Origin of the sequence: Psychrobacter sp. VH5 (assembly GCF_050572635.1) — a bacterium.
GTDB classification, from domain to species: domain Bacteria; phylum Pseudomonadota; class Gammaproteobacteria; order Pseudomonadales; family Moraxellaceae; genus Psychrobacter; species Psychrobacter celer.
In genome coordinates, this window is sequence record NZ_CP192145.1 from 519,043 (window position 1) to 634,385 (window position 115,343).

Genomic DNA, 115,343 nt, shown 5'->3' on the forward strand with positions numbered 1-115,343 from the left:
GCAGACCATTTACTTTGCATGGCAGAGATGCCTTTCTTACGGATTATGCCTTATGATGACCATCGCCGGACAACCGTTTCTTACCGATTTTCAGACGCAGCAACTCATCAGTCAGTTTCAGCAAAAGACCGAACTAAATGTCAGCCAGATCCATACTCAGCAAGTATATGTGCTATCACGAAAGCTTGTTGATGAAGAGGCGCAAAAAGCGCGGGACTTGCTGGGCGTCACAGCGGGCACTGAGCTTGTTGCTCCAGAGGACAATCAGATACAAGTGATCGTCGGGCCGCGTTTTGGGACGATCTCGCCATGGGCAAGTAAAGCGACCGATATTTTTAATAACTGCGACATCGCGCTCAATCGCGCTGAGCGTGTCGTGGTATATACCCTCACCGTTGCAGGCGGCACTACGGGCACTGATGGCAAGCTGCCTGCTGCCGCTGAGCAGTTGTTATTTGACCGTATGACCCAGAGCTTGGTTTATGACTTAAACGACGTGAGCAAGTTGTTTGATGACGAACCACCAGCGGCGCTCAACCGTATCGATGTGATGGGTGAAGGACGCAGTGCGCTTGAGTCGGCCAATACAGAGTTTGGTTTTGCGCTATCGAGCGAAGACATCGACTATTTGATGAATGCCTATGTCAATGAGCTGCAGCGTAATCCGACCGACGTTGAACTGATGATGTTTGCGCAGGCCAACTCTGAGCATTGCCGTCACAAGATATTCAACGCTGAGTGGACGATCGATGGCGAAGTGCAGCCAAAGTCACTGTTTCAGATGATCAAAAACACCTATCAATCAAACCCGCAAGGCATCTTATCTGCTTATAAGGACAACGCGGCGGTGATGGCAGGGGCAGAGGGGCTGCGTTATTATCCTATTCCAACCGACGCGATGGATGCCAACTCAATCCATCCGTATGACTTCCATCAAGAGGTCATCGATATCTTAATGAAAGTCGAAACCCATAACCACCCAACCGCGATTGCTCCTTATGCTGGCGCGGCAACGGGCGCAGGCGGTGAGATTCGTGATGAAGGCGCAACGGGCCGCGGCGGTAAACCCAAAGCCGGTCTCACAGGCTTTCATGTGTCACATTTGCATATTCCTGAGATGCCTGAGAAGTGGGAGCAGTCTGGTCAACTAAGCACGCAAGACTACGGTACGCCAGATCGTATGGCGACTAGCCTTGAGATTATGACCGAAGCGCCATTAGGCTCGGCCAATTTCTCAAACGAGTTTGGTCGCCCTAACCTATGCGGCTACTTCCGCAGTTTTCAGCTTGATACCTCAGCGGCAAAAGACGGTAGCGAGATGCGCGGCTATCATAAGCCCATCATGCTGGCAGGTGGTTATGGCAATATCAAACGCAACCTTATTGAAAAAAACGCCATTCGCAAAGGGGATTTGCTTATCGTCCTTGGTGGCCCGGCGATGCAAATCGGTCTGGGCGGCGGCGCGGCATCGTCAGTCGATAGCGGTGAGTTGGATGAAGGTTTAGACTTTGCTTCAGTGCAGCGTGATAACGCCGAGATGGAGCGCCGCTGTCAAGAAGTTATCGATCGCTGCTGGGCCTTAGCTGGTAACGATATTGACGCTAGTAATGCCAGTCAAGACGGCAACCCAATCGTCTCTATCCATGATGTTGGTGCAGGCGGCCTGTCAAACGCCATGCCAGAGCTGGTCGATGACCATGACATGGGCGCGCATTTAAACCTACGTAAAATCCCGTCGTTAGAAGCGGGCATGTCACCAATGGCCATCTGGTCAAATGAGGCGCAGGAGCGTTATGTCCTCGCGATTCGCCCAGAGAGCAGAGCGCAATTTGATGCGATCTGTGCTCGTGAGCGCTGCCCGTATGCCATCTTGGGTGAAGCCACAGAAGTACGTCAACTTGTCGTTAATGACGAATTACTGCCTGAGCAGCCAGTCGATATGCCGATGCAAGTATTGCTCGGTGGTACGCCAAAGATGCAGCGCAGCTTTGAGCGTCAAGAGACTGAGTTGCCTGCGCTGGACTTGGCTGATATCAATCTAACCGAATCCATCAAAGATGTGCTACGTCATCCAACTGTCGCGAGCAAGTCTTTCCTTATCAGCATCGGTGACCGCTCGATCACCGGTATGGTAGTGCGCGATCAGTATGTGGGCCGCTATCAAGTGCCCGTCGCTGACTGCGCGGTGACAGCATCAGGTCTGGTGGCGCTAGATGGTCAGCCAATGACTGGTGAAGCCATGAGTGTCGGCGAGCGTACGCCTGTCGCCCTTATCAATCCAAAAGCCTCGGCGCGTCTGGCGGTTGGTGAAGCCATTACCAATATCGCCGGTGCCCGTATCGCTCAGCTATCCGATATCACCATGTCGGCGAACTGGATGGCGGCATGTGGTGATGATGCTGAGGACGCGGCATTGTTTGACGCCGTTCACGCAGTCGGTGAAGAGCTATGCCCAGCACTGGGTATTGCGATTCCAGTCGGTAAAGATTCGCTATCGATGCGTGCCAGCTGGACGGATAACGATGAAGGTGAAAACCAAGAAAAATCAGTGGTCTCGCCTATGAGTTTGGTCGTGACGGCCTTTGCACCGGTCGCTGACGTGGCAAAAACCCTCACCCCTGAGTTGATCAACGGCGACAGTGCGTTTTACCGTATTGACTTATCTAAAGGCAAGCTGCGTCTTGGCGGCTCAATCCTCGCGCAAACGGCAAGCCAATTGGGCAACGAATGTCCTGACCTTGAAAAGCCAAGCGACTTGATCGACTTCTTTAACTTTATCCAAGCGGGTAACGCGCAAGGCGTTATTAGCGCTTATCACGATATCGGTGATGGCGGTCTACTGGCGACAATTGCAGAGATGCAATTTACCAGTCGTCAAGGTATCAAGCTGTCATTGGCTGATGATAATCTACTCGGTCAACTGTTCAGTGAAGAGCTGGGCGCGGTCATCCAAGTATTACCAGAAAACGTCGCTGCTCTCATGCAATTGGCAGAAGAATTTAACGTCAGCGATATGCTTAGCCTCGTCGGTCAAAGCACTGAAGAAGACAGCCTTATCATTCAAACCCCTGCTCTTATGGGTGACGATACCCTACGCTTTAGCCGTTCTGAGCTGCAGCAAGATTGGAGCCAAGTCAGCTACCAAATCGCCCGCCGCCGTGACAACCCAGCGTGCGTGCAGCAAGAGTATGACTTGATCTCTGATGCCAGCCATCAAGGTCTGATCGCAGCGCCAAACTTTGATCTGAACCAAAAAATTGAAGAACCATATTTAGCTAGCCGTGAAAGCAAACCAAGAGTCGCTATCCTGCGCGAGCAAGGCGTCAATGGTCAGACCGAGATGGCAGCAGGCTTCACCCAAGCAGGCTTTGAAGCGGTCGATGTCCACATGAGCGACTTGCTAGAAGGCCGTATCAATCTACGTGACTTCGACGGCTTGGTCGCTTGTGGCGGCTTTAGTTACGGTGATGTACTTGGCGCAGGCTCAGGCTGGGCGAACTCTATCTTGTTCCATGACGAATTGCGTATGCAGTTTGTGCGCTTTTTTGCCCGTCCGGATACCTTTAGCTTAGGTGTCTGTAACGGTTGTCAGATGATGGCGCAATTGAAAGATTTGATCCCAGGCGCAGAAAACTTCCCACGCTTTATCGCCAATAAATCAGCGCGATTTGAAGCGCGTACGGTCAACGTCAAAGTTGAGCGTACCAAGTCCATCCTGTTCAAAGGCATGCAAGACAGCATCTTGCCAATCGCTGTGGCGCATGGTGAAGGCTATGCCACCCTGGATAACACCGAGATCGACGGTATGGCGCGGCATGGTCAGCTCGCCATGCGTTATGTCGATAGCCAAGGTCATCCAACTGAGACGTATCCGCTCAATCCTAATGGCTCAGTCGGCGGCGTCACGGGTCTATGTAGTACTGATGGCCGCGTCACTATTATGATGCCGCATCCTGAGCGTAACCTAAAAGCCTATAACCACAGCTGGAAACCAGAAGAATGGGATGAGGACGGCGCGTGGATGCGTATGTTCCGTAACGCCCGTGCATGGTTGCGTTAGGATAGTTTGAGTTAGTTTAGAATATTGTTTGAGGTAATAAAAAAGGTGGGCGTAATGCTCACCTTTTTTTGTGTTTGGGGTTTGGTGATCTATGGAAGGTTAATGTGGAGCTGCGACCCCCAACGATTTTAGGCTAAAAATGGAATGATGCAGTAGGGTAAGTTAGCGATAGCGTAACCCACCATCTGTGTGGCAAACTAACCCATCTACAGCCATTATGTAAATGTCGATAAATTTTTCCCAATAAAAAATTAGTATTAATATCTCAGGTTTTAGATAGGGGACCATATGCTAGATAATTTCGGTAGTTTCTTAATTAGATTTCGTCCACTATCTCATCATATTAATAAAGAGCTTAAAGAAACCTTGTTTAAAAATGAGGCGTATCTAGATAACCGTTCTAGTTTTATTGAATCAAGTGTAGTTTCTTGGTCAAACTCTTATAAAAAATATCTATTTCTACTAGTAGTTTTATGCTTTGCAGTTGGTGGAAATACATATTTGTGGATGAACTATGTACCAACTTATGCAGGAATTAGTTCAGATTCTAGTTGGTTAGGTATATTACTAACTGGTCAGATTACGATTATAGGTCTGATTTATCCGTTAGTTATTTCACTAGTTAGTATTTTATTTCAAGATAAAGCAGGTAAAAAGGTCATTTTTTCTTTATATCAGAAGTTTTCTGGTTTTATGTTTGCTGGTTTGAGTGGTCTATTATTGGCTATTGTACTTTACTTTAGTTTAATTTTTAATGAATCCTTGTCAAGTCGTATTAGTTTAGTTTTAAATTCAACCTTAATATTTTGGTTTATCTTCAACTTATTTTTAACAATATGGTTTTTTGTAAAAACACTAAGTATTCTAGATGAAAACAAAAAAAATGAGTTTATCTTTCGGTTTGTAACAAATGAAGTGTGTAAATCCGATTTAAAACAGAGAATACGCAAGGTATATCTGGAAGACTTATACCAGAACGGACTATTAAAAGCTACTGATGTCGATGTATTAGACCCATCGAAAAATTCAATGCTGAATCAATATGATAAAGAAATTGGTTACATTACAGGTAAAGATAAAGAGTTGTACGACGTCTCACTATGGAAGTTGAATTTAGCGATATGGTTGCAAACTAAAGTTTTAAAACACTCTATAAACAAAAGAAGTCATGAATCAATAAATTTTAAACTATACGTTTCTATCCCTGCATTTACAGGTAAAAATAAAAAAGTGAATCTTGCGAAATATTCAGGCTTTGACATAAACCCATTAGTAGCGTTTTTAATAAAAAATTCTGTGAAATATGAAAAGAAAAGCAATAAAACAGACATTAGCATATCATCTGCCTTAGAGGCATTTACTAGTCCTTTATATAATGCGTTAAGTAATAATGACGAAAAAGACTTTATTGAATCATTGGATAGACTAGCAAAGTATCACATACAACTAGCTGATGTTTTATCTTTTGAAAATAATAGCGGTGAGTCTGATAACTGGTTATTGCTAAGTGAAGGTGCTTGGAGTGGGTCATATTTTACAGGATTTATGAGGAATTATTATATTCTGTTGAAGCAAACAGTTGATAAAATTCCGAGTAATACACAATACTTCTATCATAGCTTACGTTTTTACCGAAAAATTTTCTTCGAACAAAAAGATATAACTCAGTCTGAAACTGAGACCGTTCTCAGAAATACGTTATACCTTTGGGTTGCTCTTTTAAAGTGGAAAAAATTATCTGATAAAGCTGATGTAGCAGTTAGTGATGGTTTTGAAGATTCTATAAATAATTTTGTATCAATCTGGGAAGAATGGAAGAATTTTTACATTAAACATAAATATAAGGATACTACTAAAACGTATCTAATATTGTTTGAGCATCTAAAAAATACATCTGAAATGGTGGTAGAGTCAGTAAGATTTGAAAATGACCAAGCATTGGGTTGGTCTACCGATATGTTAATTCACTGGAAGAATAGAACTTTAGATGTGCAGACTTATAACGAAGAGCACTTATGGCATTCAGAAGTTATTGATATTGAAATGTTATCCAAAGATAATTTCGACTTATGGTTTAAGATTAGAAAAGGAGGAGACGAAAATGTAGATTCAACCATCAGCATAGCTATGAAAAATGCCTATGTTGACATAAGGTTTTTAACAGTATGTTCTATATTAGCTAACAGCGATGAAATTCCAAGAGTCAAAACTTATATTGATGCATTGCTAGAAGAAAAGAGAGTCTATCCTACTGGTACTATTGATACTCAAGTTGAAAGTATTAATCAGGCTAGTCAATTGCTAGGTATTTATATTAGATACAAAAAATTTAATTTTAGTGGTATAGACGGTGAATTTAGTTGGCAGAAAAAACTACTTGAAAATTATAGCCGTAAATTTAGTCAGAAAATGGTTTCTGGTAGGATGTACGCAGGATGGCACAATGTAAGTATAGGCAATGAGTTTGTTCAACTAATTGTTTCTTACTCATCAAGCAAATGGAAGCTATCAAAACGCTGGTTAGATATTTTAGAATCAAATATTTATAGCTTTTCAAACAGGGTGGATATTATTCGTGATTTTAAAGCTTTAATTGATATTGCTAAAAAAACATCTGAGTATAAGTTACTATATCCTGAAAAAACAACTCAAGAAGTGGAGAGTTATCGTAAAAATTTTATAGAGTCAATGAAAGAGCTGATTGCTGAGATTGAGAATATTAATAATATCCATATTATAAATTCTGATATCGATAAAAAAATTATCTCTGAAATAGCTAGAGTAGCATCTAATGACTTTATAGCTGATGAAATGAAATTTCCACTTAATATGTTCAATGAAATCAGAAAAGAAAAAGCTGGTCTTATCAGTAGTAGAAGGGTTCTCCAAGAAAATTTTGAAAAGTCTTATATCATGAGCGAGGATAGACCTGAAATTCACGGCATGGTTGAGTCTTGTGGTGAAATGATATCAGATCACTTAAGAAATGTTGTATTAAATAAGGTAGTTCGAACTAATGTAACAGACGAACTGTGCTTTGAATCCCTTGAGAGCATGTTGTCTTATATTTTAAATGAGATTAAAACGCCTGATGCTGTTCTTCTATGTCACCATAGTCTATCTACTTTGATATTTGACTTATTAGGTGAGTCTGAACAAAAGCTTGAAAGACTGCAAATCACCAAAAAATATTTAGAAACATACTTTTGTAAAGTTGGTGATTGTGAGGTTTATAGCAATAGTTTTAATATTTTAAATTCGTGTATTCTTACAACGAAAGGTAAGTTCAAAACTTTGGTTGTTGAAGATATTGAAGATAATAATATTGTCGAAGTGATCTTCAATGAGTATGAACAGGATAAAACAAAAGGTGATTTATCATTTGATTATAAGTTAGATATCGAAACTGATAAAACTATACCATTTATCAAACTAAGTTTGGTTCCAGAAAATATCGAGAGTGATGAAGAAGCGGTTGAAGAGCATGATGATACTATTCAAGAAGAATTGAACGAAGATAAAGCACTATCTAAGTTAGATAGAGTTTTTAAATTTATTTCGGCATATCGAAGGTAGATAGCCTATGGTGGGCTAATGAGCGTAGCCGTAGCCCACCACAATACATTAATCAGGGAAGTTCCTTTGAGGTATATTTTAGTCATCTTACTCTTCTAAATCATTCTTCCGAGCCTCAGCCATCAACTCCCGAACCCTAGCACTTTCTCTTAACACACAAGCCTCATAAGCCGACAGCTGCTCAGGCTCTTGTTCTTTTTGCTTTTCTTGCTCCTGCTCTTGTCTGGTTTTCTCTTCTAGGTATCTCTGTAGCTCGTCTTGCTCCTGTTTTTGAGCATTATTCATGGTTTATGTCTCCTGATGTGTTGCACCCTTAATAAAAATCATCCCGACCAGCATACTTCTTATTGAGCGCTTGCAATATCGCGTAGGTTTCTCTATCCATATTCCCTGTTGGCTGCTCGGGGCGAAAATGTAGTTGAAAGGCATAGACGACATCTCGGCTGGCTTTGTCCCACGCGTCTGTGTCATTGATTTGATAACCGTAATCACGAAACGCTTGCTTAATCTCGGGTATCGTCGCTGCGGCAAAGGCGTCTGGATGCATAAAGAACTGCTTATCAAATTCATCATACCAAGCGCCGATGCCATACTCATCGTATAGTCGCTGCCAAGGGCACTTGGCACCGGGGTCGATTTTACGTGATGGCGCTATATCAGCATGGCCGACGATGTTTTTGGGTGAGATGTCATAGCGGGCGGCGATATCTTGCACCAGCTGGGCAACTTTTTTGATTTGTAATTCATCAAAATCAGCGTAGTGCTCGTAAGGGTGATAGTCGAGCGTGTCATCTTTTAGCGCGCCGCGATATTCAGGCTTGATGCCGACATTGACGATCTCGATACCGATAGAGGTATCGTTTAATATCGTCCGCCCTGCAAAGCCGCCATCTCCTGCATGCCACGCGCGCTCGTTCTCAGGTACGAGGTTATAGATTTTGTCATCGTCATTGTCTAAGACCAGATAGTGCGCGCTGACATTGCCTGTGGTCAAAGTCTTTATCGAGCGCTCATTGTCTGAGACGGTGTAGTGTAGGACGATGGTTTTGATGCGCTGGCTTTTGCCAGTCGATTGATAAGTGTCGCTATCGACGCTGTAGCTTTTGGTGGTGGCGACTGGTGAAGTGGTCGTGACGCAGCCAACCAAAGGTAGGGCTAAGCCAAGTGCTAAGAAGATGTTTTTTACCATGAAATGCTCTGTTTAAATAAAGGGTATATGTCGCTGTCCACTTATATTTTAACCACCTATTATTATCAGATGATGTCTAAAGATTTTACTGATTGTATTCAGCCCCTTTTGACCTTCTTCGCCAATACCTTTTTCCAACTCTCTTCCAAACATTCTATCGCCAACCACGGCTCGATCACCTTGGCATCATACTTTTCTTTTGAATTGGACAACTGCCATAGCGTCTGGAGCGTCGCAAAGGGATAAGGACGCTCGACCAGATACACAGGCAAACCTGCATCGACCATCCCATCGCGCACCACCTGAAAGTACCAGCCAGCGATGCCTTGTTTGCTTACCCATGCCGCGATGTTGGGCACTTTGGTAAACTGGCCGATTTGGTCATTTATTTTGTAGCAAGGCCGGCGCGGCTGGACGATACGCAGCTGGAGGCTGGCAGCATTCTCTATTTCACCATACTGAAAAACATCACCGATACAGACGCTAGACTCTTCCATCTCAGGCAGGTCATTTACTGCTTCAGTGATGAGGTTTTCGCCGAGTGTGCCGACCCGTACGTTAAGGTCAAACGCTGCATTGATCTTGGTATAAGTGGCGCGCGGCAGCTGGTGCACCGCTTTTAGCGGGCCGCCATGATGCTTACGATCGGCTTGTTCGTCTGTGGTCAAGCCCATAAAGTCAACGGCGACAGGGGCGCTAATCGGTGCTTTGTCAATCGCGCTCATGGCTTCGCGGGCGAATGGCATGGCTTTGCCTGCGCGCACCTCTATCAACGTCGCGATATGCAGCGGTAACGGGTGATTAAAATCTGTATGAGCGTTTGGGGTAGCGGTGTTGGCAATGGCAGTACTCATGGCGTGTCCTAGCAGATGATTATCTAGAGATAAAATGGTTTTATCATGACATCATAGTAGCGCAAACGCGGCGCAGTTGCAGTCTTGTTGACCAAAACCCAAAAAAAAGACCAGACGGGTTCGCTGATCTTTTTTGTATCACTTGTATATGCGTCTGTAGAAAAGACAGCTGGTGGCCGTAGATTAATTGCGGCGACCGGCTTTCTTTTCGCGCGGGGTAGCGACTAGCTCAGCTAGGCTCTCAGGCGATGACCACAGACCTTCTAGGTCATAAAACTCGCGGGCTTGCGGGGTCATCATATGCACGACGATAGCGCCTAAGTCGATCAAGGTCCAATCCGAGTCGTTACCGCCTTCACGGCCAAGTGGCATAAAGCCTGCTTGCTTGACTTCGGCTCCGACGCTGTCAGCCATCGCGCGGACATGGCGCTTTGAGGTACCGTTTGCGATGACGATACGCTCCATGACATCGGTTAGGCTCTCTACATTCATCACGGTGATGTTTTTTGCTTTCATGTCATCGAGGGTGCTTTCTACAACGGCTAAGCATTCTTTTAAACGGTCGTCAGTCATGGTATTGGTCATAAATTTTCATCTCTTAAATCGTAAATATATAAAATAAAATGTTAAAGCATCCGTCTGCCTAGGACGACATTGTCAAAGTGGCTAGCAGGCCAGTAGTCCAATCATTAGCCAAAACATCAGTCAGCGTATCAGCGGTCAAGTCCTAGAGGGGCGAGCGTGGCAAAATAACAAAGATAAGGCGATTTTAACGGAATTGCGCCGCAGAATATAGCTGATGGGCGATAATATAATGATAAACAGCAGGATTTAGCCATTTAGCGAGTGGATCGGGCGGGTTCATAATAGCATTGATAGCGGATGCTGCGGTCATTTGCTCGTCTCTGACTGACTTGGTATGGTTGCCAGCCGCGCTATCAGGCACCGCTTCGCTATCACCACGGGGCTGCTGCTGTAGCGTTTGCCGTATCTGCGTGCTGGAGATGGCTGCTACTTGCCGCATGTCTATATAAATGCGGCCAGACGCTGGGTTTTTCAAGACCGCCTGCTCTATCGTAGGGTCTGTAGGCGTTTGAATAAAAGAAGGCTGAGAGATAGGCTGGGTCAATGCCGCTGGCGAGTCGGTGACTGCCGTCTGCAAAGGTGTGGGCAGCCAATATTGCAGCGCTTGTCTGGCGTTATCCGTATCAGGGACTGGCATAGTATCGCGATAAAAGACCCACAGATGTACATAATCGGTCAGCTGTAGACCATCTTGCCATTTATCCAAACTGCGGGCGCTGTCCATACCCATGATAAATATCAAGCTGTCGGCAGGATAACGCTGGCGCAGGGTGCGCACGCTATCGATGGTATAGACAGGCGGCGGCTGCCAAATCTCAAGCTCATCTATGTATAGTGGCGTGCCTTGTATCGCCAGCTTTAGCATGGCCAAACGATGCTTAGGGTCGCTGCTTTGGCGCTTGAAGGGTGAGCGCGAATTGGGCAACAACGACACATAAAGCGCGCGCTGCTGCGCTTGGGCGAGTGGTAGCAGGCTTTGATAGACTGCCATCGCCATCTGTACATGCCCGCGATGGACAGGGTCAAATGAGCCGCCAAGATAGGCGCGAATGGCAGGTGCAGGTTGCGCAGGTTGCAGGTCAGTATTTGACATAGATAAGCGGATATAGTTAGCTGAATGTAAAACTGTTATGGATTTAAACGCGCTACTGGTATAAATTTTACTTGCGTGCTGCGTTCCCAGAGGCTGCGCAAAATTCATCCCAGTAGCGCTATGACACTTTTAGAGTGTATCGACTATAAAAAGCGAATAAAAATGTAGTGGCTCAAAGACGTGAGATGAACTATAGCATCATTGTAAGCGTGTGGCAGTAGATGTTATGAAAAGCGCGTTATATTTGCTTAAATCTCACTAATAAAAAACCGACCATCAGTATGACAGTCGGTTAAATAACAGAAAGATAAAAGACAGTGCGCCGCGAGGCAAGCGGTGATTAAATCAAGTCGCTATAGGCTTGGATGGCGGTCAGGGCGATGGTATAGATGATATCATCGACTAGTGCGCCGCGAGATAAGTCATTTACCGGCTTGTTGAGACCTTGTAGCATGGGGCCGACGCTGACCACATTGGCACTACGCTGTACGGCCTTATAAGTGGTGTTGCCCGTGTTTAGGTCTGGGAAGATAAAGACATTGGCTTGGCCTGCGACAGGAGAGTCGGGCGCTTTTTGTTTGCCGACACTCATCACAGAGGCGGCATCATACTGTAGCGGGCCATCGACTTTTAGCTCAGGTGCTCGCTCGCGGACGATTTGGGTGGCACGCGTGACTTTTTCCACATCCGCGCCGCTCCCTGATGAGCCAGTAGAGTAGCTGATCATGGCAACTTTTGGATCGATACCAAAGGCGGCGGCCGACTGCGCTGACTGAATGGCAATCTCGGCAAGCTCTTCGGCATTTGGATCTGGGTTGATGGCGCAGTCACCATAGACCACCACTTGCTCAGGCAACAGCATAAAGAACACTGACGATACTAAGGAGTATTGCGGTGCGGTTTTGATGAGCTGAAAGGCAGGACGCACAGTGTTTGCCGTGGTATGAATAGCACCAGATACCAAGCCGTCGACTTCGTCTAGCTGTAGCATGATCGTTCCTAAATAGACCGTGTCTTTTAGGTATTCGGCTGCCACTTCTGCACTGGTCTTGCCTTTGCGGCGCTCGACGACAGCAGTGATATATTTGCTCATATCAAGGCTATCGGGATCGATGATCTCAAGGTCATCAGGAATGGTCAGATCGCGGTTTTTGGCCACTTGCTCGACATCGGCGCGCTTGGCGAGCAGCACACAGTTGGCGATACCGCGGCTTTGACAGATGCAGGCCGCTTCGACCGTACGTGGTTCTGTGCCTTCTGGTAGGACGATGCGTTTTTTGGCTTGTTGGGCTTTTTTGACCACTTGATGACGAAACGCAGAAGGCGACAGGCGCGGCTCATGGTTTTGGCTAAAGTAAGTCTTAATCCAGCTCAAATCTAGGTGCGCGGCCACATAACGCGCCACTTCATCAGCGCGCTCGGTGTCGTCACTTGGAATCTCAGAGCTCATATGCACAAGGCTCTGTACCGTCTCGTAGCTGTCGGATTCGACACTCATGACCGGAATACCCGTTTTGAGCGCCGACTGCCATAGCTCAGCGACGGTGGCACTTGGCTCGACGCCGCCTGTCAATACCAGTCCTGCCAGCGGGATACCATTGATACAGGCCAAGCCTGCGGCCAATAGCAAATCATCGCGATCGCCTGGTACGACGATCAGGGTGCCGCGTTTAAACACCTCGTCGACACGTGACACCGAGCGCGCGGTGAGGCTAATGCGGGTAATGCGGCGCGATTTGGCTTCGCCGACGTTGAGCCACTTGGCATCGAGCTCGGTGGCGATATCCCACGTGCGAGGCACAGACAGCGAGTCACTAAACGGCACCACCCCGATCAGGCGAAATGCATCGGTATTAAAAGTAGGGGAGAGGCGCTGCACCTCTTGCATAAAGGTGTCATCTAAGCTGACGATAGCCTCGCCTGGTGCGACGGGCTGCGTCTCAAAGGTATTTGGCACGTCGTGTACGCGCATCAAAATCACCCCAAGAGTGCGGGCGTCGACGATACCGCCGAACTCGCGCGCGTGCACATCGATTTTATCTGCCAAATGCGCCGGATTTTTGGTGTCGGCGGTGCTGACAAAGATGATTTTGGCATCGAGTGCGTGGGCGATGGCGCGGTTGATTTGTGAGGCATAAGAGGTTTCTGTGGTTGGCACCAGACCTTCACAGATGACCACGTCATGATTGTCGCCAATCGTATGATAATTGACCACCACTTCTTCCATCAAGTCGTCTAGGTTGTCATCACCCAGCATACGCTCAACGCGCTGACGGCTGATCGATTTTGGTGGATTGAGACCAAAAGCATGCATGGTCAAAGCGCTGGTACTGTCCAAGCTATGCTGCTTATCAAAGGTATCATCTTGCAAAAACGGCTTCATAAAGCCGGCTTTGATACCGTTATAATCAAAAGCGCGAATCAGGCCGAGCGCCGCTGATGTCACACCGATACCGCGACTAATGGGAACAAGTAAAATGGTTTGCATAGTGTATCCTACGGTTTATTGTATTTTTAAAGCGTGTTCATCCTTGCCAGAATGAGTCAAATAGATGCCGCGCTTTTTGATAGCTCTCATCAAAGGCACGGACAAAAACGCTGACAAACCCATCCTCACGATGGATCTGTCAGCAGACAGAACCTAGGTGAGGCTCAAGGCTTCACGGGTTTCTTGAGCGATGCGGCATTCTTCGTCCGTTGGGACGACCCAAAGCTCCAGATGGCTGTCCTCTGCGTGGAAACTGCCTTCGCTACCGCCAAACAGCCCTGCGTTTTTGTTGGCATCGACCTTGATACCAAAATGACGCATCACCTCTAAGATACGAGTACGCGTGGTGACCGAGTTTTCACCGATACCACCGGTAAAGACGATACCCGTCAGCTCAGGCAGCGCACAGCTTAAGCTGGCCAGATATTTACCCACGCGGTAGCAGAACATCTCGATAGCCAGTTTGGCATCTTGATGGCCTTCGTTGGCCGCTTCTTCGACTGTACGCAGGTCGTTCGATAGCCCTGAAATACCCAGTAGGCCACTTTCTTTATTGAGCATCGCATCGATGTCTTCTAAGCTCATATCGAGCTGGCGCTTTAGGTGCATGTGCAAACTTGGGTCGACATCGCCACTACGGGTGCCCATCATCAAGCCCTCAAGCGGGGTCAGCCCCATGCTGGTATCCAGACTCTTGCCATCATAGACGGCGGTCGCCGAGCAGCCGTTGCCCAGATGCGCGGTCAGCCAGCCATGTAGGCCCTTTGTTTGAGTGATTTCACTAGCGCGCTCTGAGACATAGGCATGAGAGGTGCCATGAAAGCCATAGCGGCGGATTTTATGCTCTTCGTAGAGAGATTTGGGTATCGGGTAGCGAAATGCCACCGGCGGCATGGTTTGGTGAAAGGCGGTATCAAAAACCACCACCTGCGGAATCTCAGGGTAGATGGCTTGTACCGCTTCGATGCCCAAAGCGTGAGCTGGGTTGTGTAGCGGGGCCAATATTTTTAGGCGTTTGACTTCGTCTAAGACATGCTCGTCGACACGTACCGCTTCTGAGTACTCGCGGCCACCATGGACCACGCGGTGTCCGACAGCGATAAAGTGATATTGCTCTAATAACTCAAGGATTTTTTGTAAGGCCAGTTTGTGTCGGCCGCCTGGGATAGAGATTTCTAGCTTATCGCCATTGATGGTGGTGTGTTTGATACGGGCGGTGTCAAGGCCTAAGTTTTCGGCCAGCCCAGTGATACGGATAGAGTTGTCTTCGCTGATGAGGGCGTATTTGATAGAAGAAGAACCGCAGTTGAGGACTAAGGTAGGGTTGGTTAGGGTGGATGTTTCTGCGTTTTGGTCGTAAAAATTGGGATTTAGGCTGTCGCTCATACTCTCTCTATCCTTAGATGATTTTTGTTAAATGGTGACTCAACAAATGAGTCGCGGGGTAATACACAAAAACCAGCGATATCCAAGCTGACATAGGTCAAGCAAGCATATGGCTGATTTGAGGTATCCTTGGCTGTCACGGTCGATCAGTGTGTGTTGAGTTGCCCGCTAGCACCCAAACACAGCCGCAAGGTCCATCTATAATGTAACACATTTTTGTGGCGACACCATGATAACTATCGGGGTTAAAGCCATAAATCGTTGCTTGACAAATACAACTGTACACCGAGTGTGGTCAATGTCTATCGAGCGTTAACACAAAAAATAGCAGCCAATAAAAATTGTAAGAAAGTTTGTCTAAATCAGGATAATGCGCTTTTTTGTGCTCAAAAACTGTCCGTTTGTCCGCCAATAAAACGATGAGGAATTTATTACCCTATCATATTCAGTATAGAGGACGCTTTATGTCATAATGCGATTACCCAATCCGCCCATGGACGCTTTTTTGGCGGACTCATTCGCTTATTTATAGTCGATTCTAAATAAAACAGATACACTATATTTCGACACGGAACTGGCATAAATTTTTTTGGCGTGCTGTGCCTGCACAGACAGATGCGGCGCAAAATTCATCCCAGTCGCACTGTATCGTTTTTATACTGAGCTCACTATATATTGTTATATACATCATACTGTTATATATATCGTTATCGGTCATTCACATAGGTCATCCACGCTATGCTTTTCACTCGCCGCTCGACCCATCTCCAGAACGCGACCAGCGCAGTCGCCCATCGCCGCGCCAGCCTTACTTCTATGAAGCCAGTACTTATCATGAGTGCCGTATCACTGCTGGCTTTGTCAGGATGCGGGCAAAAGGGCGGCCTGTATCTGGTGGATGATAGCAACCAAACGGTGCAGCAAAGCACAGAGACGCTCGGCAGTACCAGCCATCCACAAGATACCGCCCTTGCTGGTATTGATGATGATAAGCATCAGCCGCGCGATGACTGGCAGCTACCAGCGCCCAGTACCGATCCCAACGACTACTAAGGCAAATGACCAAACTAGTAAGTTATGAATTCACTAACTCACTAAGCAACTAGCAACTAGCAACTAAGCATCGCAGGGTAGCCGCTCTTAGTATAAGCCAGCTTGTGAGCTTGATTGTCTCAGTGTCCACACTGTTATGGCAGTGTTTGGGGAGTCGTTTATATGCTAGCCATACCATCTTTGATAGGGCTGTTGCCGCGCTAGTCGTGCATTTTTGTCCTTGCCATCTTCTTAATACCTTGATCAATGTAGAGATATTTATATGAGTCATTCTGAGCAAAAAATCGGCGAATCCGTCACTACCCATACCGCACAAGGGCTGTATATCGACCCGCAGGCGCTCACCGCCCATCTGCCTGCGCTGGCTTATCGCGATGGCGCACTGCATATGGAGCAGATCAATATCGATGAGGTGGTCAAGCACTACGGCACGCCATGCTATGTATACTCCAAACAAGCAATATTGGACGTTTATCACGCCTATAGCAAAAGCTTTGCCAGCGTAGAGCATCAGATATGCTACGCCGTAAAAGCCAACTCAAACCTTGCGGTGCTAGGGGTGCTGGCACAGGCGGGCGCTGGGTTTGATATCGTCTCACGCGGCGAGCTAATGCGCGTGCTGGCGGCAGGCGGTAGGGCTGATCGCGTGGTATTCTCAGGCGTCGGCAAAACCTATGGCGATATTGAGTATGCCCTCAACCAAGGTATCGGCTGCTTTAACATCGAGTCTATCAGCGAGCTTGCGTTGATCAACGAGGTAGCAAAGACGCTGGATAAGCCTGCACCGATCTCGCTACGTGTCAATCCAGACGTCGATGCCAAGACCCATCCGTATATCTCAACGGGCCTAAAAGACAATAAGTTTGGTGTCGCGCACCAAGAAGCGCTCGCGCTCTATCAGCAAGCCGCGACTTTGTCGCATATCGAGATTGTCGGTATTGATTGTCATATTGGCTCGCAGCTGACAGAAGTGGCGCCTTTTGTGGCGGCATTAGATAAAGTCATTGAGCTGATACAGGGCTTACGTGATAACGGTATTGAGCTGCGCCATATCGATTTGGGCGGCGGCCTCGGCGTCCGCTATATCGACGAGATGCCAGTATCTATCGAGGACTTTGCACAAGCGTTACTGCCTAAGCTGAGCGAGCTGGGATTGACAGTGTTTTTTGAGCCGGGCCGTAGCATCGTGGCCAATGCAGGCGTGCTGTTGACCCGCGTCGATGTCCTCAAGCCGACGGCGCACAAAAACTTTGCCATCGTCGATGCGGCAATGAATGATTTGATCCGTCCAGCGCTCTATCAGGCTGAAATGGCAGTGATACCAACTGTGCTGCCAAGCGCTGGTATCGAGACGGCTGATACCCAAGCGTGGGATATCGTCGGCGCTATCTGTGAGACAGGTGACTTTTTGGCAAAAGATCGTCTGCTATCCTTACAGACAGGCGATACGCTAACCATCACAGGAGCGGGGGCTTATGGCTTTACCATGAGTAGTAACTACAACTCACGCCCGCGCGCCAGTGAAGTCATGGTAGCGGGCGAGCGTCATCAGCTGATTCGCCAGCGCGAGACAGTCGAGGCGCTCTATGCAGATGAGCGGCTGTGGCAGGACGCGCCCTAGCCAGTATGGCCGAACGGATGACGATAATTGGGTATTTAACGGTGATAATTATCATTGTATCTGACAGCGTGCTAATATAACGCATACATAAAAATTAGGATAGGATATCAAGGGTATGCTAATAGAATTTACAAAAATGCATGGTCTGGGCAATGATTTTATGGTCATCGATTTGGTGACCCAGCGCTTAGATCTCAGCAGAGAGTTGGTGCAATTGTTGGGCGATCGTCATCTCGGTATCGGCTTTGATCAGTTATTGGTCGTCGAGCCGCCGATGCGTCCTGACGTGGATTTTAGCTATCGTATTTTTAATACCGATGGTACAGAGGTAGAGCAGTGCGGCAATGGCGCGCGCTGCTTTGCTCGTTTTGTGCAGGCACGAAAGCTATCATTTAAGCAGCGTCTGCGTGTCGAGACGGCCAGCGGCATCATCTCATTGACCACCGACCGTTACGGCTGGGTCGAGGTCGATATGGGCAAGCCCAAGTTTGAGCCAGACGAGATTCCCTTTACTCCAAAAGCCACTACCAAAATTCAAAACGCCTATCATCTCGATGTCGATGGCACGCCTGTGCAGCTTTATGTGGCCAATATGGGCAATCCCCATGCGGTAATCAAGGTCGATGACGTTCTAAGCGCTGATGTCGAGACATTAGGCAAAGCCATCGAGTCGCACCCTGCTTTTCCAGAGCGGGTCAATGTTGGCTTTATGCAAATCATGAATCAGCGGCACATTCGCTTGCGTGTCTATGAGCGCGGCGTGGGCGAGACCCAAGCGTGTGGTACAGGTGCCTGTGCGGCGGTGGCCGTCGGTATTCGTGAAGGCTGGCTCGACGAGGGCGAAGAGATACGCGCGCAGCTATATGGCGGTAGTATGATTATCAAGTGGCAGCCTGGTTATTCGGTGATGATGACCGGCCCGACGGCCTTTGTCTACGAAGGAGTGTTTAGTCCGGATGGGCTGATGGCGCAAGCGGGTATCAAACCAAGCTCTGAGGGTTAATAAAAAATGCCCAGCGTGTACGTTTGGCGAGTAGGTAACAGCAATGGCCATGTCCAGAAAAAGGGCGTCTCATAACAAAGTGCAGCGACGCACCAGTCAAAAACAAGACTTAGATAAAGAGGTAGAGCAAGAGGCGGCATTAGCAGCAGACGACGCCTCACAAGTGTGGCGCTCAGGATCGCTGTCGACAAGCAGAGAGGCCGATGCGGCACTGCGTGAGCTGCTGTCCCCAGTGCATCGCTGGCTCAACACCTTGTCGGTACGCAATCACTCTGAGCATACCTTGACGGCTTATTTTGCTGGGTTAAATCAGTTGGCACTGTTTTTGCGGGGCAAGCGTCTGACATGGACGCGCTGTGACAAGCGCCAGTTGGCTCAGCATATCAGCCAGCGCCTCGATGAAGACAAGCTTGCCCTGGCCAGTGTCCAACAGGAGCTGTCCGCCATTCGCCATTTTTATGGTTGGCTGATAGAGGAGGGCATAGCCCGTATCAACCCAACCACTGGCTATCAGCTCAAACGCAGTGCTAGACCTCTACCATCTATCGCGGATGTCGATTTACTTACCCAATTGCTTGAGCAAGAAATGCCCGATACTCCAGAGCAGGCGCGCCTTTGGTTACGTGATAAGGCGATGTTTGAGCTGCTCTATAGCAGTGGTCTTCGTGTCGGCGAGCTGGTGGCACTTGATGTAAGCGATATCGATTTGTCTGACTTACGCGTGCGCGTCACAGGAAAAGGCAACAAAACGCGTTTGCTACCGCTAGGGCGCAAAGCCGCTGAAGCCATACGCCGCTATCTGCCGCACCGTGAGCTGTGGGTTGAACAGATGGACGCCGCGCTGTTTATCAGTGAAAAGCTGGGCACCCGCCTATCGACCAGAGCGGTGCAGCAGCGTCTAAAAGTAGCCGCTGCCCGCGCTGGTATCGCCCAAAACATGTATCCGCACTTGCTGCGTCACTGTTTTGCCTCACACATGCTCTCAGGCAGTGGTGACCTGCGTGCGGTACAAGAAATGCTCGGGCACAGTGATATCAGCACCACACAGATCTATACCCATGTTGATTTTGCCAAGCTCACGCAGGTTTATGACCGCGCTCATCCGCGTGCCACTCACACACAAGTTGATGGTGATACCGAGTAGGTTTGGCCTTACCTATAAGGTTCTATCGTCTTGTGCCATGTGACGGCATTGCCCTATTAACAATTTAATCATCAAATTATTTGTCAGACAGCTTTTGTCAGACAGCTTTATGCCAAACGATGACAGTCAAAAATCGGCAGTTTTTGTCGTCCTTGCTGCTGTTGCGATTTGTCTAAAGACGCCATCACCATGGCATAGCGCTGGTTTTCTGTGGCGCTCGTTTTTTGTAACTCACTGTCATCGTAGCTGCTGAGCACCGTGCCATCATAGGCGGTGATGGCAGCATGTCCCCATGTCTGCCGTGTGTGACCGTCCTGATAAGTGTGATCTCCTCCTTGCGCCGCCCCAATCACCATGCATTGACTGTCTAGTGCTCGTGCTCGTAGCAGCAGTGACCAATGCGCTTGCCCAGTCAGATAAGTAAAGGCTGAAGGAGCGCTCAGCATATCCGCTCCAGCTTGACGCAGGCGCTGAGCCAACGCTGGAAAACGCAAATCAAAGCAGACCATCATACCCAGCTGGTAGACCGTATCCTCAGTCTCTAGCGGCGCTACGACGGTTTGGGTGCCAGGCTCAAAGGTCGCCGCTTCATTATAGCTGCCTGTTTTGTCAGCGACTGTCGCGGTAAACAGATGAATCTTGTCATAGCGGGCCACGCGCGTACCGTCAGGGGCAAACACTTGGCTGACTTGACGCAGCCTACCATCAGGGACGACAATACCATCAGGGCGATAAGGACAAGGCAATGAGCCTGCCAGCACATAGATACCATGAGTACTGGCATAGCCTGCTATCGTCGATGATAGCTCATCGAAGCGCTCGGCTGTAGCAGACTGTTGCCCCATGCTACAGCAGTTTTCTGGTAGCACCACCATGTGAGCGCCTTGCTGGGAAGCGGCGCTAATGGCCGTCTTGATGTCTGCTAGGTTTTGCTCGATGTCCTGCTGGCTATTCATTTGAATGGCAGCGACGGCAAATGATTGGTCGCTTGCTTGGTTGTGGTTCATAATATTCTCAATTGTATTTTAGTTGTCGTTTATTTCAGGGCGTATCCTCATTTTAAAAATGGTGATAAAAATGAGATAAATTGCCGCCAAACAAGGAAAATAGCGCAGATAATATCGAGATATGAGCCAGCTATTTGACGATGGTTGGCAAAATTTGGCCATTTTTAGCCCATTTAGAGGGCTATCGATTGAATTGAGGACACGCCCTAATATTGAGCTTTTGCAGGCTTTGCCAGTTGGCTGTGTCGGCATGCCAACAATGATAGCGACAACATTGATTTTAGAAGGTTTTATAGTAATAGTAAAATAAGCGTATCTGGGCTAGGCATAAATTATCGTAGCAAAATTGCAACAAAAAATGCTATCGTCGTGTCCTGTTAGGGCTAAATCATGATCTTAGCCAGTTGTTTATTGACTATCACCATCGTCGGAGTGTAATAAGCCACCCATGAGTATGTCGTTCGGATTGGCAACCACGCTGAGCACCTCACAAAAGCTGACCCCGCAGATGCAGCAAGCCATTAAGTTGCTGCAGCTCTCTAGTCTTGAGCTGGCGCAGGAGGTTCAGGCCAAGCTCGATAGCAATCCTCTGCTCGAACACATCGAGGACGATGAAGAATATGGCGACGGTGAGGGCTCTGACAACAGCGTGAACGATAGTATGGAGACAGCTGAGCATAGTTTGACGCTTGATGACTGGAATCAGACGACGGCCACCGATGCGTTTAGTAGCACCACAAAAGAGACGGACGAGTATGGGGCAGATAGTGACGTAGACATAGACATTGACCGTTTGGCGATAGCCGGTCTGGAGACAAACGGCGATCCTGCAAGTGATGATAATCTAACGGACTTCGACGCAGCGACCTACAATGATGATGACAATGTCACTGACTATCGTACCGATAACTATAGTATCGATAATTATAATGCCGATAACTATGCATCCGCCGCGAGCAGTCCAACTAGCAGCAGCGCACAGCACGCGAATGAGGACTTTGATAGCTATCAAGGGGGTACCTCTGCCACCATTCAAGACCATGTGCGCTGGCAATTAAACTTTAAGCGTTTATCAGACACCGATACTTTGATCGCTGAATATTTGATAGACTCGATGGATGAGATGGGGTTTGTTCGGCTCGATATCGATGAGCTGTTACAGAGCTTGGATACCATGGCCAGCTTTTATCAGTGGGAGGAGCGGGTCGAGCGCGATGAGATATTGGCTGTGCTTCGTATTGTCCAGTCTTGCGATCCACTTGGCGTTGGCGCTCGTGATTTAAGCGAATGCCTTGCCCTGCAGCTCGCAAAGCTCGATCCTAGTACCGCATATCTAAAAGAAGCTCACGCGCTTTTATCTGCTAGTGAGTATCTGGTCAGCAATAATATCAAGGCATTGACCGAGCACACAGGGCTGACTCCTGAGGACATCATGCCTGCCTTGACGTTACTGCGCACATTGACCCCGTTACCAGGCGTCGTCTTTCAAAAGAACCAGCCTGACCATGCTCAGTCGCCAGACAGCTACGACATACCCGATGTGCTGGTCACACCCATTCGTCGCCCTACGGGTTTGCCTGACGCGCAGGAGGCCGGCTGGCAAGTACGCCTAAACCCTGAGACGCTACCCAAGCTACGGGTCAATCAAGAGTACGCCAGTTTGGTCAAGCGCGGTGATGATAGCCCTGATAATCAGTACCTGCGTGACAACCTCACCGATGCCAGACTGTTTATCAGGAGTATCGAAGAGCGCAACCAAAACCTACTAAAAGTCGCGACCAGCATCGTGCATCATCAACAAGCGTTTTTGCAGCAGGGTGCCACCGCCATGCAGCCATTGGTTCTCAAAGTCATTGCCGATGAGGTCGGGCTGCACGAATCGACGGTCTCACGCTTGACCACCAGCAAAACCATTTTGACACCGCAGGGCTTATTTTCGCTGAAGCACTTTTTTTCTTCGCATGTCAGTAGCGCAGATGGTGATATCTCATCGACCGCTATCAGCGCCATGATAAAACAGCTGATTGCCGACGAAGACCCCAAAAAGCCCTTATCAGACAGCCGTATCAAAGAGACGCTATTGGCTGATGGTATCGATATCGCTCGGCGTACGGTGGCCAAATACCGTGAAGCGATGAATATCGGCTCTTCCACCCAGCGTAAACAAAAATACTAACGCATCTTTTTATCATCAAGCACTCATATTCAAGCGCTTATCTTTGAATAGATATGTCTTCAGCTCATTTTATTTTATATGCTCAAAAACTAGGACGTGTTGAACCTTCAACCATGGCACTGACAGAGACTATTTTTTAGACGATTCGAAGGTAAAAATAGTAAGCTTAGTCGCTCTAAGCGTCTATTTTTACCAATGAAGCGGCAAAAAAGAGTCCTGTCCCTACGGCTGATGCTAAAATTGCGCCATACTGCGTTGCAAATCTAGCTAAGGCATCTGCATTATCGTCGCTTTGCGCCTTGTCTGGAACAATTTTAGCGATCAGCAGTGCCTATTTGTGAATGTTCAACACGCCCTAAAATAGCGCCGCTAGTATCACGATATGAGCGGCGTTATTTTTTTGCGTCAATATCAGCCATAGACCATGCTACTGTGTTGCTGCATCCTATATCTAGTTATAAAAAATAAAATTTTTTGATTATATAGAAACTTGATAGAAACGACAGTTTTTATTACATTTAATTACAATTTAATGGCTTGCTACTACGCCGCTTTCATGACAAATTAGAGTCATACCAACAACGAAACCCAAGTACAAAATCTAAGTGTCTAACCTCAGTACGTATTTATAGAATGTATTTACCTTGACGGTATTTATTTTCATTAGCAACCAAAGAGACGATATAAGGATACGTTGATTTTTTGCTAAAGATACTGGTGGCTAACGGTCTATCTATCAGAGACATAGCTAACAAGGGTCTTAGATTTGATTAGTGAGTTGTTGGTAAGGCAGGGTGATACAGGCAGGACGGCTATGTCATCTGTTGATTGTGAGTTATAAACAAAAGGACAATAATATGAATGTTTCTATCAGTGGTCATCATATCAGTGTTACCGAAGCCATGGACAAGGCAGTTCGCGAAAAGCTAGAAAAAGTAGAGCGACATTTTGATCAGATACAGAGTATTAAAGTGATACTATCGCTCGATAATAGCGGCGCCAGTGACGGCGGCATGAAGAGCCATAAGGCCGAAGCCATTATGCGAGTGGCGGGTCAAGAGATGTTTGTCCAAGCGTGTGAAGATGATATGTACAAAGCCATCAACGACATGGCAGACAAGCTCGATAGACAAGTCCGTAAGTACAAAACCCGTCAAGAGCGTAAGAAAACGCAAGGGGCAGGGCGTGATGGACGTTATCAAGATGTGACGCCAGCCGAGATAGCGCCAGCGGTATGATCCTATTAAGGTCTAATAGGACGTAGGACAACACAACTACTATTATAATGTCATTACCTTATTAGGCCTTAATTTCTTATAAGCAAATAAACGGCATAAAAGAAAAGACCTTAGCACTTATGAGCTAAGGTCTTTTCTTTTATGTCATTTACTATATCGGAGCTATTTAATCAGAGCCGTTTATTATCAGCATAGCGATTTTATGTCGAACTGACGATACGTAACGGCAGTATATGGCAATACGGTCGTTGAGACCTAGCCACCGCCGACGGCTTGTACCACTTCGATGCTCATGCCTTCTTTGACACGCATGCCAGCAAGCTCGCTTTTTGGTATCAGATCGCCGTCGACTTCTACCGCATAGCGACCTTTACTCAAGCCAAGCTCATTGAGGACCAGCTGCACCGTCTGGTGTGTGGTTTGTAGATGTTTACCATTGACACTAATAGTACTCATAACAGATGCTCCCTAACGCAGTCTTGTTCCTTTTATCGGCGCTGACACATGAGTCATACTATCAGCCGCCTTACTCTTTATCATTTTTTTATCATGGCTATCAGCCCTGACAAGCTATTTTGCGGCCGCCGGCTTGATGGCAAATGCGGATATCGCCAGCCATAGCCAGCCTACTATCATCAGCATGCCGCCGATAGGCGTGATAGCACCAAACCAGCGCGGCGCGCCCAGCGTCATCGCATAGAGGCTACCAGCAAATATGATAATACCGACTTGTAGCAGCCATGCGGGGGCTTGCGCGGCGTACTTTAGACGTATCAATACGCCGACGATCAGCAGACCGAGTGCATGGACAAATAAATACAGCGTTGCGGTATGCCACCACTCTAACTGCTGCAGGCTGACGAGGTTTTTTAGACCATGTGCGCCAAATGCCCCTAGAGCCACGGCAATGGCCATATTAATCGCCGCAATTCCTATCCAATTTACCATAGTAAAACTCGTGTTATGTACTGCATCATGCTCTGCACTATCTACTGCTCTGTACTATTTGCTGCCATGTACTCTGTACTGTCTATTGAATGTCATCAGGTAAGATAACGCTATCGATGGTCATGGCATCGCGAATCTTGTCCATGGCGTTTTTTTCGATCTGGCGTACGCGCTCCGCTGAGATAGAGTAGACTGCTGCTAGCTCATGCAAGGTGGATTTTTGCTCAGAAAGCCAGCGCTGCTCGACGATGTCACGTGAGCGATCATCCAATGTGCCCATTGCAGCAAGCAGTGCTGAGGAGTTGTTTTCTTCCCAGTCTTCTTCTTCGAGCTGCTCGGCGGGATCGATGCCATCTTCTAAAAACAACTGCGGCGCATAGCGGCCGTCGTCATCATCGCTAGATTGCGCTTCAAATGAGGCGTCATAAGAGGTCAGACGCGATTCCATCTCTAGCACTTGCTTACGCGTGACGTTTAAGTCCTTGGCGATGGCATCCGCTTCTTCTAGCGTCAGCTGATTATTGGTTTTCTTTAAGCTGCGTAAATTAAAAAACAGCTTACGGTGCGCCTTGGTGGTGGCGACTTTGACGATACGCCAGTTACGAATCACAAACTCATGAATCTCCGCCTTGATCCAATGAACGGCAAAGGATACCAGACGTACGCCTTTATTAGGATCAAAGCGTTTGACCGCCTTCATCAGCCCCAAGTTGCCTTCTTGAATCAAGTCCGCCTGCGGCAAGCCGTAGCCTGAATAGCTACGAGCGATATGAATGACAAAACGCAGATGTGACATGACCAATAAGCGCGCCGCTTCGACATCGCCTTCGTCATAGTAGCGGTGTGCAAGCTCTTGTTCTTGCGTTGGGGTCAAAATAGGGATTTGGTGCACAGTATTAATATAAGCGCCCAGATTTACCCCAGGAGCCGTCAAGTGAGTCGGCATCGCAGGCACCAAGTCACGAGTGTTGGTGTCGCCAAGGGTGCTGGCGTCGTAGGGTGGCCGCTCGGCAGCGGCTTTTAGCGCCGCATCGCGTGCTTCATTTTTTATCGGCGCTGCCTCGTCTTTTTTACTCGTTTTTGCAGCATTATTAGAAGTATTAGCCATATTCTTGACCTTGGTTAAATAGTTAAGCAAATAGTCAGATAAAAATCTTTATAGTTGTAATTGTAAAGGATAGCCACCGTTAGTTGCTATCGGTTTTGGTAATGATGAAGTGATATATTGTATCGAAATGCGCGACAGATTTATCATCATTGGCAGGTTGATGGGCCACTTCATGGACGCTTAAAGACAAAGGTGCTGCGCTGCCCGTTTGCTGGCTTTGGCGACAAAACGCGGTGATATCTGCCTGTGAGTTGGGATCAGTCGCCACCACATATAGCGACTCGCCTGCTGCCACCTCACGCAGAGCCACTTTGGTCTTTAATAAAGGCATCGGGCAGGCCAGTCCGCGGCCGTCGACCAGTTTTTTTATTGTCAGGCGCGGCGGTGTCATATCCAGCGGCGTATCGCTGATGAGTACTGCGTCACCCAGCAAGCGTAGCAGCTCGCAGCTTTGCTGTTGCTCAGTTGCAGACAAATCCGCCGCGAAGTAAATAACGTCAGAGGCGGGGCGGGTGATGGGCTGACTATCGGCAGACATAAACAAACCTTATCATATGCGAGGGTTTTAACTTAAGAGAGGGGTGATGGTTTGTCATTATAACAAATAGCGCAGGAATGATTGCAGTTGAATATAGTCAACGTCATGTTTGGTTCGTTAGAATGATAACGATAATGATATAACGATTGCACAGTCATGTTGCACAATCGTGACGGTCTGCGTGGTGATTGGTAGTCACAGGCGCGGGACAATTGATTTTGTCCAAACAAGCTCGTATAGTCAAAACGACGTTGGGATTTATTTGTATAGGATGCGCATTTGTTTCATTTTCATCAATCGCTCACAGGCCGTACAGTCGCCCCTGAAGTAGCATCATCGCCGACTTTGCTGATGCCTGATACTGTCTCTATCCATAAGCGCAGGCGCAGCGTGGCTCACAGGCTGTCCTTATCTATCCTATCAGCGGCGATATTGACCATATCGGCGATGACCGCTGTGACCCCTAAGAGTAGTCACGCCGCCGGCAGTGATCTGCGTCAAGCGTCGTCTGCGCCTTATGATTCGTGGCAGTCCACCGATACCCAAGAGCTAAGTTTGCCAAGCTTGCGCGGGCAAGGACTGAGCTTTGCTGAGCAGTATCACAATAAGCTGCTCGGTGAGTGGTCACTACGCAATATCAATAAAAGCATCAAGATGGAGCATGATCCGTGGATACACGAGACCGTCAAAGACATGACATGGCGGCTCAATGCACAAGCAAGGCAGCAGGCACCGATGGGCTTGGTCATTATTGATAATCCAAGTATCAACGCTTTTGCCGCGCCAGGAGGCGTCATCGGTATCAACACGGGGACGATACTCGCCGCCAGTAGTATGGATGAGCTGGCAAGCGTCGTTGCTCACGAAGTTGCTCATATTAGTCAGCGCCATTATGAGAGCGGGGCAGACGAGCGCAAAAAAGCGCTACTGATGCAGATAGGCGGTATGCTGGCAGCCATTGCAGCGTCGGCGGTCGATGGAGATGCTGCCGCAGCCGTGATGATGGGGAGCCAGACTGCGACGATGAACAGTAGCATGGCGTTTAGCCGCAATAACGAACGCGAGGCCGACCGTGTGGGCATGCAAATTATGACCCAAGCGGGTTATGATCCAAGGGCGATGCCAAGGTTTTTTGCCACCATGAATCAGCAAAGCCAGCTCAATCAAGTTGAAAATCGATTTTTACCAAGCTTTGTGCGCTCGCATCCACTAAGCAACGAGCGTTTGAGCGAATCGCAAAGCCGAGCCCAGCACTATCCACCTTTATTATTGGCCGAGCAGCAGCGCCACCAAGGACTGTTTGACCTGCTCTATTGGCGCGTACAGAGTACCGGTAAGCATGCGTCAGAAACAGTGCTAACGACAGCGGCCAAAAACAGCGTTGGGGCCAAGTTGGCATTGATGCAGTGGTATGGCGAGCAGCAGCGCTTTGACGATGCCGATGAGATACTTGCAGCGCTAAACAAACTGCCCGCAGCGCAGCGTCAAGGGCTTGAGCCACTTTTATCGATTACTCATAGCCAGTTGTTAGCTGAGCAAGGCAATTGGGCAAAAGCGGCGGATATTTTGGCCAGTCAGCAGCGTCTCTATCCCGAGCGCCGTGATTTGCGACTCTATTTGGCAGAGGCGCTGACCAATAGTAATCAGCCGCTCCAAGCGCAAGCATTACTCAAACCTTTGACCCAGCAGCAGCCAAGTGACCGCTATGCGTGGCAAAGCCTGCAATTGGCCAACGAAAAACTGGCCAAAACCACCACCACACCAAAGCTGGCCAATATTGCTACCATTAATGCGCTGCGCTATCGCAGTCATGACCAGCTGTGGAGTGGGCGTTATGATGCCGCGCTTACCTCGTTGACACAAGCCAAGCAGCTGGCAGACAATCTCCAAAATACTGCGCAAGCTGGTAGCGCGCGCCCACTACTGGCCAATATCAAAGCTGAGATCAAAAACGTAAAAACCGCCCAAGACTTTGAGCCTTAGGCAGTTATTGATTGGGGCGGTTACTGATGTAAATGCTCACTGAGATACCGCTGCTCGCGCGAAACCGTTATACTTAGATTTGTAGTGCCTAGCTTTACAGTACCTAGATTTACAGCGCTTAGCCTTGTAGCGCGTTTTTGACCAGCTTTGAGATGGTGGCAGGGTCGGCGCGGCCTGCCGTTTTGCTCTTTAGCACGCCCATGACACTGCCCATATCGCGCATCGATGTTGCGCCTTGCGCTTGAATCTCTGCATTGACCAAAGCGGCAAGCTCGTCATCGTCCATCTGGGCGGGCATAAACTCATTAATGACATCGATCTCAAACTGCTCTTTGGCTGCCAAATCATCACGGCCATTTTCGGTAAAGATACCGAGTGACTCTTGGCGCTGTTTTAGCTGCTTTTGCAGTACTTCTAAGACGGCGGCATCGTCTAGCTCGGTCTGACGGTCGATTTCGATTTGTTTGACGACTGACTGCACGTTGCGTAGCACCTTGACGCGCTCTAGCTCACGCGCTTTCATAGAAGCTTTGATGCTGTCTGATAGTGTTTGTTTGAGTTGGCTCATTGTTATTATCCTTATGGATTAGAGACTAGGAAAGCGTGCCATAAAAACGGCCTGTGCTGGTGTTTTTTATGGGTATGGTTTATGAGTATAGTTTTATGAATACCGTATGAGCTGATAATAATATATGTTTGAATCCAAATAAATCAGATACATGGCTATCAAGCCGCTCAATGAAAATTTGGCTTTCTTGCTTGCTGTGCCTACGCCGACAGATGCTGCGAAAAACAACTTTTCATCTCACTGTATCGTTTTTATATCGGATCGACTATATCAGTAATAATAATAAAAATTGTAGCACAAAAAACGCCACTGATATCAATCGATAGCAGTGGCGTTCCTGTAGCGCTGGTATTTAGCTAATCAAATAAGTGATTAGTACATACGAGTGGTACGAATGGTTTCGCGTTGCAATTTTTTCTTATAACGCTTTACAGCAGCGGCTTTTTTGCGCTTGCGTACTTGCGTTGGTTTTTCATAAAACTCACGCTTACGTACGTCTGATAGTACGCCGGCTTTTTCACAAGCACGTTTGAAACGACGGATAGCGATGTCAACTGGTTCGTTTTCTTTAACCTTAACTGCAGGCATGAAGACTCCTTGATTAGGATGAGATATAAGGACATTAGTTTGGCTGTATAGTAGTATTTAGCCGTAATATCTCAAGATTACCGGCATCAGCTCAAACTAGGACAATTTTGTGCTAGAGCACAAGGGCGAGTATTCTAATAAAAAATAGCAATAAAGTCAATGGTTTTTGCTGATTAATTCATAATTATCATTAAGTTGCGCCCTTTTTGTCCACTGGTACAGTATGGCGGCATCATGAATACCAAACAAAAGCGAATGGTGTCTGATAAGGTGTGATTGGTCAGTGCAAGGTGAGATGGACTATATGCATCAGTAGAGCTGCTTTTGGCAAGTGTGGCCATCAAGAAAAAACCCTACTGTCTATAACGGTTTGGGTAGAGTTTATGCTATGATTATTTGCATCATATCAATCGTTTTATGTGCACTTTATTGAGGATGTTGCAATGAAAAAATCAGTACTAAGTACGGCGCTAAGCACCGCATTTGTCGTCGCTTTAGGCTTTGGTATCAGCGCGTGTAGTGGCGGCAAAGAAGGCGAGTCGCATCAAGTGTTGGCCAAAGACCGTGTCGATGAGGCCTCTGAGCTTGCACGTAGCAACGCTCCTGCCGCTGAACAGATGGATTTCCCCGAGTCAGCGCCGACGACGACAGAAAGCACTGATGCCGAAAGCACCGATGCTGAAAGCACAGACACCCAAGCTGAGGCGACAGGTGCTGGCACCACTGAGGCCGCTGCTACCGATAGCGCAGCTGACATGCCAGCTAGTGATGCGGAAGCAGACGCCGATGCTGAGCCTGCGACCAACGAATAACGCTCTCTTGATGGTCTATCAGTGTATGCGCTGTCGTCGGCAGCCATCGACATACAATAGCAAATAGAGGTGTGATCATGATGAACCAACCACAGCGTGTAAATACATTGACCGTATCGGCCATCAGCATCAGTGCATTGTTGATGCTAAGCGCTTGTAGTGATAATAATACTGCCGAGCCGCCCGCTGACGCGTCTGCCGAAACGAGCACGGTAGTAGAGGAGGCACCTGCCGCCGCGCCTGAAGCGCCTGAACCGCAGACGTCTGAGCCAGCCGTGCCGGCAGAAGCGCCAGCAACGACGACAGCTGAACCGGCCGAAGCAGTCGAGCCACCAACCCCAGATGAGCCTGAAGTGTTGGCAGCTGATGCAGGGGCGAAGCTATACGAGTCCAACTGTAAAGTCTGCCACGAAGCAGGTCTGCTCGATGCACCAAAATACGGTGATAAAGCAGCGTGGGCGCCGCGCCTTGCTAAGGGTATAGAGACGCTACATATGCACTCAGCGCAGGGCTTTAACAAGATGCCCGCGCAGGCGACTGACAAAGTAAGCGAAGCGGAGGTCTATGCAGCGGTCGATTATATGGTAGCTGCCGTGAGCTGATTTAGGCGATATGAGCCATTGAAATTTGCTAAACTGGCCGTCATTGTGACAGACAATGGCGGTTTTTTTGTGCAAGTGCTTAGATATAGAGTCGCAGATAAAAGCGTGGTCAAAACCAACACGCAGACCAAGGTATGATAAAGGCAAAAATATGAAGGTATTGGGTTTAGAGACGTCTTGTGATGAGACGGGGCTGGCGATCTTTGACAGTGAGCAAATGGATAGCGACAATCAAGGTTTGGTCGGGCAGGTGCTGTATTCACAAATAGAGCTGCACGCTGTCTATGGCGGCGTGGTGCCTGAGCTTGCCAGCCGCGATCATATTCGTAAGCTCGTACCGCTACTCGATGAGCTGCTCGCGCAGTGTGATATGAGTAAAAACGACATTGATGCTATCGCCTATACCAAAGGCCCAGGCCTTATCGGTGCGCTGATGACGGGCGCGCTGTTTGGTCGTAGCTTGGCATACGGCTTGGATATCCCTGCGATAGGGGTTCATCATATGGAAGGTCATCTGCTGGCGCCGCTGATGGGCGCCAATCCGCCAGCGTTTCCGTTTGTCTCGCTACTGGTATCTGGCGGGCACACGCAGCTGATCGCCGCACAGGGTATTGGTCAATATGAAATCCTAGGCGAGTCCATCGATGATGCCGCGGGTGAATGCTTTGATAAAGCCGCTAAAATGCTAGGCCTGCCATACCCCGGCGGCCCTAATATTGCCAAGCTTGCTGGGACCGGTAATCCAAACGCCTATGAGCTGCCGCGGCCGATGCTGCATCGTGGACTGGATTTTTCTTTTAGCGGTATGAAAACAGCGGTGCATAATCTTATCAAAGACACTGCTGGCTCTGACAGTGACCCACAAGTGCGCGCCGATATTGCCGCAAGCTTCCAACATGCCATGGTCGATACGCTAGTAAAAAAATGCGTCAAAGCGCTTAAACAAGCAGGCATGAGTCGCTTAGTAATCGCGGGCGGTGTCAGCGCCAATACGCACTTGCGTGAAACCTTAGAAGCTGAATTGGCTAAAATAAATGCGACCGTCCATTATGCGCCGCCTGCGTTATGTACTGACAATGGCGCAATGATTGCTTATGCGGGTTACGAGCGCCTACAAGCGGGGCAGGCTGATGATCTAGCCGTCAGCTGCGTACCGCGTTGGCCGATGACAGAATTACCAGCACTGTTGCCTGCAGTATAACGTTCAAAAGCCATATAAATTAAGGATAATCTATGCAGTGGCTTGCCATTGGTTTGGGAGCAGCACTTGGCGCTTGCCTACGCGCATGGCTGTCGCGTTTCAATGCCTTGCACGGTTGGGTTCCACTCGGTACCCTGAGCGCCAATATACTAGGAGGACTTCTGATAGGACTCGCGCTAGTATGGTTCGAGCGTATGGGAAGTAATCTATCTGATCATGTGCGTGTCTTTGTGATTACCGGATTTTTGGGCGGGTTAACTACCTTTAGTACCTTTAGTGCTGAGGTATTTACTTTTATTAGTGCGGGTAAATTGCTAGCCGGTTTGGGTTTAATTGGATTGCATGTAGGGTTGACTTTATTGGCTACCGCGCTTGGGTTTTATTTTTTTAAGTTGGTCTTGTAAGCTTTGCTAGATATTGCTCGTTTGATGGTCTGATATAAGTAGTTCCTTTATTGCAGTCTGTTTTAGGTAGTTTATTAATTAGTTATAAGGTCTGTTTGGGTGGTTCCTGTAGGATATATTCCAAGAGAACCAATGAAACCCTATTCTTCTATCCAATGTTATTTGTCCTAATACCCGTTACGCCAGTTACGTTTTTCAGCATAAACCACTTAGACATAGTGATTAACTGTATGTCATTATTTACTTTTAAATTAATCTCTTATTCTAATTAATAAACAGTCTGCAGAAAGACTGACGCATTTTAGGATCTTATTATGAAAAAACTATCAACATTGAAGAAATCTCTTGTAATGGCACTGAGTGTCGCAAGCTTTAGCATGGCCTCTGTTTCAGCCACTCAAGCAGCCACTGCTATGAATGAGGTAACGGCAGCATCACAGAGTAAGATCAGTCTAGAGCAGGCGCTGGCCTTTGCTAATAAAGCGGTAAAAGGCGATATCATCAGTGCAGACTTTGATCAAGAAGATCGTAACGAAAATAGCCATTACGATATCAAAATCGTTACCAACAATAATGAACAAGAAGTCAGCGTGAATGCCAATACAGGCAAGGTCACGAAAGGAGACACAGAGCGTTTAGACAAAGAAGACTTGGCAGAATATAAGGCCATGAAACAAGCAAAAGTGAGTTTGTCTCAAGCTATAAAAAAAGCAAACCAAACGCTGAAAGGGAAAGTGCTTGAAGTAGGGTTCGACATGGATTTTGGTAAGCCTGTCTACAAAGTTGAAATTGGTAAAGGCAATCAAATTCATAAAGTCGTTGTCGATAGCATGACTGGTAAGATTACTCGCAGTCAGGTAAGCGACGTTAATCGTGATGATTAACTACTGATACCCTGTATTGCATATAGCCTCAAATATTAAAAAGCCCCAAGCTACTTTCTCAAGTGACTTGGGGTCTTTAATAGCAAGTCTAAATAAACACTTATTGGTATCTAGTGTGGGTTCATATTTGTGGATTGCTGGCCGTTTTGAGCCTTTCCTAAAAAGTGTTTAACTATTATTTAGATTGTAGAAGTACTTACACGAAATTTAGGAAAGACTCAGTTGATGGTTTTTAGAGATTGTCTACTGAATTTGAGCGGCCAGCCAACCGTATTTTTTATACTCATGTAACATCCATTATATTCTTAGCGGTTTTCTTTGGTTTAGAAGCTATTAGACTTGAGACTGTTAGTTAAGCTTCATTAACTATCGAAAATGCTATCTAAACATCGAGAATGATGCAGGTTGTGGTGGCATGAGCATACAACTTGCCATCAGGCCCTACAATTTTTCCTTCAGCAGTTGCTGTTCTTCGACCAGCATGAATGACTTTACCTTCAGCCCGTACTAAAGGTGTTGCCACTGTCAAAGCTCGCACCATATTTACTTTCATCTCTAACGTTGTATAGGTTTTTCCTGCTGGTAAAAGGGTATGTACAGCGCAGCCAACAGCAGAATCTAAAAGCGTACAAAACCAGCCACCATGGACTGTACCCAATGGGTTGTAATGATGACGCTTTGGACGCCCTTGAAAAACGGCAATACCTTTTTCCATATGAATAGGAGTGTAGTCGAGCGTTAGACCAATAGGAGGATGAGGCAGCTCTCCTGCAAACATAGCATTAAAAATGTCCATACCGCTGCGAGTGGTTAAGTCTGATAATGGAATGACGTCAGCGTCACCCAGCTTTTCTCTAATGAGTGCATCTTCTGTTTCCCATGTTGCTATAGTTTCTTCAACATTCATCTTCAATTCCTTAAAACGATAAATAATATGTTAGCTCATTCTTATAAAGACCAAAGTTTTATCAATTAGTGTTCTTAATGTTTGCTTTTATTTTTAAAATACATCGTTACATAGCCGATCAACCAAAAAGCACATATTGCTTGAAACCAGATAAGACTGTGCATGGTGATCGTCATAATATTATCAGTCTCAACGTTGTAGTGTAGTAATGACAGTAAACCCATCAAGGCATACAAATAAAGCCACCAATGCCCCTTGCTCATCTGGCTTTTGACAGCCACGATCAAGCCGTAGATACCGACTGGTGTCATGACGAACCAAAAAGCATCTACCAGATGAGGGGATAACCAATCAGGCTCAGGATAGTGGTCAAAATAAACCACATTATGAACATAGTGCAAAATGCTCGAGAACACATTAAGTAATACAATGAAAATTAAGGTTTTATAATGTTTGTAACGATTTATCATGGTGTACCTTGTTGATCGTCTCTAAAATATCTTGCCAAATATGAGTGTTCTTGCTTCTAAAATAGCCAAAATGCCCAATTGATTGGTCTGATCCCTTGCTAATGGTATAGCGTTTAAAAGTGATAGGTCGGTCGCTAGTCACATTTTTCCAAAAATTATGCAGGTTGCGTTCAGTGCAGATTTCATCATCATCGGCAGTGAAGACGAAGGTTGGCACATTAAAATTCTTGTAAGTCCCAAGGGGAATGGTTTTTCCATAGAATTTTTCTGAGAAAAACAGCTCTTTTTCTCGGCACCAAGCCCCCCATTCCTCTGTAAAACCAGCTGGCAAATCTTCCATGAGTTTGAAGCTTTTAGCCGGCACATAATTAAAGATTTTATTACTAAGCGGGGCTAAAAAGCGGAAAAAGAAATTGGCCTTAAGACGATAGCGAAGCGGCATATAGCTAAAGTATCCTGCTGAGACAGCCACTGCGATTAAAGCACCCAATTGATCAGCATTATGAGCAAGACCAACTTGTTGACCTCCAGCGCTATGCCCTACGCAATACAAGGGTAAATCATTGAACAGGCGCTTAGCTGTATCGATAACAGCTGGAATGTCGTACCGTCCGATATCAGAATACTGATAATGACAATCCTTTAGATGACTCACTTTAGAATCGCAAAACCCTCTGTAATTCCAAAGAATGACATGGAAACCATGCTCTCTTAAATATTTAGCAAAAGGTAAATAATAAGAAGTATTGGTAGCGGTTCCTGGGTTTATTAGAACAACGGCTTTAGGGTTAGCAGCTTTATAAAGAGTTGCACGCAGCTCGACGTTATCATCCGTCAATATATTCATATCCATAAAAGAACCTACTTGTTGTTAATTAATGGCTACTATAAACTATGGACATTACTCCACAGTCAAACATTAAGTGAGCGTGCTCGATAATGAATACAAAAGAATTAACTGAAATAGTCGGATTAAGCAGAGATACAATTCGTTTTTATGAGAGAGAAGGGTTGATATTGCCACCATCTAGAGGAGCTAATGGCTATAGAAACTATACTAATAAGACAGTCGATCAGCTTAACATGATCTCCATGGCGAAAGAGTTAGGTTTTACCTTAAAAGAGATTAAAGAGTTAACAGAGCTACTGTATACAAACAACCTGACGCAATCACAAATGGGTGAAAAGCTTCTAGAAAAAAATAAGCAAATTGAAGTTAAGATTCTAGAGTTATCTAAAATGAAAGCGTTAATAGATGATGCATTAAAAGGCATGTGTTCTTATAAGGATAAGCTAGCTCTTTAATCTAAGTTATGAAAAAGTACACTGTGTCTATTTCAGCAAGTTGAAATATTGGTACTATTAGCCCACAGCTTATCATTCAAGTCCTCACTAGGGTACCGAACCTTTACCCATAAAGAGTGATTATGGTAAATAAAGCTCTAAACCGGCTTAACAATCCCATCAAGTAAACTCGCAAAACCCTGCATATAAGCCATATCTTGGCTCGCCGTGCGCGTTGCTGCATAAAGCTGACAATACACGCCATTGCCTAACGGACGGGAGACCACCCAGCCTTTTTTCTCATATTCAGCAACTACCCAATCGGGAAGGGCTGCCACGCCGCGCTCGCTGGCGACCAGCTGGATGAGCATTGCGGTCAGCTCCGTGGTGCGAATATCGGCAAAGCTCACATCGCTTGGCGTCATAAAATTAGCAATAATATCGAGGCGCTTGGCTTCGACTGGATAGGCGATCAAAGTCTCATCGATCAGGTCTGTAGACGTTACAAAGTCTCGCTCAGCCAAATCATGAGTGGGTGAGAGCACCAATCGGCTCTCATACTCAAATAACGGCTGATAGCTGATACCCTTAAGCGGTAAGTTACTGGTAGTAATCAATAAATCAATATCACCTTCCATCAGTAAATGATGCGGCTCAGGCTCAAAGCCAGTGGCAAAATCAAGCTCGACATCCGACCACTCGCGGCGATAGTGATTGAGTATCGGCATCAACCAATCAAAACAGCTATGACATTCAGACGCTAAGCGCAGGCGACCGGCTTGCCCATGCGCTAAGCGCTTTAGATCGTTTTTGGTACGTGTGACTTGCGGCATGATATTATCCGCTAAGGCTAGCACAGCTTTACCTGCTGGCGTGAAAGTGAGCGGGCGGGTGCGGCGATTGACGAGGCTGATATCGTAGTAGTTTTCTAGCTCTTTGAGCTGATGCGAGACGGCAGAGGCGGTGACATGCAGCTCATCGGCGGCCGCAGCCAGCGAGCCATGGGCTCTAAGCGCGGTTAAGGTATTGAGATGACGAAGCTCTAGCATAAATAGCTCGGTAGTGAGGATGAAGTGCATTCATTATAAGCGATAAAGTGCTGAAGTTCACTCATAGCTAATAACTGCTCTAGCGACGACGTAATAAGAGCTGCGACATAATCACTAATACTAATGAAGCAGCTAACAACAGCGTGCCGACGGCATTAACCTCAGGCTTAAGACCGACACGCACCATAGAATATATTCGCAGCGGCAGGATCTCATAGCTTGGGCCAGTCACAAAGGTCGAGACCACCACATCATCGAGTGATAAGGTAAAAGCCAATAACCAACCGGCCATTACCGCAGGCAATATTACCGGAATCAGTACCGTGCGGATCATCGTCGACTCAGATGCGCCCAAATCCCGCGCCGCCTCCATCAGCCGCTCATCTAAGCTGCTTAGGCGCGCAAAGACAGTAATGACCACGAACGGCAGGCAAAAAGTAATATGCGCTATCAGTAAAGAGACAAAACCTAGCTGTAAGCCTATCAATAAAAACAGTGCCAGTAGTGAGATAGCCAAGACAATCTCAGGCGACATCATTAGTACAAACAATAGGCCATTTAATAGCCCTTTACCGCGAAAATCATAGCGATGTAGCGCCATAGCGGTCAAAGTACCGATCAAAGTAGAGACAGTCGCTGCGATGAGTCCTAAGACGATAGAGTGCCAAAAAGCATCGAGCATCGCTTGATTATTAAACAGCGACTCGTACCACTTTAGGCTAAAACCGCCCCAGTTATAGCCCGTCTTAGACTCATTAAAAGACATGACTACTAGGACAATAATGGGTAAATACAGCAGTAGATAGATTAAGCTTAGATAGCCCTTGGCAAACAAACTTCCTAGTTTTAGCGGTTTATTGGTTTTTGTCGAGGGTTGGTTCTTACTCATTGAGTTAGCAGAATTAGCAGACATCAGGCCACCTCGTTAAAGTCAGTTTTGCCAATGCGTTTACTACTAGCGCGATAAGCTAAGAGTAATACCGCCATCGCCAGCGTCAATAGCACACTAGCCGCCGCGCCAAATGGCCAGTCGCGGGCATCTAAAAATTGATTTTTGATGATATTACCAACGAGTAGGTTGCGCGATCCGCCCAAGATATCAGCGACATAGAACATGCCCATCGCCGGTAGCAGCACGAGTAAGACTCCGGAGATGATACCGGGCGTTGTAAGTGGCAATACTATGTGCCAAAAAGTCTGCCGCCTGCTTGCACCCAAATCTTGTGACGCCAAGAGCATGTCATCACGCAAGTCAGTAAATACCGCGTACAACGGCAGCACCATAAAGGGGAAGAGGAGATAAGTTAGGCCAACGATCACTGCGCCTTGGGTGTAGAGCATATTGATAGGCGTCTCGATGATACCGATGGCAAGTAGTGCCTTATTAGTAAGGCCATTCGTCGCTAGTAGCAGCTTGAGCGCATAGACCCGCACTAAGGAGTTGGTCCAAAACGGTAATATCAGCAGCAGCATAAGCAAAGGCTGCCAGCGCAGATGAACACGAGAGACCAGCCAAGCAAACGGATAACCGAGTAATAAGCACAGCACAGTAGTAATACCCGCCATCCATAACGAATGGGCAAACACTTCAAAATACAGCGGGTCAAGCAGACGTAGATAGCTGTCAATAGTGACAGGTAAGCTGATAAAATCGCTCGTATCGCGTGTCAAAAAACTGACCGCAATGACTAAGATATTGGGCAGTAGCGCAAATATCAGCAGCCAGCCCCATATCAGCCATAAGGTAACCGTGCGAAAAGCGCCTTTACTAGTCAAGCTACTACCCGCCATTAGTCCATATCCTTTTGCATAGCGTTAGGGCCTTTTATAGTATCGGCGGTCACCGCTTCAGCGGCTGCATGATTGAAAGCCGCGTCATCAGCCGTACCATCGCTAGTAGAGGTGTCATTTGGTAATAGCCACTCCCAACCATCGACCCAAGAGACTTTTACTGCCTCATGCATTTTGTAATCAAAGCTTGGATCTTCTTCATCGAAGAACTCTGAGGCTTTAATGATACGGCCGTTTTCAAGCTCAATGATCGAGTCTAAAGTGCTACCTTTATAATTGCTTTCAATCACACGGCCTAGTAAGCCTGTATGCGTCTCATCTTTAGGGTCATAAATCCGCAGATCCTCAGGTCGTAGTAGGAGGTTGACCCTATCACCGACTTGCACGGCATTGGCAAAATCAGGACGGCGTAGATTGCGTAGATGAGGGTCATCAGTTGTATGATCCTGCGCTTCACAGACCTCAACTTCGATGCGTCCATTGGTGATCTGGCCATTGCGATCAGGCTGATCAGGATAGACGCCGTGTACTTTTGCTTCAAAGAGATTGGCCTCGCCGATGAATTTGGCCGTAAATAGATTGGCCGGAGTTTCATAGATTTGGATAGGGGTGCCAATTTGTTGGAATCTACCGTCTTTCATCACCGCAATACGATCCGACATAGACAGCGCCTCTTCTTGATCGTGAGTCACAAACACAAAGGTGATGCCAAGCTCGCGCTGCAGGCGTTTGAGCTCTGATTGCATCTGCAAGCGCAGTTTGTGATCGAGGGCGGAGAGTGGTTCATCAAGTAATAATAGTTTAGGGCGATTGATAACGGCGCGGGCAATAGCGACGCGCTGCTGCTGGCCACCAGACAGATCTTGCGGACGGCGATTGGCTAGATGCTCCATCTGCACCATAGCTAACATCTCACGCACGCGGGTTTGTATCTCCGCCTTAGGCACTTTTTTAATCTTTAGGCCATAAGCGACGTTTTGCGCAACTGTCATATGCGGAAATAAAGCGTACTGCTGAAATACAGTATTGACCGGACGTTTATCAGCGGGCAAACCTGCCATTTGCATACCATCGAGTTGAATCTTACCAACGCTTGGTTGCTCAAACCCTGCAATCAGACGCAGCAAGGTAGTTTTGCCGCAACCAGACGGCCCAAGCAGCGTCAAAAACTCGCCATGCTTGATATCAAGGTTGATGTCTTTTAAGACCTCAGTTTGATCATAGGTTTTTTGTAGGCCAGTCAGTTGTAGCAGTACAGTGTCTGGTGACGTAGGGTTGGTATGCGTGTTTGCTAAAGATTGAGTCATAAATCTGTTTCCTAAGCCTCTTACCTGTCCGTACCTTTTTTAATATCCGTACTTTTTTAGTATAAGACACGACAAGGGCTGGCATGAGCATGGTCTGGTTGCTGCGTATTATAACAAACCCTTACTATAAATCAGTGCAACTTCGTTATCAGTTACGCGAGTCGTACCGTCATAGCAGCGCTAGATACAGCTATATTTTTACAGTTATAGGTTGGTGTATAACGACATTTAAACAAAATTTTTTACCGTTTTTTGGCCTCTATTCCTATACAATCACGGTATGGCTGACAAACATAATGAGTCTGCTTGGTTAGTATCTGCTCGGTTAGTATCTGCTCGCACTTCGATGTCTGCATACATGTGTGAAAAGCCGTTTATAACTCTCATATTATTGATAATAAAGGATCTCTCATGCCTACTGATATACGTCCAACAACAGGTCAAGAAGCGCTTGAGCTTTTAAAAGAAGGTAACGCCCGTTACGTCGACAGCCTCACCAACCCAGATCCTGCGGTGCAGAGGCGTCCAGAGCTTATTAGCGATCAAGACCCGTTGGCGATTATCTTGGGCTGCTCAGATGCACGCGTACCGGTTGAGATTGTTTTTGACCAAGGGTTAGGGGATTTGTTTGTGATTCGGGTAGCAGGAAATGTCGTCGCACCGTCACAGATTGGCTCGGTTGAGTTTGCTGCCGAACAATTTGGTACCAAGCTGGTGGTGGTGCTCGGCCACTCACACTGCGGCGCGGTGACCGCTTGCGTAGAAGCGCTCATCAACCCTGAGCAAAACTACACGCCAAACCTACAGTCTATCGTCGATCGTATTCGTCCAAGTGTTTACAATTTGCACGAGCTGGCGACTGCCAATGGTCAAGACGTCGATGCCGATGAGCTGCTAGATCGCTCTATTAGTGCCAACGTGCGTATGTCTGTCAGTCAGCTCAAACATGGCTCCCGAGCCCTAGAGGACTTGACAACGAGTGGTAAGCTGCTCATCGTTGGGGCAGAGTACGACTTAGAAACCGGTAAGGTACGGTTTTTAGAAGACTGATCTGTGCTTGGGGTTTTGTACTCACTTGACGAAAGCGGCCCTCACACCAGAACGGTGCGCTTTTTGTTTACAAAACCCTATCATAGATTGGTACATTTTTGATTATCATAAAAGTAGCAAGCGCATCGCCATGCTGTGATTCGCTTGCTGATTCATTTGTTTTTTATATTAATTTTATATTAGGTATATTAGGATTGTTATGTCTCATTCAGCGTCTAGCTCAACCTCTCTTGATGATGCAGCGACTATCGCGCAGCCTGCCAGCAGCGTCGCGCATGCAGGTATTCAGCCGATCTCAGCGCAAACCTCAGGCTTTACCTTTAACCACACCATGCTACGCGTAAAAGACCCTGCCAAGTCGCTTGAATTTTATACTAGGGTGCTGGGCATGACCTTATTGGCGGTCAAAAAATTCCCTGAGATGGAATTTGATTTGTACTTTTTGGCCAAACTGACCGATAGTGAGCGTGAGAACCTGCCGTCAGGTGCCGATCTAGAGATCTTTGCCTTTCGTCAGCGCGGTATCTTGGAGCTCACCCACAACTATGGCACAGAGAGTCAGGCCGACTTTAGCTACCATGATGGCAATAGTGAGCCGCAAGGCTTTGGTCATATTTGTTTTAGTGTGCCAAATTTGGCAGACGCGGTGGCTTGGTTTGACAAAAACAATGTCGAATTTAAAAAACGTCCAGAAGATGGCAGCATGAAAAACATTGCCTTTATCAAAGACGTCGATGGCTACTGGATTGAAATCGTACAAGCTGATTTGATGTCATAACTGGCAAAACAGTAGTGAGATGTTCATTTATTTATTCATTTAAACACGCGCTAAGACAGCAATAGGAGCAACCCTTTATGCCCACCCCTGACGTGAGCCGCCTATCGAACACGCTAACCGATGGTGTGACCGTCTATCAACAAGTGGTCTATACCACGCAAGACTTGGCAAGCGGCTTTATTGAGCGTATTCCATATTTTGTAGCGGCGCTCATTGTGTTGGGGATTTTTTGGCTATTGTCGATTATTTTCAAAAAAGTCGTGCATAAAACCTTAGGCGCGCGCGTGCGTCATCAAAACTTGGTGAAAGTGTTTCAGCGGATAGGTGGGGCGCTTATTCTGTTTATTGGCTTTATGATCGCCATGGTTGTTGCTATTCCAGGATTTACACCAGCCAAATTAATCGGCGCGCTGGGTATTGGTTCGGTGGCGATTGGTTTTGCCTTCAAAGACATTTTTCAAAACTTATTATCTGGTATTTTGTTACTTATCTCAGAGCCGTTTCGTATTGGTGATCAGATTGTCTCAGGCGACTATGAAGGGACGGTGGAGGACATCAAAATCCGCGCCACCACCATCAAGACTTATGACGGTCGGCAAGTGGTCATTCCCAACTCAGACCTTTACACCTCGGCGTTGACGGTCAATACTGCCTATAAGCAGCGCCGCTTGCAGGTAGAGGTCGGTATCGGCTATGAGGATGATATTGAAGAAGCCAAAGCGGAGATCTTACGTGCGTTAGATAAGGCCGATAGCGTCTCGACGAAAGCGCAGCCTAGCGTGATTGCCACTGGATTTGGCGGCTCGTCTATCGATCTGACGGTACGCTGGTTTATCGAAGAGGGCACTCAGGCCAATAAAGTCGCTTCCATTCATCAAGTCATCGTCGAGATCAAGACAGCACTGGATGCGGCAGGGGTCAATATTCCGTTCCCAATACGTACCATAGATTTAAGCGACCCGTCTGTCAGTGCTATTGTGGATAAAATGCAGGTGCAGCAAGCCCCTGCTACCGATCAGCAAGCGGCAAAGTAAGCCGATTGCTACTTTTATAGCAACCAAAAAACCTATAGCAAACAAGAAACCGCCAAATCAGCAGATAAGGCGGTTTTTTATGTCAGGTAGTTTTGACGGATGTTGCGCTGGACTTAGTCGTTTTTGACTCTAAAGTCAGTGTGGCAAGATTTGCAGCTTTGGCCCACTTGACCAAACGCTGGCATGACATCATCTATGCTAGTAGCGGTTTGGGCGGCAGCATTTAGCTCAGCTGTCGCTTGTTGGAATTTTTCTGCTTCTGCGCGAAAGCCGTCGGCATTTGACCATACCGCTTCAGTTGCGTTACCTGCGGCTTCTTGGTTTTCAAAATGGCTCCAAGGCGTGGCGGCATCTTCTGCCAAAAACGCAGCCTGCTCTTTAAAGATCTCTGCATCAAAGGTGTCAGGGGCTTCGGCCATATCGCCCATGATGCCCATCGCGTCCCCCCAGCTTTTCATGCTGTCTTGACGTGCTTTGACATCAGGGTCCACAGAGGTGCTACAAGCAGTTAGGCCTAGAGCAGCAGACATCAAAGCGATGCCAAAGATAGATTTTATTGGGGTTTTGCGGTGAAGGGATAGCATATGCAAACTTCCTTATTTAATGGCTATTAAGTTAGGCGCATTATCTCATGCTTTGCCTAAATAGTGGCTGTTGTTAAAGGGTGATTCTCAACTAAAAAGTAGTACAAATTAAAAGTATGATAAAAGCACCTTTATTTTTTTATACTTATTGCCCTAAATATATAGGGTGCAGCGAGGAGTTGTGTAGAGTATTTGTGTAATTGATCCGTTATAAAGGCTCTGTAACGATAAAGGTCAGCTATAAAAGCTGACCTAAAATTGAGTCTTCACGTATAGCGGACTATATTGCTGATTACCATATCCACTGTCAATAGCATCGTGCTATAAACTGTACCATAAGTAGTGTATAAAACACTTGTCGGTAAAAGTAGCGTTCATTGTATCGTCAAAAGCTATAAAGTCAACCAATCGCGCGGCTTCAAATAATAATCAGTCAGTTCAAACTCAGCCGTGCCGGGGCTTGGCTCAAAACGATAGTGCCAGCTGGCAAGCGGCGGCATACTGACTAAGATAGACTCGATGCGGCCATTACTTTGTAGCCCAAAGAGAGTGCCGCGATCATAGACGAGGTTGTACTCGACATAGCGGCCGCGCCGATATAGCTGAAACTGACGCTGCTCGTCGGTATAAGGGGCGGCTTTACGCTGCTCAAAAATAGGCAAAATACCATCAAGATAGCCGTTGCCTACTGCTTTCATAAAGTCAAAACACGTCTCAAAGTCCCAGCCGCGGCTCTCGGTATTGACATCGTCATAAAACAACCCGCCAATGCCGCGCTGCTCATTGCGATGACGCAGATGAAAATACTCATCGCACCACTGTTTGAAGTCAGGATAAACGCTGTCGCCAAACGGCGCGCACAAATCATGGCAGACCTGATGCCAGTGGACGCAGTCCGCTAGTACAGGATAAAACGGTGTCAAATCAAATCCGCCGCCAAACCACCAAATCGGCGCTTCGCCTTCTGCTTCGGCGACGAATAAGCGCACGTTGGCATGGCTGGTCGGGACGTTTGGGTTTTTGGGATGGACGACGAGGGACACGCCCATGGCTTGTGCTTTGCGCCCTGCGATATTGGGGTGGCGTGCGGTCGCCGACGCGGGCAGGTTGTGCACGTGAATGTGGCTAAACATCACGCCGGCTTTTTCGATCACCTCACCGTCCGCTAAGACACAAGAGCGGCCGCCGCCGCCTTCTGGGCGCTGCCAATCATCAGGGACAAAGGTGGCATTACCGCCGCCGTCACGCTCTTGTGCTTCGAGCGCTTGGCAAATACGTGCTTGCAAATCGACCAAAAACGCGCGGACGCGAGCGATGTCGTTATCGTTTGGTATGGCAGGGTTTGCCGCATCTGCTTGTGCCTGAGCGACGTTTTTGTCTATGACGTTTTGGTCTATATTGGTATTAGCTATATCTGGAATACTCATAACATATCTATTTATTTAGGTGTATGGCAGTATTAAAGTCTTTGTCGAGCAAATGCCCCATGCGGTCGCGTTTGGTGGCGAGGTAATCCGCATTCATATCGTTGACACCCACCAGCAAAGGCACGCGCTCCACCACATTGACACCGTGTTCGGTCAAATAGGCGACTTTATCTGGGTTGTTGGTGATGAGCCGTACCGCATCGACGCCGACATGGGCGAGCATGGGGCTACACATATCATAAATGCGCGCATCAGCAGGTAAGCCTAACATTAAATTGGCATCTAGCGTATCATGGCCCTGGTCTTGTAGGGCATAGGCGCGGATTTTGTTGGTCAGGCCAATACCGCGGCCCTCTTGGCGCAAGTACAAAATAGCGCCGCAGCCTGCCTCTTGGATGGCTTGCATGGCGGTATTGAGCTGCGGACCACAGTCACATTTTAGTGAGCTAAAGGCATCGCCAGTAAGGCATTCAGAATGGATACGTACCAAGGGCACCGGCGGCTCTGAGGCTGCATGCGCTGTGCCCGGCACGCGGGTGTTGTCTGCCGTCTCATCAGCCGCTACTTGCTCACACGCAGCCAGACCAACGGTCAGCATCACATGCTCTTGGCCGTCGTCGTTTTCAAAAACATGAATATCAAACTCGCCATGACGAGTCGGTAGTTTGGCACTGGTAATAAATTGATATGACATTACTGTCCTGCATAAGCCGGTGGTGGTGGCAGTAGGGTCTGTAAAAACGCGATCACCTGCTCATGACGATAGCATGGTTTTGCGCTTTATGGTAAAAACACACAAAGTTCACAGACGGCGCACGATGATTAAAGCGACAATTAAAAAAAAATGCTATTATGCCATACTATTTTGACGGATACAGTGACAAGTCTTTACCCTTACATTACTATGTCGTCACGAACATTCGGTATTGATGTCTGATAATAAGGCATAATACTCATCCCAAGCCGCGCCGCGCTATATATTATGCTCGCGTGCTTGCTGTGAGACGCCGCATGATGGATTTTATGCCGGTGTTACATAAATAACTATATGGCTTGTTACATCAATAATGATGTAGATATTATTGACGTCGCTTGGCTATCTTTTTTTATACCCTAAAGCACGTTTTGTCAGCAGATTGGTAGGTATCGTACGGTTTATGCAGCAGTCACCTTATTCCCCACAGTCTCAGTCCGTATCTGCGTCAGCCACTACGTCTGCGGTTCAGCTGCCCAGTCTGCAGCAGACTTATACGGCGATCCCATGTGTGCGCCCGCAGACGCCGCTGCTCGATAGTATCGATACGCCTGCTGATTTAAATGCCTTTAGTAGCGCTCAGCTGATTGCGTTAGCCGATGAGCTGCGCCTTTTTTTGTTGTATTCGGCCGGTCAAAGTGGCGGACACTTTGGTGCCAACCTAGGCGTGGTCGAGCTGACCATTGTCCTGCATTACTTGCTAGATGCGCCGCACGATCAAATCGTTTGGGATGTGGGGCACCAAGCCTACGCTCATAAAGTGCTGACGGGTCGCCGCGATCAGCTGGGCAGTATCCGTGCAAAAGATGGGTTGACGGCGTTCCCTGAGCGCGCCGAGTCTGTGTACGATACCTTTGGTGTTGGTCATTCATCGACCTCCATCTCAGCGGGTCTCGGCATGAGTCTGGCGCTGCGGTATCAGGGGCTGCCGCAGACGGTCGCTTGTATCATCGGCGATGGGGCGATGACAGGCGGCATGGCGTTTGAAGCCATGAACGATGCGGTGCAGCAAGATGCCGATTTGTTGGTGATTTTAAATGACAATGACATGTCGATATCTTGCTCGATTGGTGGGTTTTCGCGGCATTTGGCCATGCTATGGGAGTCGGGGTATCAAGTAGATATCTCTGATACCGGCCAGCCTATCGTCTGCCAGCGCCCTGACATGCAGGGGTTTGATCGGCGCAAACGCCACAAAGAGATGCGCGATGTGCCGCAGCTCGAGGACAATTTATTCAAAGCCATTGGCTTTACCTACTTTGGCCCCTTTGATGGCCACAATATACCTGAGCTACTGCGCGTCTTGTCATTAGCAAAACAAGTCAAAGGCCCCGTGCTGGTACATGTCTATACCACGAAAGGCAAAGGCTTTGCACCTGCAGAGCTAGACCCAGTTGGCTATCATGCCATTAGTAAGCTAGCAGATGAGCAGCCGCATGATACGCCGCCTGCTGCTAAAAAATCGCAGCCTGCGCTAAAGTACTCGCAAGTATTTGGCCAGTTTTTGTGTGACAAAGCGCATGAAGATGACAAATTGCTCGCCATTACGCCAGCGATGGAAGAAGGATCAGGCATGACCGACTTTGCCCGTCAGTTCCCAGAGCGGTTTTTTGATGTGGCGATTGCTGAGCAGCATGCCGTCACATTGGCTGCTGGTATGGCAACGCAAGGCGTCAAACCCATTGTGGCGATATACTCGACGTTTTTGCAGCGCGGCTACGATCAGCTGATTCATGATGTGGCTTTGCAAGATCTTGATGTCACGTTTGCCATCGATCGCGCAGGATTGGTGGGCGAGGACGGCGCGACCCATGCGGGGGTGTTTGATTTTGCTTTTTTACGCTGCGTACCCAACATGCTAATCGCTGCGCCAAAAGATGAAAACGAGTGCTACCATTTATTAAATACTTGCTATGAGTATCAAGGCTGTACGGCTGTTCGTTATCCGCGCGGCGTCGGTACAGGTGCTGCCATCGAGCGCCCCGCGCAGACCTATGACATCGGCAAGGCGATGATTGAGTCGGTAGTAGGACAAGATGATGCCCCTCTCAAGCTGGCGCTACTGGCGTTTGGTAGCATGGTCGCCGCTGCTGATTTGGCCGCCCAAGATATCGCTCAGCAGTTGCACTGTCAGGTACATGTGGTCAATATGCGCTGGGTGAAGCCACTAGATACCGTATTGTTAGAAGAGATACTGGCAAACGGCATCACCCATATCGCCACCCTAGAGGAGCACATGCTGATGGGCGGTGCGGGCAGTGCAGTCAATGAATACTTGCTCAATGAGTCGGCGGCCTTTAAGCATCATCGACCAGCCATTTGCAATATCGGTATTCCGGATCGTTTTATCGCGCATGGCGCACCCGCAGAGCAAATGGCCGACTGCGGTCTGGATGTTGCAGGTGTGGTCAGTCAGCTCAAGCAACTGCTAAAATAAAACCCTATCATTCATAAAAAATTGCTAAAATAGCAGAGTAAAAAATAAAGCTTATAGGTTTTTTGCTTAAACCTCGCCTACTTGCCGTAGGTGTGAATTATTTGACAACTTGGGCGGTGCAACGACTAGCAATCATCTATTTGGTTTGCTTGGCGGCTAGGGTTTTTGTTAGGTTGATAGGACTTAGTTTTAAGTCGGCTTTATTTTTTTGTACATTTTATCAGTGTTATCTCTTAAGTAGTATTCATTCATCAAGCAAATAGGTTATCTATGGAACCCATGGTCGTCATCGCAGCACGTGCTGCTGAAAAAGTCGGTAAAGAGATTTTATACGCGCATCAAAACCGTCACAAAATCGAGCTAGATATCGAGTCAAAAGGGCTTGATGGACTGGTCACCCGTATTGATCGTTTTAGTGAAGAGCTGACGATTGAGACACTAAAAGCCAGCTACCCAAACCATTCGTTTTTGGGTGAAGAGTTTGGTATGCAAGAAGGCCGCGGCGAAGATGCCGACTGGTGCTGGATTATCGATCCACTAGACGGCACCAAAAACTTCGTCCATGGTGTGCCGCAGTTTTGTGTCTCTATTGCCGTGCAGTATAAAGGTGTGACCGAGCACGGCGTGATTTATGATCCTGTGCGTGACGAGATGTTTTCTGCCAGCCGCGGCAAAGGCGCGCGTCTCAACCAACGCCGTATCAATGTCAGTGAGCGTAAAGTCATCGACGGTGGGTTATTTACCACCGGTCATCCGCTTGAGCGCAAACGCAATGGCGAAGTCATCTCTTATGCCAAGCAGCACTTTGAAAGCCTACAAAAAATCTCTGAGGCGGGCGGACAAGTTCGCCGTTTAGGCTCAGCTGCGCTGGATCTGTGCTATGTGGCGGCAGGTCGTTTTGATGGTTATTTTGAGATGTCTATCAAGCCGTGGGATATTGCTGCCGGTGAGCTGATTGTCACCGAAGCACGCGGCGTGGTCGTCGATCATACTGGCGCGCACAACTCGATGACATCAGGCTCTATCTTTGCTTGTAACGTCAAGCTGCTCAAGCCATTGATGCAAGTGGTGGTACCGACTTGGGGCGATGTGTTTTAAGCCGCCGTCAACGATCAAATCTTAAAAGCTGGTACCATTATGGTGCCAGCTTTTTTATGAGCTTAGGGTTTTGGTCATCACGCTTGTCCTTGACCGTGATGCCTTGAAACTCAAGCTCTTTGCTGGTCGCCTCTAGCAAATCCAGCTCTTCTTCGATCAGTATCAGCATATCTTGTATATGCGGTAGCGCCTTACTACAGGCAGTGATGCCAAACTCAATTCTATCGAGATAGCTGGCGAGCGTGATGTTCATCGCTTGACCATTAAAGACGATAGAGGCAGGGTATAGCGACTGTAGCTTTGCGCCATTCCAGTATAAGGGTTTGGTTGAGCCGGGTACATTGGAGATAATCAGGTTAAAGGCTTGTTTTTTGGGGAATAAGCCCGTCGCCAGATTGATGCCTTCCCACGCATACGCAATCACGCTGTAATTGATCACTTGGGCTTGATTCATACGGCGAAAACGGCGTTTGCCGTTATTCATGCTGCGGTGGATAAGCTCGATGCGGCGTAGTGGGTCATCAAGGTGCGTGCCGAGGTTTGCTAGGACAAACGATAGCTGATTACCTGAGACGCTATTATCAGTACGTAGCGACATCGGGACAAAAGCGATCAATGGCTTGCTGGGTAGGGCATCCATGGCGAGCAAATAACGACGAATGGCCCCTGAACAGACGGCAAGTACCACATCGTTTTTGCTGACTTTTAGGCGGGCGGCGATATCGTTAAAGCGTTCGATATCATAAGACTGCGCAGCGATACGACGAGAGGCGGAGATACGTTTGTTTAAGATACTCATCGGTGCATCAAAGGTGCCGACATAGCCTTCGTCGCCATGGTTTTTGAGGTTGTCCAGCAGCTCAGTAAACACCGGTTTGATGGTAGAGATTTGCTCTTTGATAATGCGCCGCACGGAGCGCTCTTTGGGCAGTATGGCGTTGACTTGGTTGCGGTGGCGCGCCATCAGTGACCACACAGGCAGGGTGACAGGCTCGGTGGCGGACTGCGATAGGGATTTTTGTACCAAACGCATGGCTGCAATACCATCGACCAATGAGTGATGGATTTTAAAATACAGCGCAAATCGCTCAGCACCGCCCTCAGTTTCGGGCTGGATGCCTTCTATCACGTGGCATTCCCATAGCGGCATGGCGCGATCTAGCAGCCGTCCGTGCTCCCTTGACACATACATCAGCAACTCGCGAATCCGCGCAGGGTTTGGCAGCGCGACATGATGGAGATGATGCTCCACATCGAAGTTTTTGTCTTTTTTCCAAAAGATCAGATGCTCTAGCACTTGGTTAAAAGGAAAGCTTGGCGGCACATCGGACTCTTGCATTTGTTTTACCAGCTGATAGACAAAATCGCTATCCGCCGCTTTTGGTAATTCAAATAAAAACAAGCCGCCAACGTGCATGGGCTGTTTACGCGACTCAAGAAGTAAAAATAATTGATCGACTGCGGTGAGAAGTCGCATAATAAATCCTTTTATGATGTTGGAAAAAAAACCTGTGATGGTGGCGTCATATCTGGCGCCACACGATCAGGTGTCCGCTGAGCTACTAGCAAAAGCGCTTACTGAAAAAAGTAGCCTGTCTGCGGTGAGCTGGCGGCTGCCATTTTGCGCATCGGCATACGGCCCGCCAAAAACGCCTCACGCCCAGCCCAGATAGCGTGCTTCATGGCTTGTGCCATCAAGACTGGGTTTTGCGCATTGGCAATGGCAGAGTTCATCAAGACCCCATCGCAGCCAAGCTCCATGGCAATCGCTGCATCCGAGGCGGTGCCGACGCCTGCATCGACCAAGACGGGTACGTTGGCGTTTTCGATGATTAGGCTGAGGGTATGGCGATTGAGCAGGCCAAGTCCAGAGCCAATCAAGCTACCGAGCGGCATAATCGCCACGCAGCCCATGCTCTCAAGCTCTTGGGCGACGATAGGATCATCAGACGTATATACCATCACCTCAAACCCATCGTCTATCAAGACTTTGGCCGCTTTTAACGTTTCCATGACGTTAGGGTAGAGGGTTTTTTCATCGCCCAACACCTCAAGCTTGACCAGATTGTGCCCGCCGAGCAGCTCGCGAGCAAGCTTACAGGTACGAACCGCCGTTTCGGCATCAAAACAACCAGCAGTATTTGGCAAAATAGTATATTTGTCTGGAGAGATGACGTCGAGCAAATTGGGCTCATCGTTATTTTGCCCAATATTGGTACGGCGAATGGCGACGGTGACAATCTCTGCCTCCGACGCGCCGATGGCCTCACCTGTCTGCGCCATGTCTTTATATTTCCCCGTCCCGACCAATAACCGAGAAGAAAAGGTACGACTACCGACGTTAAAGGTGTCTGATAGTAGCGGCGTGGGAGTGGGGTGGGCGTTTTCTGACATAACTCAAATCCTAATAACGGGCGGCAAGATGACCTAATAAATAGGCATCAAATATGAAAGGGTGTGTCTTAGTGCAAACGTGCACCGCTTATCAGACAAGAAGTCTCAAACTGATAATAGCGCACTATCGACAAAATAAAAATCCTCTGTGGGCTTGGGGCGTTAGATGGCGCAATTGGCACCAAGCGTTAGGGACGCGTGTCTTGCATATAAACTCATACGCATCTGACACAAAATGCTATTATACCAAACTCATGCAGGTTTACAGTCAGTCTTTTTGGACTAAGGCGGTGCGGCGCTGAGCCGCGCTATGCTAAGCTGCGCTATCGCGCTATGCTATGCTATATAGTCAAGAGCGCTATGCCATTTTAGAGAGAGTCGATTTACCCATACCTCTGCTGTCATCATATGCTGCTCATACCGCAGTTATTCTTAGTTATCAGGTCGTTTTTATGATGCAATTGCCTTATAGTTTTGCCAAACGCCATCAGGTTTTGGTCATCCTTGCGATAGACCCTGAGCTGCCGGCGACGCTGGTACTGACCAAGGCCACACCGCTATCGGCGATTAATGAAGCGGTGCGGTTTTTGCAGCAGCAGGGCGTGCGCGGCGTGCCAACCTATGACAGTGTCAGCGCCGATGAGTTTGAAAAACGCCTAAACGCCGCTTATGCAGGCAATACGGGCGAGTCACAGCACATTGCTGCAGGACTTGAAGACCATCCGGATCTCGATAGCTTGGCAGATAGCGTGCCTGAGACAGAAGACTTGATGGATCAGCAAGACGACGCCCCCATCATCCGCCTGATCAATGCGCTACTGTCCGAGGCTATCCGTCTCAATGCGTCTGATATTCATATCGAAACCTTTGAAAAACGCTTGGTCGTGCGTTTTCGCGTCGATGGCGAGCTAAAAGAAATCATTAGCCCAAAACGTCAGTTAGCGCCGCTCTTGGTCTCGCGTATCAAGGTGATGGCCAAACTCGATATCGCCGAAAAACGCGTGCCACAGGATGGCCGTATCAGCTTGCGTCTAGCAGGGCGTGAGGTCGATGTGCGGGTGTCGACGCTGCCCTCTAGTTTTGGCGAGCGGGTGGTGATGCGACTGCTCGATAAGCAAGCAGGCCGCTTAAACATGACCTATCTGGGTTTGTCTGACAGCGACTATATTGAGCTTAAGCGCCTTATCCATCGCCCGCACGGTATCATCTTGGTGACTGGGCCGACGGGGTCTGGTAAGACCACTACTTTATACTCGGCATTGACTGACCTAAATGATCAGACTCGCAATATCTTGACCGCTGAGGACCCGATAGAGTTTCAGCTCGATGGCATCGGCCAGACGCAGGTGAATAATAAAGTCGATATGACCTTTGCCAAGAGTCTGCGCGCGATGTTACGACAAGATCCAGACGTGGTGATGGTCGGTGAGATTCGCGATTTAGAAACCGCAGAAATTGCTGTACAGGCATCGCTTACCGGACATTTGGTATTATCAACGCTACATACCAACACCGCTATAGGGGCCGTCACCCGCTTACAAGACATGGGGGTTGAGCCATTTTTATTATCGTCATCACTGATAGGGGTCGTCGCCCAGCGTTTGGTGCGCACCTTGTGCCCGCACTGTCATGGCTGGCAAGCTGCAGATAGTGAGCAGGCCAAGCTATTTACTGAGATTGACCTGACATCGGGGCCATCAGGCGCACAAGCGACAGACACCTTTATCAAACTCCCCAAACCCGTCGGCTGCGACAAATGTAACCAGACAGGCTTTAAAGGTCGTACTGCCATATATGAGGTGGTGCCCATCGATGATACGCTGCGCCGTATGATTCATAGCAACACCGCTGAGTATGAGCTAGAAGCCTACGCTCGCCAAAAAACATCGTCGATTCGCGCTGATGGACTGCACAAAGTGATAGCAGGTCGGACGACGTTAGAGGAAGTGCTGCGCGTGACCAAAGAAAGCGCGCTAAATGATGAACCGCTTTTAAATTGATAGAGAGTTTATGAGGATGCCTAGCATATAAACGGCAAAAAAATAACTGACTATCAAAGCCAGTTATTTGGTCGTGCTCTATTGGTAATGACTGGTATGCAGTGGCACATTGATAGTGAATACCGCAATAGTGAACACCGCGATTATTTGACAGCGATACATTCAACCTCGACGCTTGCGCCCGCCGCCAGCTCTGAGACGCCAAAGGCTGAGCGCACCGGATAAGGCTTGGCCATCGTGGCTTTGTAGACGTCATTAAAGTCAGCAAAGTCATCCATGTCGGTCAGCATCGCCATGCATTTGACCACATCTGACTTTTGGTAGCCATACTTTAGGAGCGTGGCGTGAATGTTGTCTAGCGCTTGCTTGGTTTCGGCTTTGACACCGCCTTTGACCAGCTTGCCGTCTTTAAAGCCGATCTGGCCTGACATATATAGTGTATCGCCGACCCGCACCGCTTCAGAAAAAGGATAGCTGCCACCTTCTCCCAAAAATACAGGGCCGGATTTGCTAAGTGTGGCATGTTGGCTGGTATTTGCTGGAGCGGCCGTGGCTGTCATGCTAAGTCCCAACGCGCAGGCGCTGGCCAGTAGTACCTTAGATAAAGGGGCTGTCAATGTATGGATAAGTTTGGACATCATTGTCTCCTTGTTGTTGGTTTTTTGATTTGATCACGCAATCTATGTGCTTTTGGCCATATCTGTAGTGGCGGCAGACAAGTCTTGCGCAGAGGGTGTATCGTTTAGTTGTGAAGCGGGTTGAGCGTCATTGGTCTGGTCGTCAAGCGCACCTGCCAATGCTGCGTCATCACCTGCTGCTGTTTGCGCATTCGCTTTGCCTTGACGTCTGGCTTCTAGCTCTGACTTGGGTATCCAAGCCCATGTCATCTCGACTACGATAGGGTCGCGCTCGCTATCAGACTCGCGATCATGAATGACGCAAGGGATGACCATCTCGCCTTTTGGGGTATTGAGGATGGTTAAGCGCTGCTCATCCGACAAGGTAGCGATAGCGGCGATCTGACCTTTTTTGATGGGGCGATAAAAATCTACCGAGTAAGATTTAATCAGCAGGATACGGTCAGAGGGCAGGTTTAGACCCAAAATAAACCCCGTGGCTGTTTCGGCCAGTAGGGTGATGGCAACGGCGTGGATAGAGCCGATATGGTTTTGCACGGCTTTGGTGTTGTTTAAGCTGACCGCCACTTGGTTTGGCTCAACCGTCTCATAGTAGACGCCCGTGGTGCCGACATAGGGCACCACTTTACCAAAAGCCTTGGATAAAATACTGGAGCGGGCGCTGGCCGGTAAGTATTTGGTCACTGACAATAGCTTGGTGAATTGGTTACTGACGGGCTTGAGCGTGCTGTTTGGTGGTTCGACTGGCGATCTTGTGCTGTCAGTTACTTTGGCTGGCAATTTATTGGTCAGCTTGGTAGGGAGTTTTTTTAATAATCCTGACATACAAAAATCCTTTATATAGTATATAGATAGGTTGAAGGTGACATTGCGTATGATGAAACCTCATCAATAACGACGAAGCGCCTATTGGCTGCCAAGTCGTCACCACTACTATGGTACATTAACCGCGTTCTGCCTACTATTATTAGCATGAACTGCTGCGCTTACAAAATGATAGTAAGGTAACGAGCAGACCGCCCTAACGTCGCCATTTTCCTTGTTATAATCAGCCCGCCTATTGCTTGTTTCATGTTTATACACTTTTGCTCTGCTGGATAATGTTATGTCTGATGTCTTGCTCACTCAACCAAACCGCTCTCATCAACCAGTTAATATCATCTACACGGGCGTCGCTGGTACTGGTAAGACTTATCGATTGCTACAAATCGCCCAGCAATACACCGACGATCTGCCCACCGCAGATGATGAGGCGCTATTGGCCCAGCTGTTACAGAAATTGAGCTGGCGCGAGGTGCTGTGCTTGATATTTTTGCAGATGCGCAAGTCGCAGCAGGACTTACTAAAAGTACCAGAGATTGTCGCCCATCCTTTTTTTGTGGCAAAGGCGGCCAAAAATGCCCGCGACAAAAACTTAAGCAGCACCGCTTGGTTGGCGCTGCGTCGCCACAGTCCTGCTGACTCGCGGACGGTCAGCTGTGATAACCGCGCTAGTCAAGCGTATTTTGATAAGGATGAGAGCGGTGCGTGGTATTTGCTACCTGATAGCATCGACTTGCTAGAGGGTTTATCACAGCAGCTAGCCGAATTTGAGCAAGCGCAGCACGACAATAGCGCGCACCAGCAAGCCTTTAGCCAGCAGCGCTTTAGTATGGTGAGCTTTCACCAAGCCTACGGCTATGAAGAGTTTGTCGAAGGGATTCGCCCCGTTATGACATTTGCCAATACCGCCACCAATGCCGAAGGCCGACAGATGCAGTATGGCATTCAAGATGGTGCGTTTTTGTTGTTGTGTCAGCGCGCCGCTCGCGACCCCAAACAGCGCTATGCTATGCTGATCGATGAGATCAACCGTGCCAACGTATCACGGGTCTTTGGTGAGCTGCTAAGCTTAATTGAGCCAGATAAACGCACTGGCATGGCCAATGCGATGACGGTAAAGCTGGCGTATTCTGGCCGTACTTTTAGTATTCCGGCCAATGTCGATATTTATGCCACCATGAACACGCAAGATCATTCTTTAGCCCCGCTAGATATGGCGCTGCGCCGGCGCTTTCGATTTGTCGATTGTCCGCCACAGCCTGAGCTGCTACCAAGTATCGAGACAGGCCACAGCGCAGACAGTGCTGAGCCTGCTGTCACGATAGCGCTCGGCAAACTACTCAGTGGCCTCAATCAGCGCATCACGCAAACGCTCGGCAGCGAAGCGCAGTTGGGCCATGCGTTTTTATGGGCGATAGAGAGTCTGGAGCACTTACAACGCGCACTGGCCGAGCAAATCATTCCACAATTAGCGCAAGCTGCAGGTGGGCAAGTGGCGGTGCTACAATATATCTTTCAAGATGATGAGCAGCCGCTAGCGATGCAGTTTATACAAGACAGCCAAGCGCTGCTGGCAGGTAGCCGGCCTACACAGACGGCGACTCAAAATGACAGCGCCGCTGGCTATTTGGGCCATGATTCGTTTTTTGGTCAGCCGCACTCGGCTCTAGGGGCAGGGGGCTATAGGATAAATGCAGATCTTATAGCAGGCGCAGGCGCGTTTGCGCAGGCGGCTATCTATCAGCGGTTATACTGATGACTGTGCTCCATAACGATAGCAACCTTTATACCGCTGGTAATCCTGAGCTGCGGCGGCCAGCTGGTTCTCAGACAGGCATTATGACAGTGTTTGAGCATCAGCGGCTGACCGCGCGCGACTTTGCGTACGTGACTGATTTTGAGTGGCTACTGGCGCAAGAGTTTGCGGTATTTGGCATCAAGCGCAAGCGGGGCCAGTGGCAGCTTCAGGTGGGTCACTATATCGGTATTGTGCACCTGCCAAGTGGCATGGTGCTTGAGATATTACCCAAACGGATGGCAGCGACAAATATACCGCCTCAGCGTCAGTCGCCATCAGAGCAGCAAAGCGCTATCAGCCGCACTCGGCTTTGGGTACAGAGGATGCTGGCAGATTTGATCGCCAGCAACGACTCATCACCGCAGACACTGCCAAATAGCAAACACCTTAGGCAGTTTGGTCGCCACGCTGCACCCTTACCGATCAACGCTTTGCCATTGTCAGATTGGCTTATTCAGCAGTTTTTGCAAGGACTGACGCAGCACTCACCCACCAAGCACTATCAAACGCAAATCGATAACCAAACCTCATTGCAAGGTCGCCTCGTGATAAAAGAGCAACTGCAGCGCAACCTGCTGCAGCCTCATAAATTCGTGTGTGAGCGCAGTGTGCTCAGCCAAGAGATGCTAGCCAATCGGCTGATCAAAAGTGCTTTAGAGCAACTTGGCCCATTACTACAGACCTCCGTGCGTTTTCGTCGCATCGGCGCTCAGTTGTCGACGACATGGCAGCGGGTCTCTGCGCTACATGCTCATGAGCTGACGCAGTTGGTGACGGTCTATCAGCAAGCCAAACGCCAGCTTGCTATGCAGCCACTGCGCGTGGCCGCCGTGCAAGGTGCGCAGCAGCTATTAGAGATGGCGTATTGGCTACTGCGCCAGTCGAGTGTCGCTGGGGCAACTGGTATCGCGCCACCTGTAACAACACAGCGGCCACCATCACTACGTTTGTGCCTGCTGCTAGATATGAACCAAGCCTTTGAGCAGTGGGCCAGCTTACGTATCGCCGCGCTGTTTCGGCGCGTCAGTACGAGATATCAGCCGCTGTTTCAGGCGCAGCGGGTATGGTTAAATGACGAGGAGGGGCGAGCTTGTTTGTCTATCCGCCCTGATTTATTGATTTATCAAACGCCGCCTGACAATGATAATGACAATGACAACTCAACTCATACGCATCACAAGGCAAAGACGGTCACTAACACGGCACGCTGTTATAGTCATGTAATCGATATCAAATGGAAAGCGCTAGCAAATGCTGCTGCTATCAGCCCCAGCGATGCTTATCAATTGGCCAGCTATGCGCAGGCTTATCAAGCGCCGCAGGCTTGGCTGGTGTATCCTGTACAAGATGACACGCGGCAACCGACGAGGCTTCACCAGCTGCCTATCACAGAAGCGCTCGCCAGCAAGGTGCCAGATCATGCCACGCTATGGCTAATACCCTTTAACGTTAACACAGGCACGATAAATAAGGGCAGTGACTTGTTTCCTTGAGAAAATGTAGTATAATGCCCCTGTCGATGAGTAGGTATTATCGATATTAAGGGATATTAAGGCGTTGATTGTGGCCTTTTTTATAAAAACAGGCGTTTTTGTGGTAATTTAATAATTCTTTTAAATTTATCAAAAATAGGTGTTGACACAATCGGCTTTACCCCTTAATATGTGCACCTCGATAGCGATGAACATTAACAAGTTGGCGGCCTTGCCAATGACAAGTTACTTGACAAAACTATCGTAAAAATAGAAATATCGGAGTGTGGCGCAGTTTGGTAGCGCATCTGGTTTGGGACCAGAGGGTCGTAGGTTCGAATCCTATCACTCCGACCATCTATTTATTTAAGAGCCTTACAGGCTTTTTTTTATGTATAATGATTGAGTTTATACTACAATAGTATTGTAATCTTAATTAGATATATAAAAAGCCCTTAAGAGCGCCTGTAGCTCAGTTGGATAGAGCACCTGCCTTCTAAGTAGGTGGTCGCAGGTTCGAATCCTGCCAGGCGCGCCATTTAGCCTGCATATCTTGCCTTCCTTGGCCATATTATGGCGGTTGTAGCTCAGTTGGTAGAGCCCCGGGTTGTGATCTCGGTTGTCGTGGGTTCGAGTCCCATCAGTCGCCCCAATTTTTCTTTTTCTCTCTTTATCTGTCAGTAGCCGCTTTGGTTCTATTGCTGCACCTTTTTTCTGTTTCTTTATCAGACTTCCCTGTCGTTACTCTTTATATTTATCCTTTGATGCTCATAAATAATGACACTGGTTTTGGCCGGCATTTTTTTGTGCCTGCGTGTTTATACCGCGATCTGATGCTCGACGCTCATATTTGTCATTCTATCGTTTGATTTAAGTGCCATTTGCCAAACACATAGTGCGGGCAGTATTGGCGCGCCTCGAGTTTGGTCTATGTGTCTAACGTATGTATATTTTTAACCAGAGTCCACGAGCGGATATTTGACTTGTGTCATCTCTATGAGATAGTTTATTTTGCTAGGTTTGGACACTGCTCATAATCACTGAGGAACGACAGATGGACGCTCTAAGCGTATTGCTACAAAATGTGCATTTGTTTGAAACCAAATACTATCGGCTAAATTGCATCGGTAATTGGTCTTATTCATTGACGAGAAAAGACACTATTTTATTTTACTTGGTGATGTCTGGCAGTTTTTGTATCGATGTTGGCAATGATCGACGAGAGGTACATGCAGGCGATATTATCATGATTCCCAATAGCCATCAGCACACAAGCTATGCGCTAGCGTATGATGGTGATGCCGCCCAGCCGCTAGATGAGATGCTCAATAGCTGCAAAGCGCAGACGCTAGATGTCAAAGGTGAGGGCGAGTCTAATTCGTCTCTGATTTTGATTGAGTGTAAGTATGACAAAGAGATGATACGGCCGTTATTGTCTGTCCTGCCATCGATTTTGCCCGAAATCAATGAAGAATCTGATGGCAGGTTTGAGGTCATTGATGTGGAGATTAAGCTGCTGACCTTGGAGGCTGAGCGCGAGCGTATGGGTAAGACCGCAGTCATCAATCACTGGGCGAGTATCATGATGATTGAGTGTTTGCGCGTCTATATCGAAAGCCTGCCTGAAGCCACTGAGAATTGGCTAAAGGCCATGAAAGATCCGTTTTTGACCAAAGCCTTGGCCGCCATGCATGAAGCCCCAAGTAAAAGCTGGACGATACATAAGCTGGCAGAGGTCGCAGGGATGTCGCGCTCAAGCTTTGCGCAGCGCTTTAAAGACACAGTCGGTATGCCGCCGCTAACGTATCTGATTGATTATCGCTTGCGCCTGGCAGCGCGCTACTTGCGGTTGCAACAAAACAGCATCAGCCGTATCAGTGAGCTGGTCGGCTATGCGTCGGATTCGACCTTTAGCCAAGCGTTCAAGCGCGTTTACGGCGTCTCGCCCAAAGCCTATCGCCAGCAGTATCACGGTTAGCGCATGACGTGATGCCGCGTTTATCTGGCTAGGTATTTTGTTTAGTCTAGGTATTTTAAGCCGCGTGCGGCGGTGGGTATTTTGCTGATGGACGGCTGACAATACGTCGATGTTCAGGTACTATGGAATATTGAGTCATCTGGCCGCCAGCGCTTGTGACAAGCGTGCTATATTTCCTTATAAAGCAGGCATATAGTCAGATCTAGATGATGTTTCATTTTGCTGCAGATGGTATGTTATGACTGAACCAACCGCAAAGCCAAACGCCCAAGCCGGTAGCCAATCCGTTATCGAAGCCAATGGCAACAAACCAAGTAATGCGCCTCACGACACCGTCAGTGATGCGCAATATCCCATGACAGACGCTCAGGAGGATGACAGCGCTGTGGTCTTTGATAAAGCGGCACTGTTGGCCTTGTTTACGGTTGATAGCGCTGTGGACACGGCGCATACCGTCACGTCACAGGTGCAAACTGATGCTTCTACCGATGAGGACAGCGTTGCCGCCCAGCGTCTGGCCTTGTACCGTGCTCAGCATGAGCGTACAAGGCTCTTGTATATGGCTCCTGCCAATACCCGTCCGACTTATTTGGTACAAACGCTCAAATCACAGTTTGTAGAATACCAACAATATTTGCTGGCGCAGCAGCTTGATAAACGCGGGCTGATGGATACCGATGGGCTTGAGCGCCTTTGGCAGCAGCTACATGTGGTCGACGACATCATCGCTGATATCGTCCGCCACATGCCCGCGCAGCAGCCAGCAGGGTGGCAGCTGACCACTCAAGATGGCCGTAACCCGTTGTGCTTTGCCACGATCGGCAAGCTCAAAAGCACCAAGCCTATCTTTGATCAAGGCAGCCTCAATAGCTATGTGCTTGGGCACTTTGGGGTGAGTAGTTTTACTTACGATAGAGGCTATTATATCGGCCATGTAGTCGGCTATTTATTTAGTTGTTATTTTTGCGCGCATCTGTCCATTAGCTATAGCGTCACGGCGCTTGCGCCCGAGGTGGTGGCGGATTATGACTACGCCAGTTTAGAGACACCGCATATGGTGCGGCTGCTACAAGGGCTAGACGGCTATTGCAAAAAACGCATTTATCAATTGGCCGTCATCTGTGCACGGCTGAGCGTGTTTGCCAGTGACAAACGCATCGAGAGAATGCTGATCGCTGAGGTCAATGACTTTGATAAAAAGCTCCAACAGCAGCATTTAGATGTCTTGCTCCTCCAAGGGCTGATGCCGGATAGCAACGACTCCACGCCGCTGTTTTAGGCGACAAAGCCATACCCTAAGGTTTTGAGCGCTGTTTTATCATTCACTCTATTTGATCTTCTTAGGATATCTGCTGCTATGCCAGCCTATCATTTTAAAGCGCTTGATGAGCGCGGCAGTATGCAAAAAGGCCTGCTCGAGGGCGATTCGGCGCGGCAGATACGCCAGCAACTGCGTGATAAGCAGTGGACGCCCGTGGAAGTCAGTGCCGTCAATGACAGACAAGCTAAGCATAAAAACCGCTATAAAAAGCCCTCCGCTTATGAGCTGGCGCTCTTAACCCGTCAGCTGTCTGTCTTGCTGGCAGCGGGTATTCCGTTAGAGGAAACGCTTGCCGCCGTCGCCAAACAATCGCCAAAGACGCATATTAAATCTCTCATGCTTGCCGTGCGTTCTCATGTGTTAGAAGGCTTGAGTCTTGCGCGCGCACTGCAGCAAGCCGCCAGTTTTCCACCACTATATATCGCGACCATTGCCGCAGGAGAAAAGTCAGGTCATTTGGATTTGATCCTCAACCAATTGGCAGATTACACCGAAAACCGTTTTGCTTTACAAAAGAAAATCCAAGGCGCAATGGTCTATCCGATTGTGCTGATGGTGATGGCGGTCGGAGTAATCATGGGCTTGATGAGTTTTGTGGTGCCAAAAATCGTCAAGGTCTTTGAGCAATCAGAGCAGGCGCTACCGCTGATTACCCAAATCGTACTCACACTGTCCAATTTTATCACTCAGTGGTGGTGGCTGATGCTGTTGGTATTGGCTGCGCTGGCATTTTTGTGTTATCGCTTTGCCCAAACGCAAGCGGGCAAGCTGGCCATTGACATTCTGGTACTCAAGCTACCGATAATGGCGCGCTTGTCTAAGGGACTCAATGCTGCGCGCTTTGCCAGTACTTTGGCGATATTGGTGCGCTCAGGGGTGCCGCTGATTGAAGCCCTACATATCGGTGCGGCGGTGACGACCAACTTACATATCAAACAAACCATTGTGAGTGCAGCCGATCGAGTCACAGAAGGCGCTAGCCTCTCTACGCAGTTAGAAAAATCCTCCTATTTTCCGCCGATGATGGTGCAGATGATCAAAAGCGGCGAAAACTCAGGCGAGCTGGAAAACATGCTCAGTCGAGCGGCCAATATGCAAGAGGCCGAAGCCACCAACTTTATCAGTACGTTACTGTCATTACTTGAGCCGTTGATGCTGGTGCTGATGGGCGTGGTGGTGATGATTATCGTCATGGCAGTGATGCTACCGATTGTCAATATGAATGATTTGGCCGGTTAGTAAACGCTTAAGCTTTATTAATTTCTCTGTAGCTGGCTCAAAATCCATTACCTCTATCTTGCTAAAGCTTCCGCTAACTTTCTTAAGCCTTGCTTAGTGTTGTAGATTGTTGACAACGGTACGTTTTTACTAGAGCGCAGCCGATCATAAGGCTTATAGTAAGTACCAGTTAAAAGCTTTGCTTATAAACTGCTTATAAAGGATAGCGGTCATCCAATATTTCACGGCGTGTATCCATAAAAGTCAATATTCATAACAATCCATTGCAGCGCTGGATAAAAATAAAAGCATGGTTTATAGTGATAAACGGTTGAGGGTTCATCAATCTGAAGCCAACCCATTAAAACGCTCTGAACAGCATATTCATTATTTATATCACCTGATACCAAAAGCGATGACAAAAGCGATGACTATAATTGACACGATGCAAGTAAATACCATGCCAAAAAACGCTAGAAATGATGATAAGTTGCAGGCAGAAAATATGAATAAAAATACGCCTACTGCGCTTAAAAGTCGTCCGTCAATGTCTCATAGCCAGTCTGGATTTACCCTTATTGAGATTATGGTGGTGATTGTTATTTTAGCGCTTATGGCATTTTTAGTAGTTCCTAACGTAGTAGGACAAAGTGATAAAGCGAGAAAAAAGACTACTCAGATAACTTTGTCTTCAATTTCTAATGTATTAGACCAGTATAGAGCTGATAACGGTCGCTATCCAACGACGGCACAAGGTTTAGAAGCGCTGACCACACCGCCTGCTGATGCCAAAAACTATCCTGAAGGTGGTTATATTAAAGGTAATTATCCGATTGATGGTTGGGAAAATGAGCTTCAATATGTGTCGCCAGGTAGTGAAGGTCGTCCTTATGACTTATTTTCACTAGGGGCGGATGGGCAGCAAGGCGGTGAAGGGCAAGATGCGGATATTTACGCGCAGCTATAGTCCACAATAGCAAGGCAAGCAATGTATCTCGGCGTAGAATAAGAATAAAGGCAGTCCAAAATGACGTCAATATGCCGATATTACCCATGCTACTGCTATAAATTTACCTGCGGACTGTTCTCCTAGAGGCTACGAAAAACTCATTCCAGTAGCACTGTAGCAGTTTTAGAAAGAAGCAGGCTCAAGCTTTGCAGTTTTTTATAATGATCAGATATCAACCAATAACAGCTTATTGGTTGATATTTTTTATTAGTGACACAAATTATGATTTTTGTTAACCACTCTTTGTTGAATGCGTTTTGCTATAAACTGTATCGGTATATGTATTAATATTATAATTATTTTTAATGTATGTTGCGCGGTATAAGCGGCTTGCTGCTTTGAGCATGATTTAATCTGCATTATCAAGTTTGACATCAGTTATTAAGAGGTATCATTTATGGGTATATCGACATCTACGACAAAATACCAGTCAGCGTGCATGCGTACGGCGGCCATCATTCTTGCTAGTAGCTCACTGATAGCAGCGGGAACCATAAGCGCTCAGGCAGCCAGCCTTAGCGGTTTGTTTAACAGCAGCAATAACGGGTCGTCAAAGTTTTTATCAGTTGAGCAAGCGTTTAGCGTGGATAGCAGCAGCAAGGCCACCAAAAAAGGTACACAGCTGTCGATTACGTTTGATATCACCCCTGAGCATTATGTTTATAAAAACCAGCTGAAACTGCGCTTCCCTAAAGGCATCAATGCCACGCCATTTACCTTTAACCAAAAGCCTGTGACCATTGATGATCCGACCTTTGGCAAGGTACCTGTATTTACTCAAAAAAGTGTCACCGCTACCACTACCTTAACCACTGCCAATGGCAAGGGCGCAAAAAACGTCCCTGTGGTTCTTCATTGGCAGGGCTGTGCTGAGGCAGGACTATGCTATCCACCAGAAAAGATGGCGACCAAAGTTGATATCGCAGTGCCACGCTAAGCCGTTGCTGACATTTTGTTCGATTCTGAGTAATAAATAGGTAGCCTTTCATGCCCGCACATATAGCAACACCGCCGCCGACCACGACTACCCGTGAAACCATGGCTCCTAAACAAGCCAAGCATGCGCCCTATTACAGTGTAAAAAACCGCCCCTATCTATCGGCACTTGTGCTAAGCGCCAGCGCTCTGCTAGCAGGGCTAAGCGCGCCGATGCCCGCGCACGCAGCAGGATTGAGCGATTTGTTTGGTGGTAGTAGTGACAGTCGTGCACAAAAAAATTTTTTATCCGTTGATGAAGCCTTTGATGTCAGCAGTAGCAGCAGCCCTGCCAAAGCTGGCACGCGCTTGTCGATCAATTTTGATATCACCCCTGAGCACTATGTGTATCAAAATCAGCTCAAGCTGACACTGCCTGATGAGGTAAAGGCCGCGCCGTTTACCTTTAATCAGCAGCCCGTTTCTATCGACGATCCGACCTTTGGCCGCGTGCCAGTGTTTGATCAGGCCAATGTAGTGGCTAGCACCACGCTGAGTACGACAGATGGCAAGCCTCTAGACAATGCCGCGATTACGATTGGCTGGCAGGGCTGTGCCAAAGCAGGATTATGCTATCCACCAGAGAAGATAAAAACCACAGTCAGTATCGCCGCTTTACCCTCCCAGAGCCGCGCCAATGATGCATCAGCGAATGGCCAAGACGCGACAGCTAAAAGCACTGCGGCCAATACTGATGCTAATACCGTAGATACTGACGCTCAAGATAAGGCGGCCATCAGTGAGCCGCTAACCACATCATCGGCTGCTGCGTCGCCAGAGAGTGCCAGCGGCCTTGCTGGTGAGCAGATGGATGATGAAGTCGTCGACTATGATTTGATAGACGATGTGTCATTGGAAGGTGAGATTGCCGGTGCAGCTGCGCCCATAGCAGACACCCAGCAGTCTTCTGATCGAGCCTCAAGTAGTAGTGAGACTGCCGCTATCGGCGCGATGGATAGCGACCCTTTTGGCCTAGCGTCTCATCCATGGCTGGCATTGGCTTTGCTGTTTTTAGCAGGTTTGGGCTTGGCATTGACGCCTTGCGTCCTGCCCATGCTACCCATTGTGGCCAATATCGTCGCCCGTGAAGACAATCCCACGGTCAAACGCGGTGTGCTTTTGACAGGCAGCTACGCCATTGGGGTAGCCACCGCTTATGGGATTTTAGGTGCAGTTATTGCGGTGTTTGGTGAGTCTTTGGGCATCATCGGTTGGCTACAAAACCCGATTATCTTAATCAGCTTTGCCATTGTGTTTGTACTTTTGGCGTTGTATATGCTGGGTGTTTTTAATATTCGTTTGCCCAATGCCATCAGTAGTAAGATGCAGCGCTTGAGTCAAGCAGGAGATAGCAAGCTTGGTAGTGCGGGCGGCAGCCTAATCGCTGGTTTTTTATCTGCGCTGGTGGTGTCGCCCTGTGTCTCAGCGCCGTTATTTGGCGCGCTGCTGGCGGTGTCTACCATTGGCAGTCCGCTGCTTGGGTTTGTCGCTTTATTTATGCTGGGTTTCGGTCTGTCCGCGCCGCTGATCCTAATCGGTGCCACTCAAGGCAAAATCATGCCAAAAGCTGGCGCGTGGATGAACTGGGTCAAGCAAGGTTTTGCGTTGCTGCTTTTTGCTGTGGCGCTGCTGCTGATTGAGCGCGTCTTTATCTCGCCTGTCATGCTGGTCGTATGGGCACTTTGGTTTATGGTGCTGGCGACATGGGCATGGAGCTGGCTTGGTAAAGGTCGTATCTTAACCCAAGCGCTGGGCTTAATCGCTGGGATTTGGGCGGCTTGTCTGATGGTGGGTGCCGCTTTGGGTAACGATGACAGTCTGCATCCGTTGGCCTCTTTAAGCGCCGCGCCTATGATGATGACATCTGCAAACGGCGTATCAGGTGCGAGCAATAGCACCAATGACGCGCACATCACCACCCTTGCTGAGCTAGATGCTATTTTGGCTGACAATCCGAAAGTCATTGTCGATCTGACAGCAGAGTGGTGTGTTGAGTGCCGTATTATGGACAAAAACTTATTTCACAATCGTCCTGCTCAGATGCAAGACTGGCTGCTGGTCAGACTCGATATCACAGAGACGACAGAGAACTCAAAAGCCATCTTAGCGCGTTATCAACTATTTGGACCGCCAGCATTGCTCTATTATCAAGACGGGCAGTTGGTCAATCAGCAAGTAGGGGAAATCGGGCGTTCGGTATTTGAGCGGACTTTAGAGGCGCTCAATCGCTAATTACCTACATGGATGAATAATGGCTGAAAGGGTGAATGTTTCACCTTCAAACTCCCGCCTGACATAACAGCTAATGCCGTGTATGTTGCCAATCAAAAGCCAAGCGCCTACTATGTTAGGCGCTTGGCTTTTTTGGTAAGGTGTCTTGGGATTGGCAGGGTGACCGACTAACTATTTGCTTTTATAGGTATTAAATGTCTTTGTCTGTTTATCTTGTTTGTTTATACAGGCATGGTGCTTGATATAATGGTAACCTCTATTGTCTCTTGCCAGTCAAAGTAAGCTCATACGGAGCTCTGTCTTTTTGTGTTTGTTATTATCTGTACTTGCAGCAAGGATAACGCTAGTATAGTGTCTATATTTTCATTACAATAAAGCAACAATGCTGAAGGGGCTAGGCGAATTGTCAGCACAGCCCTCGATGTCCATTAATGAATGGTTTTTATATTAGCGCTGATGCTAATGGTATATTCATTATCTAAAATACTCTACTGACCTTATTATTGGTCAGATAAAGGACACCTATGTTTGCCCATATCATTACTCAACGTCAATTACCGCAAGCCTGTGCCACAAGCCAGCCATCTGATGGCTTATCACTCAACTGTCGTCAAAGTAGCCATCGCCATCTATGTGTTGCAATCGCGGCGGCTTTGAGCTTGACGGCCTTACAAGCTCATGCTGCGATAGACGAGCAAACTTATCGGGAGCTGCCAGTTCCAGACGCAGCGTTTGAGTATGAGGATTATGAGGTGCCGCACAGCGAGGCCGATACTGAGCAACCAGCGAGCGCAGAGGCAGGTAAGCAAAACCGTAAAGTGGTCAGTAAAGAGTTTATCGCCAAACAAGCAAAACTGTTTGCTGAATGTACCGAGGTAAAGCTGGCGACCGCGCGTTTGGCTTGTTTTGATAAAGTGGCAGAGCAAGGCAAAACGCCGAGCTATACCACCACCAAACAGCCTGTGGACTTAGCCAAAACCTTTCAAAGCACACTGTCAGGCAACCCGCAAGTGGTGTTTGTAGAAGAAAGCTCTACCATCACAACCGATAGCAGCAGCACCGTCGCTGCCGAGCTGCCCCAACAAGCGGCGTCCTCGCCTGAGACGCAGAGTCTAGACACAGTGGGGTTGACCCAACGAGAAGCCAAAGTGCTCGAAAGTGTCGGTGTCAAGCAAACGGACATCGAAAAGTACACCCCGCTGAGCCTATCTTATGATTTGGATAAAAATAGTGAGCGCGGTACTTGGACCGTCAGACCTTATCGTCCAACCTACTTACTGCCGCTGTTTTATACCTTTGACCCTAACTTGGGGCCAAGCAGCCCTTCACAAGACACCGAGTCTTTTACGTCCAATGACGTCCGTGAGACGGAGCTGAAGTTTCAGCTGTCGTTAAAGACCAAAGTGGCAGAGGACGTGTTTGATAGTAGTGCTGATTTATGGTTTGGCTATACCCAAGAGTCGCATTGGCAGGTATATAACGAGGACAACTCTCGGCCATTTCGCGCCACCGACTATCAGCCTGAGATATTTTTGACCCAGCCTGTGACTGCTGATTTACCCTTTGGCGGCCGTCTACGTATGCTAGGTGCAGGTGCCATTCACCACTCTAATGGCCAAGATGATCCGTTATCGCGTTCGTGGAACCGCGCGTATCTGATGGCAGGGGCTGAATGGGGCAAATTGTCGGTCGTACCGCGGCTCTGGGCGCGCGTCAATAACGAAAGCAGCAGCAGCGAAGACAACCCTGATATCGAAGACTACATGGGCTATGGTGATATCAAATTCCTATACGATCTGCCAGATCAGCAAAGCCTAAGCGGCACGTTGCGCTATAACCCCAGCACCAACAAAGGCGCGGCGCAGATCGACTACATTTATCCACTGACCGAAAACGTCAACGGCTATGTACAGCTGTTCCAAGGCTATGGCGAGTCTATCATCGACTATAACCACGAAAACACCTCCATCGGTTTTGGTATCGTCTTAAATGATTGGAAGGGGTTTTAAGGCCTTATCGGCGTCGACGGTCTTTGACTGCTAAGGAGTACAAGCAATGCGCCGACTGGCTCCTTATCAAACTGGACTATGGCTGGCAGAGTATATAGATATACGCTGCCAGCTATGCCGCGTATATCGCAGCACCGCACCATCCCAGCTGCTGTCTTCCCATCTATCCCCAGACTCTCCTCCGATTGCTGATTCAATGCTTACCGATATTTACCGTGGTAAGGTTGCTCGGTATATCCATCGTCACTTGAGTCGCGGTCTGCTCTGTGCTCATTGCCATCATGGTATTACATGGCTGCCCAAACCATTTAGAGTCGATATCGCAGCTGGCAGCGCCTTGAGCATTCAGGCGTCTACTTTTTATGACTATCCTATTCGGCAAGCCATTCGCGCTTTCAAGCATGACGAAGACATGAGCAAACTGCCACTGCTGCTCCATGCGATTCGTCAACTACCACGGCCACATGGCTGCCATCACGATAATGCTGTCATCGTCGCGATGCCAACCACCCCTCAACGTCTGGTAAAACGTGGCTTTGATCCGGTCAGTATCTTAGCCGTACAGCTGTCTAAGCATTGGCAGATACCGCTATGGCAAGGTGTCCGGCGTATCGATCACACCGTCAGCCAGCAAGGCCTAACACGCGCTGAGCGCCTCAGTAATCTCAATAATGCTTTTGTGCTGACCGAAACCCCGCCAGTTAAACGTTTACTGCTGTTCGATGATGTCGCAACCACAGGCGCGAGCCTACAGGCGCTGGGCCGCGCTTTGTATAAGCCAGCTACCAATACCGCCTCTGCGTCCTCATTGCCGACCAACCGCTATCATCTATCTGCCTATGCACTCGCTCATGGGAGTCAGTATCGTTAGTCATTTATAAAGTATGAACGGTACTTCTATAATGACTAATATGTTGCTAAGATGTTGCCTAACCGCTATATTATTAACTCAATATATATAAATTTGTTAGCTGATATTAATCGAAAGCTATAATTAACTTTTAAGTATCTGATTTAAAATATATTTTTCTATAGCTAGCATGTGGTTTTATGGAATAAAAATTGCATGCCTTATAGTGAAGAATAAAAGAAAGTGACCTTTCCCTACTGATTGGTAGTTAAATGTTTTAGCAGGTAAGAGTTACGAGGTCTTTTAGATTGACTACTGGCAAATGGATCATTATGAGACAGACGGTAGACGTTATAAATAGGAATGGGATGTGAGAGCCTCTAAGAATAGCCTGTCGCCTACAATACAAATGAGAAGCTCAGGGTTTACCTTGATTGAGCTGATGGTGACGATCGCTGTGCTCGCTATTATTGTCGGTATCGCAGCGCCTAGCATTAGTACGCAGTTGGCCAATCAGCGCGTAAAGGCAACGGCGAATACGTTGGCTAATGCGTTAAAAGAGGCGAAGGTTGAGAGCGTGATCCGAAGACAAGAGGTCGCGATGATATATCGCAGCAGCAGTACGCCAAACGCTATCATCGTACAAGATGCTGATGACGTGGTGCTATTTACTTATCCAGTTCATCAAAAAAGCTCTGTCACTATCAACCCGAGTACTGCAGGGACAGTCATTTTTCGGCCAAATAAGATAATTACCAGTGACAATGATGTTGTATATACAGTTTGTGATAGTGGATCGAGCAATGAGACTCCAAAACAAGTACGTATCAACAAAGTGGCCAATATTAGTATTATAAACTCTGGAAGCTGCTGATGAATATTGCATCCAAACAAACAGGCGTGGGACTGATCGAAGTTATGGTAGCGTTATTGCTACTGAGCATAGCAATACTTGGCTATAGTGCTTTGCAAGCGCAAGCTATCAAGGCTACTGATGAATCGATGGAACGCTCTCAATCATTAGTAATGATGCGAAATATAGCAGAAAAAATTCATGCGAATCCCTCTGCTATAGTGACTTATGCAACTGGGTTAAATTCACCATATGCTTCATCTAATGCGCCTAACAAGAAATGCGGCTTAGACGGAACGTCAGTTAATCAGCTTTGTAATCCAACAGAGTTAGCCGAGGCAGAGAGCTACACGCTCAAGGCAGAATTACAAAACTATGAGTTTCAAATACAAATGCACCCTTGCCCTAATACTGGTGGTACAGGTGCTGATGCTGCCGATAATATTATGTATTCATATTGTCTAATATCTGCATGGGGAGAAACTACGCCTACTATCGGTACAAATGACGAAACTGACTGTTTGACTGAAAGGGTAATCGGAGATGATGATAAGTTAGAAGTCGCAGGTGGTAGTTATCATTCTAAAGCTACTTGTATGATGATGGAGATATGATATGAATTTAAATCATCACGGATCACTCTCATCAAAAATTATGAAGAGCAGGCTACTCTACAGTCATATACAAGTACTCCAAAAAGAAAGCGGTTTTACTTTGGTCGAACTAATGATCGCTTTAGTACTTGGACTTTTGGTCTCAGCAGCGGCATTACAGATATTTTATACCAGTTCAGTCAACAGTCGTAGACAAGAAGCTAGTTCCCAAATTCAGGACAATGCTATTTTTGGCTTTTCCCAAATGCAAAAAAACTTAAGACGCACTAACTATGGTGCTAAATCGACTGATGCTTATGATGAATTCTTTATGAATCATTTGACACCGCAAGGAGGCGTAGTGTTGACAGCGCCGGATGGTAGCTTGTCTGCCCCAGGAAAATGGTTAAGTGGCAATTTATCGGGTTTGGTGTTGGATGGTGATCCCATATCAACAGACTTACTATCTAAAAGTGCATGGACGAGAAGTAGCAGTAACCTAAGCGTGGGTAATAGCGATCAATTAACTATTCAATATCAAGCAGGTAGAGGTGATTTGTTTGATTGTCAAGGTAACGCTATTCCAGAAGAGTTCTATGTGATCGAGCGTTACTTTGTACGTGCAGATGAAACAGTGACACCAAATGTATTAGGGCTAGCATGTGCTTCAGCTATCTACGACTATGATGAAAGTTTGGCTGGAAGTAGTGCAGGCCTTGATATTGCAAGCTACGTCGACTCTGACGGTGATACTAAAGATAACAATCTATCTGGTAACGGCACAATAATCATACCCAATGTTGATTATTTTAGAGTGCTGTTGGGCGTATCGGATAGTGCAGGTTTTGCCACTTACCCCGATCGTGCTCGTGTTGCTTATATGCCCATTCCTACGTCTGGTAGTTTAGCAACAGACGATCAGCGTATTGTAAGCTTACAGATAGGCATATTATCCCGATCGGATAATCCAACAGCGACTCAGCAGTCTAATAGCGAATTGAGCTTTGATATACTCGATATAGCAGATGCAACGCTCAATCCAGCTGTTATTGCAGATGCTACTTATTTACGTAGTGTCTATGAGAGTACGATACTATTACGCAATGCCAGAGGTGGATTATGAGAAAGCGACCTTCTATAAGCTATCCTAGCTCATCTTTAGGTGCTCATAATCAGTCAGGCGCAGTACTTATCGTAGTGTTGTTTGTACTTATATTAATTATGATAGTGGGCACGATTGCAGTGAGACAAAGCACTACAGATCTAAAAGTAGCGACCGCCGATCAAGTAAATAAACTCTTGTTTCAGGCAAACGATGCCGCTTTGATGAAAGTAGAAAAAGAAGATCGTATCTTGAGTGAGCGCCGTGGTAATGTTGATACGCTCAAAGGCTATATGTCAGCGACACAAAGAGAAGGACATGAGGTAAACTTTTGTGTGCGGCCGCGTAGCACCAGACTGTTTAGTATTCTTGAGATTAGCGAGCTAAATAAGGACAGCGCACTATTGACTGATAAGAATAACGGCTATTGCGACCCTAGTAATGACGATGATTATGTTAGTGAGGGCCGAGTCATAACGCAAATGACCTTTGTGAGACCTACTGTAACAGAAGATGCAGGCATTTTTTATAAAGAAGTTGAAGGTACACTATCAAACGATTTTGAAAAACCGGAAACAGGCGGCAACGTCACGATTGAGTGTACGAGCTTTGTAGGTTACGTAACTTCAATTATACCAGCATTATCTCAGGCACCTTTAGGCAATACTGGTACCAGTATGAATGACACTACTACTATCGCTGGCTGTCTTAAAAAACCTAGGACAGGAGTAGATACAGTTGATACCTGCTTGACCGCATTAGGTGTGCCATTCCAAACACAGCAACAAACCTATCTCAATCAACCTGTGGGTGTCGAATGTGTTTCTGGAAGTTAAGAAAGACGACTTGATAGACCATCACAGACTAGATGAAGGATGTGATTTTCCTAAAAAAATCAAAAATATATGGGTGATTATCATGAAAATCGTAAATAACAAAATAAATAGTGCATCCCATCCTCCTGTCAAAGGTTGGTCTCTAAAAGTAATGTCTGCTGTAGTCTTAGGAAGTATGGCAAGTAATGTAGGTCATACGTCTGATTTAGAAATATATCAAGGTGCGACCTATGGCAATGCATCTATCATGATGATGCTTGATAACTCAGGTAGTATGGATACTAGAAGTATTAGTGAGGATTACCCAAATATTGATTTTAAGTATAGCTATACGGTTGAGGAAAAACAGCCAGTTTACGATGATGAAGGGAAAAATGTAGTTGATAACGTAGAGTATGAAGTGACCTACTATAAGACTAGCCGAAATAGTAATAATAAGTACTACGATCGTATATCACGGTTAAAAATGGCACTTGTCCCTATGTTTGCCAATCCGAAGAGTGATCAAGCGTTCGGTAAAGATATTGACCTCGCTAAATACAAGATTGGACTAGGTAGCTTTTTCTTCCAATCTCGATCTGAAGGCGGAGGTAAGATTGAATCGCCCGTATTAGATTTAACCCTTGATAATAGAAAAAAGTTAATTGACAAGATAGTTGGACTAAAACCAGAAACCAATACGCCAATAGCGAATGCTTATGCTGAAGCGGGTGCTTATATGCTAGGTACGCGTACCTATAATCTAGAGAATGAAACTAGATACGTAGAAGCTGGGTATTATGTGAGAGATCGTAACAGATACGACTTATACGAGTGCAGAGGAACCAGTTCTACTTTAAACACATCCGCTGGCTTCAAGCGTTATGAATGTAGCGAAGGATATACTAGACGACAAAATGATGTCGGATTCTATAGTCTCAATCCCAGCTTAATAGGAATAGGTAGTTCTGACTACACTTATGAATTGCGTAATGGAGGTTACTATTATAAAAGCGTCACAAAAGATTGGCCAGATTATAGTTACAGCGGTTTTGAGCGTTCAGCAGATAGTACTAAAAAACAACCAGATAAACTAACCTATCAATCGCCACTTGGCGATGAAGCCACTCAATGTGACGGTTACGGTATTTACTTCTTAACTGATGGTGTACCCAATAATGCTAATAGCAATACTATAGATTTGATGAACAGAAGCTTATCAGGTGGTTCGGTAAGTATGGGTAATTCTTGTGACTCTAATTTAACAAATACAAACAGTGCGTCCGGCTGGGAATCCGGTTGGGAATGTGTTGGTGAATACTCTAAAGCACTTTATAGTAAAAATAACCCTAAAAAAAATATCATTGCCACCGCAACTGTAGGATTCGGTAACGTATTTAAGCAGCTTACTGCACAAGGAAAAGTTACTAAAAATATCACCCGTCCTAGTGGTGCTGTAGAAACAGTTCAGGTGTATCAATGTGATGCGCCTGGTATCAGTCAAGATGCCAAGAATTTATGTAAACTGGGAGAAAAAGGTGAAGGCTACGGCGAAGGTGGTTTTTATTATACCGAAGAGCCTAAAGACATTGCTGAAAGTGTGCGTAAATTTATCGAAGATGTGAGTAAGGCCGAGATTGACCCAATATCAGCGGGTACGATGTCAGTACCTTTAGATAGCTTGGGTGGACTCAAGTCGCGTCAATTCGCTTACCTGCCAATACTTGAGCCGATTCCTAAGTCACCCTTGCTATGGAATGGTAACCTCAAGAAATATAAAGTAAAAAATGCAACATTGGTCGGTGCTGATGACAAATTCGTGTTTGCTGATGACACAGGGTTATTTGCAAAAAATACGCATGATTTATGGAATACTATCAGTAGTGATAACCGTCCAGATAATTTAAGACCAGATAGAGGAGCACCGCAAGTTGGTGGGGCGTATCAGAAGATTTTTGAAAATGTGAACGCGCCTACCATTGGTGATAGAAACCTATTTGTCGATAACGGTAGTGGTTTAACAAATTTAAAGGTTATAGATAAAAAACCGAAAAACTTTGACGCTTTGACGACTGCCAATGGGTATGACAATGATAAGAAACTGACCTTACTCAATTTTATGGGTTATAGCGAGCCGTCTGCTACAAATGTACAAGATGGTACAAAGCTAACGGCTACGAAAGATAAATGGTTAAAAAATATCGGTGGAGTGCTGCATTCTATACCACAGCTGATTACTCAAAAAGTTGATGTCAAAGCCTCTGGTGAGTTCGATAGTAGTAGTCGAAAAGACTATATTATTTATGGCTCTATGGATGGAGCGCTGCATATGGTAGATGACAGTACTGGTCAAGAGACTTTTACTTTTATACCAAAACATATCCTTGATTTGCAACCAGAAGCTATCACAGGTAATGGTACAGCCAAGGATGGCAGTTACCCATATGGAGTTGATGCACCTTGGTTAACGTATGTATCATACACGAACAAGTCCAAGACAGAGGGTGAAGGTGATGCGGCAACAACGACCAACAGTTACGAAGCTGATCAGAGTTTTGCTTTAGGCGGCCTACGTATGGGTGGCTCGATGTACTATGCGTTAGATGTCTCAGATGTGACCAAGCCTGAGATGATTTACAGTGTAGGTTCTAACTATGCCAACAAGTTGCAAGACGAGTCTACAGGTGAGACGACTGTTTTGGCGGGTACCAGAAATAACGTGACCAGTCTAGCAACAGATGAACAAAAAGCCTTTGCTCGTATGGGTCAAACTTGGGGTAAGCCTACTCTAGGTTATGTGAAAAGTGGTGGTAAAAAAGTAATGGTCAGCTTTTTGCCAGGTGGTTACGATACTTGTTATGAAGATCCAACGTTCAAGTTGGACACTAGCTATCCAACCAATACCCAGTGTAACAATAAGGCCACCGCGCAAGGTAGTGCAGTGTATATGGTGCAAGTGGGTGAGGTAGAGTCAAAAGCCAACAACGAAGATAAAGTAAATACCAAGAAAAATAATGGCAAATTGCTTTGGTGGGCAAGCAATGAAGGTAGTGCAAATGACAGTACCTCTCGTAGTAGCTCATTACAGTATTCTAAGTCAGCCGATCTAAGGCATAGTGTGGTCACACAAATCAGAGCGTTAGATCGCAATTATGATGGCTTTATCGATCATATCTATTTTGCAGATTTAGGCGGTCAGGTGTGGCGTGTTGATATCAACAACAATGAAGACACGGATAACTTCAAGATAGATCGCGTGGTCAAGGTATTAGACGTGAGCGATCAGGCTGACGGTAGTGACGCGCCCCCGCGTTTCTATGAGCGTCCCCTTGTTACTTTTTATAATGGAAGATTTGATTATAAAGATGCTAAAAATAACACAGGTAGTTATTCTGGTATCCAAGCGATGATAACAGTCGGTACGGGGGATCGCAGTAGTCCAGTAACTGCCGAAAGGAGCAAACCGGATGCGTTATATACGTTTATCGATAAGGATGTAACTCGTAGTGATTTATTTCATTATAAAAAAGATAAAGCGCCAGAAATGATTTTACGTACGCCAGTTATTAAAGTAAAAGGCCAGACAAGTAGGAACGATAAACTGCAAAGGCTTACATTCTCAGACACTGATATCGGTAGATCAGGTATCAAAAGTAATATGCAGAACAATATAGTGCAAGGTTGGTATATGCCATTGACACACTGGTTGGGAGAAGAAGAAAAGGTCGATGGAAAGTATAAACTAAAGATGTTTAATGAACCTGATGCTATTGCCAGTGTTTTGATAACTTCTTCATTCAATCCTGATAGAGGACAAGAGATAAAGGCTTGTAGCGCAGGTGTTAGAGGCTCGACTCAGCGTGAACGTACATGCTTGCCTTATGGCGTCTGCCTCGATACCTCGGGTAATGAAGTAGTAACAACACGCTCAACTTTCAATGCAGGATCAGGCATTGTAGATAATATTATCAGTCAGTTTAATGATACGTCAGTGTTTACCAGTTTGGTCAATCGCTGTGAAGGCGATGAATGCAAGCCCGAGCTCATCTGCCCTAACGGTAACTGTGGTAATGATCAACCACCTGTGTTTGAGGAGTGTACTGGTCCAGATTGTGGAGTCGGCAGTGGTATCAATACGGACAAACGTATCAATCCACTTAGCTGGATGGAACACTGACATGCTATTCAAGAGTAGTCGCAGGGCCGGTCAAGTAGGTTTTACTTTGATAGAACTGATGGTTACAGTAGCTATTATTGCTATCTTGGCGGCGATAGCAATACCGAGCTATCGCGCTTTTGTCATTCGTAACGCAGAAGCAGACGTACAGCGCAAGATGCTGGCGCTCTCAAACGAGCTTGAGCGGTGGCGCGCTAGAGCATTGACCTATAAAGGGTTTGAACCTCGGGCCGATGCTATCGCAGACAATACAGGGGCCATCAATCAGCCAGCGACCAATCCGCGCTACACCATCACGTTAGGTCACCTAGTAGGCAACCCGCCCTCAGCGACCTTTAGCACTTTGCACCAAGGTAGCGGCCGCGCTAACAACTGGATTATGGTAGCAACCCCTGTCGATCTAGTAGGCGCTGATAGTTTCTTATTATCAAGTCAAGGATTACGCTGCGCCAGTAATGATGCGTTTGATATTACAAAGGCGGATTGTACAGGAGCGACGACATGGTAGTGTCAGTATCATCGACAAACACATCGATCAAATACACCCGCCAAACTGGCTTTACTCTGATAGAGCTGATGATCGTCGTCGCCATCATCGGTGTACTCGCAGCGATTGCTTATCCTAGTTATCAGTCTTACGTCATAAAGACCAAGCGCGTCGATATGATGACAGAAATGCAGCAGATAGCATCAAGAATAGAAGCCAATAAAATCACATATAGACGCTATGATCGTATCCCGCTCAGTGAGATATTTAGCAATACGGTGAGTGGTGCTAGTACTACCTTTCCTAATAATGGAACAGCGCTTTATACTGTTGAGATTACTGCCGTTGACGGTACGGCGTTTGATGATAGGGACTGGCTCCTGACAGCTGTACCAATACCAGGCGGCCAGATGAAAAATGATGGCAATCTGACTCTTGATTTTGAGGGCGAGAAGTGCCGAGGCAGTGGTACGGATCAGGTATGTGGGTTTGGTGATGAGTGGAATGACTAAAAAATAGTCTGGCAACTGACAATTATTGTCAGTTATCGTAAGCCAAAGTAGCTGCCATTGACATAAACTGACACTTTTAGGTATGCTTAGCGTAACAATTAGTGTCAGTAGATAGCAGTATGGTAAGTATCTGCATGAAAATATCGATAAATAGCGATAAGAATTGGGCACTTAGTATATATACCTACTATGACTAATGATATTGGCACGCTATATGCATCTATTAGGGCACGAAAGACCAATACACTATATCCAATACCTAACATAACAAAAGATAGCGCGAGCGAATATCCGTTATCTTTATCCTCTCTAAAGGAGTTCTTATGAACGCTCAAAAAGGTTTTACCCTAATCGAACTAATGATCGTGGTTGCTATTATTGGTATTCTAGCTGCTGTTGCGATCCCTCAGTATCAGAACTATGTGGCTAAATCACAAGTATCACGTGTAATGAGTGAAACTGGTGCAATGAAGACAGCAATCGAAACTTGTGCACTAGATGGCAAGACAGCTGCAGAATGCCAAATCGGTTGGACAGCAAGCAATTTACTTGCTGCAGAGGATGATAAAGCAACTGGTACTGCTGAAAATACGGGACAAAAAGGGCTAAAAATCACATATCCTGGAGCTAATACAGCTGGTAATATTACTGCAACCTTTGGTCAAAGTGCAGCTCAAGCTATTAAAGGTGATGTATTAGTATGGACACGCTCTACTGATGGCGCTTGGACTTGTGGTACAAGTGTTGCCGATAAATATAAACCTGCTGGTTGTGATGATACTGTAACTAAACCATCAGGCGACGAGTAATAAGGTTTATTTTTAGTTGTAATATTTAAAAAGAGAAGGCTTGCCCTTCTCTTTTTTATTGAAAGCTTATTAATGTGATATTTTAGTATGAGAGCAATCATTATAAAAAATACTTTTATTATTGTAGTGTGCCTTGCTGTCATAATAGCGGGCACTTATATCTATACCACTTATCATCTAGCGATCAGTCGATTGTCTTATCATTTGCAGGCCCCTTTTATTGAGTCAAGCGTACGCTGCTCTGCTAATGCCCCTGAGTTTATGCAACCGCTTATGGATAACTTAGTTAAACAGCAGCAGTCTATGAGTAATCAGATTGTATATCAAGACGATAGCGGCGCGCTAAGCCATTGTGAAAGTGGTTGGGAAGATGGCTTCCGTGGTGACAAACCTTTAACAGTAGATAACCGCTTTCGTTATGCTAGCGTTTCAAAGGTTGTCACCTCAGCATTGATAATAGATCTAATTAATGAAGGCAAGCTAAGTTTAGATCAAAGACTACTTGATATTATTGATATTTCTGCGCCCAATGATACTCGTATCAATGATATTACCGTAGCTATGCTGCTGAGTCACAGCGCAGGATTTGACCGGGTTAAAACTTATACGCCAATGCTTACTATGAACGTCAAACCATGGTGTCCAACCGATCTTGATAAGCTTGCTACAATCCAGCTCGATTTTGATCCCAATACGCAGTTTCAGTACTCTAATGTCGGATATTGTCTATTAGGCGCTATTATAGAAGAAGTGACCCAAAAAAGCTTCCGTGAAGTCGTTAACAAGCACTATCAGCTTGATAGTCGTGATATCAAATTTGTAGATGATACTTTTTTTAATGATGAAATTGAATACGATTACCGTCGTGAGGATTTTTATAGTGACAGCTATATCAGACAGTTTGACTTTAAAGATTCATTGTCAGCAGTAGGAGGTTTATCAGGATCGGCAAAATCTATGGTGTTATTGACACGTGAGATGCTTGATGCTCAGCCGCTTAATATCTTATCACGAGCTAATACGCCTTGTGCTATTGATAAAATAGGGGGGTGCTACGGCTATGCTTTAGAGCCTTATCAGCAAAGTGGGCAAGATTTTACTATATATAATAAATCTGGGTTTTTCCCAGGGGTCAATACCGATATTTTTGTAGATGATCAGGGCGGAATACTGGCACTACATCGCGGTGCTAGTGCGCCTAATTTTGAGGTTAAAGAACAGTTGCATCAACAGGTATATACGAGCCTAAAAAGTCATTATGAAAATGATGAAAAGTAAGTTCAATAGCGGACATGGCATATGAGACTGTATGTATGATGAAGACATTCGGAAGATTCTACTGGATCGACTCTTTACGTGGTGCAGCAATACTGCTAGTGATTCATTTGCATGTAGTTAATAGAGTCTATCAGGTAATTGCTGATGCTAATAAATTCTTGGAGAATTTTACAACTCTCATAGCTCCATTAAGAATGCCATTATTATTGTTCTTATCAGGACTATTTGTAAGCCATTCAATATCAAAAGGTAGTATTCGGTTTTTTAAGGGTAAAGTTAATAATATATTGTATCCTTATACTGTTTGGACAATAATAACATTCTCTCAGATGTATTTTGTGAATGAATTAACAGGAGAGGTATTTAACAAATCTCTTCTAGAAGCCTTCTTATTTCCAATCGCACATATGTGGTTTCTTTATAACTTATTAATCTACTTTATAATTATTTATTTTTTGAACAAAGTTACTTATGTCCTACCTTTAGTTTTAAGTCTTTTGAGTTATATAGTATTAGTTTCTAATGACATAACTAACTTTCAGTTAAATAAGTTTGTTTCGTTATTCTTCTTCTTTTCCTTGGGTTCGTATTTAGGTCAAAATATAAGTAAGTTAACTAAAATTATTCTAAATATCGATATAAAGGTATTAATAATATTAGGCATAATAGGAATATTTTCAACAGTAGAAAATTTACTTTTATATAATGGAGGTTCTTATACACTCTGTTATTCCATTTCTTGTTTATTACTTATTCCTGCTATTCTAAGATTATCCACGTTCTTAGGTGAAATAAAGCCTTTAAGATATGTAGGAGAGAATTCATTAGTTATTTATCTAGTACACTTGCCTATAGCGAATGTACTCTTATATTTTTTTAAGTCAGGATTTACTAATAATTACGTAATACTATATATAATAATGATGATTTTAACTATATTAATTAGCTTGCTTATCTTAAAAATTAGCAATAAAAACAAAATTTTTTCAATATTTTTTAGATTAGCTAGCAAAAATAAATAGGTTAAGAGAGGTATAGCAAGTAAACTATATTCGGTTATTTTTTATTACGTTCAAACCCAACTGGCACACTCCCTGCACCATAGCAATTATCACATTAATTGATAATAATGCTATGAAGTATCAATATCATACTGCCGCAAATCGTCACCTGACACAATCAGGCAGCGCGCAATCTGGCTATACCTTGATAGAGCTAATGATCGCCGTCGCTATCATCGGTATCTTGGCAGCGACAGCGACTGTCAGCTATCAGACGCAGATCAGAAAGACTCAGATTATGACTATTTATAAAGAAATAAATCACTTTCGTCTGCCATATCGCACACTGATTGACAATGGCGCAGGGGTGACAGATTTTAGTCCTCGTGGGCTAAATATGCCAGCCCAGACCAAATATTGTCAGTTTAGTGTCACAGCACCGCTGGCTGGCAGTACGACAGCAAATGCTATTATTTGTCGTATTCACAACCTGCCTTATTTGCAAGCGCAGACGCTCAGCCTTGATTATTTAGCGGATGGGACGTGGCAGTGTCAGGCAAGTGCAGGTATCAAAGACGCGTATTTACCACAAGCTTGTCAGTAGTTATGATAAAAAACCACCGAACAGCAGTTGCCACTCGGTGGTTTTTTATTGACGGGGTTTTATCCCCGCATCAAAGTGCGATCAGGCTGCCTACTTCTCTAAATACTGAATTTTACCTTCGACGCCGTCCCATTTGGCGGCTTCTGGCATCTGCTCTTTCATCTCTGTGATGTTTGGCCATTTTTGCGCCAGCTCTTCATTTAGCTGAGTGAACATCTCTTGCCCCTTCGGCACCTCGTCTTCTGAGAAGATGGCATTGGCCGGGCATTCAGGCTCACATAGCGCGCAGTCGATGCACTCATCAGGGTCGATGACCAAAAAGTTTGGTCCTTCATAAAAGCAGTCCACAGGACAGACTTCCACACAGTCGGTGTATTTGCAAAGAATGCAGTTATCTGTAACGACAAAGGTCATAGTGATGTCTACCTGTTATTGATTTGGCTGATATGGTGCCTGTATCGTCAGCGCCTACCGCGGCGAGTATGACGGCGATCGCGATACTCAATCGTCGCGGCAGTCTACTTAATGATGCACCATAAGGCTAGAGTAACTAAAAAACTAGATTGACTAAAAACAAGCCACATTTTAGCGCCTTTATGCTGATTTGACAATTCCCTTTAGTGACTAATGATATCCTTAAGATGATAGAGCAGGTCATGCGCTTGTTTGGGCGTTAGGTTGTCAGGGTTGATGGCCGCCAGCTCGTCTTGTAAGCTAAATAGCTGATTTTGCTGTGGAATATCTGCCGCTGCTTGCTCATGGCTTAGAGGGTTGACCTCTATGGTGGTCAGCGGTCTTTGATCGTCAAGCTGGCAATTATCCATTCGCGACTTAGCTAAGTCGCTTTTGTCATCAACGCCTTGAGAGTCATCAACGGCTTGAGCGTCATCAACGCTTTGAGTATTCGCCACCATCGTTGGATGATCGCGCAAGTAGCGTTTGGCGTCACCAATCACCGATGGCGGAATGCCGGCCATCTTGGCGACATGGAGTCCAAAGCTAGAGCTGGCCGCGCCGTCACGGATTTGGTGCAGCAGTAGTAGTTGCCCATCGATTTCACTGGCGGCGACATGGACGTTACGAATACCTTTATTTTGCGCAGCCAATTGTGTCAGCTCAAAGTAGTGGGTGGCAAACAGGGTCAGGCAGCCGATCTCAAGCAGCCTATTGACACAAGCGTGGGCGATGGCCAGCCCGTCGGTGGTGGCAGTACCGCGGCCGACTTCATCCATGAGCACCAGTGATTTATCGGTCGCTTGGTTTAAGATATTGGCCGTCTCGATCATCTCGACCATAAAGGTCGACTTGCCGCCTGCCAGATCATCAGCCGAGCCAATACGGGTAAAGATGCGGTCGATATCACCGATGCGCGCGCTGGCTGCTGGCACAAAGCTGCCACAGTGCGCGAGCAAGACAATAAGAGCGGTCTGGCGCATATAGGTGGATTTACCGCCCATATTGGGGCCTGTGATCATCAGCAGGCGCTCAGGATGTCCTTCTTTAGTATTGGCACTGCCCAGCGCGCAGTCGTTGGCGACAAAGGCATGGGCGCGCACAGGTTTGCTGGTGTGTTGGCTGAGGTTTTGGCTAAAAGTCTGTGTTGCGCCTTGCGCGGCTGGGCTGCTGGTATTGTCGGGGGTTAATGCCGCCTCGACCACCACATGGCGGCCTTGCTGGATGTCGATACTGCTCTGGTCGATACGGGTTTGGCTGCTGTTTTTTAACAAGTTACCATCGTTTGAATCGTTAGTCATAACGGGACGTTGCCAATTATAAAGGGTCGCAAGCTGCGCCCAGTTGCTGAGCACATCTATTTGGGCGATGGCGGCGCTTAGCTGCTGCAATGCGGCCAAATGACTACTGAGTATCGTCAGCAGCTCATGATATAGCTGTTTTTCGCGAGTCAGTGCTAAGCTTTGTGCGCTTAGGTACTCAGTCTCGACTTCTTTTAGCTCATCGGTGATAAAACGCTCACTACTCTTAAGCGTCTGCCGCCTGATAAAGTGCGCAGGTGCGTTTTTGGCTTGCATTTTGGGCAGCTCAAAATAAAAACCGCTGACTTTATTAAACCCGACTTTTAGACTGGGTAGCTGGTTGTCCTGACGGGCGCGCGCGACCATCTCATCTAGTGTCACTTGGATGTTGTCATGTAGGTGTGTGAGGCGATCAAACTCGGCGTCATAGCCTGCTGCCAGCATACCGCCATCGCGGATATGAGCAGGCGGCTCTGGGATAATGGCACGCTCGATCAGCTCAGCGACAGATTGCACCTCAGGCAGCTGCGCGGGCAGTTGCTGCATGAGCATGGCCAGCAGTCCTGCCTGCTCGTGATGGATACCTGCTTGCTCTAATAAGGTGCTCAGCTGCGCGCTGCTGTTGATACCGTCCACTAGTTTGCGCAAGTCTCGCGGTTTGGCGCTCATCAGGCCGATGCGGCTGGTGATGCGCTCGATATCACCGATGGCGCTTAGCGTGTCGCGTATATGGCTGACCAGTGAGGGACGCTGTAGCTGCGGACTATGCGGACGACTGTGCTTGCTGCTGTCAGCTGGGTTGTCTGCTTGCAAAAGTTTGTCTATGGCGTCTAGGCGCATATTGATACGCGCATGCTGGCGCAAGGGGCGTTTCATTTGTTGCACCAGCAGGCGACGTCCCATTGGCGTTTGGCAGTGACCCACGACCGAGACCAGCGATGTGCCGCTGCTACTGACTGGAGCAAACAGCTCAAGGTTTTGTTGGCTACCGGCATCGATGATCAAGTAATCATCGCTAAACTCGACGATAAGCTGATTGACCTGCGGCACATGACGCTGCTGGGTTTGCTGCGCATAATGAATCAAGGCGGCACAGCTAGACTGGCTAAGCGGGGCGTCATGGATACCAAGCCCATCGAGACGCTGCACCCCAAATTGCTGACAAAGGGTATCTGCGGCATGGTCGCGGTGAAAGTCATTGGCAGCGACTTCGATGATCGGGCAGTCAAGGTGTTGTCGCAGCCATAGCGGCCAGTCGGTATCAGCACTGCCAGTAGCATCGCTTAGTGCTTCGCTGATGATACATTCGCTAGGGGCGAAGCGGGCGAGCACCGTCAGCATCTGCGTTTGTAGGTCATCGTAGTCATCATGATTGGCGCTCAGGCTCTGAGTGGTCAAGGTGCCAGCGGCTAAGTCGAGCTGACTGACGGCGGCCTGTAGTGGCTGCTTGCTGTTTGCGCGCGGCTGGGCGATATCGATTGCCACCACGGTCGGCGTGTGGTTGGGCGCGATCAGCGCGTCATCCGTGATGGTGCCTGCGGTCAGCGTTTTGACCACTTCACGGCGCATGATACCAGTGGCCTTGCTACTCTTTTTTTGTTTATCGCCCATCGCCGATGGGGCAGATGAGGGGCTGGCTGCATCGGTTGATGCGTCGTCCACTTGCTCACAGACGACCACTGTCTGACCTGCTGCGATGAGCCGTGCCATGTAGCTGTCGGCGGCATGAAACGGCACACCCGCCATGGCAATGGTATTGCCTGCTTTGTCGGTGCCGCGGCGCGTGAGCGTGATGTCTAGTATTTGCGCGGCGCGCTTGGCATCATCAAAAAACAGCTCATAAAAATCACCCATCCGGTACAGCAGCAGCGCTTGTGGATAGTTGGCTTTCATGGTTAGATATTGCACCATCATCGGCGTGTGATCGGCCAAATGATAGACAGTATCGCCGATAAGTAGCTGATCGGCGTCTGCAGATTTGGTAGCGCTTGCCTTGGATGAAGGCTGTTTGGCCGCGGTATCTGTTGTGGGCGCAGGATGGCTAATACGAGCGTGCGGGGCAGCAGTGTTGACGGTCATGCAGAGTCTCTTATGGTACTTAAATGGGTTTGCTTAGAAAGAATGCGTATTTTTTAGAATAAATCAGGGATGCAGGTTGGCAGTTATTTGCGTTTATTGATATCGCGAAACAGCTGTTAAATTAAGGGTATAGGCGCTATTTTAACACGTTCAGCGCTGTTTTTACGTCGGCAAATATCCGCTCACAGCCCTTGTATCCATCAGCGTCATAACCATATATAATGACGGCACACTTAATTGGGCGATACTTAGTTGGGCGCAGTATCATAAAATAGCGCGCAGTATTAGATAAACTGCGCCGAGTGACGACAAGCACCCAGCAGGGTGCGACGCTAGGCATTGGCTAATGCGCACTAATTATCGAATATTTCCATAGGTCAAAAAATTATGTTATCAAAGATTATAGGCAGTGTGGTTGGCACCAAAAATGACCGCGAACTAAAACGCATGCGCCGCGTGGTCAGTAAGATCAACGCACAAGAGGCTGAGATACAAGCCCTGTCTGATGAGCAATTACAACAAAAAACTGCCGAGTTTAAAGCGCGGCACCAAAACGGCGAGAGCTTGGATGCGCTATTGCCAGAAGCGTTTGCTGTCTGCCGTGAGGCGTCATGGCGCGTCAATGGTATGCGCCACTATGATGTGCAGCTGATCGGTGGTATCACCTTGCACGAAGGCAAAATCGCCGAGATGAAAACAGGTGAAGGTAAAACCCTCATGGGTACCTTGGCCATGTATCTAAACGCCATCAGCGGCAAAGGCGTGCATCTGGTCACGGTCAACGACTATCTTGCGGCGCGTGATGCGGAGCTCAACCGCCCACTCTTTAACTTTTTGGGTATGACCGTCGGCGTGATTTACTCACAGCAGCCGCCACAAGAAAAAATCGACGCCTATCAAGCCGATATCACGTACGGTACCAACAACGAGTACGGTTTTGATTATTTGCGTGACAACATGGTGTTTAGCCTCGCTGAGAAAAAACAGCGCCCGCTGAATTTTTGTATCATCGATGAGATTGACTCAATCTTAATCGATGAGGCACGTACGCCGCTGATTATCTCAGGGCAAGCCGAAGACTCTTCACGCATGTATGCGCTGATTAACACCATCATTCCACGGCTTAAGCGCTCAAAAGACGAAGAAGCCAATAAAAATAACGAAGATGAAGATTTTTGGATTGATGAAAAAAACCGTCAGATTGAGATTAGCGAAAAAGGCTATGAAAAAATCGAGCGTTTTTTAACAGAAGTCGGTGAGCTGGGCGAAAACGAGAGCTTGTATAGCCCAAGTCGCTTGCCGCTGCTCGCGCACGTCCAAGCGGCCATTCGCGCTCACCATGTGTTTGTCAAAAACGTCCACTATATCGTTGACGACGGTGAAATCATCATCGTCGATGAAAACACGGGCCGTACCATGCCCGGTCGCCGCTGGTCAGAGGGCCTGCACCAAGCGGTAGAAGCCAAAGAAAACGTCGAGATTCAGGCAGAAAACCAAACGCTTGCGACCACGACTTTCCAGAACTATTTCCGTCTTTATGACAAACTCTCTGGTATGACGGGCACGGCCGATACCGAAGCGGCGGAGTTTAAATCCACGTATGATTTAGACGTCGTCGTGATTCCAACGCACGAGCCGATCGCCCGTATCGACATGGACGATCAGATTTTCTTGACCAAGCTTGGTAAATACAAAGGCATCATCCGCGAGATTAAAGAGATTCAGGCCAAAGGTGCGCCGGTACTGGTCGGTACAGCGACGATTGAGGCCAGCGAAGAGTTGTCTTATCTGCTCGATCAAGAAGGCATTAAGCACAACGTCCTAAACGCCAAGCAGCACGAGCGTGAGGCAGAGATTATCGCGCAGGCAGGTAGCCCAAAAGCGGTGACCATCGCCACCAACATGGCAGGCCGTGGTACCGATATCATCTTGGGCGGTAACTGGCAGTCGTTTATCGAAGACATCGATGCGGTCAGTCCAGAAGAGATGGCACGCCTAAAAGCAGAATGGCAAGTCAAACATGACCAAGTCGTGGCCGCTGGTGGTCTGCATATCATCGGCTCTGAGCGTCATGAGTCACGCCGTATCGATAATCAGCTACGTGGCCGTGCCGGTCGTCAAGGTGACCCTGGCATGTCGCGCTTCTTTTTATCATTAGAAGACGATTTGATGCGTATCTTCGCAGGCGACCGCGTGGTCAATATGATGCGCGCCATGGGACTAAAAGAAGACGAAGCCATCGAGCATAAGATGGTCTCAAAATCGATCGAAAACGCGCAAAGTAAAGTCGAAAGCCGCGACTTTGATGCCCGTAAAAACCTACTCAAATACGATGACGTCGCTAATGAGCAGCGTAAAGTCATCTATAGTCAGCGCGATGATTTGCTCGCAGAGATGGACTTAAAAGAGGCCATCGATGTCATGCATCATGAAGTCTATAATGCCATGATCGATCAGTTTATTCCGCCAGGCTCTATCGATGATCAGTGGAATATCGACGGCCTAGAAGATGAGCTAGAGGATGAGTTTAAAATCTCGATGCCAATTAATGATTGGCTGGATGAAGACCGCCGCTTAGATGAAGAAGGCTTACGTGCCAAAATCATCCAAACGGCATTGGATCGTTATCATACTCGCCGCGAGCAGATGGGCGAAAAAGACGCCGCCCAGCTTGAGCGCCACTTTATGCTGCAAAGTCTGGACAAGCACTGGAAAGAGCACTTAACCCAGATGGATCAGCTACGTAAAGGTATCCATCTGCGCGGTTATGCACAAAAAAACCCAGAGCAAGAGTACAAGCGCGAGTCTTTTGAGCTGTTTCAGATGATGCTTGGTGCTATCAAGTCTGAGACCGTACAAGACTTATCACGCGTGCACATTCCGACCAAAGAAGAGTTAGAAGCGCTAGAGGCGCAGCAGCGTGAAAACGCCGCGCAAATGCAGATGCAGTTTGAGCACAATGATGTCGATAACTTAGACAGCAACGCCGGTGCCGCGCAGCCACCAGCGCAAAACCGTAACCAAGCAGCAGGCGCGACCGCCGCTGGTATGACGGCCGGTGCTGCAGGTACGAATGCCAGTGCGAGCGCTGCTGGGGAAAACCCATACGCAGGTATGCATATCAGCCGTAACGCGCCTTGTCCTTGCGGCTCAGGCCTGAAGTACAAGCAGTGCCACGGCAAGATCTAGGCATATCAAGCAGTTTAAATGAGATGTTTGCAGGCCCTTATCTTGCACAGATAGGGGCTTTTTTATAAAAAGGGTTAGGAACACCAAGAAAGACGTTAAGTGTCTTTTTTGGCTTGCAGACAGCCTTTAGAAGCAGGTAAATGCTCACTGTTTTTGTATGGATTGTTTACAAATTGTACATAGGCGTGCATTTAGGGACACGCTATAGTATTTAACATATTTGTTTTGGAGAGTGTGATGAACGTAGAATTATTAAAACAATTTCGAACCTCTGTCGTTTTAACGGGCTTATTGGCTGGCATTATGACTGTCAGCGCTTGCCAAAAACAGCAAGAAACTGAGCCTAGCCTAGAAGAAAGCATCAGCGAAGAGCAATCTGTACCGATGTCTGCTGAGCCTGCCGAGCCAAATGATGTGGTAATGGACGCGCCAGCTGATGAGGTGGCAGATGATACGGTCGCGATGGTCAATAGCGGCGTCACTCAGATGACCTACTCATGCTCGCCAGCACTAGAGGTAAAGGCAACTTATAAAGACGCTGATAATCAAGTGGTCATCGAAACTGCCAATGGCACTGCGACTTTGACCAAAACCAATGATGCGAGCAACCCAGAAGTTTTCAATCTCGATACCGCCATCGATGGTGGCGTAGGGTTTGTACAGTGGCGTGTGGCGCATACAGAGCGTGAGACAGGTATCATGCGTACCGCTGGTGCCGATGCCGATAATGTCAGCACTTATGAGTGTAAAAAATCAGCCGAGCCTAGCGCCGATGGGTCAGCTGCCTAACCATGCTGTCGTGATTTTATCATTAGATAGCTAACCAACTAAACAGCTAACCAGCAGTAAGAGCGAGACTGCAGCTAGACAACAGCTGATACCCTTATATGGTTATATTTAGATTTTACTACTAAGCATTGATTCGATAATTTACGCAAAAAGCAACGCTAACACAGCGTTGCTTTTTTTTGCCGTATTGCCTTGTATCGTCTTTACGTCGTCAGCTTGCTTATCGTGGGCTTCTGATAAAGCTGCTATAGTTAATGCACATTAAAATGCGCATATCGGTTTTATTTTCAATTGGCTTTATCATCAGTGGCATGATGCTCATGAGCCAAAAACCCTTCTTCAGTGACATCAAGCTCTTCATGCTTCAAAGTCACCTGAATACTATCGGTATGGGTATGTGTGGTTTTGTTGACATCAACTTCTTGAATGGCAAATGTCTCCTTGGTAATGGTAGCAACTTGACGAGACAAAACGATCTCAAGCGGTGCTTCATCGATCTCAATCTGTTGGCCATTGACCGTCACCACCGCTTTGCTATCTAGCGCAGGCTCGACGTGACGCAAAATATCTTTATCATCGTACTGACCTGATAGTAAGTCTTGGCTTTCGGCATCGTGGTATTCAGTACGAATGGTAAGATACTCTTCTACCAGCTCTATCGGCACATCGATGGTCTTGGTGCGACGGTGTTTGGTCACTGTGACTTTGCCGACATCAAGACGCTCTTTATTGACTACAGGGCGCTCTTCTAGCAGCTCTAAATGACCAACCTCTTGTGATGAGGGGTGCCGGTCAGCTGCTGGATCTGTATCTTCGGCCACCTGCGTGGTGTCTTTATGAAGAGGAGTGGCTGATGTAGAGATGCCATTGTCTTTTGATGGGTCGCGGTTGGAGTCGGTGACGGCATTAGGGTCAATGGTCATTTTGATATCCTTATATGGTGAAATACTATCAATGTCATGGCGCAAGATCGATATGCTACTTGTGAAAGCCAGAAAAAAAGGCCAGAGACATGCTCTGGCCTTTATTTGCTAAGTGACGCTGCCTCCTATCTCATAGTGCAGCCGTACTTAGCTGTAAGTGGCGACTATGGTTGGTGTACTTATCATATTATTATAACCAATCAGGGAGTAGGCCAGTATAAGGCTGTTGTGGATTACATACCGCGAGCACGGCGTACGTCTTCGGCAGTGATGTCGTCACGATTGACGATGTTGCCTTCACGGTCTACCACATTACCATCACGGTCGATGTCGAGCTCTTCGCGCTGGATGGTTTCGACGATCGTCTCCGTATGGCGCTCAGTTGTCTTACCGACGTTGACTTCTTCTGCCACATAAGTGTCTTTGCCCACGCGTGCACGCTCTACTTCTAGCTCGACTTCGATAGTTTCATTACCATCGATATCTCCGATGCGGCGATCGGTTGGGCGATCGACATTGGTACGCTGGATGTTGGCATGCTCTTCTTCTAGCTCGACATCGACGTTGCGCTCTTCTGTGACCACATGTTTACCGACTTTGACCAGACCTGCTACGATACGATCTTTATTGACGGTTAGACGCTCTTCTAGTAGCTCTAGGGTGTTTGGCGCCTCATAAGCATGATCAGCAATCTCCATACGCTCAGCTTCTGGTACGCTGTCTGCGACAAAGGCTTGGCGGTCTTTTTCATACTGCTCTTTATAGCTGTACTGATAATCATGGTCGTATACTTCCATCGCTTCGACTTGCGCTTCTGTTAAGCTGTCGAAGAATACATCATCACCGACGATACGTGCCAGACCTGCTGGGACAAGGACTTCTTTTGAGCTAAACCAGCCGCCTACATCTACGATCAAATAACGAATACGGCCTGTGGTGTCCTCTACCAATGCACCTTCGATTTTACCGATTTTTTCTTCATTGACACCATAGGCAGTCTTGCCCGTTGGGTCGTAGTAGTCATCACCGATTAGGTCGCGGTGTGTGGCTTGGATGTCTTTTAAACGGATTAGCTGGCTCATTATTGTCTTCCTTTTTTATGAGTTTATTATTGATTATTAAAATGACAGCGTTTGGTTAAGTCATTGAATGTTACCTTGGTAGTTGCTGCCTCAACTTGTAATTATCGTAACACCCTGATTTTAGATGAGGTATATAAGCAAGGTAGCAAAGTGTGCGCTTGAGGTAATGACGTGTAATAGGCTGTAAGTGGCATAACAGAGTAAGGGGTACAAGTTAACGCGTTTTTACACGGTGCAATAATTTGGCTATTTTGGGAAATGACAGACATAAAAAAACCGCATAGCATATCGCCGTGCGGTTTTGATACATTTAAGAGCTTGATATATTAAAGAATAAGCAGCCTGACTGCTATTAAGGCTTATACTAATCTAAATAGGTACCTTATTAATCAGGCAGTTGCTGATTAAGCAAGCTCGATGGCTACCGCCACGGCTTCGCCGCCACCGATACATAAGGTCGCCACGCCTTTTTTGCCGCCTGTACGCTTAAGTGAATTGATCAAAGTGACCAAGATACGCGCTCCAGAGCATCCAACTGGATGACCAAGAGCACAAGCGCCGCCTTCGACGTTGACTTTGGCATGGTCAATGTTTAGCTCATCCATCGCCGCCATCGTGACCATAGCAAAGGCTTCATTGATCTCCCAAAGATCGACGTCAGCGATCGACCAGCCAGCATTAGCAAGGACTTTTTCGATTGCGCCAATTGGTGCAATGGTAAACTCGCTTGGATGACGAGAGTTAGATGCGGTAGCGATGATACGTGCTTGATAGTCACGACCTTCTTCTTTGGCTTGTGATTCTTTCATCAACACGACAGCTGCTGCACCGTCTGAGATTGAGCTGGCGTTTGCGGCGGTGATGGTACCGTCTTTGGCAAACGCTGGACGCAGGGCAGGGATGCGCTCGGCGTTGGCCAGACCTGGCTGCTCATCGGTATCGACCGTTTGCTCGCCTTTGCGGGTTTTAAAAGTAACGGGTTCGATCTCGTCTTTGAAGTGATCGTCTTTGATTGCTGTCAGCGCACGATTGAGCGATTCGATGGCAAACTCGTCCATTTGCTCGCGTGTATAACCTTTTTCGTCAGCCATTTCTTGAGCAAACATACCCATCAGCTTGCCCGTTTCTGCGTCTTCTAAACCATCTAAAAACATATGGTCTTTGACTTCTTTGTGCCCCATACGGTAGCCTGCGCGCGAGCCTGGCATGATATAAGGAGCGTTGGTCATCGACTCCATACCACCTGCGACTGCGACCTTAAAGCTGCCCGCTTTGATGCCATCGTGAGCCTGCATGACTGCTTTTAGGCCTGAGCCGCACAGTTTATTGATAGTGACCGCGCCCGTCGCATCAGACAAGCCGGCGTTGCGCATCGCTTGGCGGGCAGGACCCTGACCTAAGCCTGCTGTCAAAATACAGCCCATAATGACTTCATCAATACTGTCGACATCGACACCTGAGCGCTCGACAGCGGCTTTAATCGCCGCCCCGCCAAGCTCGGTTGCGCTCACATCTTTTAGCGAGCCTTGAAAACCGCCCATAGGAGTACGGGCACCGTTTAAAATCACAATTGCATCATTTGACATCGTTATTATTCCTTTTTACGTATTTAAATGAACGTGTGGCACTTTTTGGCCAAACGCTGACAGGCTAGCAGCTATCCATCTTGCTGTTGTTTATGCTAGCTCATCTAGGCGAATGCGTACTACTTTATCAGTAATTGTGTCTAGTTTTTCGATTTTTTCGATGGCCAGATTCATGCGGCGCTCAACCACAGGCAGCGTCAAGATAATGACAGGCACCTGACCAACCTTGTGCGCCGGTTTCTGCAAAATCGCATCGATATTGATACCTGCATCGCTGAGGATACGCGTGATATCGGCCAGCACTCCTGGACTATCATAAGCATGGACGCGCAAGTAGTAACCCGTGGTCATCTGCTCGGCGCGTAGGATCGGTGTGTCAGATAATTGTTCAGGGATAAACGCTAGGTGCGGCACATGGTGACCGTTGTTGCTTGTATCGTCGGCATCCTTGCTACCTAACACACGTACCAAGTCCATGACATCTGCCATCACCGCCGACGCGGTCGCGCCTGCACCGGCACCATCACCGCAGTACAAGGTCTGCCCGAGTGGGTGTGAATTGACCAAGACTGCGTTTTTTACGCCATTGACATTGGCCAAAAGAGCGTCTTGCGGGATGAGGGTCGGATGGACACGCAGCTCGATACCAGTCGCAGCATCGTCGCCTGTGCCATCACGGCGCACCGCAAAACCTAAATGCTTGATACGATAGCCCAGCTCTTCGGCGTAGTTGACGTCTTGTAAGGTGATACCTGTGATGCCTTCGCAATATACCTTATCAAACTGTAGCGGGATACCAAAGGCGATAGAGGCCAATAAGGCCAACTTATGCGCCGCATCGATACCCTCGACATCGAAGGTTGGGTCGGCTTCGGCATATCCTAATGCTTGGGCTTCGCTCAGTACATCAGCAAACGGACGACCCTTATCACGCATTTCTGTCATGATAAAGTTGCCCGTGCCGTTGATGATGCCGGCCAGCCACTCTACTTTATTGGCCGCCAAGGCTTCACGCATCACCTTGATGATTGGAATACCGCCTGCGACTGCTGCCTCGTATGCCACATGGACATGGTGCTCTTCTGCAAAAGCAAAGATCTCATTGCCGTGTTCGGCGAGTAAGGCTTTGTTTGCGGTGACCACATGCTTACCGTTTTTGATGGCATGCATGATGACTTCGCGGGCGAGTGTGGTGCCGCCGATCACCTCGATCACGATGTCGACATTGTCGCTTGCCGCAATTGCCATCAAGTCACTGCTTTGCATAATATTGGGATCAATATCATCACGATGACGGCGCGTACCCACTTCGGTAATGGTAATGTCTTGGCCGCTGCGGCGTTTTAGCTCATCTAAATTGTCATTGATTAGATTGATCACGCCCGTTCCGACGGTGCCTAGACCAAGTATCGCTAGTTTGATGGAATGACTCACAGTATCCTCAAGAGGTTAAATATAAGACGCCCAGCATAACACTGCTATCAGATAAATGCGCTGGTCGTATCGAGCATACGGTAGGCGCAAATGTCGTTTGTGATAGGGTTATCAAGGCGTCATTATCGTTGAATAAAAAAGACTCACATTGATGTTTACACTACGGTTGTGTTACTGATGTTTTATGACACTTCATCGTATCATACCGACATGCAGTTGTGACGTCTACCCAAACTGACTGTCGCCAAAGTCAACGATATGACAGCAGCGTGTTAGCTGGCGTCAATCGCTGTTTGTGCCAGCTGCTCAGCCGGCAGATAGCCACCGATTTGCTGTCCAGACTCCGTAAAGATAGCTGGCGTACCGCGCACGCCCAATCTTGCGCCTAGTGCCATATGCGCTGCGACTGGGTTTTCGCAACTAGGCGCTTGCACGTTGGCACCCATTTTTGCTTGATTCATAGCGGCATGGCGATCTTGGCTGCACCATATTGCCTCCATTTTGGGTACCGATGCTTGGCTACGAGGCCACGCCAAATAACGCACTTCGATACCGCGCGCATTGATATCAGCCATCTCTTCATGCAGCTTGGTGCAATAAGGGCAGTCGGCATCGGTAAACGAGTAGACCACCGCTTTGGTCTCACCCTTGGCTGGGTAAATAATTAGCTCGTCTTTATCGACCGCTTGCAATGCTTTTTGGGCGGTATTGGCTACCAATGCGGCGCTGATATCGACCGGCGCGCCGTCACCGACCGCGATTATCTGACCTTGAATGATGTGCTTGCCCGACTTATCCGTAAAAAAAGACGGCAGCCCTTCAGCAGTCGCCCAATAGATACCGTCCATATCTGTTGGTACGGCTGAGAGGATAGTCTCCTCAATCCCCGAGGCTTTGAGGTTTTCTTGCAACGCGCTGACCACCGCTGCATCACTCTCTGCCGTTGCCGCCTTGGTATTTGCCTGAGTGCTATTGACCACACCGGTGTTGCTGGTGGCATCGGCGGCATTGTTTGAGCAGCCAGCAGCAATGGCGACCAATAACGCCCCCATCATAAAGCGTGATAGGCGGGTTTTGCGAAATCCAATGACAGCGTGGGCTTTTTGGGTGATGGAGGATGACATATAAGTTTCCTGTAGGCATTGCGCCTAATCATAAATGCGTCGGCATAAAACAAATAAACGCTATTGCGTGCAGTATGGGGCAACGTGAGAAAACTGCCGCCATCATGCCAGACTGTGATCGTGGATATAGCGCTTATCAATGAAAGTTAAAAGGTTCAATATAAAGGGGTTTTTCTCTCAAACGAGAAACGTCCCCACTTGATAATGCCGCTTATCTTAACATATTTATTTAGGGCTGATGATATCTAAGATGACGTCATCGCGGTGTTGAAAAACATAACGTTTATACACCTAAATTCAAAAAACAAGATACACTTGTACTATGTAATATCAAAGCTTGGCTAGTTACTATCAATGTTTAGCTACCGTGCTGAGCCACAACATCTGGTTATGATGTCTGATTGTGATGTTCGATCAGATAGTCTACTGCTAATGGCATTGTTTTTGCTAAAAAATTATATGAATTCTTTATATATGTCCCTTTAATAGTATTTATTTCAATGATTGCGCTAAGGAGCCCACATGGCAGGTGCCAGTTTATTAACCCTACTCGATGATATCAGTGTGATATTGGATGACGTCTCCGTCATGACCAAAGTCGCAGCCAAAAAAACCGCGGGGGTGCTGGGCGATGATTTGGCGCTAAACGCAGAGCAAGTCACAGGGGTCAAAGCCAACCGCGAGTTACCAGTGGTGTGGGCGGTCGCCAAAGGCTCTTTTGTCAATAAGCTAATATTAGTCCCAGCGGCACTTATTATTAGTGCTATTTACCCGCCTTTAGTGACATTTTTATTGATGTGTGGCGGGTTGTTTTTGGTTTATGAAGGTGCAGAAAAAGTCATTCATCGATTTTGGCCGCATGCTTTGCCGCATGATGAAGAGCAAAACGCTCGCCGGCAGGCCAATGCCGATGAAACCGTAGACTTAGTCGCCTTTGAAAAAGACAAAATCAAAGGGGCGATACGGACCGATTTTATTTTATCGGCTGAGATTATCGTCATTGCCCTAGGGTCGACAGCGAGCGCCACGTTATTGGAGCGTAGTCTGGTATTGTCCATTTTGGCAATTGGTATCACCATCGGTATTTATGGTTTGGTGGCAGGTATTGTCAAAATAGATGATGCAGGCCTACATCTGATGGAGCAAGAAAGTACGTTTAAACAAAAACTTGGAAAAGTGATGTTTGCCGCCGCGCCAAAACTGATGAAGTTTCTCTCTATCGCCGGTACTTTAGCGATGTTTTTGGTCGGTGGTGGTATTTTGGTACATGGCATTGGCTTTTTGCATCACGGTGTCGAGGACATCGCCCATTTGACGGGTATCTTTGAGAGCGTGACCACCGCTATTTTAAATGGAGTCATTGGTTTTATTATCGGTGCTATTATCGTTGGGATTTTTACTATCATTGGCAAAATGCGCGACGACGATACAAAGTCAGCGACGCACTAAGCTTGCATGAAAAGTACTAAACAGATAACGCATTACTCAGCAAAGTGAAGAAAAATAAAAGCCCCGATAGTGAACTATCGGGGCTTTTGAGTATCTATGCTTGTACTGTGTCTAATAATACAAGCGGTCTAATAGTACAAGCGACGGTGATTAACTGTCTGCTTGCTTATCGGCATCCTCAGCGTCTGTCTTTTCAGCTTGTGTCGGCTTTTTGTGCTCAGTCTTTGGCTTACGACTGCGCGCCTTAGGAACCTTTGGCGTGGTCAAGTTAAACATGCCAGTCTGTGGCAATAACTGCTCGGCCACATTTTCAATCATGTTTTTATAACTGGCGATCGTGGTTTTGGACTTGGCCGCTTGGCTGTCTTCCTTTTCTGCGCCTTTGTCTGCGTCTTTAGACGGCGCCTCTGACTCAGATGTATCGCTTTGCTGGGCGACTTCGCTGTCAGACTCAGCCGTCTTTGTGCGAGTATCGGCATTGTCAACATGGTCAGCTGATGGACTAGTAGCAGGCACCACGTTTTTATCGGCTTTTAGCAGCTGCTCACTTTCAGTGCTGACATCGTCTGCCTGTGCTTGATTGGCTAGAGCAGTCGCATCGATATCATGAGCGTCCACCTCGTCTGCCTGATAATCAGGATGTTGACCACGGGGGTCATTGCTAGCGCGTTTGCCGATCGCTCGCGGCGCGACTGCTGTTTTGCCTTGGTTGGTAGCAAATTGACTAACGGCCTGAGTCATCGCCTCAAAGTGCGCCAGATAGTCTGCCGCCAATGGCTGGTAGCCATAGTTGCTAAAGTCAAAGCCTCGAGCTTGAACGTCAGCAACTGGTTGCTGTGCTTGCGCGCTGTCAGCAGATTTTGCTTGCTCTGAGTGCGCTTCGATAGCCGCGATAAAGCAGCGGATCACACCGTCATTTTTTAGACGGCTTTCGGCATCGGTGAGTGCTTGACGCACAAAGTCACCAACGCTACCGCGCACCGTTGGTACAGGTGTTGCCGATTCTACCGCTGGCTGCACAGTGGACTGGGACTGTGCCTGCTGACGACGCACGACACGTGGGTCGTTACTGGCCTGTCCAAACTTCTGAGCGGTGACGTAACGGTCGGCAAACAAGGCATCATGCGTGAGCAAGGGTGCTGCGCTAACGTCCGCATCGGCTTTATCTGCAGTAGGGCTGCTTTCGGCACTCATGCTCTGTGTGCCTTTGGCAGTGGCGTGCGTCTTTTTTGCAGCGCTGCTATTTGCATTGCCGGTATCACGGTCATCTGTGTTTGCCGCGGTGTCCTGCGACTTGGTGGCAGTAGCGCGATCAGCCGGCGCTGAAGCTGGACGCGTAGCAGGGCTATTCGCAGCTGACGGCTCATCGGCGGTCGGCTGTTTAGCAGTTGCCTGCTCGTTAGCGGTTACTGGTTTGCTGTGCGCTGCTTTATCACCGCTGGTATCTGCCTGTGCCGTAGTGCCGTTTTTACCAGATTTCTCGACGCTTTGGCGATTTGCTGACTGCTTATCGGCAGGCGCTTTTTGCGCATTACCTTTGGCCGTAGTTGCTTGACCAGCGTCTTTTTTGCTCGCAGTGTCGTTTGCTGTACTGTCATTTGTTGAATGGGGCTTGTCAGCAGATGAGCGTTTGGCAGAGGCCGGCTTGCTATCATCTAAGGATAGGTGCACCACTTCTGGCGATTTTAGCATCGCTGGGGCTTCGTTGACCTGCAGTATGACCTCGTTTGGGTCTTGGTTACGGCGCGTGCTCGCGGCTTGTTTGCTGGTGTGTGCTTCGCCGTTTTTGCCAGAGGACTGCTTGACGCTATCAGAGGTAAGCGTCTCACCGCGTTCTAGCTTGCCGCGTGAGCCGCGTTGGCTGTGCGATTTGCGTTTATTGAGCGGCTGCTCGTCTGCTGCCTTACGCTCACCAGTATCGCGGCCGTTGTCTTGACGATTGTTGCGACTGCGCTCACTGCTACGTCTATTGTCTTGCTGACGTTTATTTGGCTGCTCGTTTGCGCTTTCGGCGGCATCTGAGCTGCTTTGGGTCTCAGCGCTTACGTTTTGGTTACTCTCGCTATTTTGCTCTTTGCGTTGACGCGGCTTAGCAGAGCGAGACTTACGTGATTTGCGTCTTCTTCTGTCGTCGTTGCTCTCTTCGTTTTTATTGTCTGAGCTGCGACGCGCTTGCTGGCGGTTGGCGCTGTCTGATTTGCCATCGGTGTGCTGCTCAGGGGCTTGCGAGTTTTGCTCGGTGCTCGCGGTACGGCTTTCGGCACTAAGCGCGCTGTTATCGATTTGACCAAAAGCGCCTAAGCTTTGTGCGCCAGTGTTGACCAAGGCTTCGATTGCCTCGGCAGCATCACGGCTGCTCACGGTAGGCGTGGTTGATGCTTGCGGTGCCTGAGCAAACAGGTTGGATAGCCAAGCAACGGCTTGCGGCTGGGCGGTGGTCACACTCGCTGATGGCGTGGCTGCTGGTTGAGGCTTATCCGCGTGCGGCGCGCGTGTCGCGGCCGCGGTGTTGGTGCTGTTGTTTTGACGACGATCGTTTTGATGACGGTCTTTTTGATGGCGTTCGGTTTGTTGTGCGCTGTTGTTTTGTGTTTGCGCAGGAGCGTTTGACGGTGTCTGGGCGCGGCCTTTGTTTTTCTGTGCTGCGCTTTTGTCGCTGTTCTGGCGCGGCTGACGCGTTGGCTGCTGTTCTGGGCGCTCATTTTCGGCCGTTTGCCAATCGACATCGTAGCCCAAATCGCTATGCTCTTGCTGCTGAGTATCAGTGATACGCTCGTAGCTGGATGGCGCAAAGCCATCGCGATTGAAGTGCAATTTGAAGTTCGGCGATTCTAAATGCGCGTGCGGCAAAATAGTAATACGCGTGCCGCTGTCTTGCTCCAGATAAACCAAGCTGTCACGTTTTTCATTTAACAAAAATGCCGCGATATCGGTCGGTACTTCGGCCTGTACTTCACCTTGACGCTCTTTTAGGGCGATCTGCTCGATCTGGCGCATGATTGACAATGACAATGAGCGCAAATCACGAATCATACCGTTGCCATGACAGCGCGGGCAGATATAGCCGGTTGATTCTTCAAGTGAGGGACGCAAGCGCTGACGGCTCATCTCCATCAAACCAAATTTAGAAATATCACCGAACTGCACACGGGCGCGGTCGTATTTGGTCGCATCAATCAGACGTTTTTCGACTTCTTTTTGATGCTTGTTGTCATTCATGTCAATAAAGTCAATGACAATCAAGCCGCCCATATCGCGCAGACGCAGTTGACGAGCGATTTCATCAGCGGCTTCTAAATTGGTGTGGTAGGCGGTTTCGGCGACATCTGAGCCTTTGGTTGACTTGGCGGAGTTGATATCGATAGAGACCAGCGCTTCGGTTTGATCAATGACGATAGAGCCACCTGAGGGCAAGCGCACTTCGCGCTGATAGGCTGTCTCGATTTGCTTTTCGATATTAAAGCGCGAAAACATCGGCTCATAATCGGTGTATTTGCGTAGTTTTTCGGCTTGTTTTGGCATGACAGCATCGATGAAGCTGGCCGCCTCAACGTACGCGTTTTCGTTATCGATCCAAATCTCAGCGATATCGTCACGCAGATAGTCACGCACGGCACGGGTGACGACACCAGCTTCTTGATGCACTAAGCGCGGTGATGGGTATTTTTTATTCTGTTCTTGGATGGCTTGCCAGATGTTGAGCAAGTGATTGAGATCGTGCTGCAAGTCTTCTTGAGTTTTACCGATACCAGCGGTGCGGATGATGACACTCATGCCTTTTGGCAAGTCAAGATTGCCTAGCATGCGCTTCATATCTTCACGCAGTTTGCCTGATATTTGGCGTGAGATACCGCCGCCACGAGGGTTGTTGGGCATCAATACCAAATAACGGCCAGCGAGTGATACATAAGTCGATAGGGCGGCGCCTTTGTTACCGCGCTCTTCTTTTTCGACCTGAACGATTAGCTCGTCGCCTTCTTTGATGAGCTTTTTGATGTTTTCATCACGTGGGTTGCCGCTTAGATACTCAGCAGAGATTTCACGAATCGGTAAAAAGCCTTGACGCTGTGAGCCGTATTCGACAAACACCGCTTCAAGCGATGGCTCGACACGGGTCACGTGGCCTTTATAAATATTGGATTTTTTTTGTTCGCGGGTGCGGTTTTCTAGATCAAAATCGTATAGATGGTTGCCTTTACAAAGGGCGACGCGAATCTCTTCGTTTTGAGTGGCGTTGATCAAAATGCGTTTCATATTTTATCCTATGAGTACGCATAATGACGACTAAGCTTGGACTTTAGGAGGTGCCGGCAAGTGCTGCAAATGGCGACATCGGCGGCAGATATGGTGACCGGAGAACATAAGCAATCAGCCTTAAGGACTGCTTTACGGTGATCTAAAGAGGCCAGCAATGTCAGACAAGCTATATCAAACAAGCTATGTCAAACCATGCAAACGCAGATTGTTCTAAACATCTATGCATCAGCGTCTTAGGTAAGTTTTTGGTCAGTGGTTTTTAGGGTCATTATGACCGCGCACTGTGTCAGAGTGGGCAAGCCTTAGCGACGGCTCTAAAAATACTGCTCCTAAAAAAGGCGCTGTGTTGTTGCTATGCATCCTCAAAGTCTAGCAATAATCGCTATCATCAATACTATTATAAAAAATAGCGCGATGCAGCATCTGTTAGATCAGGTAAAACAATGGGTCTTGCTTTATTTTTCGTTCTTTTGCGATTACGTCAATCATATCTTGGGCGTTTTGTTAGCTATGGTCGCATCAGTCATCGGCGGGGCGTACTTGGCAAACAGAGTAAATGACCGGCTTATCGGCACGGTTTGTGTCTATGTCTTTATTGTCATCTGTTTGACCACCGATACTAAGGCGGCTATCGATATCTGTCTCGATGCTAAGGTAAAACGTCCCATACTTGCTCGGCTGCCTCACATAAAAGACATTGATAATGTGTTATCAAAAACAGTCGTGATTATGCGGGTAGTAAATCAGTGTTATGGGGTAAATGGTCAATAAATAGGCGTTTTGCCAGTATTATTCACGCAATGGTATTTTGTATCACTATCAGTTCTATCATACAAATAGCCATGCGGTAAAGAAACTTGCTTTTATCAAAAAAGAAGCATTCATGCCGCGTTTACAATTTATGGGGCGGTCTGAGAAGCGACGTCTATAAAAACAGCTTTACTCAGTTTATGCACCCTAAAATCAGATGAGACGGCCATCTTGGCAGAGGCATCGCTAACCGCGCTTGGGCAATCACTCATAAAGCCGTGATTGGCAAAATAGCGTTAGGCAATCTTTTGCAATAATGATTATTGCGCAGCTTCTGCTTAATTGGCGCTCAACATGCTAAACTATAGCAAATCTTTGTGTAAATACCTAACGAAAAATGACAAACTCAAAAACGACCGATGACGCGCCGATACACGAAGCGCCTGCTATTTTCAATAGCAAAACACGCCCGCAAAGCGCTGACGACGAAATCAGCAACTTTGCCAGAGTCAATTACCTAGAGGTAACGCGCCATCAGCATGACCAGCGTTTGGATAATTTTTTGCTCAATCGCCTAAAGGGTCTGCCAAAATCGCACATCTACAAGATGATTCGCTCGGATGAAGTACGTGTCAATAATAAACGCTGTAAAGCGCATGATAGAGTCCAGCGTGAAGACGTCGTGCGTATCGCGCCCATTCAGCTGGCGACGCGCGAAAAGCCCATCATCAGCACCGAGTTTGCCAATAGCTTGCTGGCACGAGTGGTGTATGAAGATGAGGGGATGTTGGTGCTAAACAAGCCTTCGGGCATTGCGGTGCATGGTGGTAGCGGGTTGGATTTTGGTGTCATCGAGGCCATGCGTGAAGTCACTGGCAAAAAATATCTGGAGCTGGTGCACCGTATCGACAAGGATACCTCAGGCTTGCTGATGATCTCTAAAAAACGCTCAACGCTAAAAGCCTTGCAGCAGCATCTGGTGGATAAAACCATCCAAAAGCACTATCTGTGTATCGCCAAAGGCCAGCCTGTGATGGGTGAGCAACGTATCGATGCGCCATTGTTACGCTATACACTTGCTAATGGTGAGCGCCGTGTCAAGGTAGATAGCCAAGACCCGCAAGCCAAAGACAGCCAGACGGACATTATCATTCATGAGCGTTTTATGCTGGCCGATCAGCCTGTGAGCTTGATTGAAGCCAAGCCGCTCACTGGGCGTACCCATCAGATTCGTGTACACTTAGCGCATATCGGTCACGCTATCTTGGGCGATGATAAATATAACGTGCACGACAAATCAGGCGTCCATCGTCTGTGCTTGCACGCGTGGCGTTTGGATATCCCAGGTTATAAGAGTATCACCGCGCCGCTGCCAGAAGACATGGCCGACTGGCTGCCAGAGCAGAGCACACTGCCTGATTAGTATTGTCTCATTAATGTTATCCCACTCTCGCGTATGATGACAGTGTATTTATCTTACTTGTGACTGTTCAACACGACGCGCTAAGGACGGACGATAAAGTCGAATACGTGCGCTAAACGTCACGCTCGCTTATTTTTGATAAGTCGCCGTGACGTTTTTGTATTGACACTTGCCATTTATCGTCGTTATTCATAGTCTTTATTCATAAAAGCCATCAAGTCACACGTCAGCTTATCAAGTTTTAAAGGTCGTCAAGTCTTAACAGTCATCAAGGTTTATTTATGAGTCCACAATCTGCTGCCAGTATTGCTATTGCCGAAGCCAGCTCTCACGTATCCAACCCGCATAATCTGGCCGATAAGACGCTGATTATTTTTGATTGGGACGGCACCTTGATGGATTCGGTGGGTTTAATCGTGGAGGCCATGCATGTGGCAGGGGAGGCGCACGGGTTTCAAACGACAGATAAGGCTGTGCAAGATATTATCGGTCTTAGCCTGATGAATGGCATTGATATTTTATATCCGCAGGCCAGCGATTTACAAAAGCAGGGCATTCAGCAAAGCTATGCTGAATACTATATCGCCAATAGCCACCGCACGCCGCTGTTTGCTCCGATAGAAAGCATGCTACAAACGCTACAGCGTCAAGGCAAACAGCTGGCCGTGGCCACAGGCAAAAAACGAAAAGGTCTAGATCGGGTGCTTGCAGCCTCGAGCAGTCATCAGTATTTTGTGATGACCCGCTGTGCTGATGAAGCAGGCTCAAAACCTGATCCGCAGATGCTCATTGATATATTACAGGCTACTCAGCAGGGTATCGCCGACGCTGTTTTTGTCGGTGATAGCGTCTATGATATCGCGACGGCGACGCAGCTGGGTATGAGTAGTATTGCGGTCAATTATGGTACAGCATCAGCGGCAGAGCTTGCCGCACAGCAGCCTACCTATCAGGTTGAGACGCCGCAAGCATTAATGGCGCTATTATGTGGCGAGGGCGTGTCTTCAAGTCACTCGCTATAGTCAGTTGAAAATACAACTGGTATATAAATTTAAACGCGCTACTGGTATAAATTTTACTTGCGTGCTGCGTTCCCAGAGGCTGCGCAACCTACATTTAAAAACAGCATCCCAGTAACGCTATGACATTTTTAGAGTGTATCGACTATATTTTCCTTGTTTGACCGCCATTCATCTTATCTTTATCACTATTTTTGAAATAAAGACATGCCCTAGGACGCCGCTCTATCCGCGTGGCGCAGCTTATTTAGCACCGTCTTTTGCATCATTCTCTTCTACAGATGTCGTCGGCTCGCCATCTTGAGCGTCGGCAGACTCACTCAGGCTGGTTTCAATGATTTTATCGCCATCGAGCTGATACTCATACCATTTGCCCATCACGCCAGCCAGCTCCTCTAACCCTTCTTTGCGCAAGGCAGAAAACAGCTGAATGCTACAGTTTAACCCCAGTTTTTTTAGTCTTTTTCGGGTATTGAGCAGGGCGTTTTTGGCGGCGCCGTATTTTAGCTTGTCCGCTTTGGTAAGCAAAATGTGTACGGGCAAATCTCCATCTTTGGCCCAATGCAGCATTTGCTCATCAAAAAACTTAAGCGGATGACGGATGTCTGTCATCAACACCAGCCCTGCAAGGCTTGAGCGCGATACCAAATATTCTTCTAGCTCAACCTGCCATTCTTTTTTCATCTCTAAAGGGACAGCGGCATAGCCATAACCTGGTAAGTCGACCAGTCGTCTGTCGCTATCACCGACGCTAAAAAAGTTGATCATTTGCGTACGACCAGGGGTTTTGGACGAGCGTGCCAGTTGGCGCTGGTTGGTCAGCGCGTTGATGGCAGAGGATTTGCCCGCGTTTGAACGGCCTGCGAAGGCGACCTCTAAGCCCATATCGGCAGGACAAAGGCGAAAAGTCGGCGCTGACATCATAAAGGCGGTTTGTTGAATTTTTTGACGAGACTTGCTGTTAAATAAGGCTTGGTCGGTGGCGGCATCGGTAAACGGGGTGCTCATAAGTGACTCATTAATCTTAAAAAATTGAATACAGTGGTAAGGCGTTGCGTCGTTTAGACCAGCGAGAGGCGACAGTAGGGCATAAGCGTCACATAACGTTTATAGCAGTCGGCATGGCAGACGACTTGATAATTGCTTATTTTATACTATTCGTCCGCTTACTTATTGAAATAACGGCAATTAATATCATATAAATATCACAGGCCCTCATATATCGCAGGCTATCATGGTAGTAACACCAGTCATCATTAGGTTACCAAAGCCAAACTATATTTATCTGTATTTATATGACATACATTGTTACAATATTTGCTAAGAGATAGTTAGCGACACACGTTTAATCAAAAAATAGACTAAACGAATGTCATATCCAAAGGAGGTGTTCAATGTTTTCAATCACCACACTTTTTGACCGTGCTCAGCGTTTACTCATAAGCGGCGCGGCGGCACTCATCTTAAGCAGCACGATGATAACGGGCGCTGCTGCTGATATCGTAGCGACCTATAATAACTCATGTGCAGCCTGTCACGATAGTGGCGCACTCAATGCCATCAAAAAAGGCGACAGCGCCAAATGGCAGCAGCTCATCAAACAAAAGAGCATGCCGACCTTGATAAACTCAGTAAAAAGTGGCATGACGCAGATGCCAGCGGGTGGACTCTGTGACAGCTGCAGTGATGATGATTACCGTCAGCTGATCGAGTATATGAGCAAATAATCAGTAGAAAATCAATGAGTCATGCCATCTAAAGCGCTGGGTTTTATTGCCCGAAAGCGCTTTTATTTTTTTGCAAGCAGCATAATAAGCCGATTAGAAAAACTGGTGGATGTGACGATTAAGTAGGCAAATGCTACAAAGTCTTGCTATAATAATCGAAAATAAACCCTGATGTTAGTAAGTACTTTCAGATTGCTTGTGGCCAAGACCTTAAATTATATACTTGCCTCGCTGATTATAGGGCGGTCGGTATCAGGTATCTTATCAGTACAATCACTCTAAATAATGCTTACACCGAGTTAGTAGGATTTGTATCAATGAAAAAGTTAATCGCTGCTGCCAGCTTATGCGTTGCAAGTTTCAGCGTACAAGCTGCTATTATTGTTCCTGAGCATGATGTCGATGCAGGCAAGAAAATTGCAGAGACCGTCTGCGCTGCTTGTCACGGTGTTAATGGTGTTAGCGTTGTCCCTGCGCAGCCTAACTTGGGTGGCCAAAACGTAAAATACCTCTATAAGCAGTTGGTCGAGTTTAAAACAGGCTATCGTAAGAATGGCATCATGCAGTCGCAAGTCGCCAACTTATCTCAGCAAGACCTAGCCAACGTGGCAGGTTATTATGCCAGCCAAGCTCCTTGGGGTGTCGGTTTTGGTAATCCTGCGACCAACCAAGAGGCCACCAAACTCTATTTGGGTGGTGATAAGTCGCGCGGCGTGATCGGCTGTGCAGGCTGTCATGGTCCAGATGCCGCTGGTAACGAGTGGGCAGCATTTCCGCGCTTAGGTGGCCAGCATGCCGAGTATATCTCAACTCAGCTAAAACTGTTCCGCGCCGCAGGCCGCGCCGATGATATCGATAGCGATGATCAAAAACGTATCAACGACGCTGCCAAAGAAGGCGAGATGGGTATGATGCAGACGGTAGCATCGAAGCTATCAGATCGTGATATTCGTATCCTATCAGACTATATCAGTGCCGTTCACTAATTTGTAGCAATCACGGCACAGGCCACAGAGCGCGGTTGTCCGTTGATTTGATAATGAGTTCCTGATAGCCAGTTGTTATTATGTGATAATGAAGCATTGTTTATTGATTAAACCCCGATTTCGGGGTTTTTTTATCATCCAGCGCCGTAAAACCACGTCCTTCTAGGGCGTGGATATCAGGCGTCAGCCATTGTCGCCCAGTATGGCGAACCCCTTGATACCCAAACCCATTAATATCATAATTATTCCATGAAAACGCTCAAGCTACGCATCAAAGACAAACACGCCACTCAGCTCAATATCTTGGCTGGGTCGGTCAACTTTGTCTGGAATTATGTTAATGAGCTAAGTTTTAAACATCTTAAGCGCACAGGCAGATTCTTTTCAGCTTATGATTTGGCCGCTTATACCAAAGGCAGTGGCGAGTATTTAAACTTGCACAGCCAAACCTTGCAAGCGATTAGTGAGGTTCACGCTAAATCCCGTAAACAGTTTAACAAAGCCAAACTCAACTGGCGTACCAATAATCCTAAAGCCAAGAGAAGAAGTTTGGGCTGGATTCCTTTTAAAAAGACCGCGATTAAGCATATCAGTACACGCCAAAGCGGTAAAAAGTCTTTAAAAAGCACCCTGCAATTTAGCTTAGCTAACCGCCAAAAGCTCACAATAGACCTATGGGATAGCTATAACCTCTCGCTCTACAACATCAACACCTGTGAGCTGGTACAAGATGCACGAGGCAGATGGTATGCCTGTATCACCGTTAAAGAATTTCCAAAGACTAAGTGCGGCACGGGCCAAGTCGGTATCGATCTAGGCTGCAAGGATTCAGCGGTCAGTAGTAATGGCGATGTTCTAACCACTAAGCTGACCCATCAATACGCTAAAAAACTGGCCACCGCCCAACGTGCTAAAAACAAAAAGCGGGTTAAGGCGATTCACGCCAAGATTAAAAACACCCGTCAAGATCTGATCCATAAATTCACATCAAAGCTTGTTAAAGCCAACAGCCTAATCGTTGTTGGAAAGATTAAATCAACATCATTCACTTCATCCAAACTGGCCAAATCCGTCTATGACGCGGGTTGGTTTGAGATTAAGCGGCAACTGGATTACAAATGCGCGAACGCAGGTTGCCACTATATCGAAGTCAATGAAGCGTACAGCACCCAAACCTGCTCGTGTTGCGGCTCCCGCCAAGACAGTCCGAAAGGTAGAGAAGGTTTTGGTATAAGAGTATGGTTTTGTCGTTCTTGTAAAACGACCCATAACAGAGATGTTAATGGAGCGAAAAACATTCTCGTGGTCGGGCTTGGCCGTCTTTAGTAGGAATCCCCGTCCTTTAGGTCGGGGAGGAAGTCAAAACTGCTACTCCCTTATATTATCACTATCATGACCTTATAAAGATAAAACCCCTCATAGGGGCTTATCTTTATAAAGTCATGATGTGGTATCGTGATAAATTATTGTTCCTTACTTAAGCGCGTGTCGTCAATGAGCCTGTTGCGATCGATTGTAGGCTTACTATCATGAAAGTTTGCCTGTTTAAAGCTTCGTTGTTTTAAGGTTTGTTGTTGCAAACTCAGTGTTTTGCACCTTAGCTATATAGTCAATGACATAAACGATGACACGCCCTAGCTCATTTGGATTTAGATTATGATGATCCGTTATGCTTCTTACTTCATTGCTGCCTTGCTGCCGTTACTGTTGTTTCGCTGGTTTGCCCCTGCTTCAGTCGGTGAGATAGATTTTTGGCTATTGTGGCTGCTGGCGATGGTATTGGTATCGCTACCTGTGGTGTATGCAGAGATAGCACTGGCGTATCGGAGCGTCGATGCGCCACTGGCTGGTATGCAAAAGCTGACCCGCGAGGCGGATGCCAGTCCGATATGGCGCAGTTTTGGTTGGCTTGCGGCGCTGGTGTCGATTGTCATCGCTGCGCTGGTCATCTCGGGCGCTAGTACAGGTATCTTGGCGGCTTTGACGGCGCTTGATAGCGCGCCTGCGCTACCGAGCTTTGCAATGGCGGCAGGTCTGATGGTCATCGCTGTATTGCTGAGCCTAGTGGGTGTCGCGCCGTTACCGATTGGTCTGGGGCTGATGGTTGCGGGGCTACTGCTGGGTGCGGTCAATGGGCTGCCAAATATTGACTTTGCCATGACAGAGGTGAGCTTAGGCGAGTGGGCGCGTGCGGTTGCCTTGGCGCTGGTCAGTGTGGGGGCGGGTACGGGGCTGTATTGGTTCGGTCAAAGCTTGGCCAGCAAGCAGTCAGTGACCGCCGTCGGTGTGGACAATCACAACGCCCAAAAACCTGCTCGTAGCCGTCTGGCCGCTGGGCCACGTGCGACCAAGCTGGTGCTACCGATTTGGATACTGCAACTGCTAGTCGGGATGATGGCTTTGTTTGTCAGTGGCATGGCATTGCCGCCTATCGCTCAGCTATTGTATTGGGTAGGGGTGCTATTCGTTGCCAGTTATTTGCTACACTATAGTACCCAGCAGCTGGCGCATAAGTTTGGGCTGGTGGTGAGCTTGGTGATCACTTTGGTGGTGGCATTGGCGCTGGTCGTTGTGATTCCTGCCACTTGGTTGGTCGGTATCTTAGTCATTATCAGTAGTATCGCGGTGCTGCTCCTATCGATATTTGCTGGCTGGCAAATGAAAATCAGTCATTTGCGCAAGTCGCTTAATTTCGGTAGTGAAGGGTTTTATAACTTGTGGCGCGTGGCGATACGGTTGGTGGTACCACTGGCTCTGATATTGGCATTACTGGGTTGGGTGCTACAGTGGCTGAGCTAAATAGCGACGCTATCACCGTATATCTGGCCTATGCCGAGGATGCCACGCGTCAGCACTACAAGTCACTACAGGTGCGCCCTGATACCACGCTGTATGAAGCGCTATCGCAAGCAGGGTGGCTGACGCAGTTTGCCGCTTTGGCCGCGTGGTGCGAGGAGATGGCGGAGGTGGCAACCCCAATGGCAAAGCGCTGGCATGTGGGTGTCTATGCAAAAAAACAGCCGCTTAGCTATCGCTTGCAGCCTTTTGATCGTATCGAAGTCTATCGTAGTTTGAGCGCTGATCCGATGTCTCAGCGCAAAAACAAATCACGAAGCTAGCGGCTTGTCAGCCCTCACGTTACGACGCAGGCAAGCTCTCTATACCCTCGATGCGGCTGACCAAACCATTATCATCAAAGTAGACAATCAGGTGCTGGCTGGCATTTTTGACATCAGCAATGCCTTGGCGTTGGCCTTCAGTGCCCGCTTGATAGTCGTAGATATAGTCCCAGCGCTTTGGCTCTAGGGTATCTTTAATCGCAGGACTGCCGAGGATGTATAGCACTTGGTTTTGGTTCATACCCACTTGCAGCTTTTGTGCTTGAGCTTGGGTGATGGCAGTGCCTTGTGGTAAATCAATCTTATAAACACTCAGTAAAGAGCAGCCGGACATCGCGACGGTAGCGCTGAGCATACTGGTTAGAATAATGTTACGTAATGCGCGTGCAGGGCTGAACGGACGAAAAGTTAATGTCTTTATCATGGTAAGATGACTCATAAGAAATGGGTTAGGTGCGGCCACCATCAATGCTAAGGTGTCTGGCCGACTATCTTGAACAAATGATACGTCATTTACTTGCAATTGCCTACCACTTACGACATTATTTACCAAACGCTACCAAGGTGATTTGGTTATTTGTTTTTTAAATTCATAGACTTGCATTGATATTTTCGGCGAAATGATAGACCATATAGGCGTTAAAGATAAGCAAGGGTCGTACGCGAGATATCAATGAATTGCAAAAGGCATGTTTGGCATGTCTTAGATAAAACACGCTTTATAAAGTAATTTATTAGCTTATCTACCTCCTATTTTTTGGTTCTTTATTTGCTAAGACTGTCACAGTTATAAGGGATATTATGGCTTCTTTTACCAATCAAGATTTACGCAAAGCAGGGTTGAAGGTCACCTTACCACGTATCAAAATTTTAGAACTGCTAGAAAATGCAGAGCTGCATCATATGAGTGCCGAAGAAGTGTACAAGGCGCTGATCGACCAAGGCGAAGATGTGGGGCTGGCCACGGTGTATCGAGTATTGACCCAGTTTGAACAAGCGGGCATCGTCGAGCGTCATAACTTTGAAAACAATCTATCGGTGTTTGAGATCACCCAAGAAGAGCATCATGACCACTTGGTCTGTGACAACTGCGGCAAAATTATCGAGTTTCATAATGAAGCTATCGAAGAGGAGCAGCTCAAAGTTGCAGAGTCGCATGGTTTTAAATTATCGGGTCACTCACTGGTGCTATACGGTATTTGTGATGATCAAGAATGCAAGGACAGTGTCAAATAACAGCGGCTAAGTTATCAAAGTCTGATAAGGTTTTATCACCTTTAACCGTTTTGTTGATTGTTTAATGTTTAAACACTCAAATACTAGCACGCAGCAAAAAGCCCTCACGATTTTTTATGAGGGCTTTTTTATGGCCTTGATTCAACCGCCAGCTTATGTGATATCTAGCGACAAACCATCTGCGCCTTCGTCTAAAAGGTGGGCGCTGTTTTTGCTGCTGAGCTTGATTTTTAGGCGCAAATCGTTTGGTGAGTCAGCATGCAAGATCGCTTCTTTATAGGTAATCTCGCCGTTCTCATATAAATCAAACAGTGCCTGATCAAAGGTCTGCATGCCGCTCTCTCGTGAGCGTTTCATCACATCTTTAATCTCATGAATCTCGCCTTTACGGATATAGTCGCTGATGAGCTGGGAGTTTAATAAAATCTCAATCGCTGCGCGTCGCCCTTTGCCATCCGGTGTTGGGATGAGCTGCTGGGCGATGATCGCTTGCAGGTTGAGCGACAAATCCATAAACAGCTGGTTGTGACGGCTGGTCTCAAAAAAATGAATGATACGATCAATGGCTTGGTTGGCGTTGTTGGCGTGCAGCGTGGCAAATACCAAATGTCCCGTCTCAGCATACTGAATCGCGTAGCTCATGACCTCGCGGTTACGAATCTCACCAATCAAGATGACATCAGGGGCTTGGCGCAGGGTGTTTTTTAAACCTGCTTCAAAAGAGTGGGTGTCGATACCGACCTCGCGCTGGGTGATGATACAGCCGCGATGCTTGTGGACAAACTCGATCGGGTCTTCGATAGTAATGATATGGCCTTGCGAGTTCTGGTTGCGATGGCCGATCATGGCAGCAAGCGTCGTCGATTTACCCGTACCTGTCGCACCGACCAGTAGGATGATGCCGCGCTTTTTCATCGCCAACTCTTTGAGAACAGGTGGCAGGCGCAGCTCTTCGACGGTTGGGATTTTGTTTTCGATTTTACGCAAAATCATCCCAGCCATGTCGCGCTGTACAAACGCGCTGACCCGAAACCGTGCCTGCTTTGCTTCATCAGTGATGGCAAACTGACACTCGTTGGTCTCTTCAAACTCTTGCTGCTGACTGGCCGTCATGACGCTTTGGACCAGTTTTAAGGTTTGGGCAGGGGTCAGCGGGGTCTTACCCACAGGCAATATCTTGCCATTCACCTTCATCGAAGGTGCCACTTCAGCAGTAATAAAAAGGTCAGAGCCGTTTTTATTGATCATTAACTGCAATAGTTTATCAATGTCCATGTTGTACCCGCTTTCGATGTCAATCGCCTAAAAAAATATCTAAAATTATGTGATCCGTGATGCCCGCAGTGATGCTGATACTGCAGAGCACTGCGTCAGTGCTGTCGTAATGGCAAATCACCGCCTATAAAAAAGTCTCAGGCTGCTTGGCATAAGGGCGCGCCACGTCTTTGCTGATGGTGCCTTTGGCCACGAGGTTTTTTAAAGTCTGGTCAAGGGTGATCATACCGTCGCCTGCGCCTGTTTGAATCGCCGAATACATCTGGGCTATTTTGTTTTCGCGAATGAGGTTACGGATGGCCGGCGTACCTAGCATGATCTCGTGGGCGGCGATACGGCCACCTGCTTGACGGCGCAGCAAGGTCTGTGAGATGACTGCCTGTAGCGACTCTGAGAGCATGGCGCGAATCATGTCTTTTTCGGCGGCAGGGAACACATCAATCACACGGTCAATGGTTTTGGCCGCTGAGCTGGTGTGCAGGGTACCAAAGACTAAGTGGCCGGTCTCAGCTGCCGTTAGTGCCAAGCGAATGGTCTCAAGGTCACGTAGCTCACCCACCAAGATAACGTCGGGATCCTCACGCAGTGCCGAGCGTAGGGCTGGCTCAAACCCCAAGGTGTCGCGGTGTACTTCGCGCTGGTTGATGAGGCTTTTTTTCGATTCGTGGACAAATTCGATCGGGTCTTCGATGGTCAAAATATGCTCTTTGCGGCTCTCATTGATATAATCAATCATGGCTGCCAGCGTCGTGGATTTACCAGAGCCGGTCGGGCCAGTCACCAGCACCACGCCGCGTTTGAAGTCTGACACGCGTTTGAACACATCGCCCATGCCCAAATCTTCCATCGTTAGGACCTTAGAGGGAATGGTACGAAACACAGCACCTGCGCCGCGGTTTTGATTAAAGGCGTTTACCCGGAAGCGGGCAAGATTGGGAATCTCAAAAGAAAAGTCCGTCTCAAAAAACTCCTCAAAATCGGCGCGCTGCTTGTCATTCATGATGTCATAAATCAGCTGATGCACCGTTTGATGCGTCATCGCTGGCATATTGATGCGCGTCATCTCGCCATCGACACGAATCATCGCGGGCATACCGGCTGAAATATGTAAATCAG

At 47.4% G+C, this 115,343-nt stretch carries 94 protein-coding genes, 3 tRNA genes and 1 pseudogene (1 of these 98 running past the window's edge); 58 read left to right on the forward strand and 40 right to left on the reverse strand.

The window, feature by feature from the left end:
• Nucleotides 1-52 precede the first annotated feature (52 nt).
• Nucleotides 53-4,060, forward strand: a complete 4,008-nt coding sequence (purL, locus tag ACNFVB_RS02270) for a phosphoribosylformylglycinamidine synthase (RefSeq protein ID WP_430737951.1) — start codon at nt 53-55, stop codon at nt 4,058-4,060.
• 288 nt (nt 4,061-4,348) lie between these two features.
• Nucleotides 4,349-7,636 carry a hypothetical protein gene (locus ACNFVB_RS02275; protein ID WP_430737952.1) on the forward strand — a complete coding sequence of 1,096 codons (3,288 nt, stop codon included), beginning with the start codon at nt 4,349-4,351 and terminating at the stop codon, nt 7,634-7,636.
• 87 nt (nt 7,637-7,723) lie between these two features.
• Here ACNFVB_RS02275 and ACNFVB_RS02280 read toward each other — a convergent pair whose 3' ends face one another.
• The 7 genes from ACNFVB_RS02280 to ACNFVB_RS02310 form a co-directional block, all read right to left on the reverse strand.
• Nucleotides 7,724-7,921 (reverse strand): hypothetical protein, encoded by a 198-nt coding sequence (locus ACNFVB_RS02280; protein WP_430737953.1) that lies wholly within the window; start codon nt 7,919-7,921, stop codon nt 7,724-7,726.
• 28 nt (nt 7,922-7,949) lie between these two features.
• Nucleotides 7,950-8,825 carry an N-acetylmuramoyl-L-alanine amidase gene (locus tag ACNFVB_RS02285; protein WP_430737954.1) on the reverse strand — a complete coding sequence of 292 codons (876 nt, stop codon included), beginning with the start codon at nt 8,823-8,825 and terminating at the stop codon, nt 7,950-7,952.
• Between the two features lie 98 nt (nt 8,826-8,923).
• On the reverse strand, nt 8,924-9,679 hold the full coding sequence (locus tag ACNFVB_RS02290; protein WP_430737955.1) for an MOSC domain-containing protein: 756 nt from the start codon (nt 9,677-9,679) through the stop codon (nt 8,924-8,926).
• Between the two features lie 183 nt (nt 9,680-9,862).
• Nucleotides 9,863-10,264, reverse strand: a complete 402-nt coding sequence (gene rsfS, locus ACNFVB_RS02295; protein ID WP_192993580.1) for a ribosome silencing factor — start codon at nt 10,262-10,264, stop codon at nt 9,863-9,865.
• Nucleotides 10,265-10,448: 184 nt separating this feature from the next.
• A complete protein-coding gene (locus ACNFVB_RS02300; RefSeq protein ID WP_430737956.1) occupies nt 10,449-11,357 on the reverse strand; it encodes a nicotinate-nicotinamide nucleotide adenylyltransferase in 909 nt (302 codons plus the stop codon).
• 340 nt (nt 11,358-11,697) lie between these two features.
• The gene (pta, locus tag ACNFVB_RS02305; RefSeq protein ID WP_430737957.1) at nt 11,698-13,845 is read right to left on the reverse strand and encodes a phosphate acetyltransferase; all 2,148 of its coding nucleotides are present in this window, start codon (nt 13,843-13,845) and stop codon (nt 11,698-11,700) included.
• Nucleotides 13,846-13,998: 153 nt separating this feature from the next.
• The gene (locus ACNFVB_RS02310; protein WP_430737958.1) at nt 13,999-15,231 is read right to left on the reverse strand and encodes an acetate/propionate family kinase; all 1,233 of its coding nucleotides are present in this window, start codon (nt 15,229-15,231) and stop codon (nt 13,999-14,001) included.
• Nucleotides 15,232-15,969: 738 nt separating this feature from the next.
• Between ACNFVB_RS02310 and lptM the strand changes: the two genes are divergently transcribed.
• The 4 genes from lptM to ACNFVB_RS02330 all read left to right on the forward strand — a co-directional run bounded on the left by lptM (nt 15,970) and on the right by ACNFVB_RS02330 (nt 20,052).
• A complete protein-coding gene (lptM, locus tag ACNFVB_RS02315) occupies nt 15,970-16,284 on the forward strand; it encodes an LPS translocon maturation chaperone LptM (RefSeq protein ID WP_430737959.1) in 315 nt (104 codons plus the stop codon).
• Nucleotides 16,285-16,546: 262 nt separating this feature from the next.
• Entirely contained in the window at nt 16,547-17,905 is a 1,359-nt protein-coding gene (lysA, locus tag ACNFVB_RS02320) for a diaminopimelate decarboxylase (protein WP_430737960.1), read from the forward strand.
• Between the two features lie 115 nt (nt 17,906-18,020).
• Nucleotides 18,021-18,908, forward strand: a complete 888-nt coding sequence (gene dapF, locus ACNFVB_RS02325; protein WP_430737961.1) for a diaminopimelate epimerase — start codon at nt 18,021-18,023, stop codon at nt 18,906-18,908.
• 49 nt (nt 18,909-18,957) lie between these two features.
• Complete coding sequence (locus ACNFVB_RS02330) at nt 18,958-20,052, forward strand: tyrosine recombinase XerC (protein ID WP_430737962.1); 1,095 nt, start codon at nt 18,958-18,960, stop codon at nt 20,050-20,052.
• A 107-nt stretch (nt 20,053-20,159) separates the two neighbouring features.
• Here the strand turns inward: ACNFVB_RS02330 and ACNFVB_RS02335 are convergent, their stop codons facing one another.
• Nucleotides 20,160-21,059 (reverse strand): carbon-nitrogen hydrolase family protein, encoded by a 900-nt coding sequence (locus ACNFVB_RS02335; RefSeq protein ID WP_430737963.1) that lies wholly within the window; start codon nt 21,057-21,059, stop codon nt 20,160-20,162.
• Nucleotides 21,060-21,180: 121 nt separating this feature from the next.
• On the opposite strand from ACNFVB_RS02335, the gene ACNFVB_RS02340 reads away from it, so the two are divergent.
• From ACNFVB_RS02340 to hpf, 3 genes are all read left to right on the forward strand, one after another.
• Nucleotides 21,181-21,369 carry a hypothetical protein gene (locus ACNFVB_RS02340; RefSeq protein ID WP_430737964.1) on the forward strand — a complete coding sequence of 63 codons (189 nt, stop codon included), beginning with the start codon at nt 21,181-21,183 and terminating at the stop codon, nt 21,367-21,369.
• A gap of 138 nt (nt 21,370-21,507) precedes the next feature.
• Entirely contained in the window at nt 21,508-23,235 is a 1,728-nt protein-coding gene (rpoN, locus tag ACNFVB_RS02345) for an RNA polymerase factor sigma-54 (protein ID WP_430737965.1), read from the forward strand.
• 857 nt (nt 23,236-24,092) lie between these two features.
• Entirely contained in the window at nt 24,093-24,473 is a 381-nt protein-coding gene (gene hpf, locus ACNFVB_RS02350) for a ribosome hibernation-promoting factor, HPF/YfiA family (RefSeq protein WP_105244686.1), read from the forward strand.
• Nucleotides 24,474-24,728: 255 nt separating this feature from the next.
• Here hpf and thiS read toward each other — a convergent pair whose 3' ends face one another.
• The 4 genes from thiS to ACNFVB_RS02370 all read right to left on the reverse strand — a co-directional run bounded on the left by thiS (nt 24,729) and on the right by ACNFVB_RS02370 (nt 27,067).
• Nucleotides 24,729-24,929: a sulfur carrier protein ThiS gene (gene thiS / locus ACNFVB_RS02355; RefSeq protein ID WP_430737966.1), complete on the reverse strand. Its 201-nt coding sequence runs from the start codon at nt 24,927-24,929 to the stop codon at nt 24,729-24,731.
• Nucleotides 24,930-25,043: 114 nt separating this feature from the next.
• Entirely contained in the window at nt 25,044-25,421 is a 378-nt protein-coding gene (locus ACNFVB_RS02360; protein WP_430737967.1) for a DUF423 domain-containing protein, read from the reverse strand.
• An 82-nt stretch (nt 25,422-25,503) separates the two neighbouring features.
• A complete protein-coding gene (gene rpoH, locus ACNFVB_RS02365; RefSeq protein ID WP_201584544.1) occupies nt 25,504-26,367 on the reverse strand; it encodes an RNA polymerase sigma factor RpoH in 864 nt (287 codons plus the stop codon).
• Between the two features lie 241 nt (nt 26,368-26,608).
• On the reverse strand, nt 26,609-27,067 hold the full coding sequence (locus ACNFVB_RS02370) for a sulfurtransferase TusA family protein (RefSeq protein WP_430737968.1): 459 nt from the start codon (nt 27,065-27,067) through the stop codon (nt 26,609-26,611).
• A gap of 279 nt (nt 27,068-27,346) precedes the next feature.
• Between ACNFVB_RS02370 and ACNFVB_RS02375 the strand changes: the two genes are divergently transcribed.
• A complete protein-coding gene (locus tag ACNFVB_RS02375; RefSeq protein ID WP_430737969.1) occupies nt 27,347-29,050 on the forward strand; it encodes a M48 family metalloprotease in 1,704 nt (567 codons plus the stop codon).
• Between the two features lie 118 nt (nt 29,051-29,168).
• On the opposite strand, the gene ACNFVB_RS02380 is transcribed toward ACNFVB_RS02375, so the two are convergent.
• Nucleotides 29,169-29,618: a GatB/YqeY domain-containing protein gene (locus tag ACNFVB_RS02380; RefSeq protein ID WP_289000732.1), complete on the reverse strand. Its 450-nt coding sequence runs from the start codon at nt 29,616-29,618 to the stop codon at nt 29,169-29,171.
• Nucleotides 29,619-29,990: 372 nt separating this feature from the next.
• Nucleotides 29,991-30,206: a 30S ribosomal protein S21 gene (gene rpsU / locus ACNFVB_RS02385; RefSeq protein WP_010195908.1), complete on the reverse strand. Its 216-nt coding sequence runs from the start codon at nt 30,204-30,206 to the stop codon at nt 29,991-29,993.
• 443 nt (nt 30,207-30,649) lie between these two features.
• Between rpsU and ACNFVB_RS02390 the strand changes: the two genes are divergently transcribed.
• The 5 genes from ACNFVB_RS02390 (at nt 30,650) to ACNFVB_RS02410 (ending at nt 34,109) form a co-directional block, all read left to right on the forward strand.
• Nucleotides 30,650-31,018 carry a hypothetical protein gene (locus tag ACNFVB_RS02390; RefSeq protein WP_430737970.1) on the forward strand — a complete coding sequence of 123 codons (369 nt, stop codon included), beginning with the start codon at nt 30,650-30,652 and terminating at the stop codon, nt 31,016-31,018.
• Nucleotides 31,019-31,095: 77 nt separating this feature from the next.
• A complete protein-coding gene (locus ACNFVB_RS02395) occupies nt 31,096-31,620 on the forward strand; it encodes a c-type cytochrome (protein WP_430737971.1) in 525 nt (174 codons plus the stop codon).
• A 151-nt stretch (nt 31,621-31,771) separates the two neighbouring features.
• On the forward strand, nt 31,772-32,821 hold the full coding sequence (gene tsaD, locus ACNFVB_RS02400; RefSeq protein WP_430737972.1) for a tRNA (adenosine(37)-N6)-threonylcarbamoyltransferase complex transferase subunit TsaD: 1,050 nt from the start codon (nt 31,772-31,774) through the stop codon (nt 32,819-32,821).
• 32 nt (nt 32,822-32,853) lie between these two features.
• The gene (crcB, locus tag ACNFVB_RS02405; RefSeq protein WP_430737973.1) at nt 32,854-33,225 is read left to right on the forward strand and encodes a fluoride efflux transporter CrcB; all 372 of its coding nucleotides are present in this window, start codon (nt 32,854-32,856) and stop codon (nt 33,223-33,225) included.
• Nucleotides 33,226-33,539: 314 nt separating this feature from the next.
• Nucleotides 33,540-34,109: a PepSY domain-containing protein gene (locus ACNFVB_RS02410; RefSeq protein WP_430737974.1), complete on the forward strand. Its 570-nt coding sequence runs from the start codon at nt 33,540-33,542 to the stop codon at nt 34,107-34,109.
• Between the two features lie 382 nt (nt 34,110-34,491).
• On the opposite strand, the gene ACNFVB_RS02415 is transcribed toward ACNFVB_RS02410, so the two are convergent.
• From ACNFVB_RS02415 to ACNFVB_RS02425, 3 genes are all read right to left on the reverse strand, one after another.
• A complete protein-coding gene (locus ACNFVB_RS02415; RefSeq protein WP_430737975.1) occupies nt 34,492-35,016 on the reverse strand; it encodes a PaaI family thioesterase in 525 nt (174 codons plus the stop codon).
• Nucleotides 35,017-35,090: 74 nt separating this feature from the next.
• Nucleotides 35,091-35,486, reverse strand: a complete 396-nt coding sequence (locus tag ACNFVB_RS02420) for a hypothetical protein (RefSeq protein ID WP_201584297.1) — start codon at nt 35,484-35,486, stop codon at nt 35,091-35,093.
• Nucleotides 35,461-36,339, reverse strand: coding sequence for an alpha/beta hydrolase family protein (locus ACNFVB_RS02425; RefSeq protein WP_430737976.1), 879 nt, complete (start codon nt 36,337-36,339; stop codon nt 35,461-35,463). Before ACNFVB_RS02425 ends, ACNFVB_RS02420 begins: the two co-directional genes overlap by 26 nt.
• Nucleotides 36,340-36,425: 86 nt before the next feature.
• Here ACNFVB_RS02425 and ACNFVB_RS02430 point away from each other — a divergent pair, with 86 nt between their 5' ends.
• The gene (locus ACNFVB_RS02430) at nt 36,426-36,791 is read left to right on the forward strand and encodes a MerR family transcriptional regulator (protein WP_430737977.1); all 366 of its coding nucleotides are present in this window, start codon (nt 36,426-36,428) and stop codon (nt 36,789-36,791) included.
• A gap of 137 nt (nt 36,792-36,928) precedes the next feature.
• On the opposite strand, the gene ACNFVB_RS02435 is transcribed toward ACNFVB_RS02430, so the two are convergent.
• The 4 genes from ACNFVB_RS02435 to potA form a co-directional block, all read right to left on the reverse strand.
• On the reverse strand, nt 36,929-37,819 hold the full coding sequence (locus ACNFVB_RS02435) for a LysR family transcriptional regulator (protein ID WP_430737978.1): 891 nt from the start codon (nt 37,817-37,819) through the stop codon (nt 36,929-36,931).
• 79 nt (nt 37,820-37,898) lie between these two features.
• A complete protein-coding gene (gene potC / locus ACNFVB_RS02440; RefSeq protein ID WP_430737979.1) occupies nt 37,899-38,732 on the reverse strand; it encodes a spermidine/putrescine ABC transporter permease PotC in 834 nt (277 codons plus the stop codon).
• The gene (gene potB / locus ACNFVB_RS02445) at nt 38,732-39,610 is read right to left on the reverse strand and encodes a spermidine/putrescine ABC transporter permease PotB (RefSeq protein WP_430737980.1); all 879 of its coding nucleotides are present in this window, start codon (nt 39,608-39,610) and stop codon (nt 38,732-38,734) included. Before potB ends, potC begins: the two co-directional genes overlap by 1 nt.
• Nucleotides 39,610-40,917 carry a spermidine/putrescine ABC transporter ATP-binding protein PotA gene (potA, locus tag ACNFVB_RS02450; RefSeq protein WP_430737981.1) on the reverse strand — a complete coding sequence of 436 codons (1,308 nt, stop codon included), beginning with the start codon at nt 40,915-40,917 and terminating at the stop codon, nt 39,610-39,612. The genes potB and potA overlap by 1 nt, the downstream gene beginning before the upstream one ends.
• Nucleotides 40,918-41,328: 411 nt before the next feature.
• On the opposite strand from potA, the gene ACNFVB_RS02455 reads away from it, so the two are divergent.
• The 3 genes from ACNFVB_RS02455 to ACNFVB_RS02465 all read left to right on the forward strand — a co-directional run bounded on the left by ACNFVB_RS02455 (nt 41,329) and on the right by ACNFVB_RS02465 (nt 43,779).
• Nucleotides 41,329-41,967 (forward strand): carbonic anhydrase, encoded by a 639-nt coding sequence (locus ACNFVB_RS02455; protein WP_430737982.1) that lies wholly within the window; start codon nt 41,329-41,331, stop codon nt 41,965-41,967.
• Between the two features lie 199 nt (nt 41,968-42,166).
• A complete protein-coding gene (gene gloA, locus ACNFVB_RS02460; protein WP_430737983.1) occupies nt 42,167-42,745 on the forward strand; it encodes a lactoylglutathione lyase in 579 nt (192 codons plus the stop codon).
• A 77-nt stretch (nt 42,746-42,822) separates the two neighbouring features.
• The gene (locus ACNFVB_RS02465) at nt 42,823-43,779 is read left to right on the forward strand and encodes a mechanosensitive ion channel family protein (protein ID WP_289000604.1); all 957 of its coding nucleotides are present in this window, start codon (nt 42,823-42,825) and stop codon (nt 43,777-43,779) included.
• Nucleotides 43,780-43,892: 113 nt separating this feature from the next.
• Here ACNFVB_RS02465 and ACNFVB_RS02470 read toward each other — a convergent pair whose 3' ends face one another.
• From ACNFVB_RS02470 to ribA, 3 genes are all read right to left on the reverse strand, one after another.
• Nucleotides 43,893-44,363: a c-type cytochrome gene (locus ACNFVB_RS02470; protein ID WP_430737984.1), complete on the reverse strand. Its 471-nt coding sequence runs from the start codon at nt 44,361-44,363 to the stop codon at nt 43,893-43,895.
• A gap of 392 nt (nt 44,364-44,755) precedes the next feature.
• The gene (gene hemF / locus ACNFVB_RS02475; RefSeq protein WP_430737985.1) at nt 44,756-45,790 is read right to left on the reverse strand and encodes an oxygen-dependent coproporphyrinogen oxidase; all 1,035 of its coding nucleotides are present in this window, start codon (nt 45,788-45,790) and stop codon (nt 44,756-44,758) included.
• Nucleotides 45,791-45,797: 7 nt separating this feature from the next.
• Nucleotides 45,798-46,484: a GTP cyclohydrolase II gene (gene ribA / locus ACNFVB_RS02480; protein WP_430737986.1), complete on the reverse strand. Its 687-nt coding sequence runs from the start codon at nt 46,482-46,484 to the stop codon at nt 45,798-45,800.
• A gap of 463 nt (nt 46,485-46,947) precedes the next feature.
• Between ribA and dxs the strand changes: the two genes are divergently transcribed.
• Together dxs and ACNFVB_RS02490 are read left to right on the forward strand one after the other, a co-directional pair.
• Nucleotides 46,948-48,981 (forward strand): 1-deoxy-D-xylulose-5-phosphate synthase, encoded by a 2,034-nt coding sequence (dxs, locus tag ACNFVB_RS02485; protein ID WP_430737987.1) that lies wholly within the window; start codon nt 46,948-46,950, stop codon nt 48,979-48,981.
• A gap of 270 nt (nt 48,982-49,251) precedes the next feature.
• Nucleotides 49,252-50,079, forward strand: coding sequence for an inositol monophosphatase family protein (locus ACNFVB_RS02490; RefSeq protein WP_075101811.1), 828 nt, complete (start codon nt 49,252-49,254; stop codon nt 50,077-50,079).
• Nucleotides 50,080-50,116: 37 nt separating this feature from the next.
• Here ACNFVB_RS02490 and ACNFVB_RS02495 read toward each other — a convergent pair whose 3' ends face one another.
• A complete protein-coding gene (locus ACNFVB_RS02495; RefSeq protein WP_430737988.1) occupies nt 50,117-51,556 on the reverse strand; it encodes a WS/DGAT/MGAT family O-acyltransferase in 1,440 nt (479 codons plus the stop codon).
• A gap of 98 nt (nt 51,557-51,654) precedes the next feature.
• Entirely contained in the window at nt 51,655-52,473 is an 819-nt protein-coding gene (locus ACNFVB_RS02500) for a thiazole synthase (RefSeq protein WP_105244705.1), read from the reverse strand.
• A 452-nt stretch (nt 52,474-52,925) separates the two neighbouring features.
• On the opposite strand from ACNFVB_RS02500, the gene gspE reads away from it, so the two are divergent.
• Entirely contained in the window at nt 52,926-54,473 is a 1,548-nt protein-coding gene (gene gspE, locus ACNFVB_RS02505) for a type II secretion system ATPase GspE (RefSeq protein ID WP_288995449.1), read from the forward strand.
• 143 nt (nt 54,474-54,616) lie between these two features.
• Here gspE and ACNFVB_RS02510 read toward each other — a convergent pair whose 3' ends face one another.
• Both ACNFVB_RS02510 and ACNFVB_RS02515 read right to left on the reverse strand, forming a co-directional pair.
• Nucleotides 54,617-55,114 (reverse strand): RidA family protein, encoded by a 498-nt coding sequence (locus tag ACNFVB_RS02510; RefSeq protein WP_430737989.1) that lies wholly within the window; start codon nt 55,112-55,114, stop codon nt 54,617-54,619.
• Between the two features lie 39 nt (nt 55,115-55,153).
• Nucleotides 55,154-55,936 (reverse strand): DUF4442 domain-containing protein, encoded by a 783-nt coding sequence (locus ACNFVB_RS02515; RefSeq protein WP_430737990.1) that lies wholly within the window; start codon nt 55,934-55,936, stop codon nt 55,154-55,156.
• Nucleotides 55,937-56,216: 280 nt separating this feature from the next.
• On the opposite strand from ACNFVB_RS02515, the gene ACNFVB_RS02520 reads away from it, so the two are divergent.
• From ACNFVB_RS02520 to ACNFVB_RS02635, 24 genes are all read left to right on the forward strand, one after another.
• Nucleotides 56,217-57,689 (forward strand): McrB family protein, encoded by a 1,473-nt coding sequence (locus ACNFVB_RS02520; RefSeq protein ID WP_430737991.1) that lies wholly within the window; start codon nt 56,217-56,219, stop codon nt 57,687-57,689.
• On the forward strand, nt 57,689-59,224 hold the full coding sequence (locus tag ACNFVB_RS02525) for an McrC family protein (RefSeq protein WP_430737992.1): 1,536 nt from the start codon (nt 57,689-57,691) through the stop codon (nt 59,222-59,224). The genes ACNFVB_RS02520 and ACNFVB_RS02525 overlap by 1 nt, the downstream gene beginning before the upstream one ends.
• Before the next feature lie 259 nt (nt 59,225-59,483).
• Nucleotides 59,484-59,560, forward strand: a tRNA-Pro gene (locus ACNFVB_RS02530).
• A 104-nt stretch (nt 59,561-59,664) separates the two neighbouring features.
• Nucleotides 59,665-59,741 (forward strand) — tRNA-Arg (locus ACNFVB_RS02535).
• Nucleotides 59,742-59,779: 38 nt separating this feature from the next.
• Nucleotides 59,780-59,855, forward strand: a tRNA-His gene (locus tag ACNFVB_RS02540).
• Between the two features lie 402 nt (nt 59,856-60,257).
• Complete coding sequence (locus tag ACNFVB_RS02545; RefSeq protein ID WP_430737993.1) at nt 60,258-61,181, forward strand: AraC family transcriptional regulator; 924 nt, start codon at nt 60,258-60,260, stop codon at nt 61,179-61,181.
• A 238-nt stretch (nt 61,182-61,419) separates the two neighbouring features.
• Entirely contained in the window at nt 61,420-62,460 is a 1,041-nt protein-coding gene (locus tag ACNFVB_RS02550; protein WP_430737994.1) for a hypothetical protein, read from the forward strand.
• 78 nt (nt 62,461-62,538) lie between these two features.
• Nucleotides 62,539-63,741: a type II secretion system inner membrane protein GspF gene (gene gspF / locus ACNFVB_RS02555; RefSeq protein WP_430737995.1), complete on the forward strand. Its 1,203-nt coding sequence runs from the start codon at nt 62,539-62,541 to the stop codon at nt 63,739-63,741.
• Nucleotides 63,742-64,225: 484 nt separating this feature from the next.
• The gene (gene gspG / locus ACNFVB_RS02560; RefSeq protein ID WP_430738455.1) at nt 64,226-64,687 is read left to right on the forward strand and encodes a type II secretion system major pseudopilin GspG; all 462 of its coding nucleotides are present in this window, start codon (nt 64,226-64,228) and stop codon (nt 64,685-64,687) included.
• A gap of 439 nt (nt 64,688-65,126) precedes the next feature.
• Nucleotides 65,127-65,666, forward strand: a complete 540-nt coding sequence (locus ACNFVB_RS02565; RefSeq protein ID WP_430737996.1) for a protein-disulfide reductase DsbD domain-containing protein — start codon at nt 65,127-65,129, stop codon at nt 65,664-65,666.
• 50 nt (nt 65,667-65,716) lie between these two features.
• Nucleotides 65,717-67,936 carry a protein-disulfide reductase DsbD domain-containing protein gene (locus tag ACNFVB_RS02570; RefSeq protein ID WP_430737997.1) on the forward strand — a complete coding sequence of 740 codons (2,220 nt, stop codon included), beginning with the start codon at nt 65,717-65,719 and terminating at the stop codon, nt 67,934-67,936.
• Between the two features lie 524 nt (nt 67,937-68,460).
• Nucleotides 68,461-69,945, forward strand: coding sequence for a phospholipase A (locus tag ACNFVB_RS02575; RefSeq protein ID WP_430737998.1), 1,485 nt, complete (start codon nt 68,461-68,463; stop codon nt 69,943-69,945).
• A 46-nt stretch (nt 69,946-69,991) separates the two neighbouring features.
• Nucleotides 69,992-70,816 (forward strand): ComF family protein, encoded by an 825-nt coding sequence (locus ACNFVB_RS02580; protein WP_430737999.1) that lies wholly within the window; start codon nt 69,992-69,994, stop codon nt 70,814-70,816.
• Nucleotides 70,817-71,204: 388 nt separating this feature from the next.
• Nucleotides 71,205-71,669: a GspH/FimT family pseudopilin gene (locus tag ACNFVB_RS02585; RefSeq protein WP_430738456.1), complete on the forward strand. Its 465-nt coding sequence runs from the start codon at nt 71,205-71,207 to the stop codon at nt 71,667-71,669.
• The gene (gene pilV, locus ACNFVB_RS02590) at nt 71,669-72,262 is read left to right on the forward strand and encodes a type IV pilus modification protein PilV (protein ID WP_430738000.1); all 594 of its coding nucleotides are present in this window, start codon (nt 71,669-71,671) and stop codon (nt 72,260-72,262) included. Before ACNFVB_RS02585 ends, pilV begins: the two co-directional genes overlap by 1 nt.
• Before the next feature lies 1 nt (nt 72,263).
• Nucleotides 72,264-73,364, forward strand: a complete 1,101-nt coding sequence (locus ACNFVB_RS02595; RefSeq protein WP_430738001.1) for a PilW family protein — start codon at nt 72,264-72,266, stop codon at nt 73,362-73,364.
• On the forward strand, nt 73,361-74,179 hold the full coding sequence (locus ACNFVB_RS02600; RefSeq protein ID WP_430738002.1) for a pilus assembly PilX family protein: 819 nt from the start codon (nt 73,361-73,363) through the stop codon (nt 74,177-74,179). The genes ACNFVB_RS02595 and ACNFVB_RS02600 overlap by 4 nt, the downstream gene beginning before the upstream one ends.
• Nucleotides 74,163-78,335, forward strand: a complete 4,173-nt coding sequence (locus ACNFVB_RS02605) for a hypothetical protein (protein WP_430738003.1) — start codon at nt 74,163-74,165, stop codon at nt 78,333-78,335. Before ACNFVB_RS02600 ends, ACNFVB_RS02605 begins: the two co-directional genes overlap by 17 nt.
• Before the next feature lies 1 nt (nt 78,336).
• Nucleotides 78,337-78,843 carry a type IV pilin protein gene (locus ACNFVB_RS02610; RefSeq protein WP_430738004.1) on the forward strand — a complete coding sequence of 169 codons (507 nt, stop codon included), beginning with the start codon at nt 78,337-78,339 and terminating at the stop codon, nt 78,841-78,843.
• Nucleotides 78,837-79,334, forward strand: a complete 498-nt coding sequence (locus tag ACNFVB_RS02615; RefSeq protein ID WP_430738005.1) for a type IV pilin protein — start codon at nt 78,837-78,839, stop codon at nt 79,332-79,334. The genes ACNFVB_RS02610 and ACNFVB_RS02615 overlap by 7 nt, the downstream gene beginning before the upstream one ends.
• Before the next feature lie 323 nt (nt 79,335-79,657).
• Nucleotides 79,658-80,143, forward strand: a complete 486-nt coding sequence (locus ACNFVB_RS02620; RefSeq protein WP_430738006.1) for a pilin — start codon at nt 79,658-79,660, stop codon at nt 80,141-80,143.
• Between the two features lie 87 nt (nt 80,144-80,230).
• Entirely contained in the window at nt 80,231-81,421 is a 1,191-nt protein-coding gene (locus tag ACNFVB_RS02625; RefSeq protein WP_430738007.1) for a serine hydrolase domain-containing protein, read from the forward strand.
• A gap of 35 nt (nt 81,422-81,456) precedes the next feature.
• Nucleotides 81,457-82,443: an acyltransferase family protein gene (locus tag ACNFVB_RS02630; protein ID WP_430738008.1), complete on the forward strand. Its 987-nt coding sequence runs from the start codon at nt 81,457-81,459 to the stop codon at nt 82,441-82,443.
• 112 nt (nt 82,444-82,555) lie between these two features.
• Nucleotides 82,556-83,026 (forward strand): pilin, encoded by a 471-nt coding sequence (locus ACNFVB_RS02635; RefSeq protein WP_430738009.1) that lies wholly within the window; start codon nt 82,556-82,558, stop codon nt 83,024-83,026.
• Nucleotides 83,027-83,116: 90 nt separating this feature from the next.
• On the opposite strand, the gene fdxA is transcribed toward ACNFVB_RS02635, so the two are convergent.
• On the reverse strand, nt 83,117-83,440 hold the full coding sequence (fdxA, locus tag ACNFVB_RS02640; protein WP_011279554.1) for a ferredoxin FdxA: 324 nt from the start codon (nt 83,438-83,440) through the stop codon (nt 83,117-83,119).
• A 203-nt stretch (nt 83,441-83,643) separates the two neighbouring features.
• On the reverse strand, nt 83,644-86,694 hold the full coding sequence (gene mutS, locus ACNFVB_RS02645) for a DNA mismatch repair protein MutS (protein ID WP_430738457.1): 3,051 nt from the start codon (nt 86,692-86,694) through the stop codon (nt 83,644-83,646).
• 552 nt (nt 86,695-87,246) lie between these two features.
• On the opposite strand from mutS, the gene secA reads away from it, so the two are divergent.
• Nucleotides 87,247-90,048, forward strand: a complete 2,802-nt coding sequence (gene secA, locus ACNFVB_RS02650; protein WP_430738010.1) for a preprotein translocase subunit SecA — start codon at nt 87,247-87,249, stop codon at nt 90,046-90,048.
• A 237-nt stretch (nt 90,049-90,285) separates the two neighbouring features.
• Nucleotides 90,286-90,837: a hypothetical protein gene (locus ACNFVB_RS02655; protein ID WP_430738011.1), complete on the forward strand. Its 552-nt coding sequence runs from the start codon at nt 90,286-90,288 to the stop codon at nt 90,835-90,837.
• A 287-nt stretch (nt 90,838-91,124) separates the two neighbouring features.
• On the opposite strand, the gene ACNFVB_RS02660 is transcribed toward ACNFVB_RS02655, so the two are convergent.
• The 5 genes from ACNFVB_RS02660 to ACNFVB_RS02680 form a co-directional block, all read right to left on the reverse strand.
• The gene (locus ACNFVB_RS02660) at nt 91,125-91,760 is read right to left on the reverse strand and encodes a YsnF/AvaK domain-containing protein (protein ID WP_430738012.1); all 636 of its coding nucleotides are present in this window, start codon (nt 91,758-91,760) and stop codon (nt 91,125-91,127) included.
• 233 nt (nt 91,761-91,993) lie between these two features.
• Nucleotides 91,994-92,842 (reverse strand): DUF2382 domain-containing protein, encoded by an 849-nt coding sequence (locus ACNFVB_RS02665; RefSeq protein WP_430738013.1) that lies wholly within the window; start codon nt 92,840-92,842, stop codon nt 91,994-91,996.
• A 404-nt stretch (nt 92,843-93,246) separates the two neighbouring features.
• Complete coding sequence (locus tag ACNFVB_RS02670) at nt 93,247-94,428, reverse strand: thiolase family protein (RefSeq protein ID WP_192994417.1); 1,182 nt, start codon at nt 94,426-94,428, stop codon at nt 93,247-93,249.
• Between the two features lie 90 nt (nt 94,429-94,518).
• Entirely contained in the window at nt 94,519-95,862 is a 1,344-nt protein-coding gene (locus tag ACNFVB_RS02675) for a homoserine dehydrogenase (RefSeq protein WP_201584188.1), read from the reverse strand.
• Between the two features lie 272 nt (nt 95,863-96,134).
• On the reverse strand, nt 96,135-96,986 hold the full coding sequence (locus ACNFVB_RS02680; protein WP_430738014.1) for a DsbC family protein: 852 nt from the start codon (nt 96,984-96,986) through the stop codon (nt 96,135-96,137).
• 522 nt (nt 96,987-97,508) lie between these two features.
• Between ACNFVB_RS02680 and ACNFVB_RS02685 the strand changes: the two genes are divergently transcribed.
• Nucleotides 97,509-98,435 (forward strand): DUF808 domain-containing protein, encoded by a 927-nt coding sequence (locus tag ACNFVB_RS02685; protein WP_430738015.1) that lies wholly within the window; start codon nt 97,509-97,511, stop codon nt 98,433-98,435.
• Nucleotides 98,436-98,585: 150 nt separating this feature from the next.
• Here ACNFVB_RS02685 and ACNFVB_RS02690 read toward each other — a convergent pair whose 3' ends face one another.
• Nucleotides 98,586-102,689: an Rne/Rng family ribonuclease gene (locus ACNFVB_RS02690; protein WP_430738016.1), complete on the reverse strand. Its 4,104-nt coding sequence runs from the start codon at nt 102,687-102,689 to the stop codon at nt 98,586-98,588.
• 513 nt (nt 102,690-103,202) lie between these two features.
• Between ACNFVB_RS02690 and ACNFVB_RS02695 the strand changes: the two genes are divergently transcribed.
• From ACNFVB_RS02695 to ACNFVB_RS02705, 3 genes are all read left to right on the forward strand, one after another.
• Nucleotides 103,203-103,463, forward strand: coding sequence for a hypothetical protein (locus ACNFVB_RS02695; protein ID WP_430738017.1), 261 nt, complete (start codon nt 103,203-103,205; stop codon nt 103,461-103,463).
• 376 nt (nt 103,464-103,839) lie between these two features.
• Complete coding sequence (locus ACNFVB_RS02700) at nt 103,840-104,865, forward strand: RluA family pseudouridine synthase (RefSeq protein WP_075101779.1); 1,026 nt, start codon at nt 103,840-103,842, stop codon at nt 104,863-104,865.
• A gap of 281 nt (nt 104,866-105,146) precedes the next feature.
• Nucleotides 105,147-105,887, forward strand: coding sequence for an HAD family hydrolase (locus tag ACNFVB_RS02705; protein WP_430738018.1), 741 nt, complete (start codon nt 105,147-105,149; stop codon nt 105,885-105,887).
• A 240-nt stretch (nt 105,888-106,127) separates the two neighbouring features.
• On the opposite strand, the gene yihA is transcribed toward ACNFVB_RS02705, so the two are convergent.
• Entirely contained in the window at nt 106,128-106,892 is a 765-nt protein-coding gene (gene yihA / locus ACNFVB_RS02710; RefSeq protein WP_430738019.1) for a ribosome biogenesis GTP-binding protein YihA/YsxC, read from the reverse strand.
• Between the two features lie 386 nt (nt 106,893-107,278).
• Between yihA and ACNFVB_RS02715 the strand changes: the two genes are divergently transcribed.
• From ACNFVB_RS02715 to ACNFVB_RS02735, 5 genes and pseudogenes are all read left to right on the forward strand, one after another.
• The gene (locus ACNFVB_RS02715) at nt 107,279-107,611 is read left to right on the forward strand and encodes a c-type cytochrome (protein ID WP_430738020.1); all 333 of its coding nucleotides are present in this window, start codon (nt 107,279-107,281) and stop codon (nt 107,609-107,611) included.
• Between the two features lie 317 nt (nt 107,612-107,928).
• A complete protein-coding gene (locus ACNFVB_RS02720; protein WP_201584170.1) occupies nt 107,929-108,597 on the forward strand; it encodes a c-type cytochrome in 669 nt (222 codons plus the stop codon).
• A gap of 249 nt (nt 108,598-108,846) precedes the next feature.
• Nucleotides 108,847-109,943: pseudogene (locus ACNFVB_RS02725) on the forward strand (RNA-guided endonuclease InsQ/TnpB family protein).
• A 310-nt stretch (nt 109,944-110,253) separates the two neighbouring features.
• Entirely contained in the window at nt 110,254-111,396 is a 1,143-nt protein-coding gene (locus ACNFVB_RS02730) for a hypothetical protein (protein ID WP_430738021.1), read from the forward strand.
• Nucleotides 111,384-111,716 (forward strand): RnfH family protein, encoded by a 333-nt coding sequence (locus ACNFVB_RS02735; protein WP_430738022.1) that lies wholly within the window; start codon nt 111,384-111,386, stop codon nt 111,714-111,716. Before ACNFVB_RS02730 ends, ACNFVB_RS02735 begins: the two co-directional genes overlap by 13 nt.
• Before the next feature lie 19 nt (nt 111,717-111,735).
• Here ACNFVB_RS02735 and ACNFVB_RS02740 read toward each other — a convergent pair whose 3' ends face one another.
• On the reverse strand, nt 111,736-112,155 hold the full coding sequence (locus ACNFVB_RS02740; protein ID WP_083608584.1) for an outer membrane protein assembly factor BamE: 420 nt from the start codon (nt 112,153-112,155) through the stop codon (nt 111,736-111,738).
• Nucleotides 112,156-112,517: 362 nt separating this feature from the next.
• On the opposite strand from ACNFVB_RS02740, the gene fur reads away from it, so the two are divergent.
• Nucleotides 112,518-112,952, forward strand: coding sequence for a ferric iron uptake transcriptional regulator (fur, locus tag ACNFVB_RS02745; RefSeq protein WP_105244744.1), 435 nt, complete (start codon nt 112,518-112,520; stop codon nt 112,950-112,952).
• 153 nt (nt 112,953-113,105) lie between these two features.
• Here the strand turns inward: fur and ACNFVB_RS02750 are convergent, their stop codons facing one another.
• Together ACNFVB_RS02750 and ACNFVB_RS02755 are read right to left on the reverse strand one after the other, a co-directional pair.
• On the reverse strand, nt 113,106-114,227 hold the full coding sequence (locus ACNFVB_RS02750; protein ID WP_075101772.1) for a PilT/PilU family type 4a pilus ATPase: 1,122 nt from the start codon (nt 114,225-114,227) through the stop codon (nt 113,106-113,108).
• A gap of 124 nt (nt 114,228-114,351) precedes the next feature.
• Nucleotides 114,352-115,343 carry the 3' portion of a type IV pilus twitching motility protein PilT gene (locus ACNFVB_RS02755; RefSeq protein ID WP_192995874.1) on the reverse strand. 64 nt of this gene lie beyond the right edge of the window, so only the last 992 of its 1,056 coding nucleotides appear in the window; its start codon lies off the right edge, out of view; it ends in the stop codon at nt 114,352-114,354.

Excerpts from the sequence above, each read along its gene's own strand:
- pta (WP_430737957.1), bottom strand. The coding sequence starts at position 13,845 with ATGCAAACCATTTTACTTGTTCCCATTAGTCGCGGTATCGGTGTGACA.
- rpoN (WP_430737965.1), top strand. The coding sequence starts at position 21,508 with ATGAGTATGTCGTTCGGATTGGCAACCACGCTGAGCACCTCACAAAAG.
- yihA (WP_430738019.1), bottom strand. The coding sequence starts at position 106,892 with ATGAGCACCCCGTTTACCGATGCCGCCACCGACCAAGCCTTATTTAAC.
- ACNFVB_RS02410 (WP_430737974.1), top strand. The coding sequence starts at position 33,540 with ATGAAAAAACTATCAACATTGAAGAAATCTCTTGTAATGGCACTGAGT.
- ACNFVB_RS02380 (WP_289000732.1), bottom strand. The coding sequence starts at position 29,618 with ATGAGCCAACTCAAACAAACACTATCAGACAGCATCAAAGCTTCTATG.
- potA (WP_430737981.1), bottom strand. The coding sequence starts at position 40,917 with ATGACTCAATCTTTAGCAAACACGCATACCAACCCTACGTCACCAGAC.
- secA (WP_430738010.1), top strand. The coding sequence starts at position 87,247 with ATGTTATCAAAGATTATAGGCAGTGTGGTTGGCACCAAAAATGACCGC.
- ACNFVB_RS02625 (WP_430738007.1), top strand. The coding sequence starts at position 80,231 with ATGAGAGCAATCATTATAAAAAATACTTTTATTATTGTAGTGTGCCTT.
- ACNFVB_RS02580 (WP_430737999.1), top strand. The coding sequence starts at position 69,992 with ATGCGCCGACTGGCTCCTTATCAAACTGGACTATGGCTGGCAGAGTAT.
- ACNFVB_RS02595 (WP_430738001.1), top strand. The coding sequence starts at position 72,264 with ATGAATTTAAATCATCACGGATCACTCTCATCAAAAATTATGAAGAGC.
- gspG (WP_430738455.1), top strand. The coding sequence starts at position 64,226 with ATGAATAAAAATACGCCTACTGCGCTTAAAAGTCGTCCGTCAATGTCT.
- ACNFVB_RS02435 (WP_430737978.1), bottom strand. The coding sequence starts at position 37,819 with ATGCTAGAGCTTCGTCATCTCAATACCTTAACCGCGCTTAGAGCCCAT.
- ACNFVB_RS02635 (WP_430738009.1), top strand. The coding sequence starts at position 82,556 with ATGAAGTATCAATATCATACTGCCGCAAATCGTCACCTGACACAATCA.
- lysA (WP_430737960.1), top strand. The coding sequence starts at position 16,547 with ATGAGTCATTCTGAGCAAAAAATCGGCGAATCCGTCACTACCCATACC.
- ACNFVB_RS02360 (WP_430737967.1), bottom strand. The coding sequence starts at position 25,421 with ATGGTAAATTGGATAGGAATTGCGGCGATTAATATGGCCATTGCCGTG.
- ACNFVB_RS02525 (WP_430737992.1), top strand. The coding sequence starts at position 57,689 with ATGACTGTGCTCCATAACGATAGCAACCTTTATACCGCTGGTAATCCT.
- dapF (WP_430737961.1), top strand. The coding sequence starts at position 18,021 with ATGCTAATAGAATTTACAAAAATGCATGGTCTGGGCAATGATTTTATG.
- ribA (WP_430737986.1), bottom strand. The coding sequence starts at position 46,484 with ATGTCATATCAATTTATTACCAGTGCCAAACTACCGACTCGTCATGGC.
- ACNFVB_RS02425 (WP_430737976.1), bottom strand. The coding sequence starts at position 36,339 with ATGGATATGAATATATTGACGGATGATAACGTCGAGCTGCGTGCAACT.
- ACNFVB_RS02715 (WP_430738020.1), top strand. The coding sequence starts at position 107,279 with ATGTTTTCAATCACCACACTTTTTGACCGTGCTCAGCGTTTACTCATA.
- ACNFVB_RS02495 (WP_430737988.1), bottom strand. The coding sequence starts at position 51,556 with ATGCGACTTCTCACCGCAGTCGATCAATTATTTTTACTTCTTGAGTCG.
- ACNFVB_RS02455 (WP_430737982.1), top strand. The coding sequence starts at position 41,329 with ATGCCTACTGATATACGTCCAACAACAGGTCAAGAAGCGCTTGAGCTT.
- rpsU (WP_010195908.1), bottom strand. The coding sequence starts at position 30,206 with ATGCCTGCAGTTAAGGTTAAAGAAAACGAACCAGTTGACATCGCTATC.
- ACNFVB_RS02700 (WP_075101779.1), top strand. The coding sequence starts at position 103,840 with ATGACAAACTCAAAAACGACCGATGACGCGCCGATACACGAAGCGCCT.
- ACNFVB_RS02500 (WP_105244705.1), bottom strand. The coding sequence starts at position 52,473 with ATGTCAGAAAACGCCCACCCCACTCCCACGCCGCTACTATCAGACACC.
- ACNFVB_RS02685 (WP_430738015.1), top strand. The coding sequence starts at position 97,509 with ATGGCAGGTGCCAGTTTATTAACCCTACTCGATGATATCAGTGTGATA.
- ACNFVB_RS02335 (WP_430737963.1), bottom strand. The coding sequence starts at position 21,059 with ATGAACCACAACCAAGCAAGCGACCAATCATTTGCCGTCGCTGCCATT.
- ACNFVB_RS02285 (WP_430737954.1), bottom strand. The coding sequence starts at position 8,825 with ATGGTAAAAAACATCTTCTTAGCACTTGGCTTAGCCCTACCTTTGGTT.
- ACNFVB_RS02720 (WP_201584170.1), top strand. The coding sequence starts at position 107,929 with ATGAAAAAGTTAATCGCTGCTGCCAGCTTATGCGTTGCAAGTTTCAGC.
- ACNFVB_RS02395 (WP_430737971.1), top strand. The coding sequence starts at position 31,096 with ATGATGAACCAACCACAGCGTGTAAATACATTGACCGTATCGGCCATC.
- ACNFVB_RS02740 (WP_083608584.1), bottom strand. The coding sequence starts at position 112,155 with ATGAGTCATCTTACCATGATAAAGACATTAACTTTTCGTCCGTTCAGC.
- gloA (WP_430737983.1), top strand. The coding sequence starts at position 42,167 with ATGTCTCATTCAGCGTCTAGCTCAACCTCTCTTGATGATGCAGCGACT.
- ACNFVB_RS02330 (WP_430737962.1), top strand. The coding sequence starts at position 18,958 with ATGTCCAGAAAAAGGGCGTCTCATAACAAAGTGCAGCGACGCACCAGT.
- mutS (WP_430738457.1), bottom strand. The coding sequence starts at position 86,694 with ATGATGGTGCAATATCTAACCATGAAAGCCAACTATCCACAAGCGCTG.
- fdxA (WP_011279554.1), bottom strand. The coding sequence starts at position 83,440 with ATGACCTTTGTCGTTACAGATAACTGCATTCTTTGCAAATACACCGAC.
- ACNFVB_RS02655 (WP_430738011.1), top strand. The coding sequence starts at position 90,286 with ATGAACGTAGAATTATTAAAACAATTTCGAACCTCTGTCGTTTTAACG.
- ACNFVB_RS02520 (WP_430737991.1), top strand. The coding sequence starts at position 56,217 with ATGTCTGATGTCTTGCTCACTCAACCAAACCGCTCTCATCAACCAGTT.
- potC (WP_430737979.1), bottom strand. The coding sequence starts at position 38,732 with ATGTCTGCTAATTCTGCTAACTCAATGAGTAAGAACCAACCCTCGACA.
- ACNFVB_RS02585 (WP_430738456.1), top strand. The coding sequence starts at position 71,205 with ATGAGAAGCTCAGGGTTTACCTTGATTGAGCTGATGGTGACGATCGCT.
- ACNFVB_RS02510 (WP_430737989.1), bottom strand. The coding sequence starts at position 55,114 with ATGATGTCCAAACTTATCCATACATTGACAGCCCCTTTATCTAAGGTA.
- ACNFVB_RS02600 (WP_430738002.1), top strand. The coding sequence starts at position 73,361 with ATGAGAAAGCGACCTTCTATAAGCTATCCTAGCTCATCTTTAGGTGCT.
- potB (WP_430737980.1), bottom strand. The coding sequence starts at position 39,610 with ATGGCGGGTAGTAGCTTGACTAGTAAAGGCGCTTTTCGCACGGTTACC.
- fur (WP_105244744.1), top strand. The coding sequence starts at position 112,518 with ATGGCTTCTTTTACCAATCAAGATTTACGCAAAGCAGGGTTGAAGGTC.
- ACNFVB_RS02415 (WP_430737975.1), bottom strand. The coding sequence starts at position 35,016 with ATGAATGTTGAAGAAACTATAGCAACATGGGAAACAGAAGATGCACTC.
- ACNFVB_RS02550 (WP_430737994.1), top strand. The coding sequence starts at position 61,420 with ATGACTGAACCAACCGCAAAGCCAAACGCCCAAGCCGGTAGCCAATCC.
- ACNFVB_RS02310 (WP_430737958.1), bottom strand. The coding sequence starts at position 15,231 with ATGAGCGACAGCCTAAATCCCAATTTTTACGACCAAAACGCAGAAACA.
- ACNFVB_RS02750 (WP_075101772.1), bottom strand. The coding sequence starts at position 114,227 with ATGGACATTGATAAACTATTGCAGTTAATGATCAATAAAAACGGCTCT.
- ACNFVB_RS02610 (WP_430738004.1), top strand. The coding sequence starts at position 78,337 with ATGCTATTCAAGAGTAGTCGCAGGGCCGGTCAAGTAGGTTTTACTTTG.
- ACNFVB_RS02630 (WP_430738008.1), top strand. The coding sequence starts at position 81,457 with ATGATGAAGACATTCGGAAGATTCTACTGGATCGACTCTTTACGTGGT.
- rsfS (WP_192993580.1), bottom strand. The coding sequence starts at position 10,264 with ATGACCAATACCATGACTGACGACCGTTTAAAAGAATGCTTAGCCGTT.
- ACNFVB_RS02280 (WP_430737953.1), bottom strand. The coding sequence starts at position 7,921 with ATGAATAATGCTCAAAAACAGGAGCAAGACGAGCTACAGAGATACCTA.
- ACNFVB_RS02665 (WP_430738013.1), bottom strand. The coding sequence starts at position 92,842 with ATGAGCCAGCTAATCCGTTTAAAAGACATCCAAGCCACACACCGCGAC.
- ACNFVB_RS02695 (WP_430738017.1), top strand. The coding sequence starts at position 103,203 with ATGGTCGCATCAGTCATCGGCGGGGCGTACTTGGCAAACAGAGTAAAT.
- ACNFVB_RS02490 (WP_075101811.1), top strand. The coding sequence starts at position 49,252 with ATGGAACCCATGGTCGTCATCGCAGCACGTGCTGCTGAAAAAGTCGGT.
- hpf (WP_105244686.1), top strand. The coding sequence starts at position 24,093 with ATGAATGTTTCTATCAGTGGTCATCATATCAGTGTTACCGAAGCCATG.
- ACNFVB_RS02300 (WP_430737956.1), bottom strand. The coding sequence starts at position 11,357 with ATGTCAAATACTGACCTGCAACCTGCGCAACCTGCACCTGCCATTCGC.
- pilV (WP_430738000.1), top strand. The coding sequence starts at position 71,669 with ATGAATATTGCATCCAAACAAACAGGCGTGGGACTGATCGAAGTTATG.
- hemF (WP_430737985.1), bottom strand. The coding sequence starts at position 45,790 with ATGAGTATTCCAGATATAGCTAATACCAATATAGACCAAAACGTCATA.
- gspF (WP_430737995.1), top strand. The coding sequence starts at position 62,539 with ATGCCAGCCTATCATTTTAAAGCGCTTGATGAGCGCGGCAGTATGCAA.
- ACNFVB_RS02680 (WP_430738014.1), bottom strand. The coding sequence starts at position 96,986 with ATGTCATCCTCCATCACCCAAAAAGCCCACGCTGTCATTGGATTTCGC.
- ACNFVB_RS02545 (WP_430737993.1), top strand. The coding sequence starts at position 60,258 with ATGGACGCTCTAAGCGTATTGCTACAAAATGTGCATTTGTTTGAAACC.
- ACNFVB_RS02430 (WP_430737977.1), top strand. The coding sequence starts at position 36,426 with ATGAATACAAAAGAATTAACTGAAATAGTCGGATTAAGCAGAGATACA.
- ACNFVB_RS02690 (WP_430738016.1), bottom strand. The coding sequence starts at position 102,689 with ATGAAACGCATTTTGATCAACGCCACTCAAAACGAAGAGATTCGCGTC.
- thiS (WP_430737966.1), bottom strand. The coding sequence starts at position 24,929 with ATGAGTACTATTAGTGTCAATGGTAAACATCTACAAACCACACACCAG.
- ACNFVB_RS02670 (WP_192994417.1), bottom strand. The coding sequence starts at position 94,428 with ATGTCAAATGATGCAATTGTGATTTTAAACGGTGCCCGTACTCCTATG.
- purL (WP_430737951.1), top strand. The coding sequence starts at position 53 with ATGATGACCATCGCCGGACAACCGTTTCTTACCGATTTTCAGACGCAG.
- ACNFVB_RS02620 (WP_430738006.1), top strand. The coding sequence starts at position 79,658 with ATGAACGCTCAAAAAGGTTTTACCCTAATCGAACTAATGATCGTGGTT.
- ACNFVB_RS02515 (WP_430737990.1), bottom strand. The coding sequence starts at position 55,936 with ATGTCAGGATTATTAAAAAAACTCCCTACCAAGCTGACCAATAAATTG.
- ACNFVB_RS02575 (WP_430737998.1), top strand. The coding sequence starts at position 68,461 with ATGTTTGCCCATATCATTACTCAACGTCAATTACCGCAAGCCTGTGCC.
- gspE (WP_288995449.1), top strand. The coding sequence starts at position 52,926 with ATGATGCAATTGCCTTATAGTTTTGCCAAACGCCATCAGGTTTTGGTC.
- tsaD (WP_430737972.1), top strand. The coding sequence starts at position 31,772 with ATGAAGGTATTGGGTTTAGAGACGTCTTGTGATGAGACGGGGCTGGCG.
- ACNFVB_RS02275 (WP_430737952.1), top strand. The coding sequence starts at position 4,349 with ATGCTAGATAATTTCGGTAGTTTCTTAATTAGATTTCGTCCACTATCT.
- ACNFVB_RS02615 (WP_430738005.1), top strand. The coding sequence starts at position 78,837 with ATGGTAGTGTCAGTATCATCGACAAACACATCGATCAAATACACCCGC.
- ACNFVB_RS02390 (WP_430737970.1), top strand. The coding sequence starts at position 30,650 with ATGAAAAAATCAGTACTAAGTACGGCGCTAAGCACCGCATTTGTCGTC.
- rpoH (WP_201584544.1), bottom strand. The coding sequence starts at position 26,367 with ATGCCGACTCACTTGACGGCTCCTGGGGTAAATCTGGGCGCTTATATT.
- crcB (WP_430737973.1), top strand. The coding sequence starts at position 32,854 with ATGCAGTGGCTTGCCATTGGTTTGGGAGCAGCACTTGGCGCTTGCCTA.
- ACNFVB_RS02565 (WP_430737996.1), top strand. The coding sequence starts at position 65,127 with ATGGGTATATCGACATCTACGACAAAATACCAGTCAGCGTGCATGCGT.
- ACNFVB_RS02730 (WP_430738021.1), top strand. The coding sequence starts at position 110,254 with ATGATGATCCGTTATGCTTCTTACTTCATTGCTGCCTTGCTGCCGTTA.
- ACNFVB_RS02660 (WP_430738012.1), bottom strand. The coding sequence starts at position 91,760 with ATGACCATTGACCCTAATGCCGTCACCGACTCCAACCGCGACCCATCA.
- ACNFVB_RS02420 (WP_201584297.1), bottom strand. The coding sequence starts at position 35,486 with ATGATAAATCGTTACAAACATTATAAAACCTTAATTTTCATTGTATTA.
- ACNFVB_RS02290 (WP_430737955.1), bottom strand. The coding sequence starts at position 9,679 with ATGAGTACTGCCATTGCCAACACCGCTACCCCAAACGCTCATACAGAT.
- ACNFVB_RS02470 (WP_430737984.1), bottom strand. The coding sequence starts at position 44,363 with ATGCTATCCCTTCACCGCAAAACCCCAATAAAATCTATCTTTGGCATC.
- ACNFVB_RS02570 (WP_430737997.1), top strand. The coding sequence starts at position 65,717 with ATGCCCGCACATATAGCAACACCGCCGCCGACCACGACTACCCGTGAA.
- dxs (WP_430737987.1), top strand. The coding sequence starts at position 46,948 with ATGCAGCAGTCACCTTATTCCCCACAGTCTCAGTCCGTATCTGCGTCA.
- ACNFVB_RS02370 (WP_430737968.1), bottom strand. The coding sequence starts at position 27,067 with ATGTCTGCCGATAGTCAGCCCATCACCCGCCCCGCCTCTGACGTTATT.
- lptM (WP_430737959.1), top strand. The coding sequence starts at position 15,970 with ATGCTTTTCACTCGCCGCTCGACCCATCTCCAGAACGCGACCAGCGCA.
- ACNFVB_RS02340 (WP_430737964.1), top strand. The coding sequence starts at position 21,181 with ATGAGCCAGCTATTTGACGATGGTTGGCAAAATTTGGCCATTTTTAGC.
- ACNFVB_RS02705 (WP_430738018.1), top strand. The coding sequence starts at position 105,147 with ATGAGTCCACAATCTGCTGCCAGTATTGCTATTGCCGAAGCCAGCTCT.
- ACNFVB_RS02465 (WP_289000604.1), top strand. The coding sequence starts at position 42,823 with ATGCCCACCCCTGACGTGAGCCGCCTATCGAACACGCTAACCGATGGT.